This is a genomic window from Pseudoalteromonas atlantica, from assembly GCF_043641955.1.
Lineage (GTDB): Bacteria > Pseudomonadota > Gammaproteobacteria > Enterobacterales > Alteromonadaceae > Pseudoalteromonas > Pseudoalteromonas atlantica_A.
Genome location: NZ_JBHZRV010000001.1, coordinates 749,728 through 865,070, shown reverse-complemented (window position 1 = coordinate 865,070; position 115,343 = coordinate 749,728). Strand labels below are relative to the sequence as shown.

The following is a 115,343-nucleotide window of genomic DNA, read 5'->3' as shown; positions in this document are numbered from 1 at the left end:
TGCAATATCCCTTGATAGACATATTGTTTAAATGTTGCGAGGTAACTAGTGCTTGTAAAATCGAATGCTTGTGTTGCTTCATCAGCACTCATGACACGTGTTTGCGAGTTCACAGTGGTGATGGCTTTGTGATTAGCGTCAATATCGAAAAATGCACTGTATGTAAGTATTATCGCGTCTTTTTCAGCACAGTTTATGTTTATGGGTAGCACAACATACGGTTGGTTAAAGTGATTATCAAGCTTTAAGTCGTTGTTACTTTGCACCATGCACGCTTGTTCGTCCATAGATGTTACTTTGATTGATGCATACATGAATTCATTTAAGGCTGCACGCTTGGCGGTTATTTCATACCAAGCAATATTGCCATCTTGATTGAGATCGAACGCAATTTTATGTTCTAAATCAATCAGTGGGATTTGCCAAGTGCCTGTAAACTCATTTGGTTTTGAGGGTGACTCTACTTTATTCAAATTAATGTAGCTGGTACTAAGTTGATGGCCAAAAGTGGTACAACTTATTAATAGGCATACACTGTAAAATAGGCTTCGAATACAATATTTCATAATGATGCTCCTTGTGCACGTTCCAACAGTTGTTGATCCGCTTGTAGTTTTGCCTGTTGCCAATTAATTTTTGCCCAATAAAGTGCTTTATCTGCCTGCTTATCAAGGTCCAAATAATAACGAGCAAGATCGCTGGCATGGAACACATCTTGGCGAAGCTCTCTTAATTGTACGCGTTGTGACATGAGGGTTTGCCACTGAGTTTGTGGGTTTTTTGTGTTGTTACGCTCAGCAATCGCTAAGCGAAGTAATAATGCATCTTCTAAATTTTCATCATCGTTAGTTAGCGAAGGTAAAGAGTTCAGTATTTTTTGATAAGAGCCTAAGGCTAAATGAATATCAGCCCACAATACAACCAAGCTAACAGGGGCTGTATTTAATGCAATAGAGCGAATATGATCTAATGCTGCTTTTGGTTTATTGAGCCTAAGGGCCATCTCACCAAGCACATGACGGGTCGTTTCATTTTGCTTATTAATAACAATACTATTTTTTAAACTTTGATAACTTTGCGTTAATTGACCATCTTGGCTTAATGCATCTAAGGCACACGTGTTAACTACATCCATAGGTGCTAAGCCTACAAGTTTTAAGCATTGTTGTTTTGCTGCTGTGAATTTGCCTTGTACCATCAACATATTTGCTTGTAGTAAATGGCTATTAACGTGTTGGGGGTCTTTTTGTAATACTGCTTGAGTAATAATCAATGCGTGTTCAAATTGATGTTCACGTTGTAAAACACGTGCGTACATGTAACCAATATCGGGTGTTTTAGATTGTTTGTAGCGCTGTTCTAGTTGTGATTTTAACAGCCCTTGGCGTAATTCTGTTTGACCTACTTGCTGCGTTTTAATGAGCAATGCCATTAACTCATTATCATTCAACATCGCAGTACTGACAGAGCGCGCCTTACCTATTATGGTGTTATCGGCAGGTATAATTGGTTCAGCGTACAAACAAGGTGAAAGTAATAGCGCAAAGTAAGTAAAGGCACGAATCAGCATAGTGTCTCCTAAAAAGGCCTTCCATGGCCTGCAAGTTGGTATTAAAAAGCTTAGTTATCCGTTAGCAAGTCGTCATAATTGACTTTTGCATCGGCATTAGTAAAGGTACGTCCGTTAACACTTAGCGGCTTGTCCGTAGGCGCTTGATTAAACGCTGCACGACTAAACTGAGCAAAGTCAACTTCCAGTACTTCAATTGTAATATCAACCATGGCTGTTACTTGTTCATTGACACCATCGCTCACAGCAAAAGTAAAACTGTCTGTGCCAGTTGCTTCTGCATTCGGTGTATAAACATAACTACCATCGCTATTAACTACAACCATGCCTAACATAGGTTCGGTAACTAAACTAAATGTAAGGGTATCACCTTCAGGATCAGTGCCCTGGAGCATGTCTTCAATGGTTACTTCGGTTTGTGTAGTAACCATATCTGCAGATGCTGTAGGCGCTTTGTTAACCACTGGCGGTTGCTCTATGTCTTTTTTGTCATCATCGGTGTTACAGCCTGTAAGCATCACTACAGCGAGTAGTGCTGCAACGTGTGATAATTTTAACTGTTGCATGAGTTTCTCCTTATTTAGACCCAGCAAGTGGTGTTGCTAGGTATGGGAAAGTTGAGTCCATCATAGTTGCGTCAAGTGGTGCACCATCCGTAAATGGTACGTTACCAACACTCGCATCATCACTGCTACACAGTCCTAAATCAGTGTCGGTGCCATTTACTGGCACTGGGTAGCATAGACGACCCATAACAACACGCAGGGCAATATCAACTACATCATCACCTGGGCGACGACCATTTGGGAAACCAGCTAAATCATCACCAGCAACACCAAAAGCAGATTGCTCAGCTTGCGCTTTTGCTGCAATAGCCGTATTTAGACGTAGCATTTCAGCACCGGTTACCGTTGCAAGTTGGTTAACACCAGGGAAGCCAGTTAAAAATGCTGTAACTAGGTCATTTCGAGGGAAGTTAGTTGGAGCAAGCGTTTCTATATTTGCGCCGAGTGTTGTGTTTACTGCATCTTTAAAAAGAATATTAAGTAACTCAGGTAATGAAGGGTGCGTTACATAGTCTATAAACTGTGCATCATCTTTTGGTTGCGATGTTGAGAATGTGTCTTTATCTTTTAAACCAATCACCAGCTCATTGACTAATGGATTACCTAATCGAGATACTTGCGTTAACGCACCGCCGTTGGCTGCATTGTTAGCAAATTTAGCATTTGGATTTAAAATGCGTGCTTGCGGTAAGCTTGCAGTAGTCCATGAGCCAATAGTGCCATTTCCTTCGCCGGTTACGCATGCCTTAGGAACTTCAACAGCAATGGCGGTTACATTCTTATCCTTAAGATCATCATTATCCATACTTTGCGTTATGCCGCCTGGAAAGCCTTCACCATCTCCTGCACCAGGTGCACTATCACCTTCTACTGGAACGTAGTTAACCAAATCAAATGTTTTACCAAGGTTTACAACAAATGGGTCTTTACGCTGTCCAACAAATACTTTTGCCATGGCATCACAGCCAGGAACAGCTACATTATAAACAAATTGGTCGGCATACGTTTTGTAGCCATCCATCGAGCTAAATGTTTTATTACCAATGTAATCAAGCGGCTTACCAAACTCGTTTGTATTGGTGCTGCTGTTAGTGAGCATCGTCTTTGTGCCAGTGCGCATAGGGCCTGATATCATGCTCATGGTGTACGATTCGCTAAAATTAACCGCTGAGTTATCACCAGAAGCGACACCACCCACATTTTTTAAAGGCACAGCAACGGTACGTTGGTTATCAGCAGGACCAACTGTTAGCGCTACACCTTCATTGTTATTTGGCAACATACTTTTAAAGTTAAAGGCAAAGGTAATGTCTTCAACAGCATCGCCATCGTTATCAATGTGAATACTGTAAGTGGCATCTGGATCCATGGCGAAATAATTTGGACCGCCATAACCATCTTGCAATGGAATATAGTTGGCAATAAATGTCACATAGTCATCTCGGCCTTGCTCATAACTATTAAAAGCATAAAAGTCGGTTGAGTCTAATGTTGGAAAGCGGCTAATGTTTGGCGCTTCGCGATGACTAGACGCCTCGCTTGGGACGCTCACTAAGGTACTGCATACTACAACTGCTAAAATGGACGGAGTTAATACTTTCATGATTTCTTCCTTTAGTTTTAGATTATATTCATAGCTAATAACGGGGGAGAGGTTTGATTGGATGCAGGAAATTTAAAATTAATTTAAATAAATGTGAATCTTTATTGTATATTATTGATTATAATGAAATTTAATTTATTAGTGTTTTTGCAATATTGTTGTGAAGTACAGTGCAATAACATAAAAAAGCCAGCAAACGCTGGCTTTGTTTTTTTGTATTATTTTACTGATTAGTGGAGGCGCAATTTAATTACAAAAAGCGCACTTTTTTACAGTAATATTAGCTCTGTTGTATACAAGACTTCAGTCGGCAGACCCGTCGGAGAACCACCAATTGGCTCCAAACTAATTGCCAATAGTGCTATATCTTGGGCACTAAAGCGGCTGTCTTTGAGTAATGACTTAACACCACCTTTTGGTAAAAGGCCCAACGATATAGGCGTGTCCTGACCTTTGAGGATCATCCATAATTGGTAATCTTTGTCATTTCTTGCAACTAACTTGTCACTGGCTTTAATAGATAGGTTTTGCTCATTAATATCAATAAACCACAGTGGTTGCTCTGCTGCATCTTTAAACAAAGCAATCTGTTGTGTAGGTTGCACTGGCGTTTGCGGCTGCCAAATAATTACTGCAAGTACAATACTGGCAGCAGTGGCAATGAGCGACCATGCCTTCCAAATATGTGCTTTAGGCTTGATTACATTAGAGTCAGTGGACGATGATTTAGCTGGCTCAGAGGCATCGATACGCTGAGATATAACTTGCCAAACCTCATCACTTGGTGGCTCAGATTGTATGGAGCTTGCTAAGTTATTTAAATGTTGTTCCCATATCCATGTTGCTTCTCTAACGCGTGTTGAGGTGAGCATTAAACGCTGAAAACGTTTACGGGCTGAACCCGTTAGAGTGCCTAAAACATACTCTGCTGCAAGCATATCAATCAGTTTTTGATTATCATAATTCATAGTGTTAAGCACCTTTGCAGCTGTTGTAAGCCCCGTCTGATCCAGCTTTTGACTGTACCAAGTGGAGTCTCCACATGATCCACCAGTTCACTGTGAGTTAACCCTTTATAATAGGCTAAATGGATCGCTTGTTTTTGCTGCTCATCCAATTGTTCCATACAATCAACGAGCTTAGTTTTATCTTCATAATCAACCGTTATTGCGGTATCTGCAACCGGTTCAAAGTGTTCGCTGTCATTGTCTAGGCTTTGCTCCTTACGCACCTTATGGTAACGCAGTGAGTCTAAACTTCGATATCTTACAATACTGATCATCCAGCTAATAACTGTCCCTTTGCTGGCTTGGTATTCAGATGCGTTATGCCAAATTTTGACAAACGCATCCTGCAACGCTTCTTCTGCATGAGCACGATTAGTCAACATTTTTAAGCTGATAGCAAATAGTTTTGGGCTGGTTGCATTATAGAGCTTTGCAAAAGCCTGTTTATTTCCCTGAGCGGTTTGGCTCAGCAACGGCAATAGTTCATCGATTTCCATAAAGTTCCTGTTGTTATTATTAGTAAACGTTTGAGGTTGATAATTGGATGCAAAATAGATTGCAGGGTTAAGTGCAGAGTATAATGCTCTAAATCTAGCAGCCATTTACGGCTTGGCAAGCTTATTCGATCAGTTTTTAAGCATGCAAAACGTATTAAATTAATACAATTAAAGCAAAAATAAGCTTAAACGTTATAAAAATGTGTTTTTCAATAATAAAAGCACCGTTTTAGTTATGGTTAAACAGTGGGTGAATGTAATACACTGTGGGAAAAGCACACAACACAAGAGAGATTAAAATGGCAGCATTTGGTACGGTATTTATGCCACAAATGATCCAAGCGAGATTTACAGATAATGCTTGGAGTGAAAGCGAAATTGTTCCTTCCGATAAAATAGAACTGCACGCTGGGGCACACGTTCTTCACTACTCAAGCACATGTTTTGAGGGTTTAAAAGCCTTCCGCCACGAAGATGGCTCAATATATATTTTTAGAATGGATGCTAATATTGCACGTATGCAGCAAAGCTCGAAGTTATTAAGCTTGCCAAGCTTTGAAGGGCCAAAGCTTACGAAAATGATTACCGATATTGTTAAAGAATACGCTGACGAAACGCCTTTACCGCCGGGATCAACGTACATTCGTCCAACGCATATCGGTACTGAAGCTGCAATTGGTAAAGCAGCAGTGCCCTCTGCAAGTTCACTTATGTATGTTTTATTGTCGCCTGTTGGTGATTACTTTGCTGGTGGCTCAACGGCATTACGCGTTTTATTAGAAGAAGATGGCATGCGTTGCGCGCCACACATGGGAATGGTTAAAAGTGGTGGTAATTATGCCAGTGCATTGGCGCCAATTTCAGCAGCCCGTGAAAAATATCAAGCAGATCAAATTTTATTTTGCCCAGGTGGTGATGTTCAAGAAACAGGTGCAGCTAACTTTATCTTAATTGATGGTAACGAGATCATCACTAAAGCATTAGACAGCACTTTTTTACATGGTGTGACACGCCACAGTATTTTGACTATTGCCAAAGATTTAGGCATGACAGTGTCAGAACGTAACTTTACAGTCACTGAATTATTAGAGCGTGCAGCTAAACCGGGTACTGAGGCTGCGCTTTCTGGTACAGCCGCTGTTCTTACTGCGGTGGGTACTTTTATCCATAACGATAAAGAGTATAAGGTAGGTACTGGCGAGCCGGGCCCTACGACAACCCGTTTACGCCAAGCATTGAATGATATTCAATGGGGTAAAGCACCTGATACGCATGGTTGGTTAACCAAAGTAGACGTTTAATTCCTGCGTAATTCAATATGCCCAAGTAACAGCAACACATAATTTTGGTGTGCTGAAACTTGGGCTTTTTCATTTCAATATCCTACGCTTACACTGTAAGTAACTCACACCTGTGTGTAAAATCAACGCAAAGCCTTCAATGAGAAAACTTTAGTTATTGAAATTTAAAAACTTTTATTTTATTTATCTCGGCGTAATAATTGCAAACTACCTTACAAAGTGGTTTGTTTATTAAATACTAACCACATAAAATTAATAACAAAGGAGAGTCTATGTGGGCTGCAATTAGTTATATCGTGTTAGCATTGGTATTTATTGTGATGGGCTGGCAAGTTGATGCTGTTTATTTTTCCATTATGTTTTATTGGACCGCACTCTCATTGCTGCTTGTAGGTGGCGCGTACGTGTTTAACGTAGCTAAAATTTTTCGTAAGCGCGAAAACGGTGTTATTCCTTTTTATATCCGTTGGGCTTTCGTGCCTTTTTTATTGGGTGCACAAGTGTATAACGCGTGGAGTCGTAAACGGGATAAAGTGCCGCCATTACAACAAATTAATGACCATTTATTTTTAGCGTGTCGATTATTCCCCTCGGACATAGACACCATGAAAGAAAATAACATTACAGCTATCTTGGATGTTACCTGCGAATTTGATGGACTCGAATGGTCTTCAACTCAGGAGAATATAAAATACCTGAATATTCCTGTACTTGACCACCGCGTGCCTACGCGTTCGCAGCTTAATCAAGCTCTAAACTGGATTGACCATCATATTAAAGCCGATCGTCGTGTGGTAGTGCATTGTGCATTAGGTCGTGGGCGGTCTGTGTTTGTTATGGCCGCTTATTTATTGAGTCAAAATAAGGATGCGGATGTTCATCAAGTATTAGCCCAAATTAAAGAGACTCGTGAAACAGCTAATCTCAATAAACACCAGTTACGTCATTTAGTTAAACGTCATCGCAGTGGAGAGTTGCTCATTAAGAACAAGGCAGTGTTAATTGCCAATCCTGTATCTGGTACCAAGCTGTGGCAACAAAAAAAAGACATGATTATTAATCGCTTGTCTGCCTATTATGATTTGACAGTGTTAACAACATCAAAAGATGAAAATGGTATTGTATTAGCAAAACAAGCTATGAATGACAGCCCGAATTTGATAATTGCTTGTGGCGGCGATGGAACAGTTGCAGAGGTTGCTAGTGTACTTGTCAATACCGATTGTAAACTCGGCATAATTCCTTTGGGTACAGCCAATGCACTCGCACATGTTTTGATGGGGATAAAATCTAAATTAATCCCCGTTGAAACGGCATGCGACCTTATTATTGATGGACAAACTCAACATATGGATACAGCTTACTGTAATGGTGAGCTTATGCTGCTATTGGCAGGTATTGGCTTTGAGCAAACGATGATAGAAAAAGCAGACCGTGAAAGTAAAAACGCGGTTGGTCAAGTTGCATACTTGCAAGGTTTTTGGCAAGCGTTAGGCCAGCAAAAAGCGCAAAAGCTGAGTGTGCAGCTAGACGATAACGAGCCTCAAGAGTTGTGTACAAACAGCTTGATAGTGGCTAACGCGGCTCCATTTACAACTTTACTTGCACAAGGTAGTGGGCAGCCTGATCACAATGACGGCTTATTAGATGTCAATTGGTTAACGCCTAATGTAGATAATTCGACTAATGTATTTAGTATTGCAGAGCTTGTATTAAGCAGTGTAACGCAGGCTCATCTAGCGATAAACTCGCATCACACTAATGCTCGTCGGGTAGTGATCAGTGCTGCTGATGAGATTAAGTATGTGATAGATGGCGAAGTGAAAACAGCAAGCGAATTAGTGATCAAGATTGAACCTAACTCACTCGCTGTAGTATGTGCAGAGCAGGCTGTTTAATTACTTTTTAATACTTGGCCAGACAAAGCCGCTTGCTTGCGGCTTTGTTTCTAAGCAGTTATCCAGATAAAGCTGTTCCACCTTAGTGCGTGCCCAAGGGGTTTTGCGTAAAAATTTAAGGCTCGATTTAACGCTAGGATCAGACTTAAAGCAGCGAATGTCCACTTGTTCGCCCATGGCTTTCCAACCAATTGTTTGTTCAAGTTTTACGAGGATCTGTTCAAGAGTTATACCGTGTAATGGATTGTTAGCTTGCTGATTCATAATTCACTATAGCGTTAAAAAATTCGGAGCTATTGTAGCCTATGTGGCCGTTGATACCAACGCGATATCTTTGCACACTACTAAATAAGCTAATTAACCCGAATTGTTTTAGGTGTTTTTGGGTAAATAATCTCATTCTTATCATCAAGCATTAACCAACTTAATGCACTGTTATTGTGATGTGGTTTTTTTGCAGCACAGATGACTTTTAAATTAGCCATCACAATAACAGCGCCTTCACTATAGCGCTTATCATCAAACCAACACACTGATTGCTGGGTTATTGCATCTTGAGGGGTTACTAACAATGTTGTTTTTGAATTGTTCCCAAAGCTATTTACTGAGTAAATAAAACAAACAAAACATAGACCTATAGTACTTAAAATTCTCATGTTCAGCCTTTGCATTAAAAAATAACTCCACTAAGCTTATACCCAAACCTCCTCAAAATGCGAGTTTAATTGGAATTAAAAGTGATTTAGGCAAGGCATTGATTGTAAGTAATAGTGGTTCTATTGTTAAAATCAGTATCGCAGTATAAATATATTTAAATCAATCTATTGGGCGTTTTATAGGGGCTAACTCTCATCGTTTTTACTCCTTAAAAGTAATGGCTATTATTGCAAAGTAATGCTTTGTGATTAAGCACCTGTGAAATGCTTAACTCTGTATCTAAAGGTGGCTTGGGCATATAGCCAAGTTACAAAAATATACCTGCAGCAATTTTTCAATAAGTTGCTAATAAGTGTTTTAGAGTGACTTGGGTATAAAATGTGTTAGGGTAAATAATCAATAAAATAATAATTTCGAAAACAAGGTGAACACATGCAATTTAACCAAAAGATGATGGATGAATTTGAACTGCTTGCTAAATTTCCTGTTAGCAGCAAAATGCAAGGTATTAAGATTCATAGCGATGCAAACGACAGTGTTATTAGCGCCGCGCAGCGTTTATTTGAAAAAGGGATTATAGATAGCCCAGACGGCGGATATTTAACCGATCTGGGTTTAGATTTAATTGAGCATGTTACTGTGATACACAGCGCGCTGAGTAGTTAGCCAGCATCAAGCTGATTTTGCGGTGCTGCATCACTAAATGCAGCTAACGTATTACAATGCGCGTATATGGCTGCTATTTTTGGATATGCAGTCATATCGACATTAAAGCGCAACGCATTAAATACTTGTGGCACTAAACACACATCAGCTAGACTCGGTTTATCTCCAACACAAAAATCATGCTTCTCATCCAGTAATAACTCTAGCTTTTCAAAGCCTACTTCAACCCAATGACGGTACCATTTATTTTTGGCTTCATCATCAACCGCAAGCTCGGTGCTTAAATACTTAAGTACGCGCAAGTTATCGATAGGGTGAATATCACACGCTACGGCATAACTTAAATTACGGATTTGTGCTTTTTCCCATGTATTGCCGTAAATCAACGGGTGTTGAGGGTACGTTTCATCAAGGTATTCTAAAATGGCTAACGATTGTCCTAGCACTCCTTCCTCAGTTTCAAGTGCGGGTAATAAACCTTGTGGGTTTTTACTTAGATATTGCTCACCTTGCTGCTCTGACTTTAATAAGTTTACAGGTACCAGCTCATGGTCAATGGCTTTTAAATTAAGTGCAATGCGCACGCGGTAGGCCGCTGATGAGCGAAAATAAGTATACAATTTCATGATTTGACCCTATTAAGCTTTAAAATGTTTTTTAATTGTACGCCAGCAATCAGTATAGTTTGGTTGACGCTCTTTGCCCTCAAGTGCATATTTTGTAGGCGAAATAATGTAGCGAGACTCAAACATGAAGGCGAGTGTGTTCTCGTAGCGTTGAGGTTCAAGCTCAGCATTTGACGCTTTTTCAAATACATCGGCTTCAGGACCATGCGGTGACATGCAGTTATGCAAGCTCATTCCACCAGGCACGAAACCATGTTCTTTTGCATCGTACACCCCTTCAATGAGACCCATAAACTCACTCATAATATTACGGTGATAATAAGGCGGGCGGAAGGTATTTTCAGCGACCATCCAACGTGGCGGGAAGATAGCAAAATCAATATTTGCGACACCTTCAGTGCCTGATGGCGACGTAAGTACAGTAAAAATTGACGGATCTGGGTGATCAAAGCTCACGGTATTCATTACATTGAAGCGCGCTAAATCGTATTTATACGGTGCACTATTGCCTGTCCACGCGACAACATCTAGCGGGGAGTGCCCAATATCACAGCTGAACATATTTCCGTTAAACTTAGTGATTAATTCAAACTCGCCTTCTTTATCTTCAAATGCGGCCACAGGGTATTGGAAATCACGGTCATTCGCATAGCCATTGGCGCCCACAGGGCCGCGCTCAGCTAATACGTATGCATGGCCGTAGTTTTCACAAATATACCCTCGGGCCGTATCAGATAACAGCATTACTTGAAATTTGATACCTCGTGGTATTACCGCAATCTCTCCTGCTTTAACTGTTAGGTTGCCGCATTCGGTTTTAAGTAGTAGTTCGCCTTGCTGTGGAACAAACAGCATTTCACCATCAGCGTTATAAAAATAGCGATCGGTCATTGATTTATTTGCTACATACACGTGAATCCCAATTCCTGCTTGGCCGTTGGCATTGCCATTGGCTGCCATTGTAATTAAGCCATCTATAAAGTCAGTGGGTGTTGATGGTATATCGATTGGGTTCCAACGTAGCATTGTTGGTGGAGTAGGTACTTCAGTGATTGGCGCTGTGCGAATTAAGCCATTGTCAATGCTACGATAATCACCTTGCACAACAGAAGGGCGAATGCGATACATCCAAGTACGGCGATTGTCAGCGCGCGGGGCAGTGAACGCTGTCGTGCTAAATTGCTCGGCATACAAATCATATTTTACTTTTTGAGGGCTAAATTGACCAATAGGTAATGCACCGGGTAGGGCTTCGGTTTCAAACTCATTACCAAACCCTGTCATGTATTTTAATTCGCTTGTCATCACTCGACTCCTTTGTGTTTTACTGTAAGATACTCTCATGTGAGAATAAATTCAAACCTTCCGTTTTTATAGCGCTGTACATATTTATGGACAGGAAAAACACGACTGTAAAGCCCATTATGGGGAGATAATAAGACAATGGCACTCGATTTAGCGACCTTTTTACCTTATCGATTAGCAAACCTAGCCAGTAAAATGAGTGAGGAGTTTGCGGATGTATATCAACAACAAAGCGATTTAACTATTCCACAATGGCGTATTTTGTTTAATTTAGCGCAATTTGGCCAAAGCCATGCAAAAGCATTATGTGAGCAAGCCGCAATGGACAAATCCACCGTATCACGGGCGATTAAAGCATTAATAGATAAGCGTTATATAGTGAGTTTGGTTAACCCACAAGATAAGCGAGCTAGTTTACTCGCACTGAGTGATGAGGGACTAAGTTTATATAAGCAGTTGGCACCAGCTGCATTAGCATGGGAGCAGGATTTATTAGCGTCACTGACACAAGATGAGTATACGGTTTTGTTAAGTTGTTTAGACAAATTACAAACAAAATTAGAGGCATAAAACAAAAAGCCCATCATAAGATGGGCTTTAGAATAACTTGGTACAAGTTAACTTGGAAAATTAGAAAGTGTATTTAACACCAACACGCATTTCCCACAGTGATGGTCTTGATTCAACGCTTGTACCTGATGGGTCTTTAAACTCATTAAATACATACTGGCCATTCACGATGTCAGCTGAAACAGCACTTTGTAGTGCACTACCCGTTTTAAGTACGCCCCAGTCATCGTTTATCATGTTACCAATGTTCTTGATAACAAAGTATGCAGCGCCTTTTTGGCCCTCGCCGAAGCCCATAAACTCTTGCTCAACTTTGAAATCTAGTGTTACCCACCAGTCGCCATCGATGCTGTTACGGTTGTTAATTTTACCGCGTGTTAGGCCTTCACTCTCAACCCATTCATTAAATGCCGCTTGGTCAAAGTCATCGCCATATACAACTTGGCTGTCGTCAAGCGTTGGTACGTAAAGTAATTGACGACTGTTATCGTTATAACCTAGGCCACCTGAGCGCGAATCAAACGCGTACGAGTACGGGTTTGTTTGCTGTGCTTGACCAAATAAGTTGAACTTGGTTTCGTAACCATCAAAAATTTCATGGTTGTACGATACGCTCATAGTGAAACGATGAGGGATTTCGTAGTTAGACGTTGCAAGGCCTGGGTTTTCTGAATCAGATACTGCAATACCATGGTAGTTAGAAAACGCAACAGAGCTGGTCATTGGATGAACATCTTTGGCAATGGTATAAGCATATGAAAGTGCTAAATCAATACCGTTGTCGAAAGACTTGTTCATCGCTAATGATAAAATCTGTGAGTATGCATCGTCACCTTTTACATTAGTAAGAAGGAAGTCTGAACCACCGTTGTAAATCGGGCGGCCATCTGGTGCAACGCCTGTTTGCTCGTAAGCTAGGTTTTTAACGATTGCTGAGTCTTGCTTATCAGTGTAAAGATAATCAACGTTAAACACGTAATCGTTTTCAGTGATATATGTAGCACCAAGCGAGAACTTCCACTCTGATGGGATTTCAAAATCAGGATCTGTTACGTTAACATCAGCATCCGCACCACCTTGACCTACAGCGTCGTAAAGGTCTTGTGGAATATCGTAACCAGGTTGGCCATTGCCATTAAATGCCACCGCGTCAGGACCTAGGATTTGCATACCACGTTGATTAATTTGTATATTACGAACGCCATCGTTTGAGTAGCTGTTTGAAATCCACACATTTGGATTACCGCCAGAGTACAAGCCAATACCACCACGGAATTCTAATTCATCGCTGTAAACCCAGTTAACACCTAAGCGAGGTTGTAATAAATCAACACCGTCTAAGTTTTGGCTGTTTGAAAAGCCGTAACGGTCTTCAAAATTTTGGTTATATGTTGGTACATCATCACTGGTGTAAAAATCATAACGAAGACCTGCAACAATTGAAATATCGTAATCAATTAGCTCAAACTTATCTTGGAAATATAAGGTGTTTAAGGCGTATTTGAATTCACCCGCTGCGTCATCCGGGTTATGGCTTGCTGCGTTACCGTAATACACACGAGCAATACCATCTTCAAAGTCCTGTATTGAACTAAAGCGGTACTCACCTTCGTTATGTTGTACGAATAAGTTGAATACATCTAGTTCTTCACGCTCATAACCAAATGAAAGTTCGTGATCTTCTAGGTAGTAAGTACCCGCAAGTTTTAGCGATAAGTTATCGTATTTAAGTTTGTTGGCTTGGCGAGAATCATCTGGACCAAGGTATACGTCAACATCACCTGTATCGATTCTAAACTCACCAAAACCTGATGCAGCATCAAGAGAGTTTTGACGGTTATCAAGTTTTGAATAACCTACGCGTACTTCAGTTGAAAAGTCATCTGTCCAATCTGAGTAGAACGAGGTTACGTATGATTGAAGCTCTGCGCCACGTTCATAAAAGTGATTTGATAAAGATAAACGGCTTGAACCGCTATCAGATTGCGCCAGTGAATAACCATCGTTGTAGTTATAAACAAAGCTTGCACGGTGATCGTTGTTGATGTTCCAATCAAGTTTTACTAAGATTTTCTCATCTTCGACTGGCATACTTGGTACCATAGTACCCGGGTCGTAATCATAAGAGTCGATTGAGATTTGTCTAATGCGGTCTACCGTTGCTTGGTCAATACGGCCATTTGCAAACGGGGCATAGTCAAAAATTTGTGCGCCTTCCAGTTTTTCATATGAAGTGAATAAGAATAGCTTATCTTCAATTAGTGGAAGACCGACATTAAAGCCATAACGTTTCTCTGAGTAGTCACCTAAGTCTTGTTTTTCGCCTTCGATTGAATCGCCAGACATAGCATCATTGGTGTAGTCATAGAAAAAACCACCTTTGATTTCGTTTGTGCCAGACTTAGTTACAGCGTTGATGTTACACGATGTGAAACCACCATATTGCACATCAAATGGAGCAAGCTCTACAGCTACTTGTGCAATTGAATCGAAAGAGAAAGGCATTCTTTCAGTTGGGTAACCGCTTGAGTTCAAACCGAAGTTATCGTTCATACGCATACCGTCAACAGTTAAGCTATTGAAGCGTGGGTTACCACCACCACAGTTAATAGCGCCTGCGTTTGTCTCGTCAATATAGATACGTGGGTCGGCACGAATAATGTCTTTTAAGTCGCGGTTAATAGCCGGTTTGTTTTCCAAATCATCTAATGAGAAATGAGAAGCAGGGCCAGTGCTGCCTGATTGTGAGCTGATAGGTGCGCCACTTACAACAATTTGTTCCATTTGTTGTGAACGTAGGGCCACAGAAATAGGGTAAGTTTGACCTAGTGTTAGATAGACGTCGTCTAGTTGCGTGTCTTCGTAAGTATCAGAATCTACGATTATTTTGTATGGGCCACCAACACGTAAACCCTTTGTAGAAAAGTTACCTTGTTCGTTTACCGTTGTTGTTTTTGTTGAACCAGAAGGTATATGAATAATAGTAATTTGCGTGCCTGAGGCAGGGTTACCATTAGGGCCTGTGATTTGACCTTTTACAGATGATGCAGTTTCATTTGCAAAAGCAGCACCACTTGCGCCAACACATGCTGCAATAGCAAGTGATAGAGCAGTTTTGCGTAGTTGAATTTTCATTATTAATTTCCCGTGTAAGGTATTATATTTTAGTAATTTTAAGTTGTAACATGCTTGGTTTGCTAAGCATTAAATTGTACCCATTCATTTTATTACAAATAGATTACATTGCACACAAATTTGTAATAAAAATAATGATAGGCGCTGAAATGAGTGCCTTAATCATGAAATACACTGTAATTTAAGTGTTTTTTATGACAGTAGTATGAAATCGATTATTTTAGATATAAAAAAACCCGCCAATAAAGCGGGTTTTTGATTATTCACTTACACAGTGGTATTAGAACTTGTAGCTAATGCCAATTTTAGCTTGCCATGCAGATGATGACGTTGTGATTTGGCTGTAGTTACGAACATCGGCCCCGTTATAACGGCTATCGATGATGTAGCGGCCTTGGTCATCTAGACCACCGAAGTCATACACTGCTTGGTCAGAGTAACCTAGGCGTTTTTCAACACCCCAATCGCTGTTAAGTAAGTTAGCGAAGTTATCAACCATGAAGTAAACTTCACCGCTGTGACCTTTAGCAAAACCAGGTATTTGTTGCTTGATGCTTACGTCCATCGTGGTAACCCATGGCTGTGTGCCTGAATTACGGTCAAGTATTTTGCCACGTTCAGAAATACCTGCGCGATTAAGTAGCGTTTCAAGTTCAGACCAGCTCATGCCTGACTCTTCCCAGTTTACATTAGCGTCATCAGCCCCTGTTGGGATATATGCTAAGTAAGCAGAACTTGAGTTAAAGTCACGTGAGTCACCTAAGTCACCATCTTGGTACATGCCCATAGTGTAACTAAATGGACGACCTGAACGACGCTCAAAGTACATATTAAACTTAGTTTCATAGCCTGCGAAGAACTCAGTGTTGTAGCTCACGTTGATCTTAAAGCTGTGCTCAACTTCATATGAACCGCGTTGCGCTAAATCTTCGTTACGGTTTTGTGTAATGTTGTACTGGTAGTTACTTTGTGCACGCGATGAAGAACCTGATGCTGCTTCAGTAATATCTTGGTGCGCATAGCTAGTTGAAATATAAAGCCCGTTATCCCACTCTTTAGCAAGTGCTGTTGAGAAGATAACTGAGCGACCGTCTTCAGATGAATTCGTCATCGCGATGTCAAAGTTATCTTGTAAATCGCCAGAGTAAATACTCTCTTGAATTAAACGTTCTCCATCAGCAGCAGTACCTACAGGGCGAATGGCTGTGTTGTGCCAAACTGCTTCATTTTCTTTAACATGGTAAGCAATTTCAGCCTGCCATTTGAAGCCATTGCCTAGTAACTCTGAATCAAAATCGTATTCAAAGCCTACTTGTGAACGAATGCTTGAAGGCAGTTCAAAGTTTGGATCAACATAGTTGGTGCTACCTGCACCTTGAACTAAGGTGTTTTTAATTTCATCTGGTACAACGGTAATGTCTGCAGGGTTATTTGCATAATACTCGTTGATTGCGCTTTGCGGTGCAGCTACAAAGGTAATACCGTCATTTTGGTATGAGTTGTTATACCAAACGTTTGGAATACCACCTTGGAAACGACCAACGCCACCGTTGATAGTAAGGGCTTCGGTTGCATAATATTTAAAGCCAACACGCGGTAAAATAATATCTAGACCGTCTAGGTTTTCTTGGTTAGTAAAACCATAAGTGCTTGCAAAGTTTTCATTAAGCGTTGGTTTGTCATCTGATGCTAGGCGCTCATAACGAATACCGGCTGACATTTCTAAATCGTCGCCAATGTAGAATGTGTCTTCAATGTATAACGCTAATTGACTGCGTGTTGCATCGTATGCTGTATCAGCAGCGTTGTTTGTGTACGCATTGCTATAAGAGAAATCATACTTATCTCTGAAGTTACCTACTTCACGATTTGCAAATCCGTCAAACGTATCAAATTCCCACGAGCCTAATGAGTTCGCAGCAAACAAGTTGTACAGATTAAGTGACTCGTAACGAGCACCAAAGCTAAGCTCATGTTCATCTAACAGATAAGTTGCATCAAGTGTTAAAGTAAGAGTTTCAGTTGCAGAAGAGTTTGCATGACGGAATTCGTCAGTACCAAACTGGAATGCAGGGCCACGGAAACGTTCTTCAACTTTTACACTACCAATGTTTGAGTTAGTAATGCTGTCAGAGCTTACATCTTTATAAGCAATACCGATTTCAGTTGAGAAATCTTCATTCCAATCAGAGTAAAGTTTTGATGAGAAGTTATTAAACTTAGTTGCATAGGTGTAACGTGATGATGCTAAATCGACTGTGCTGCCACCCGTACCAAAATTACGCTCATCTTGGTCATCTTGCCACTGGTAAGTAAAGTCTAAACGGTGATCATCGCTTACATTCCAGCTTAACTTAACTAATAGTGATTCATTAGTATCTTCTGGGTCGCTACCTAGAGAATCTTGCATACCATAAACTGAATCTAAGATTGAGATAAATTGGTTATAGCTTTCTTCAGATACATCGTACTCGTTGGTCGCGCCTGAACCTTCAAAACCGTAATCTAGGTCAAGCTCACTCTTCCAGCTGTTATAGTTTACAAAGTAAAAAAGCTTGTCTTCAATTAAAGGGCCGCCAACATTAAAGCCAAAACGCTCTTCTGTTTGACTAGGAGCTACTTTATTTACTTCGTATGTGCGGTGACCGTCTTCATCTAAAACAGAGCTGCCATCGGCAGTTATTTGTGAAATGCTGTCTACATCACCGGCGATATCAGGTGTTGATGTTTCGTAAAAACCAGAAAACTTAAACTCGTTGGTACCTGACTTTGTTACAGCATTGATTGTGCCGCCACCAAAGTTACCTTTAGATGCCGAAAACGGTGAAACATCAACTGAGATTTGCTCTATCGCATCAAGCGCTACAGGTGGTTGTGCAGTAGGGTAACCACCATAGTTAAGACCGAAGTCATCGTTTTGACCGATGCCGTCAACGGTTAAGCTATTTGAACGTGGGTTGCTACCAGCGAATGTTAGTTCGCCATTACCGTTGATGCTTGCAAGTGGATTTAAGCGCGCAACATCTTTGATATCGCGATTAAAACTTGGCATGTTATCTATGGTGTCTTCACCAAATACGCTGCTTGAACCACCTGACTGTTGTACGATTTTATAGCCAGATACTTCGATCTTTTCCATGCTTAACGGTGCTAACTGTGATGATAAACGATATGTATCACCTAGCTCTAAATAAATGTTATCCAACGTTGTGTCGTTAAATGTGTCTGAATCTACAACAACAGTGTAAGGACCACCTACGCGCAAACCATTTGCGATAAACGTACCACTTTCGTTAGTCGTTAATTCACTCACAGTACCTGTTGGTTGGTGGATAACTTTAATTTTAACATTGGCAGCGGCAGCGCCAGAAGGCGTAGTAATTTTACCGCGCATTGCTGATGATGTATCTGCTGCCATAGCACTCGTTGAAACACCTAAAGCGAGTATTACCGCTCCAGTTAATTTCGAAAGACGAAGCTTGTTCATTTTGTTGATTCCCGTGTAATAGGTTATTTAAGGTTTTTACTAATTGATGTTAGATGGCATCTTAAGTGCCTTGTCTAACGGTTTTGCTGAGCTATCGAACAAAGTATTCAATAACCCTGCGAGTCTGATACCGGCTTGAAGTAAGCGCGTTTTAACAATCGGAACATTGTTGTAAATGTAGCCATAACTAACTTTATCGTTTTCTAATTTGTATAAGTTAGTGGCTAAGTTATGTGATTCGGTTAACCATTGCTCAGGTGAGCTTGCAAGGTACTCAGCTTTTATTTCAGCATTATGAATGTCGATAAATTGTGCAAACTCAGTGAACGATAAGTTTTCGCTTTCAACTAATTTGGTATCCCAAAGTGAATGCAGGTTGGTGTTTTCACCAAAGAAGGTTACTTTAATGCGGTTACCGCCTCTATCTTCGGCACGGCCAGCGTGAAATGGTTGGTGTGCATCACCCACTAAGTGAACAAGAAACCGCAGGCTAAAACGTTTAGCGTCCACAGTACTTTTTTCGTTCTTAAGCGTCTCAATAGCAAAGTACATTCCTTCAAGAATATTTTTTACATTATCTTTATTTAATTTATGAGAATGGTCGTGAGAAAACTGTGAAGAATTAGTAGGGGAGTTAATATAGTGCCAGCGAGAGGATTTCTTTTGCCAAAACTCGCTTGGGTTCGAACGCATTTCATCAGCCCAAGTAGATATTTGTGCAAGGCTTTCACCTTCTAATAGTTTGCTAAGTGATGAGCGGGTGGTATCGGTTATGTGGTTATCGGCAACCTGGCCAACAATCCTGTGGCCATTTTGACCCCAAGCGAGCGCATTTTGGGATGTAAAAAGAATGCTAATAGCTAAAAAACAACTGAGACCACTAATCCGATTGCTTAACATTTGTATTTTCCTAAAAATAAATTAACTGCGTACTGAACTATTCTTAGAGGTCAATTGTCCTGATTTTTAGTGGAATAGGAAGGACTCAACAAGATTCATAATTTCTTGTTCATAATCATTTAATATCAATAGCTTGTTGGTTTTGAGTAAAATTACCTATTGTAATGAGTAATTAAAATTGTTCAAATAGCGATATATTTAGTTTTGGATTGTTGAAGATTTGAAAATTAAGCAGCAGATATTATCCCACTCTACATTTGTTACAGTTTTACTACTGTTTTTTGTGGTGCTTTGGTTTGTCACTCAATCGTTTGTCGCTACTGAACCGAAAACGCTTAAGCCTTTAATAGAAACGTCGAGCCGGTGTTTTACATCTGCTTCGCAAAACAAAGAGCAATTAATTATTTATGCCACGTCACAAAAAGTAGCTAAATCAATTATTAATAGTTTGTGTGAAGATGCTGTTGTGACAAAACAATACGGTGAAGTGCGAGGTTTTTGGGGGTATCGTACTGCTGACAGTATTGAGTTTGTGGGTAAAGGAATTGCTGATCTTATATTAGCGAAAAACAATATTATGTCTGCCTTTAAGGCTGAATCTACTTATAACTACCAACCAATAGTGGGTTTTCCAAGCTATACCGCATTTTTTATTTCAGCAAAAGAAAAGCCTAAAATCGAAAAACAGTATTTTTTAGATAAACGAATCGGCTTATTAGATTATCCAACCAGTCGCTCAGGCCATATTTTACCAAAACAAACCTTTAAAGAGTTAGGAATCAACTTAGAAAACTTAGACGTAACCTACGCAAGTTCCCACAGTGAACTTAGGGAGTTACTCGCAAACGGTGAGGTAGATATTATAGCTTCATTTTGGAAAAATACGGATCAACAAAGCTTTTCAAAAAATTACATTACGCCTATCAGCAGTAATATTATTGGTACGCGCTGGTATTTAAAAATGCAACACGAAAATACTGATTTGTTATGTGCTATCCAAACAAATTTATTGGCATTATCACAATCACAAACATCTTCTTATTTTAATCATGTTGAGCCTTACTGGCAATGCAGTGATTCGGATGCTGTTTTTCTAGGAGAAGGGGATGATTAACAAATTTTGCCAAGCGGTAATAGTACTTGTTTTTATAAGCTCTATAGTGATTTTTAAAGCTGCGGGTTATTTACAGCAGCAACACAATATTGAAAATGTTATTACCCAAGCTGAAAAGCGTATAGCGCTTGATTTACCTCGGTTAGATTTGTCGAATGTTTTTTTAAAACACTCGGGCAATAGTGCTGCGATTAAAGGTTATCTCACGCGTTTGAATAAGGCACTAGACAATGAAGTTGTGACTGTGGAGGGGATTGGCGATACGAAGATAGAAGCAGCAGATTTAAGCAATAGGCCGTTAATTGTTCGCCATCTTACAACCAGTGATGACAGTGTTGCAGTCACGTTTCGCATTAATCATACATTGTGGCAGTTGTCTGACTTAATAAGCGCATTAATTTTGGCTTTTTTTGCTATGGCTTTTGGTTACTGGGCTGGGAGTATTAAACGTTCTAAAGTTGGTGCTATTAAGGCACGTAAGCAAGCAGATGAAACGGATGCACCTGAGCCGTTTAAACTAGTTATAGATCTTAATACCAAAACATTAGGCAGTACGCATGATGCAGCATTGAATGTATCATTAGCGAATAAACCGTTATGTTTTTATTTAGCGCTGATTGAGTTTTGTAGCGAGCAGCCAGATACTATCTTAAATCAAAATAAGAATGTACCTGATGAATTAATTGATATAGCAAACAAATATTTTTACCGACTCATAGAGCTCGGGCATACGATTCGTAAACGGCCCAACTTTTCTAATAGCCTAGAAAAAACACTCAGTGAAATTCGTGCTGCATTGGATGAGGTGTTAGTTGAATACCCCGAATTAAAAGAGATATATTACCCACCGAAAGCGCATGGCGAAGGGTCACGCTCGCGTCTACATAGCTATGGTTTGAACCAAATTAGCAGCGAATGTATAGAAGTGATTGGTAAATAACTGAGCTAAATAATTAAACCATGCGGTTTAGTTTATAACGTTAATGAACCTTTAAGTGAATATAAGGTGGGAATTGCTGAACGCAATAGAACAGCAATTTATTAAATTAACTGTAGCAGCACTGAGGTTAATTAAACCTCAATGCTGCTAATTGTTTACTAACGTTATTTAACCTGAACTCTAGATAATAAATCTATCTCCAGCGGCTACTTTTAACGCTAACTGCGTTGAATTTACTTGCAATAGGCTAGCTATTGACGCGTAAATTCGCCTTGTTATTGTTAAAAGTCTCCGGCTGGAGACTAATAAATATATTTGTGATTTAATATCAATACATTAGTACATCTCTTAACCAGAGTTCAGGTTATTTAGGTGCAAACGCTGCAGCATTGACTGGGCTGTTTTCTGTAAAGAAGCGCTTTAATGCTTGGGCGTCGGTTTCGTCAGTGCTAACAAACCCCTTACGGTGGGTCAGTGTTGGGTATCCATCGCCGCCAGAGGCGTTATAACTGTTAATACTCATACGATAAGTTGTGTTCAAATCCAATGGCTGGCCATTAATAAGTACATTAACTAGTTTGCCGTTTTCGCGTTTGAAACTCAATTTATGATACTGCATGTACGCGCCAGCATCGGGTGGGAAGCTTGTTACAACCTCTAAGTAATCCCATAAATCTTGGCCTTGCCAATCCATGTAGGTGATGCGATTTTTAAAAGGATGAACTTTCAAGATGTCTTTGTAACTGACTTCACCAGCAGCAATGCTATCGCGAATACCACCGCCACTAATAATACCAAAATCAGCGGCTACAGTGCTCATTTGGGCTGCAATTATTACGCGTGCTAAATTAGTTTGCTGATAACGAACCTTATTACGGTCACCTTCTAATTTTGCATCAACAAAGCCGATTTTTCCTTCAATTTGTTTAGCCCCTTTGGCTTGGTAGTCAGCTAAAAATGATTTTAGCTCAGGGTTAGGTGTGATGTACTTCGCAGCCAAAACGGGTTTTGTTGTGCCATCTGCTTGTGGTTGTTCTATGTATAAATTTACAGGAAGTAATTTGTAATCAATTAATGTTAGTTGGCCGTCTTGCAGTTTAAATTCAGCTTTACCTACGTATTTTCCCCATTCGTGCGCTTGCATGATCCAAGTACCATTTTGCTGATCTGGTTTACACGATTTACCCGGGCCAAAACTATCATCGTTGATATTTTTACCTGCCATACAGATCGGCTCTTGAGAGTGGCCGCCGATAATCATATCCAGTGTGTTTTTAGGGAGTGAACGAGCAAGTGTTACATCGCCTGGAGCATTAATACCAAATGCAGCATCTACAAAGTGTCCCATATGTGTAACAGCAATGGTAATGTCTGGTTGGTATTGCTTCTTTATCCTGGTAGCTAGTTTATTGGTTACGTCTATTGGCTCTTTGAACTCTAAACCGCCAATATATTGCGGGTTACCAATTTTAGCTGTATCGGTAGTGGTTAAGCCAATGACCGCAATTTTGAGCCCTTGTTTATTAAATATCTTATAAGGCTGAAATGCATTTTCACCGGTTTTTTTATCAAAAATATTAGCTGATAATAAGGGAAAGTTTGCCCATTGCTGTTGTTTTTTTAATACACTTAAAGGGTTATCAAATTCATGGTTGCCCAGCGCCATTGCATCATAGCCTATCAACGACATACCTTTAAAATCTGGCTCAGCAAATTGTAAATCAGACTCAGGAATACCAGTATTAATATCGCCACCAGAGAGTAGCAAAACAGCATGGCCTTGTTGTTGGGCATCACTGCGTAATTGATCAATTAACGTTTTACGTGCAGCCATACCATATTCGCCTTTTTCATTGTGCCAAAAGCGACCGTGATTATCATTGGTATGTAACACGGTTAAATAGCGTGCTTCATTTGAAGAGGGTGATTCGTGTGGTGTGATGTGATTACTACAAGCAGTAACACTTAATAGTAAGAGTAAACTAATAATTACGCGCATAATGTGACCCGTGTTGTCAGATGCTGTTCATTAAACGCGTAGTTTAAACTAAATTTATGACTAAATAACGTGTACAGCACTACTTTTTTAGTTTTCAGCCTCTAATTGTCCCGTAGCTGCTAATTGTCTGCGGTTTAGTTCTTGCTCAGCGAGTGCTGACTTCTCATGATTGTTACCCACCATCCAATTTAAAAAACTGGCTGGGAGTTTTGTATATGATTGACCTTGATGTAAGCCAAAGTCGCAAATCTGCTCATTGCTTTGTGACATGACGGTTTATCCTGTTGTGTGTGTTTTTATTGTCGTGGTCATCCTAACAAATAAAAAACCAAGAATTGAGATCATTTAGTTGTAAGCAGCGTCTATCTATAACATCAACGAATAAAGAATAAGGTGTAAATAAGTGTAACGCAGTTGTAACTGTTTTGATGTGATTTGTATTATTCGTGGTTTGTTGCTCGTAATTGGCGAAGTGTTTGTATAGTATTTTCATTAAATTTACATAAGAACAACACTCTAACTGGAAAAAACAATGAAAAAAATGATATTAGCAGGGCTTTTGGCGGTAACAACATTTGCCAGCAGCGCGACTGTTGTCGAAATGCAAACCTCGCAAGGAACCATCACTATAAATTTATTTGATCAACACACACCGAAAACAGTTGGAAACTTTCTGAGTTATGTAAACAACGAATCCTATAACAATACAGTGATCCATCGTTCAGTTAATAACTTTGTGATTCAAGGTGGTGGATTCACTTATGACAATGAGTTTAAAGCAATTGAAACATCGGATGCAGTTGCTAACGAGCCTGTTTTATCAAATGTAAAAGGCACTATCGCTATGGCAAAATTGGGCAGTGACGCAAACAGTGCCACCAGCCAATGGTTTTTTAATTTAAAAGACAATAGCGAAAATTTAGATAATCAAAATGGTGGTTTTACTGTATTTGGCCAAATTACGGCTGATAGCTATGATGTAATTGATGCAATTCGTGAACTAACACATTGCGGTGAAATACCTGTTGTTGGCATCACTACTGAGCAGTGTGCAGATCCAGATACTGTTCTTACTTCTGCTAATTTAGTTTCGATTAACAGTGTTGTTGTTTTGGACGATGATCCAAACTCGTCGATAAATCTATCACCAAAAGAAAGTACAAACAATAATGGCGATGGTTTGATTGTTACCCCTGATGAAAGTAGCTCTGGTGGAGCTATTGGTTGGTTTGTACTGCCATTAGCGTTATTAGGTTTTAAACGCCGTCGCACTGTTTAGGAGTTTTAAAAATAGTGCTATCAATTGTTTGATGGCACTATTAAATTTGTTACTTAAACGCTAAATACACGCAAAACAATGAGTATCCACAGTACTAAAATTAGTAAGCAGCCAATTAAAAAGCTGTAATAACGTGGTTTTACCTTGTTAGCTCCGATATGAATCAGCGTATGCACAATTCTTGATATCACAAAGCCCCATGCAACTGCCGTAAATAAAGTGCCTACTGCGCTCATTTGCATTGCTGTTAAACAAGCAACAAAGAAAAACACGGGCATTTCAAACTGATTAATAAAGTTTCTATCAGCGACCCTTACTTTATCACCTGCGTGTTCAAGCTTCATGGTGGCAAAGTCAGACATTGAGATTGTTTTGTTTTTTGCAGCAGCGAACCGACGACGCCCCATGATTACCATGACTGTAAAAGTCAACAAGACCTGTGCAAACATCGCCAATAACAAATACTTATCCATTTTGAGTCCTTTTTATTATTTAATTATAAAACTTGCCCAGACTAACAGTTTGTTTTTGCAATTTACAATGTGTTACAAAGTAAATAGGAAAATGATTGCAAGCATTTTGATATTTACCGATCATTCAAACAATAAATAAAGTGATGGATTAGCTCTTAATATGAAAAAAATTATCACCCTAAGTGCAATAGCGCTTGCTGTTTTATCAGGTTGCGGTACAACGACAACAACACCCGTTCAACAAAATACTGCATTATTATCAGATACCTTAGTAATAAGCCCAAATGACAATCGCGAATATAAAACGCTCAAGTTAGCGAATAACATTGAAGTGATTTTAGTCTCAGACCCAAGTGCAGAAAAGTCAGCAGCGGCGCTGAGTGTAGGGGTTGGTTTATTACATGACCCTATGAGTCAGCAGGGCATGGCTCACTATTTAGAACATATGCTTTTTTTAGGCACAGAGCGCTACCCAGACACTAAAGGCTATTCTGATTTCATGACTAAAAATGGTGGCGCGCACAATGCGTACACCTGGCTTGATATCACTAATTACATGTTTAAAGTAAACAATGATGCTTACGATGAAGCCCTCGACCGTTTTGCCGACTTTTTTAAATCGCCTAAACTTTATCCTGAATACACAGATAAAGAAAAAAATGCCGTAAATGCCGAGTGGTCAATGCGCCGCGAAATGGACTTCTTTGGTCAATTTAAACTTGCGCGTAAAATGATGGGCGATCACCCAGCTAACCGATTTTTAATTGGTAACCTTGAAACGCTCGGTGATAAAGAAGGCAGTTCACTTCATAAAGAGACTGTTGATTTTTATAATGAGTATTATTCTTCAAACATCATGAAACTGGCGATGATCTCAAACTTACCGTTGAGTGAAATGGAAGCAAAAGCGCAAACGTATTTTGCTGATATTGAAGATAAGAAAATCGACAAGCCAACAGTCACTCAAAAGCTTGATTTTGATAACGTTGGCGGAAAACGTGTTCATTACGCACCAAATGAAGACGTAAAACAGCTTCAGCTTGATTTTACTATTACTGATAACAGTGATGAGTTTGCGGTTAAACCAAACCGCTTTGTGGCCTATCTACTTAGTAATGAAATGCAGGGTAGCCCAGCGCAAATACTGCGTGATAAAGGCTGGGTATCGCAATTATCAGCAAGTAGTTCACCTACCCACTACGGCAACTATGGTGCACTTACGGTTGATATACAGCTGACTGATGAGGGCATGAAAAACCGCGAAAAAATCGTTGCGACTATTATGCAATACATTGACCTCATCAAAAAAGAAGGGGTTGATAGCAAATACTTTAATGAGATTCGTACATCGCTTAATAACCAATTTCAGTTCTTAGAAAAAGGTGACGAATTTGGCTATGTCAGTAACCTAGCTGGCAGTATGCAACAATATCCAATTAATCACGCTATTAATGCACCGTATCATTACGCCAAGTTTGATGCTGATGCAATCAATAATGTGCTTGAGCAATTAAATGCACAAACACTGCGCGTTTGGTATACCTCTAAACAAGAAGAAACCGATTCAAAATTACATTTTTACGATGGTAAATATCGTATCGAAGATATTAGTGATGAAGAAATTGGCAGCTGGAACAAGCCAAGTGATTTTTCACTTGCACTGCCAACGGTAAACCGTTTATTGCCAGAAAGTTTTGTGATTAAAACCGCTGAGTTCGGTGAGCAAAAGAACCCAGAATTAGTCTATGACAAACAAGGCGTAAAAGTCTGGCGCCAAGCTAGCCAAAACTTTGCTGAGCAGCCTAAAGGTTTAGTAGAAGTGTATGTAAATACACCTGATGCACTTAGTGATATTAAGGCTAAAGTACTGTATTCCGTATGGGCTGATTTATATAATTTACAACAAAGTAAATTAAGCACTGAAGCTGCGGTTGCAGGTATGAGTGTAGGTTTAGAAGCAAGTAATGGCTTGATCTTGTCATTAAGTGGTTTTACAGATAAGCAAGATGTATTGTTAGCACAAGCGCTTGAATCAATTGACGTTCAAACGACGCAGCAAGGCTTAGCGCAAGCGCTAGATCGTTTCCAGCGTGGCTTACTTAACAAACAAAAGCAATTTCCTTTTTATCAAGCGTTTGATGAATATTCAAAGCTGATCAGAACAGGTAGTTTTGATACGGACGAATTAATCAACACTGCTCAATCAATTACCCTTGCAGATTTTGAGCAATTAAAACAGCATACATTTAGCAATAATGAACTGCGTGTATTTACCTTTGGTAATTACAATCAGCAAGATGTTGAAGCCATTGCGAAAGAGCTAACGGATGTTTTACCTAAAAATCACCAATCTACAGCTTTTGCGCGTAGTAAAGCGTGGTTACCACAAGTAGGTGAAACCATCGTATTGCAAAAAGACATTGATGTTGCGGATGTTGCAATTATCGATATGACCGTTCACCCAATTGCAGGGTATAAGCAAAAAGCGCAAGCACAAGTATTGCGTGATCACTTTAGAACCATCGCGTTTGATAAAATGCGTACCGAAGAGCAACTTGCCTATGCAGTAGGCGCACTGGCCCGCCCAATTGAAGATTACTCTGCAATTGGTCTGTTTATCCAAACACCAGTGAAAGGCCCGAAAGAAATGCAAGCGCGCTTTGATGAGTTTAAAAAGCAATACGCTGTTGAGCTTGATAATATGAGTGAAGAAACATTCGCTCAGCTTAAAAACGCCACGCTTGTATCACTTAAAGAGCAACCTAAAAACTTAAGTGATGAAATGGGTCCACTAATTGGCGATTGGTACCGTGAGAACTTTGATTTTGACTCAAGAGCAAAGTTAATAGCAGAAGTGGAAAAAGTAACTCTTGCGGATATTAAAGACTACTACAAGCAAACCATGTTAAACCCACAAGCTGCGCGAATGAATGTGCAACTTCGTGGTAGCAAATTTGCCGATAAACCATTTGCTGATTTACCAAAGCAAACAAAAGTCACAGACTTACAAGCGCACTTTGATGGTATTAAATTGCAAAAGTAGCAAAGTGGTTTAAGTGTTAATTTTACTATAGGCCCAAGCAATTGCTTGGGCTTTTTTATGGGCCACTACTTTTAAAATAATTTACAAAATGTTTGCACAGTGCAACTATATTAAAAAAGGAACAAATTGAATTCATGGGATTTTGATGAAAAAAATAGCGTACTTATTGCTTCTACTGAGTGCTTTTAAAAGCATTTCAAACACATTCAGCGATGAATTGGTTGATGCCGCAAATGATAGAACACAACACAATGTACGTTACGATGGCGCTTATCATCGCCTTGCTTACCCAAATGGTGATGTACCTGCTAATATTGGTGTGTGGACCGATGTGGTAATACGTAGCTACCGAGTATTAGGGATTGATTTACAACAATTAGTGCATGAAGACATGCGCGATAACTTCTCTTCTTATCCGTCAAAAAGAATATGGGGCTTAACTAAACCCGATAGTAATATCGATCATCGCAGAGTGCCCAACTTACAAACCTTTTTTAAACGTCACGGCACTGTGCTGCCGATTACGAACAATGCTGAAACCTATAAAGCGGGTGATATTGTCACTTGGATGTTACCCGGTAATCTGCCGCATATCGGTATTGTGGTAAATACACTTGCTGCAGATAACAAGACGCCGTTGATAGTGCTTAATATCGGAGCAGGACCACAGCGGGAAGACGTATTGTTTCGTTATAAGATCACCGGTCATTATCGGTATGAGCCAGTTGAATTATAAAAGGACTTTTCAATGCTAAATAAAATGGATGCGAGTGTTATACAAAAGTTTACGACTTACCCTGACAATATTGCGCTGTTATTGCATGATATTCGAAATTTAATTTTTGAGGTTGCTACGCAAGAAGGTATTACCGAGATTGAAGAAACCCTGAAATGGGGCGAGCCCAGTTATATCGCAAAAAGTGGCTCTACAATCAGGTTCGATTATAAAGAAAAAGCGCCGCAGCAATTTTGTATTTACTTTAATTGTAAAACAAAACTAATCGATACATTTAAAGAGTTATACGGCGATACCTTTGTCTATCAAGGTAATCGTGCTTTGGTATTTAAGCTAAACCAAACATTGCCGAGCAAGGAACTTGCGCATTGTTTGTCGCTGGCATTGCGCTATAAAAAAATAAAGCACCTGCCAATGCTAGGTGCTTAAATTTATAGATGGTTTCAATAGTGAATGTAGGCGCAAGTGCATCTTGCGCTTACAGTTTTTACTTCGCTCTTGCAGCGCGTGCCGCGTGGAGCTTTTTATAACTGTCGATTAAACGCTGATGACGCTCTAAGCCTTCAAGTTGCATATTGGTCGGTGTTAAACCGTAGAACAACACATCACCATTGATTGAACCAACAACGGCATCCATTACTTCTTGCCCAAACATGCGGGTAAAGCTGTGAATATAGTCTTCAATTTCTAAATCATCACTCAATGCTACTTCGAGTGTGGCGTGCATCGCTTGGTAAAATAAGCCGCGTTCAACTGTGTTGTCGTTAAACTGTAAGAAGGTTTCAACTAGTTCCATCGTCGCTTCTAAATCACCCAGTGCTAAGTAAATAAGTAATTTAAGCTCAAGAATTGTTAGCTGGCCCCATACTGTGTTTTCATCAAACTCAACACCAATTAGAGTGATAATATCTGTGTAGTTATCCAGCTGGCTTTCTTCAAGTCGCTCTACTAAATCAGCGAGCTGGTCTTCATCTAAACTGTGCAGATTTAAAATGTCTTCACGGTATTTAAGAGCTTTGTTGGTGTTATCCCAAATTAAGTCTTCTACAGGGTAAACTTCTGAGTAATCAGGCACTAAAATACGGCACGCAGTACCTAAGTCTGAAAACTCCGCGATGTAGGCTTCTTTACCTAAGTCTTTTAATATACCGAATAAGCTTGCTGTTTCTTCTTCATTAGTGCCAGAGAAATCCCATTCAACAAAGTTATAATCATGCTTAGCACTGAAAAAGCGCCATGAAATTTTACCGGTTGAGTCAATAAAATGTTCAACAAAGTTTTCAGGCTCAGACACGGCCATACTGTTAAATGTTGGTTTTGGTACGTCATTCAAGCCTTCAAAACTGCGACCTTGTAACAGCTCCGTTAAGCTGCGCTCAAGTGCCACTTCAAAACTAGGATGGGCACCAAATGAGGCAAATACACCGCCAGTTTTTGGGTTCATTAAAGTAACGCACATGACAGGGAATTGACCGCCAAGAGAGGCGTCTTTTACTACAACCGGAAAGCCTTGTTCTTCTAGACCTTTAATACCGGCAACAATACCCGGATATTTAGCAAGCACTGCTTCTGGTACGTCAGGTAATACTAATTCTTGCTCGATTATTTGGCGTTTAACAGCACGCTCAAAAATCTCTGATAAGCATTGTACTTTTGCTTCGGCAAAGTTATTACCGGCGCTCATGCCGTTACTTAAAAATAAGTTTTCAATTAAGTTTGACGGGAAATACACGGTTTCGCCGTCAGACTGGCGAACGTATGGAATAGAGCAAATACCACGCTCAACATTACCTGAGTTTGTGTCGATTAGGTGTGAGCCACACAGCTCATCTTCAGGGTTATAAATGCTCAGCGTGTGGTCGTCTAAAACGCCTTCAGGCAGGGAGTCATCATCAGTAAGCTGGAACCATTTTTCGTTCGGGTAGTGCACAAATTCGCTATTGGCAATTTCTTCACCAAGAAATTGATCATTATAGAAAAAGTTACAGTTTAAGCGCTCAATAAATTCACCAAGAGCAGAGCATAATGCGCTTTCTTTAGTGGCACCTTTACCATTGGTAAAACACATTGGCGAGGCTGCATCACGAATATGCAGCGACCACACATTTGGTACAATATTACGCCACGATGAAATTTCAATTTTCATACCTAAGTCGGCTAAAATTGCGGTCATATCTGCAATGGTTTGTTCAAGCGGTAAATCTTTGCCGAGAATAAAGGTATTTTCGCTACCTTCAGGCTTTGCCATTAACATGGCCTCTGCGTCGTTATCGAGGCTTTCTACCGCATCAATTTTAAATTCAGGCTTAGTTTGAATAACACGCTTAACTGTACAGCGGTCTACAGAGCGCAAAATACCGGTACGGTCTTTTTCAGAAATGCTTTCAGGCAGCTCAACTTGAATTTGGAATATTTGGTTGTAGCGATCTTCCGGATCAACAATGTTGTTTTGCGCAACACGAATACCGTCGGTAGAGATATCACGGGCATTGCAATACACTTTTATAAAATACGCAGCACATAAGGCTGAAGATGCTAGAAAGTAGTCAAAAGGGCTCGGCGCAGAGCCATCGCCTTTGTAACGGATTGGTTGATCCGCAATGACTGAGAAATCGTCAAACTTAGCTTCTAATCTAAGGTTATCGAGAAAATTAACTTTAATTTCCATTGAGTTGGTCCACCTTCGTGCGCACGTTGTTTAGTTGGCTTCAAGTTTTAAGCCATACTAACTCAGTGTATTTTCATTAATGTGCAATTATCCGCTTTTTCAGGGCCCACATACAAGCAATAGTCTTGGGTTAATTAAAAAAGATTAGTGTGGTCATTATAAAGCGATGAGTTGAATCACTAAAAAATAGAGGCATGTTTTAGCTATGAATAGATCGTGAAGAGGCTAAATGCTTTAACTTGGCATGCAATTATCCGCAAAGCCAAGTTAAAGCGGAGTTTCTAATGGTTTGCTATGTCGTCAAGTAGATTCATAACACGCTCACTAGCTGCTTCCATAAGGTTAATATGCTTAATTGCATTTGCTTTTTCGCCGCTATGTATAAGCACGAGTGCTTCAACGCCGTTGCGATGTACTTCTTTATGCGGCTCTTCTAGTTGTTTAAATGCACTAAGCTGCTTAAAGTTTTGTGCTTCTTCTGAGTTATACCATTGGCCCAAACGGCACATTGTATGGTTGCTAAAATCGTCGATAGACTTATTTGAAGTGCCGTTGGCAACCGCATATACTTCGCCTTTCCAAACGATATGGTCGAGTTTTACGGTTTGAATAAATGAACGTATTGCAGCATTTGTAATGGTGTTTTTCATACTTGAGCAATGATCAATGATGGTGCCGTAATCATTGTTTAATGCTTCAAAGTTACTTGAAAGCTGCGAGTTGTTGTCTTGAATTGTTGAAACTGAGTTAACGGTTTCACTTGTTTTACTAATAATACCTTTAACAAGCTCTGAGACTTCTTGAGCTGATTTATTGGTGTTAGTGGCTAATGTTCTTACTTCATCGGCAACAACACTAAACCCTCTGCCAGCCTCGCCCGCTCTTGCTGCTTCTATGGCGGCATTTAATGCCAATAGATTTGTTTGGTCAGAAATTTTAGAAATGGTGATTACAAAGTTATTAATGCTGTCAGCCATGGTAGATAACCCAGAGATACTCTGTGTCATACTGCCCATTTTGCTGGTCATTTGATCCATTTCTTGGATGATTTGTTGAAGCGACTTACTTGAAGTCTCTAGTAGCTCGCTGATTTGATAGCTCACCTTACTTTCTTCATCAATGGTTGTGTATGACGCTAAAACTGTTTGTCTTATGCTCTCAATTTGGTTGATACACTCAATTGTACTGTGCAGTAGGCTTGCATTAAATTGTTGTTCTTCATCTGATGACTGCTGATTTAACTGAGCGTGCAATTGTTCATTTTCGATGCTGATTGCTTGATTGTCGGCTTTTAATAACTCAATTTCTTTTAAAAGCGCCTCACATTGGTTTTGTGATGCTAAATAGGTTTTACTTGAGACGAACATGAACATTTCCTGTAATTGAGGATCCAAAGATGACCCGAACAATAAAATTAGCTTAGATTTAGACGAAGTACAATCATATTAATACATTAGGTTAACTTTATCTTAAATTTAATTCGTTAAATTTTCTTATTTTGTGAATGGCAATAAGTAACTAATCTGTTCATCAACATACATAGTTAGGTTATTGCAGCGAATTATTGCACTTTTTATCGAGTTTATTTTTGACTTGCATCAACATGCTCTTAGGTGGCTTGCCAAACGCGCTTTTAAATAATCGGCTGAAATGACTCGGGCTTGCAAAGCCAAGTTCGTAACAAATCTGACTAACCGACTTACCCTGTTGTAATTGTGAGTGTGCGAGTTTAAGCCTTAATTGCTGCTGCCATTGGGCAGGACTTTGGCCAAAAGCAAGTTTAAATTGTTGATAAAACTTACTGCGACTCATGCAGGCTATTTTGCATAGTTCATCTATATCAAGTGGATGACTGAGGTTCTGTTTAATATGCCTTAAAACGTGTGTAAAGCCACAATCGATGATTGGTTTTTGGCTATTTGCCAATAATAAATCACGGCTTTGTTGTTGTAACAGGCGAGTAATTAATTCATTAATGCTCAATTCAATCAAGTATTGGCGGTCTTGCTCATTCTCGCTAAATAAACCCACCATGCGTTCTAATAAGCTCTGCGTGTTTTGATTGTGTTCAGTGTGAACAAGTTGCGGGGTGTATTGAAAGAAATCATCTTTGCTTATTTGTTGCTGTATATTTAATGCATCTGCTACTTGGCTTATTTTCTCTTTGCTGATTTCAATGGCTAAGCACGTTGTTGGTTGTGCTATTGACGCTTCAGGAAAGTCAATTAATACACCTTGCTCAGGTGCAAGCACAAATGATTGTTGAGGCAAAAATGCGTGGTGATAGTCACTGTCGTTTACATGCATTATTTTTTTTCCAGTGATCATGCCGCAGAATAATAATTCACTGGAGTGTAATGCTACTTTTTGTGCATTTTTATATGTGTCATAAATACTTAGATGCGCACTGTCAGATGCAAAGGTGAGTTTATTTTCAATGAGCACATCAACCGCTTTGCGTTGTTTTGTTAGCTTTTCAGTCATTAAGTAGGCTGTCATCATAATCCCTTTCTAAGTTTGGACACACAGGCACGTTTTCTGGACAGGCAATCAAGTTTGTATGCTTTATATACGCTAATGTCAATAAATGGCAGATAAACAATCAATAATTACCTCGCCATATTGAGCCTTATAAGGCAACTCTTGAACAACAGATCAAAGGACACACAATGATTTACGCAAATCCTGGCGCAGAAGGCGCACTCATTAATTTTAAATCCCAATACGGTAATTTTATTGGCGGGCAATGGGTTGAGCCGGTAAATGGCCAATACTTTGATAATATAAGTCCCGTAAACGGCAAGGTATTTTGTAAAATACCGCGCTCAGATGCAGCAGATATTGAGCTTGCGCTCGATAAAGCGCATGAAGCCAAAGCAGCATGGGGTGTAACTTCGGTTACTGAGCGCAGTAACATCTTACTCAAAATAGCTGATCGAATTGAGCAAAATTTAGAGTTATTGGCTGTTGCTGAAACATGGGATAACGGCAAAGCGATTCGTGAGACGTTAGCGGCAGATATTCCGCTAGCGGCTGATCATTTTCGCTATTTTGCAGGCTGTTTACGTGCTCAAGAGGGCTCAATAGGTGAAATAGACGAAACCACTGTTGCGTATCATTTTCATGAGCCACTGGGCGTAGTAGGGCAAATAATACCATGGAACTTTCCTATCTTAATGGCAGCATGGAAATTAGCCCCAGCGCTTGCTGCGGGGAACTGTGTTGTGCTTAAACCGGCAGAGCAAACCCCAGCATCCATTTTAGTGTTGATGGAAATTGTTGGTGATTTATTACCCGCTGGTGTATTAAATGTTGTTAACGGCTTTGGTAAAGAAGCTGGTGAAGCACTCGCAACTAACACCCGTATTGCAAAAATTGCCTTTACTGGCTCGACGCCAGTTGGCTCGCATATTTTAAAGTGCGCCGCAGATAACATAATTCCATCGACAGTTGAGCTGGGGGGCAAATCGCCCAATATTTTCTTTAATGATGTAATGGACAAAGATGATTCATTTTTAAGTAAAGCTATTGAAGGAGCTGTGCTTGCTTACTTTAATCAAGGCGAGGTGTGTACTTGCCCATCACGTTTGTTTATTCAAGAAGATATTTACGAGCAGTTTATTGAGCGTATTTTAGCGCGCACACTGCAGATAAAACGTGGCAACCCACTTGATAGTGAAACCATGGTAGGGGCGCAAGCGTCTCAAGCTCAGTTTGATAAAATACTGAGTTACATTGAAATTGGTAAAAAAGAAGGAGCTGAAGTTCTCACAGGCGGCAATATTGAACAGTTAAGTGAAGAGCTAAACGGCGGCTATTATATTCAGCCTACTTTACTTAAAGGCACGAACGATATGCGGGTATTCCAAGAAGAAATTTTTGGCCCGGTTATTTCTATGTCGACCTTTAAAGATGAAGCACAAGCACTTGAGCTTGCTAACAGCTCAGAGTTTGGTTTAGGTGCAGGCGTATGGAGCCGTAACATGAACCGTGCTTATCACTTTGGCCGTAAAATAGAGGCGGGCCGTGTGTGGACGAACTGTTACCATATGTATCCAGCGCATGCCGCATTTGGTGGCTATAAAAAATCAGGTATTGGCCGCGAAACCCACAAACTTGCTCTCGAACATTACCAGCAAACTAAAAACTTATTGGTAAGTTATAGCGAAGATCCACTCGGCTTTTTTTAAATCCTATAAACCCATAATAGATTAAGTAATGACAGGCGCTGTATTTTTACAGCGCTTTTTTTATTCAAAGCATTGGTTTTTCTATTTTGACCGTGAAATGATATCCCTTAATCACCTCGTTAAATTCAGTTAAACCTAACAACTAAACTTACGATTATCTCGCATCTAAATTTTATGTCGCAGTGAAGTAACTAATTGAACTAAAATAGGAACTCAGTTATGGTTTGTATCATAATAAAAATGAAATCATAGCGAGTTAATCGATAAGTTCGTTATATATCATTTTGAAAGGTGTTTTTATGAAAAGGTTGTATTTGGTAATCGCGAATGTGTTGTTATTAGCATTTGCAACAAGTCCTGACTAAAAGGAAATAAAACAACCTTAAAATCCGTCATTTTGCTTTAAACCTTTATTCATAGGTGGCTTTGATTTTTAAAAACGCGTTATTGAGTCTATTCAAGGAAATTAAATGCAAAAAGGACTGACTGAGGTGTTTGATGTTAACTCAGTAATAAAAACACTTGTTTTGTGTTTGCTGACAATTGGCGCATACCTAATCTACAAACTGTACGTTTTTTCTAACCAGATAAATAAACACACAGAGTATAAAATCCCCACGTTGTTTATTGTCACAGCGAGTATGCTATTTGTTGTTTCATTGCTTAGTTTAATCTACGGTTTTTTAAACTTTCATGACACTACCATTTTAAGAAGTTCAATTGGTTTGCATGTGGTATCAAGTATTTTTGATGTAACTTGGATAATCATGGTGCGAAACCGTATTAATTTAATGACTAGGGCTAAAAAGGGTGACACACTTTGGCTAAATCCGTTAAGTACCTCGCTATTTCATGTGATTTATATGCAGTATAAAATTAATCAGATAATGGTGAAAAACACATAGGGAAGTGTATAAAATCCAATCAAGTATTTTTGAGAAAAAGTCAAAGCACCATATTGAACAAAAGTTTAAAGTAAAAGAGTCATTTTCGAAAACATGGCTTTGTGTAACTGAGGATTGGTTTTGTTCTTAATTTACATAAAACGGGAAACCTATAAGTCAGACCAATAAATAGAAGGATTTAGATGAAAAACGTAATTAATTTGTGCTTGGTTGGTTTGTTGACGCTTATTTCGTCCAATAGCTTTTCGCAAAATGATGATTTTGTTAAGCCAAACTTCCCACGAACCGCAACACAGTGGCAAGCGCTAACAGAGCATGATATTGAATATGCTTATGCACAAACTGCGGCAAATCATCCGGGCATGTATGACAGCGATAATCCAAACTTCCCCACGTTACTTGAAGACGCCAAACAACACGCTTTAACACTTGCTCAGCAAGTGACAACGCCTCAAGGGTACGAGGCTGCAATTGCCCGCTTTAATACTGTATTGCAAGATGGACATGCCGGGGCGGTCGCTGTTTTACCTGACGAGTTTAAACTTCCAAGACGTTGGCCCGAGTTTTCTGCTGTATGGCGTGGTGACAGCTTAGGGGTATATTACAGCGAACACCCTAAAGTGAACAAAGGTGACAAAATAATACGTTGTAATAATACGGGTATTAAAACTCTGATGCGCGAAACACTCTTTAATTTTCATGGTGAGGTTGATCAGCCCGGGCATTGGTGGAACCAAGGATGGCGCTTATTGATTGATGATGGAAATCCATTTTTGCCTAAAATAAAAAACTGTGATTTTGTTAACGCTAATGGCGCTACTTATAGCGTGATACTGAAGTGGTCTGTTCGTCCAAAGAGCGTGAGTAAGCAATTAAAGTATGCCTACAATGGCGATGAATTGCCTATTGGTTTAGGCTGGCCGAGTGAAAATATAGCGTGGGTTGCAATGCCAACTTTTAGCCCTGATGAGTTGCAAATAGCTGATTACCAAACATTGCTTGATGATCTTGCAAAGCAACGAGGTAAGTTACTCAATGCCAAAACGGTAGTGCTCGATCTTCGTCATAATCAAGGCGGCTCTTCTTTTTGGAGTTTAAAAGTTGCTGAGCAATTATGGGGAGAACACATTGTTAACCAAAAACGAGCGCAATATGGGCGCAATACGCAAGTATGGTGGCGGGCGTCTGAAGAAAATACTAATTATGTTGAATCATTAAAAGTACTACTAAAAGAGCAGCCTCAAATGTATGACATGGTTGATAAAGTATCTGCTGGTATGAAGGAATCGTTAGAAAAAGATGCGATATTTTATGTCGAGGAAAAGCCAGCGTTAGCACAAGAAGAAGTGGTGGCACAGAGTGATTTTAATAATAACGTTGTCGTGATTGTGCCAGGGCAGTGTGCCAGTGCTTGTCTTGATGCAATTGATACATTCAAATTATTTCCAAATACGAAGTTATTAGGTGCGCCCAGTAGTTCAGATTCAACGTATATGGAAGTAAGACTTGTCGATACTCCATCGGGGCTGACTAAGGTGATTATTCCTAATAAAGTCTATGTGAATAGACCCCGCGGAAAAGGTGCTTATTACAAGCCAGATATCCCTTTTAATGAACTTGAGTGGACAACGAGAGCGCTACTAACACGTATAAAAACACTTTAGTTTCCTCTCACTCAGCATATTCGTAATATGATAAGTGGGTAAGCTCTCGGTGTTTTGTATTTTATTTAAATGCAAAGTATTGCCTTAAGCCGACTATCAATATGGTGTCGGCTTCATTGTCATGCGGTTTATATCTGGTATATGTTTTATCTCACCAGAGCACAGTAAGCTCAAGTTACTGTTGGTTTGTTTGAGGTCCTGGCTGTGGTGAATACGCTGTTATTGGTAACTACAATGAGTTAAGTTTTTCTAATAAAGTGTCATTTAAACAAGGTCATACACATCTATTTATTAGGTAAATAAGTCTTAATTTAATCTGCCAAAATTGATTTTTAGGTTTTGTTTAAATCTGACAGTCGCATATTTGCCATGAGCTGCCTTTCCGATTTAACTCATTTCTGCCCCATTGTCAGTTAACGTAAATACTCTAAAATCGGCTTTAAGCTCACAGCGGTAAGCGGACTTGTATCGTTTGTAAATAATATAAGCAAAGGGTTCCTGAAGAACGTTCATGTCCTTGTGAGTCCACCGTAACGACTTCCGGTTGAGTTACCTCGTTTAGGAGTCCTGAGAACTTGTTATATGTAAATCCATCTGACAAAACACCATGTATCACCAAAATGCTTGAATCCGAATATTCTACGCCAAATCTTCTGGCATATATTTGACCTCCATCTGTTACTGAAAACACATGTTCTCGATAACTAAAAGGTTGTTCAATCCCTAAATCTTGTAGTTCCTTTGCACTCATTGTCATATTAGTGGACGGTTCAAATATTGGAGAGTCCGAATTTACCAATTGAGTGCTTTACCTTTTACGTATGATATCAATTATTCGATTGTGAACGATTTGAGAAAGAAGCAAAGTGTCATCGCCTGTGGTATTCACAAACTGAACAACAACGGTGTCAATGTCAGCATAGTAACGAGCGCGACTCCAGTGGCCTAATACCCAGCCATCGTGCTGATACTCATAAAGCCCTTTATAAATCTCGGCTTCTTCAGGAGTAAATAAGGAACCGTCATTGAGTGCCCTGATAAATTTCCCTACCGCTTCTGCTGTTGCGACCATACCTTGGTCTAGATATTTGAAATCATCTGGATATCCAATGTAATAACCACTCATCAACCTGTCTTGGTTAACTTCATTGACCGACATAAAAGTATCCTCAATACCCAAGGGGAGAAACATTTCTTGCTTAATAAATTGCCCGTAATCGTAACCGAGTACTTTTGTCATGATTCTTTGTAGCAACAGGTAATTGGTATTCGAATAGCTGTAATCTGTGTCTGGCTCAAAATCAGCCTGTTTATTAAGAATCAACTCTAAACCATCAATATTAGGGTCGGCCCAATTAAACCCTTCGGCATCGGTAAAATTAGGGATGCCACTTCGATGTTGGACCATCATACGAAGCGTAATTTTGTCGGCATTTTGGATCTTTCCATTAAATTCCGGTAAGTAATCAACGAGTGTTCCATCTAACGATAGCGTTTTATTCGCGACAAGTTTGACGAGAGCGGACGCATCATAAAGCTTACCAATACTGGCTATTTTAAATAAGGCTTGAGGGGAAGCGGGGGTTTTAGTATCCCGCTCGTGAAAGCCTTCAGCATATAATTCACCCGCTTTGCCGTTTCTATCGACATATACGATTATGCCATCGAGTCGTTCCTCTACGGCATTCGCCAGTTCCTGCTCTATGGTATTCGGAAGTGGCTTTAGATAGTAAAGTCCGAATTCCCATGGCGCAAACACATAGATACTAGTAAAAGTGACAATAGCAGCGGCAATGCGAATTGCCGCTAATTTGCTTTTTTCCATTTGCTTAAGTTCCAAATTGTGATTCTATAGCTGAGTATAAAATACTTAACAGTGTAAGTTTTAATACCAATGCCACCGCGCAGCTAAATTACATTCAACCCAAACACATCTTTCACGCTATGAAGAACAGTGTTGGTTCTGTTTCTTGAGATCTCACTTCCTGCTCGTAATATTTCTATTAGTTGTGCTTTGTCATTAAGGTAAAGCTCCCTAATCTCACGAATTGGCTTCAACAAATCTTGCAGGCACTCTTCAAGTATTTTCTTTGTTGTGCCGTCACCAAGGCCACCCCGTTGGTAATATTCTTTTAGTTGATAGACATATTCTTTGTCTGGGTGAAAAGCATCGAGATAAGTGAAAACAATGTTTCCTTCAACTTGACCTGGATCTTCAACTCTTATGTGATTTGAGTCGGTGTACATACTGTGAACAGCGCTTCTTATCTCTTTCTCAGTCGCGCCCAAATTAATGGTATTACCCATTGTCTTACTCATTTTGCTTTTGCCGTCAGTACTTGGCAATCGTGACGTATTACTTAACAACGGTCTACACTCATTGAGCACTGGATGCCCTGCTAATGAATTAATTTTTCTAACAATTTCATTCGTTTGCTCAAGCATTGGAAGCTGGTCATCACCAACAGGTACTAATGTCGCATTAAACGCGGTGATATCAGCCGCTTGAGAAATTGGATATGTTAAGAAACCTGCGGGGACTGAGCGATTAAAACCTTTGCTTTTTATCTCACTCTTTACTGTAGGATTTCGTTCAAGTCTTGAGATGGTTACTAAGTTACTGTAATACATTGTTAGTTCAGCAAGGGCAGGTAGCTGAGATTGCAAGCAAATAGTAGTTTCCAGAGGATCTATACCAACAGCCAAGTAGTCAGCCACCACATTTAATATATTGGACGAGACCTTTGATGGATTGTGTGCATTGTCAGTCAGTCCTTGAATATCTGCGATAAGAATTGTTTGGTCGTGTATTTCTTGTAGAAATACACGTTTCTCCAACGAGCCAACATAATGACCGAGATGAAGAGGGCCTGTCGCTCTGTCGCCCGTGAGGATGGTTTCTCTTTGAGTGTTTATTAGATGGTTCATGATATATCTCCAGATTAATAAAATGTGCTACTGGAGATACAAAGAACATACAGACTCAGCTACCTTCCAGCAGCAAAAGAATGTACAAATCCTGTGCCGCTCAGAGTGAGCGCCACCAGTAAAAAGAAATTGTATTAAGACGTATTTTTTTCATGTTCGCAACCGTATCAAAGTAGACGGTGAGACTCAATTCTTTCAACATTTTAACTGCTTTTTATACAGTAGCGATAAAGGGCCAAAAGCAGGGAAAATATTAATAGATTGAATCGACACCAATAATCGACGTCCACTCCATATCTAACCAAGAGGTATCTAGGAAATTAGTGTCGATTCATGAATCTCATTTTAATTACCCAGTAAATCGTTGTAACTACAACCAGAATAACTGGTATCAATAAGAATTCTATTCGTTGTATAAAATCAGTTAAGTGCTTGGCTTGGCCAAGAAAGAAAGCTGCTGTCGACATTAACAAGGGGAAAAACATGCGCCATAAGTGTCTAACTAGTCTGCCATTTCCACTTAATCCACCACGTATTAGATAACGATAATCACCGATGCAGCATAAAGCCATGACACTGCCGAAAACGATATAAGCTTCAATGCCAAAGCCACCTAGCTCTTTGCTCTCTATCTGGGTGATTAAATAAGAATACCAACCAAATCCAATCGTAATCAGAATGACAAAAATAAACAGCAGCTTATCCATTGCATTGGTTTGCTTAGGTGGTTGCCAAATCGTGTTTATTGAAGACAATACTAAGTAGCAAAGTACTAAACCATTGAGCATCGAAATCGGTATTTCTCTTAAAATCGCTATATATGTTCCAGTAAGCCCAAGTGCTAATATTGCTACGACATAAACTCGACCTAAGTACTTATGTATCACTTGTCCTTTCTTTGCAACAATCACTGAGTACCCAGCTAACAGGGCGATTGCACCCGCACATATATGAAACACTAAAAAAAACGATAAAAACATGGGGAGATTCCTCTAGTATTAACTGGCTTTTTCAAGCTGTTCATTAACTAAATGTGAGTCACATTTAAACCCTGCCACTAAAAGATAAATCGGCACAATAAGTTGAGTTAGGGCGATAGGCGCTTGAATCAACGTTGGAATGGATAATTCAAAAAAGGTATGGCCAACTGCAATCAATTGAAGTGTTACGGAGAAAACCGCGAAACTGGCAAGGTAAGTTGGCAGCAGTTTTTCTCTTAAAACCAAGCCATAGAAAAACAACAAGCTTAAACTTGATATAAATATTGAAAAAAAGTGCGCCTCATTTCTTCCTGTAGCCAGTAGCTTTTTCAGTGACTCGAATGTCTCATTACTTGAACCCCCATCTAAATAACCACCTGTTAAAAATACTACGTATTCAGACAGTTTTGCATATTCAACTGTAGAAAGCGCTATTCCTACTGCTGCCAAGGCAATAAGGGTAATAAACATGTCGCTTTGTCTACTCACTCTGTCTTTTGGCAGTAGCAAACCAAATACTAAATTAAGTGAAGAAATAATAAGCGCCACAAGAGTTGCACTTCCTAGTATATAGATGAGTTCTTGAGTACCCACTGAGCCGTCATATCTTAAAATTGGTTTTAAAAAATAGAAATTTAAAATTATTCCCAAGATCATTTGAACAAGCATCAAACATGCTAATAATCTCGCGATGGATTTGGTACTGTTGTTAAGTAGTGACATAAAATGCTCCTTTGTTGGTAATTAGGAGCGATCATACCCACTTCCACTAATGGCTTGGGTAACATAGTGTAACAATTGCAATGAAAGATTTGTGTTTGACACAAATCATGGAAGAATATGTCTTAAACAATACACAAGTAGCTACTATGACAAAGATATTAATAATTGATGATGATGAAGAGTTAACGGAAAGTTTAGCTGCTTTCTTCAACAATCATCAATGTGAGCTCGTCGTAGCCAATGATCCGCTTTTTGCAATGGATCTAATAGAAAAAGAAGCTCCATTATTACTGCTTTTGGATGTGATGATGCCCAATGTTGATGGTTTTACCTTATGTGATCAGATCCGAAAAAAATACACTTTACCTATCATTATGTTAACTGCTAGAGGTAAGTTAGAAGATAAAGTACATGGCTTCGAAATTGGTGTTGATGATTACTTACCCAAGCCTTTTGAACCATTAGAGCTGTTAGCCAGAGTACAAGCCTTACTTCGACGAACAAGAAGTAAAAAGGAAGAAACCGAAAAACAGGAGCACATTCAGTTTGCTAGCCTTGATATTTTTCCCGCACAACAGTTAGTGAAAGTGAACGGTGAAGTGCTCAGCTTGTCCGGCATGGAATTTCACTTGCTTTGTACGCTGGCGAGCAATCCAGGCAAGGTTTATAACCGCGAACAAATTACCGGCGCATTAAAAGGCGTAGAGGTTGACTTATATGGCCGCGCTGTCGATATATTGCTAAGTCGGCTAAGACAAAAACTGAATGATTCTGCCGCAGATCCCATGTTCATAAAAACCATCAGAGGCATTGGTTATACATTTATAGGGAAGCCGCTGTGAAACTCCCAAACTTGAACTTATACACGCGCTTCTTTTTGCTGTTTGCCATCACGACACTACTACTAATTGTTCTGGTTGTACTGGGGAGTTTTTCCATGTCTGAACAAAAGGCACAGCAAATTGTTTTAGACAGACATGAAGCGCTGCATGAAATGATGGCTAAATTAGTTGCAGGGGCAATTGATATAGAACACCTTAAGACAGAAGCTAAAAAGAATCGTGTTACGATACAAATTACCAGAGATGAAAAAGTTTGGTTAACCGGTGACCCGCTACCAACACCTAAAAAGCTAATGAATAATGCAACACCTCTTGGCAAGCTGTTTTTTACAAAAGTAGGCACGAAGTATTTCGTGTTTACCACATCAAATAACACAACCATCGCGGTCACCTCGCAAATAGCTAACCTTATCGTTTACCCCAATTGGCTGGTGTTTTGGCCTTGGCTTGGTGTGCTATTAGTATTGTTTGTTAACTATAAGTTGTTGAATAAGCAATTAAGTCCAATCCAAAGCGCCATAGACAGCGCCACTCAAATTAGCCAAGGCAACCTTAAACACCGCATTCAAACTCACCCGGCCAATGACTTGGGAAAACTCACCAATGGATTAAATACTATGGCTGAAAATTTAGAAGAACTTTTTGCTTCTAAGAATGAATTATTACTGTCCGTTAGCCATGAATTAAGATCTCCTATGGCAAGAATGAAGGTGTTGTTAGCACTTTTAAATAATGACCAAACTGTGTCGAAACTCAATCACGAAATAAACAAAATGGATGCCATTGTAGAGCAACTATTAGAGAGTGAACGGCTGCGAGATTCACACAAACTATTAAATTTAGAGCCATATTACTTTCCCAATGTGATAGCAGACATCATTAATAGTTTTGATGGCATAGACAACTTAACACTAGAAGGCTCAATTCCAGAGATAGTCATTGATATTGATTTAGGCCGCTTTAAGTTTTTAGTGCGAAATTTAATTGAAAATGCGCTAACCCATTACATCGACTCAAGTCATGTACTTATTACCTGTAGAAAGAATTCAAATCAACTAATAATCTCGGTAAGAGATTTTGGCTCAGGAATGGATGAACAGTTTTTGTCTAAGGTGTTTGAGCCCTTTTCTCAAGCAGAAAACGTAAACAACCGCAGCAATAAAGGTGTTGGTTTAGGGTTATTCTTATGCAAGCGTATCGCATTAGCTCATGGTGGCGACATATCAGTAAAAAGTGAGCTTGGCAAAGGTAGTACGTTTATTTTTAAGTTACCAATCGCTGTTTAATGAACAACTCTTGTCTCAGAAGAAATGATTAAATTTTTGAAAAAAATAATCGCTTTATCTAAAGGGCATATATTTACGCTAAAACTGAACTCTCAAATTTACTGGGAGTTCAGATTAAAAAAGACGTTTTAACTTATCTGTAGTAGCACAGACGCAATCTGATCCTAATTCGTCTATGTCCAAGAATGAGTTTGTTTGACTGTCCGCCTTTGCACATAGCTGTCTGTCAGATGAAGTCTAAACCTATTCACTTATACTGTAAGGTCAAATATGAGCTAGTACATATTAGGTATTTGAAAAAATAGCACAAGGTATTGTTTTAAATATATTATTTTAATTAGTTGTTGAGTCTTTTTGGCAAGGTTATTACAAAACAGGCACCACTTTCTTGTTTTTGATAATACATTGAGCCTTTTAAAGTTTGAGTGATCATATTAAAAATAATGTGGAGTCCTAGCCCCGCGTGTCCCTCAGCCCTGAACGTTGTGTAAAAGGGTTCAAAAATACTTTTGATTTCATTCTCTGGTATACCACACCCGTTATCTTGATATATCACATTAATTTGCTGTGCATCTGCAGCTTCTATTATTATTTGAACATTAATAGCACTTGTATGGTCATCCCTAAAACCATGAATAACTGTATTACTTAACAATGTTTCTAATATTTGAAACCAATACGTAGAATAACTGGTAACAATACTCTCACCTTCTAGCGAAAGAGTGTAATTTACACGTTTAAAGCACGGATTTTTCAGTATTGAAACCATTACCTTATCAATACAATCTTTCAATACAAAAGCTTGAGGTGGGTCTGCGCGTTTTTGAGCCGCAACTTGCTTAAATTCATTAATCAAATTAGCGCTTCTTGAGGTGTTTTTTTCGATTAACTCACTACTTTGTGTGATTAATTCTAAAAAGCTATCAAGTCCCACTTTTGACACTTTGTTTTCAATAACCATATGCTTAAAACTTGCTAATTCCTCTTTTAGAAAAGAAACAGCCGTAATGATAGTGCCTAATGGTGTATTAACTTCATGGGCAACCCCTGCAACTAATTTGCTTAATGAAGCCATTTTCTCTACTTCAATTAAGTTATCTTGGGTACTTTTTAGTTCAGCCAATGTAGACTCAAGGGTTTGATTTGTTAGAGTAAGTGATTCTGTGCGTGTCGCTACTATGTTTTCGAGGTTTTTATTAAGCTCGATTAGGTCTTGCTCTTTCGCTTTTATCTGCATTAGGGCAATGCGTTTATCTTCGAGTTTTTTGCGTTGATTATAACGATAATAGAAAAAACCAACTAAAACAAAAATTAGCAGCGAAAAGACAATAGCAATATTTCGTTGATTGATTTGTTTTTCTGCTTGCAAAGCAATAATCTCATTTTTTTGCACTAACTCACTTATTTCACGTTGCTGCTGTTCAACATCATATTCAATTTTCAAGGTGGAAATATAGCGTTGTCGCTGCGAATTAAAAAATATGTCTTTTTGTTGTTGAAAGACTCGCTCATTTTCCCATGCTTTTTCGAAGTTTTTCATATTTTGATAAATGATGGAAAGAGTTTGGTAAGAGCCAAATATAACAATACTTTTATCAACCTTTTGTGCAAGCGATAAACTTTTATTTGCCATATCAAGGGCCTGTTCAAGTTTATTCTGCAATACGAATAAACGTGCTAAAGCCAAGTAAGTTTCTGACGCACGGCTTTCACGCTTAGAATTGATAAAATAAGTTAATGCCTGATTAAGGTAGTTATACGAAACATCGTATTGCGCCATATCTCTATGAAGACGGCCTAAATATAAATAAGCGTAATACATCAGCTTTTCATTATTAATCTGCTGTGCGAGCTTATTAGCAAGTGTGAGATGTTTTAAAGATTCTTGTGACTTGCCCGCTAGCCGATATACCTCTCCTAGGTTGTTATGTGAATAAACCTGACCGCGTAGGTAGCCAATTGATTTTTTAATTTCCAAAGATTTAGAGTGCATATCTATTGCGTTGTCATAATCTTTTAAATCTTTGTAAATAATAGCGGTGTTATTGTATTGAATGGCAATAAGTCTTGGATTACCTGTTTGCAAAATAATAGTTAATGCTTTTAGTTGATATTCAAGCGCTTTATCGTAGGCAGCTAAACGACGATATACTGATGCGCTAATTCTTAATACACTGACCATAGCCGGTTTATCATTTAAACGTCTGTAATATTGGTACGATAGTAAGGCTGCATTAAGCGCTTGATTATGATCAAATGAATCAATGTAAGTTTGCGCTCTCAATGCATAAAACTGACCAATGTAAGATAACTCATTCTCTTGATGCGCAATAGCTAAGCCTTCAGCGATGAGCTGAAGCGATTTATCAAAATTTCTTAGCTCGTTAGCCTGGATACTGTAATGCGCATAAATAAGCATAAGGTTGTTGTTATTTTTACTCTTTATGGCGCGCCTGAGTGCTTGTTCAAATAAGACTTCGGCTTGTGAAAACTCACTTTTATAAAATTTAGCACGTGCATAATGGGTGAGTAATTGAGTTTCATAAGAGGAGTCTTCTGCCACAATTTCCAACGCAGATTCAATATAGCTTTCAGCTTTATCTGGGTAATACTGACTTGCATCTTTGATGTATTCTAACGTCAACACAACTTTTTTTTCGCCCTGACTCTCGGCAATTTTTTTCTCAAGTTCCGATTGTTCGGCAGCGTACGACTTTGGGTGGATAATACAGATGAAGGTGACAAAAAAAATCACACCGAAATATACAGTTTTACGCACTAGTTCAAACAAAACTGACATTGTTACCAACTACAAATCGAACAATTAAAAGGCTACAGTAAGTGTAGCTAAGCCTAATAAAATCAGCCACTCTAAATTTTGAGTACACCAACTTCATAGCTTAATGTTTCATTGTTTAGCAAAGTAGATTGTATTAATTTTTGTTTTAAAACAACAAATTCATTTTTTGTATTTACTTAAATGGCATCAGTAATAACGTTAATACTGATGCATTTTTTTTGCTTGCTGGGTATTGGTTTAAGCCGACTTTCAATGTGGCGTCGTCCTTGCTGGCATGCGGTTTATAGCTGGCAAATAGTTTATCCCACCAAATTACACTAAAGCCAAAGTTACTGTTGGTTTCATCAGGCCGCTGGCTATGATGGATACGGTGTAGTTGCTGAGTGATTACTACAAACCGTAATACCTGCTCTAGCTTTTTCGGTAATCGTATATTGGCATGGTTAAACAAGGCAAAGCCGTTCAGTGCAATTTCAAATATGAGTACTGCAATCGCAGGTGCGCCAAGCGCTGTAACGGCAATTAGTTTAATTAAAATACTGAGCACAATTTCAAATGGGTGAAAGCGTAGCCCTGTACTTGCATCTATATGGCTGTCAGCATGGTGAACTTTGTGTAAACGCCATAGCATTGGTACTTGGTGGAATAGCCTGTGTTGCCAATATATAAGTATATCGAGTATTAAGACACTCAGCAGAATAGTTAACCAAAGTGGTAGTTGAATTAAGTTAAAAAAACCAAAACCTTGCTCGGTATTGTAAATTGCTAATGCCGTTAAGCCGATGGGCACAGTTAAACGGGCGATCACAGATGATATAAACACTAAGCCAAAGTTTGCAAACCAACGGTGCTTAGCCTCAATCGTGGATTGACGGGCAGGCTTTAACCCCTCAAGCAACATCATGATTGCTAAAATACTGATAAAAAAACCGAGACGCCAATAAAGCTCATTATTCATCTGTGTTTGACTCTTGTTTTTTGAGTGTTACATAACCGCCATAAATACGAGTAACAATTGTAATAGCGCAGGCAAAGGCAAAAACGTAGGCCATAAGGGCAAAGTGCTGAGGCCAAATACAAAAGGCAATAAATAGCGCAATGGTTTCTGTGCCTTCAGTCAGGCCATTTAAATAATAAAAGCTTTTATATTTAAACTGCGGCTTGTCTAGCTTAAATTTTTCGGCGGCAATAGCAAAAGCTAAAAAACTTGAGCCGGTACCAATAAATGTCGCTAATAAAATAGCGCCCGCAATGGAATTTTGCGCAGGGTTGGCAAGTATAAACCCAAGCGGTATTGCAGCATAAAATAAAAAGTCTAAGGTGATATCTAAAAAGCCTCCCGCGCTTGAACTTTGCTTACTGTAGCGTGCCAAGGCGCCATCAAGGCCATCAAATATGCGGTTAATTATTATTGGCCCAAGTGCTAAGTACCATAGCTCAAAAGCAAGCAAAGGCACGGCTAATAACCCGACTAAAAATCCGGTTACAGTAAGTGTATCGGCGGTGATACCGCGTTTATCGAGTAGAGCAACCACAGGTGTTAACAGTGGCTTAATTACTGGAGTCATGTATTTATCAAGCATGGGTGTTTTCCGGGCGACTTAAGTTAACTACTTTACCATTTGCAGCATCTGCATCACTTTGATCGTGTGTAACCATGATAGCGGGGAGTTTGTGTTCACGTATTTGGTTAAAAACTAACTCACGGGTTTCTTGACGCAATTGGCTATCGAGCTTGCTAAAAGGCTCGTCTAGTAAAACTGCCTTAGGCTCACTTAATAATACCCTGAGTAATGCTACTCTTGCTTGTTGACCACCAGATAGACTTTCAGGAGCTCTGCTATGTAAGCCTGTTAAGCCAACTTGCTCAAGAGCTGTAACTATTTTATCCATGCGTTGTGCTTTATTCCCTTGTGGCATGGCGAACGCAATATTGCCAGCTACAGATAAGTGCGGAAATAAAAGCGCGTCTTGATAAAGTAAGCCTAAATGACGCTGGTGGCTTGCAGTCGCTGTGATTTCTTGTTGGTTTAAATACAGCTTACCCTGCGCAGTAAATGCACTAGGTAGCATACCCGAAAGCCAATTTAACAATGTTGATTTACCGCTGCCAGATGGGCCCATAATACTGAGAATTTCACCGCCTTGCACAGTCTCATTAAGTGTAATAAGTTGCTTACTCTGTTGCCAGATAGTGAGTTTTTCAATGACTAAACTATGCATGATTGGCCTTAAATTTAAACTTAACGAGGTACTTAGGTATTGTCCAAGCCAAAATGAACGCAAGGGCTGGTAATAGCATTTGCACTAATGCATATACAGAGCTCACACGCCGACTGGCTCCACTGGCAAGGGCTACTGCTTGTGTTGTTATTGTGTCAATACGCCCGCCGCCGTTAAGAAGAGTGGGTAAATATTGACTAAAGCTAACAGCTAACCCGAGTGCAAATGCGACGCAAATTGGTCCCATTAGCATAGGCAGCTTGATACGCCAAAATATTTTTGCAGGTGTTGCGCCAAGGCTACTGGCTAATTGTGCATAGCGCGGGTCTAAACGCCGGTAGCCACTTGCTAAAGATAAATATACATACGGTATAACAAATATTAAATGGCTAAACATTACATTGAATAAAGCATGATGACTGTTTACTTGTTCTTGCAGCCAAACTAGGCCAAATAAGAACGCAATACTTGGGATAAGAAGTGGTAAATAAATCAGTATGCTAGTAAAACGCGACAACGGATTAGCCTGTTGTTGCTCAGCTTCAAGAGTGAATAAGGTAAATAAAGTAGCAATTAGCGTCGCTGCAAAACCAATTAATACAGTATTGAGTAACGGTGTTTGTATATTCACCAGCGCACTTTGCCAATGCATTACTACGAATTGTTCCGGTAAGGTATCAGGAAAACGCCAATACCCAGCAAATGACCAAAGTACAAGCCCTGCAAGTGATAGCATAGCACTGGCAATTAACAGGCATGTCAGGATATGCGTTATCCAAGTAATAATAGGGTCAATATAGCTGCGCTTGCCATTAATAAAGCTGTGTTGTGTTAAGCGTTTAATTAATGTTTCGAATAACCACCAGCTAACTAGTAAAGCCAAGGTTAACAGTAGTTGGATCACAGCTCCTGCGGATGCTTTAATCCGCAATGTTAAATCAACATCATTAAACCAGTGCATAATTGCGACAGCAAGTGTAGGCGGCGCATTTGGGCCTAATATGAGTGGGATTTCTACATTTGCACTAGCATAGGCTAGAACAGCTAATACAGGAAGTCTTAAATAAGGGTATAGATTGGGCAGCACGACTTTAAAAAAAGCAGTCAATGGGCTGTAGCCTAAACTAAGAGCTACCTTATGGTGTGCACGTAATGTAGTGCCTAAATTTGCTTGTGAAAGCGCGGCTAATGCCATGAGTAATAAGAAGGGTAACTCTTTTAATGTCAGTCCTATAATCATACTTATTCCCCATGAGTCATGAGGGAGTAACCAATCTGCAGGGCTTTGCCAACTAGTTAACCAAGGTGAAAATAGCCGTGAGATCATACCTGACGGCGTAATTAAAAAGGAAATAGCAATGGCCGCGGCTGCATGAGGGATAACTAATATAGGCCCTAACAATTGTTGAATACGACTCAGCCAAGGGCTGTTAAAGTAGCTTGCTATTATCAACACGGTCATAGTCAATGCTAAAAACGTACTGATGAATGCACTTCGAATGCTTAAGAACACCATTTCACTAAAACCCGCAGTTTCGAATAAACGGGTAAAACCACGCAGTGACAGGTGTACTTCATTAAGGGCGGGGATATAACCAAACGCAGGAAGTAAAACAGCGATTAGGCCACCAATAACAGGAACTACAAGAAGTGCCATGAGAAGCTTAGGGCTAAATCGTACAACATTGATAAATATACTGTTCGCGCTAATCATTTACCTGCCTTTAGCGCACGCTTTTTGGCGCCGTAGCGCGCAAGCCACTGTTGATTAATATATGACACCCAGCTTGGGTGAGGCTCAGCAAGCGCTGGGCTTAACCCTTCTGAAACTAAACTACTCGGGTGTGAGTTTTGCTGTACAAAAAGCTCAGCACTTTTTTCATCTAATAGAGATATATCAATTACGGTACGATCCCCCCATACCGAGGGCTGCTGTTTCTTTGCTTGTGCTGTTACGCTGAGCATAAAGTTTGCAACCAGTTTAGCACTGTCGCGGTGGCTTGCATTAAATGGGATGGCTACAAAGTGAATATTACTTAGGCTGCCGTCATGCATGGCGTAACTGCGAATGCTAGTAGGTAAGTCAAAGCGTTCAACGGCACTAGGCACCTCAGGCGCTGAAAATGTAAGTGCTAAACTCAGCTCAGTATCTCCCACTAAACGCCTAAGCGCGGTGCTGCTTGAAACAAAGTATTGCCCCTTTCGCCAAAGATTGGGGTGCAGGGCATCTAAGTATTGCCATAGCGCTGGCAATAACAAGGCCGCACTTTGCTCAGTCGCGGGTTGATAAAGTAAGTGTTGCAACGATTCTGGTGTAAGGCTTATAAGCGCGTATTTTAAAAAGCTTACACCAATAAAGTCGGGGGGCTTTGGGTAAGTAAAGCGACCTTGATGTTGAGCACTCCATGTTAATAATTCGGCCAAACTATAAGGAGGGGCTGACATCGCTCTACTATCATAGTAAAAGGTTAAAGCAGCTTGCCCCCAGGGGGATTCCATACCTTGAGTTGGTACACCAAAATCAAGTGTAACAGCAGGATTTTTATCCGGGTTTGTTAGGGCAAAGTTGGGAAGTGATTGTGCCCAATGAGGTGCTAATAAACCATGTTTTGCCATGGCTGCAAAGTTAGCGCCGTTGATCCAAATTAGGTCAACTTTTCCTTCATCGTGATTACCAGCTGACTTTTCAGCTAACACACGGCTTACAGCTTCGCTGGTGTCGGTAAGTTTTATATGATGTAGCTCAATATTGTACCGCTGCTTAACCTGCTCACCAAGCCATTGTATATAAGTATTTATTTGTGGGTCGCCACCCCAAGCATGAAAATAAACAGGCTTGTTACTGCCATTGTTAACTGTGGTTTGCCAAGTAGTGTTATGCTCTTTTGCAACACTGAAAAGGGGAACTGTCAGCAATAAAATCAGGCCGCAAAGTATATTACCGATAACAATGTGTGGTTGTTTATGGCGTATCATTCAATGCCCAGTTGTAATCTAAAAACTTAATTTTCACAGTGTTATTTTTAATTTTGCGTTGTTCGGTTGGTGTTAAGTTTAGCGCATTTGAGTACAGCAGGGTAAATGCATTTAAGCTAGTTGCACCACCAAAACCTTGCTCAAAATCATCACGATACCATTTAAAAATTGATGACAAATAGAGTGTATCACCGGATATATAATTGCGTGTTTTATCAGCTAAAAAGAGCGTTGTTTGTTGCTCCAACTGCATATCTAACTGCTCAGCACGATAAGCTTGCGCTCGTAGGGCAGGGCAACCAATGCTGGCACAGTTAACAGCAAAATGAATACGAGGCTCGTTATAATTTCCTTCACCACGAATTAATGTGTGTTCTATGTTATCTAAACTACGAGTTTTGCCTAATAAAGGGATAAACTCTTTACGCCAAGGCGAACTAAAAAAACTACCTAGCTCTTTAATCGATTCGATATCTGGGTATTGGGTTAAAATAAATGCCACAGTCCATGCATTGTAAGCGTTGATCAAAAACGCTAACTGCTTTGATTTTGACCAGGTGTTGAATTCACTTTGATTAACCTGCGAGAGAGCATCTAAGTAGCCCTTTAATATCGCTTGGTCAGCTTTAAAACCGTTGTAGTTAACTCCAGTACTGGTGCCTCCACTAATGCTTTTTACATGTTTGCTTAACAATTGGTCCCAAGGCTGATGAATTGAACTCGATTGTTGCTCAGCCTTTACAGTGGTGCTGGCTAAAAAAGCCAACAACACTGTAATCTTAAAAACAAAATAAAAGGCTAATTTCATTTTAGCCTCTGCGCCAAGTGTGGTATTTCTCAAGCCAATTAAGCACAGTTTGGGGCGCATGCGCACGTTTCCATTCACCCGCTGCGTATTTATTGCCCTCAGCCCACGTAGGGTAGCTATGAATAGTACCCAGTATTTTATTGAGGCCCAGCCCGTGTTTCATCGCTAATATAAATTCAGCAATCAAATCACCCGCGTGCTCAGATACAACGGTCACCCCTAATATCTTGTCTTTGCCTTTAGGCGTAATCACTTTAATAAAGCCTTGAGTCGCACTCTCGGTGATTGCACGGTCTAGCTCTTTAAATTCAAAGCGAGTCACTTCGTAGTCTAGCCCCTGTTCAATCGCTTCTTGTTCATTGATACCAACGCGAGCGACTTCAGGGTCAATAAAGGTGGTCCATGGGATCACACGATAATCCACTTTGAATTTCTTTAAATTGCCAAACAAACCGTTTACGGCTGCGTACCAGCCTTGATGCGCTGCAACATGGGTAAATTGGTACGGGCCAACGATGTCGCCTGCAGCAAAAATATTTGGGTAGAGGGTTTCTAAATAGTCGTTTGTTACAATGGTGCGCTCGGTCTCAATACCTAACTCTTCAAGTCCGTAACCAGTTAAACGTGCGCTACGACCGACTGCACAAAGTAATTCATCGTACTCTAGTTCAGTTTCTTGCTCGTTGTGCTTAACAATAAGGTACTTTTTACCATCACGTGCTTCACAGCGAAGTGCCTGATGGCTCGTTAATATGTTAACACCACTGGCTTTAAGGGCATGGGTGGCGAATTCAGAAATCTCAACATCTTCCTTTTGCATGATGCGATCACTCATTTCAACTTGTGTTACCGCAGAGCCTAAGCGTGAAAAACTTTGCGCAAGTTCAGAGCCTATTGGCCCTCCACCAAGTACAACTAGCTTTTTAGGTGCCTGTTCGTAATCAGCAAACTTTGTCCACAATGTATCGCTGGTGACAAAGCCAGTTTCTTCAATGCCAGGCAAAGGAGGCACAAAGGGTCGTGCGCCTGTGGCTATAACAATTGTTTTAGCTGTTAGGGTTTGCGTTCCACCATCGTTTAGTTGTATTTCAACTGTCCACGGGTCAACAATTTTAGCGTAGCCTTTAAGTACTTCAACCCCTAAGTTTGTATAGCGTTCCACGCTGTCGTGCGGGGCAATATCAGCAATAACTTGGTGCACACGGGCCATTACTTTTTTAAATGAAAATTCAGGACTGATACTTTCTAAACCGTATTTATCAGCATGTTTAAATTGTTCAGCAACTTTGGCGCTTTTTATAATTGCTTTACTTGGCACACAGCCGTAATTTAGGCAATCACCACCCATTTCACCGGCTTCAATTAACGTGACTTTTGCTTTCACGGCAGCTGCTATGTAGCTGGTTACCAAACCGCCAGCGCCTCCACCAATAACAATCATATTGCGGTCAAACTGCTTGGGTTTAGTATAGTTTTTATATACTTTACGTTTTTTCAGTACATTGATAATTGCTTTTGCAATGAGCGGAAATACACCCAACAATGCAAAAGAAACAATAAGGTCTAAAGATAAAATGCCCGATAAGCTATCAATTTGTGCTAATTGCGTACCGGCATTAACAAATACAAACGTGCCGGCTAACATGCCTATTTGACTGACCCAATAGAATGTCCATGACTTAATAGCTGTTAGGCCCATCAGCAAGTTTATTAAAAAGAATGGGAAAACAGGCACTAACCTTAAGGTAAATAAGTAAAAGCTGCCTTCTTTTTCAACCCCCGCATCAATGGCAGACAAGCGCTCTGGAAAACGCTTTTTGACCACGTCGCGTAATAAATACCGCGAGACTAAAAATGCTAACGTTGCCCCAATGGTTGATGCAAAAGAGGCAACTAATAGTCCTTCAGCAAGGCCAAATAACGCCCCTGCAGCAAGCGTCAAAATAGCTGCGCCGGGTAATGAAAGGGCAGTGACAACAACGTAGAGTAAAAAGAACCCCCCGATCACCAATAAAGGCGATTGTTCACGCCATTGGCTAAACTCTTCTATTGAGCCTTTTAAGCCATTAAGGGTAAGCAATTGGTGTAAATCAAAGTGGAAAAACAACCCTACACCCAGCAAGGCAACAATCAATAATAGTAATTTTTTTAACATGTCCACTCGCTATTAAAAATTATAGGTAAAAGTCAATTTTCCATGAATTGGCAGCTCAGGATAAACCAGTGTTGCGCCAAAGTAACCGCCTTCAAATACAGGTCGCCAGTTCTCTTGGTTTGTTACATTGGTAATATCTAAACGCAAAGCCATTTGCTCATTGAATGCATAGCGACTGTTTAAATTGAGTGTGTATTGGTCGCGTATATAAACAGTTGCTAAATAGTCTAAAGGATAGCTTTTGGTATAAATACCACCCAGCCCAATATCCCACTGTGGAGTAATTGAAATACCGCCATTTATACTTACAGACTGTTCAGGTATCCCTTGTACGCGCTGAGAAGAAGGCGCGAATGCAGTAAAATTAGGTGCGCCACCCCCTGTGCCGTTTATAAGATCTGGTCGTGAGTTGTCAAATATATCAGAAACCTGTTTTGCACCTTGGCTGCTAGCTGAGTTGTCGTAACGGGCATCAATATAACTATAACCAACACTAAACCAATAATGGGTTGCATCATAAAAAGCCTGACTTTCGAAACCTTGAGTGCGAATGCCTGTATTACTACCATCTCGGTTACGCAAGCTGCGGCGTTGATTAAATAGCGCGCCGTCGACATACCATGCACTGTCTGCTGGTGCGTATTTTAAGCCCACTTCAGCTAGCGTGTTATCGGTTGCAAAGTTTTGTGCACTAATTTTGTTGTCACCCCCTAATACATTCCCCCCAGCCATACTGTTCGAGGTTGCTTGGTTGTAACTTCCTGCCATGTAACTTGTGATTGCAGGCGTTAGTTTGTAGTTAATACTTGCTTGGCCTGAGTGAAGGGTTTCATAAATGTTATCACTGGCAGCTATTTGCCCCAGAGGTGCAATAGGGTCGCTTGCTTTAACGTCATAATAGTCAATACGGTAACCTACGCTGGTACGAACCTTACTTGTCCATTGGCTATCGTGTTGAATCGCAATACCTGTTTGCAAGCTGGTGGAGTTAGTGGTGTCTGAAAGTGAAAAATCACCACTGCCGTCGTTATTTATATCGTATTGTCCACCGGGTGATACAAACACGCCGGGACGTAACTCAACTAGGCGTGATTGTTGCTCTGCTGTAAGCGGTATACGGCGGCTTTCAATGGGACCGGTTAAGTCAATAGGGGAGTCTGCTTCGGTGGTAAATTGGCTGAAGCCTTTAACCTTGTTATACCGCACATCAAAGGCGAATAAAGTGTTTTGACTGTCTGACCATTGATAACTTAATTCAGTGCGGTTTTGCGCGGTGTTGGCGCCATCAATAATTTCTACAAAGCTATTTTGCGCAATTTCTTCGCGTCCTAAATGCTGAAAATAAGTAATGTTTTTGAGGGTTAATTGATTACTGAGCTCACGTTTATACACGCTATGAAATAAATACGTTGTAGCATCATTTATATTGTCGGGGTCTGTCAAAACTTGATTACGTGGTAAAACCACTTGGCCAGTGGGAGAGACAATAGCACCTGCACCAGGCACTGTGCTGCCATTAGGTTGTGTGCCTTGGCCGGTAATATAAAGTCCGTCATCAATTAATGCCTGCGTGGGGCGGTTTATACCTGCGTTATCGGTAAACTCAACATGATAGAGCTCAAAGTTTAGATCCCAGCTGGTTTTATCATCAGGTAAAAATCGTACTGCGGCAAAAAGGCTATCACTTTGATAACCCGCATAATCATAAAAACTACCATTATCAATATGTTCAGCACTCACTCTAAAACCACTTTCGCCTTGTACAATTGGCGCTGAATAATCGAGTTGCGCGCTGTAGTGATCCCATCTTCCTGCTGATAGGCTCGCTTTACCTTGTGAGGTTTCGGTGCTGGCTGTTTTTGAATGTAAATTAACGAATCCACCATTGCGTTGGCTACTGCCAAATAAGACTGGCGGCGCGCCTTTTACCACGTCAATTTGCTCAATTGCATTAAACGATACGGGAATGCCAAAGCCATTGTTACCCGCTTGGCGACGAACGCCATCTTGATAAAGTTCACCCAATTGACCGCGAAGCGTGGGTAAGCTAGGAGCACCAAAACCACTGGCGGCGTAGCTGTTTGGTGTAACGGCTAAAATATCTTGTAAAGTGGTGATGTTGAGTTGCTCAATCATGTCGCTAGAAATAGGGGTAATTGCGCGGGCGATATCAGCAAGGGCGAGATCATCGCCAAATGGTCCGCTTATTTTCGCATCTTTAGGCGATAACTGATGGGCCTTTAGTTTTTCTGCGGATACTTGGATTACTTCAATTTCGTTGTTTGCTTTTACGACTGATGTAAAGCTGGCGCAAATACTGAGTGCTAAAAATGCGTATTTCAAAATCATCTCACTGCAATTAAATAGTTTATATACGATGTATGAGACCCTAAAGGGGTAAAAATACTTTCAAAAGAATGTATTTTATTACTTTTTGTAATAAAAACCCGCTTATTCGGTCTTGTTGTCTTTAATGCAATGAATCCAAAAGGATAAACAATGACACATTCAATCACCCCGGATACACAAAAACGTTTGCACTGGGCGCTTTTTTCGCTGCGTTTAGGTGTCTTCATCGTTATGCTAATGTGGACGCTAGATAAGTTTGTTAACCCAGGGCACAGCGCACGCGTTTTCGAGCACTTTTATGGTATTAGCGGGTCTACTGACACCATAGCTTATATTTTGGGGAGTTTACAGTTGGTACTGGTTCTGGCATTTATGGCGGGTATCAAAAAGCGTATTACTTATGGTTTAATCTTTTTAATGCATGGCGCTTCAACACTCTCATCTTATGCACAATATATTGATGGATTTAATAATTTACTGTTTTTTGCAGCATGGCCAATGTGGGCGGCATGTTTTGCGCTTTACTTATTGCGCGACCAAGACGTGAAGTTTACAGCAGCTAGGCGTGCATCTTAAACTAGACTTAAGTTAAATTAAGCGGTTGAGACAATGACTACTTTGAAAAGCGATGTATTGTTTTAGGTTTTTTATCATAATGATAAAGTATCAAGCAGAGTATTTAAGTAAAGCAGGTAGCAGTCATTAAATTTTTTAGTGTAAGGAGCTATTGTAATGAATCAATTAACTCAGGGTAACATCACATGCCCTTACTGTTGTGAACGTTTAGATATATTGATTGATCCCAGTGATTTGGATCAGCAGTACATTGAAGATTGCCAAGTGTGTTGTAAGCCTATTAACTTTTTAGTGCAAATGGATATGGATGAGACACTGTTCGTGACTGTTTCAAGTGATGATGAGGGGTTTTAATTACTACAAAGCAATTGGTTAATTTTAAATATGCACATAAAAAAAGCCGTTTTACAACGGCTTTTAGTTTAACAATAGGGGAATGCTGTGCTATTTAAAGTATTTAGTTACCCATTGAATATCTAAAGCCAATTGCATATCGCGGCCCGTATTGAGCTGCGCTCAAGAACTGACTTTCAAAACGACTAAATGAGCGTTCAGTTTCATTCGTTAAGTTAACACCTTCAAAGAACACTGTGGTGCTTTCGTTAACTTCATAGTTAACACTAACATCCCATTGTAGATATTCTTCAGCGTACTGCGGTGGTGCAGTTGCACCTGAGTCAGGTAAGCCTTGAGCTATAAGGTATTGGTCGCGCCATGCACCGGTAATTTTTACAGATAAGCCATCTTTTTCATAAAAACCTTGCAGGTTTGCAGAGTCACTCAATCCTGCTAACACGGCTTGAGAGGCAAGTATGTAGTTATCATACTCTACATCACCATCAACCATGGTCGCATTAAAGCCGGCACCGAAGCCAGATTCACCAAATAAATGCTGAATAGAGACTTCGACACCATTAACTTTACGTGCGCCCACATTTTCAGGCGACTCAATGGTCCACTCAATTAAAGGGTCGGTTGCTGGGTCTGGTAAAATACGGTTGTTTTCACCAATACCTACGCCATTTGCAACAATTTCATTGTAAATTGCTCCGTCGGTTGCTTGTTCACCACGGCCTTCAATAGCTGCCACAGCATTGTTCCAGCGCTCGCCTAAGTAGACGTCATGCAGGCCTTCGTAAGTTGCATTAACTTGCGTGTTATCAATCCAGTCATCAACGTCTTTCCAAAATAGACCAACCGCTGCATAACTGCCTTCGTTGTAGTAATACTCCAAGCTTAAATCAAAATTAGTTGATTTAAATGGTTTTAAGTTTGGATTACCACGACTACCACTGCGTGAGTTTAACTTAGGAGAGGGAGTAAGGCTTAGGTTACCTAGCATAGCACCTAATGTAGGTCTTGATATTGTTTGACCCCACGATACGCGAGAGACTAAATCGTCAGATAAATCGACTTTAATATCGATCATCGGAAGCAGTAAGTCGTACTCGCCTTTAAAGTCAACTTCAACTAACTCACCGCCACTGGCAAACTGTGTTAACCACTCAGAGCCACCTGCCCAGTACACTTGTTCAGCCACGCGGCTTTTAGCTGGGCTAACAATATCAGTTTCTTCGTAGCGCACGCCGAGATTTACGAATACATCGTAATCACTAACGTTAAATACCCAGTTTGTTGAAAGGTATAAGCTGATGGTTTCTTCTTCAACTTTATTAGTTGGGAAGCCATCAAAGCTACCAATTTGATATACGTCACTGCCAAGCACGTCTTCTGTAAGGTATGCACTTTGACGTGCAAATGCTTCATCAAAATCATATGTATAAGCATAACCTGGTGCTACGCCGTCAGGACCAAACGAAAACTCATCAAGGAAGTTTGCTAAGTCAACACGTTCAAACATTGCATCAGGGAATATTTCAGCAAAGGTACCATTGTTAAAGCCTGGTGCATTTGCGTTATTTGCACCACCCCAGCCACTTAATGATTGCTTAGTGTAAGCTGCACCAAACTTGACTGTTTCAAGGCCAATATCGGTATAGGTAAATAATTTACCATCGAGCTGCACTTGAGATACTTCAGACTCACCCGGCGTGCGTGTGAAAATACTAAAGTTAGAGCCAATTTGGTTTGGGCTGATTTCTTGTGTGCCATTGTTCCAATTAACATTAAAACCGGGCACATCACCTTCACGGAAGGAGTACTCTTTTGAGGCAATATCAGCTGACCCTAATATAATACGACCATTAGCATTCAACCCCGTGTCTTTACCGTTATCAATGGTTGTTTTTGACGTATGAGCATCGAGCGTAAAGCTAAGGTTTTCGGTGGCGAGCCACTCAACGTTTAAGCCAGTTGCTTTTGCATCAACTTCAGTCGTTTCACGAAATGCGGTAAATGATGCATCATCACCGGCTGAGTTGTAATAGATAGCTGTGCCATTTTCATCTAGCTCATATGCGTTAGCATTACCGCCGAATGAGCCATTCCAAATACCCCAAGATAATGAGTTATTTCCCGTCACAGCATTTGAAATTGTGTGATCAAGGGTAAAGGTTAAATCATCAGTAGGGGCAAACTGAAACGTTGCTTGTGCATTAAGGCGCTCGCGTTGAATATCATCTTTGGCAAAACTAATTTCTTGCGGAAAAAATGCAGCAGCAACACGCTCTCCATTAGCATCTGTATACTGTTGTGCTGGGTTACCATCGGCATCGGTTGGGCGATTATCAGTAATGTTTTCAGCATCCAAAGAGAGATTCGGGTTTACTAACCATGACCGCACATTGGCTGATTGTCTTTGAAAATCACGACGGTGATAAGAAAAGTTTGCCGATACACCAAAACGTTCATCATCAAATGTATTGCTATAAATACCAGCAATCTCAGGGGTTACTTCATCACCTTCTTGTACAGACGAGTCATGAATCCCTTTTGCCATGAATGAAAACCGTTCACCCGGCTTTTGTAATGGCTTTGCAGTAACAATATTGACGGTTGCACCGAGTCCACCTGTTGGCATTTCTGCACGGGCTGTTTTCATTACTTCTAAAGAGCTAACACCTTCAGATGATAGGTTTTCAAAGTTAAATGAGCGTGTAAAACCTGTGCCAGCCATTTGGCGGCCATTAAGTGTTACGAGGTTAAATGATGGACCAAAGCCACGCACTGTGATTTGGCTGCCTTCACCGTTAGAGCGACTTACAGATACACCGGTAATACGTTGTAGTGATTCTGCTAGGTTGGTATCTGGAAATTTACCCATTTCTTCAGCTGAAATGGCATCAACAACACCGGATGCATCTCGTTTAACATCCATTGAACGAATCAATGAGCCTCGAATACCTTTTACTTCAATTACTTCTAGCTCTGGTTCGGCAGTTTCTTCTTGCGCTGCGTAAGCTAAATTAAATGTGCTTGCAGCGATGATAAGTGACACAGAAGCCGCTAGTTGGCTTTTTTTAAACTTAATTGTGTTCATAATTGCTCTGCTTTTACTAAATTTGTTAGGGTAGGCAGACAAACAACTCTGTTGATTATCTGCCACTTAATAAGGTGTATTACGGGTTCGCGATAACTACATTATCAACACGATACACAGCACCTTCACCTGAGCCCCACGCTGGGAAAATCATAAGTACATTGATATCACTGATATCTAAGCCTGCATCAAACAACGACTGCAATGTAAATGTATATGTTTGCCATTGACCAATCGTTGGTACTTCGCCTTCAGCACTTTCTAAAAGAGGCAGCTCTACTGCTGTCGCAGCGCCCGTTGATTCAACTTTGAACAACCATTGTGCATCTGTTGCATTAGGTGGGGTTAACATTTTCATTTCAAATTGAACAACGCCGGTCGCTAAAATAGCCGATGCATCAAAAGACACACCTTCGTCGGCTAAAAAGCCCATTACAGTCGGTTCAGCACCAATTTCAAATTGTGCAACTGTGCCGTGTGCGTCATCGTCTGCTTGCTCAGTCGGGGTAGAGCCACCACAACAATCCCAAATACTCCACATATCGGCTGCTTTATCTTTAAATACAGTCAGTTCGTTGCCCGCAGGAGCGGCTGCACTTGGATCGTATATTTTTGCGTTATCAACACGGTATACCGCGCCTTCGCCTGTGCCCCATGCTGGGAAGATCATCACTACATCCAGAGCGCTTACATCTAAACCTGCGCCAGCTAGGTCTGAAAGTGTATACGTATATGTTTTCCACTCACCGACAACGGGTGCATCACCTGCGTCTGTTAGTGGAAGCTCTACAGCAGAGTCGCCCTCGTTAGATTCAATCTTCATTACCCAAGTTGATTCTGGGCTATTTGGAGCCGTCATCACTTTTACATCAAACTGTAGTACACCACTTTCTAAAATACTGCTTGCGTCGAATGCTTTGCCGCTGCCACCTGCTGATGTGCGGGTGTTAAAGCCCATTACAGTTGGTTCAGCACCAATACTGAACTCGGCTGTTAAGCCATGTTCGTCGTCATCCATGGCTTCAACAGGGGTTGAACCACCACAACAATCCCACATAGGCCAATCAAGATTTTGTCCATCAGTAAATAAAACGACCTCTGGCGATGCCCCTAAGTCACCTTCAATAGCAATATTAGCAATGAGGTACTCAGCACCTTCGCCTGTCTGCCATGCTGGGAAAATCATCAGTACGTCTATCGCGCTCAGATCAAGTCCTTTCTCTTGTAAAAACGAAAGAGGGAATGTGTAGGTTTGCCATTGACCAACGACAGGGTCTAAGCCTTCTAAACTCTCGTTTAGTGCAACATCACCGGTATTTGGACCACCGTCACCGGCTTCGGCTTTTAATAACCATGTTGTATCAGCATTAGGCGGAGTAACGACTTTCATTTCAAAGCTTACACGGCCATTTACATCTACTAATGGAGATGCATCAAATGGTGCAGATGTACCTGCAAAGTCATCAGGAAAGTGACCGCCGCGTGTAGAAAAGCCCAATACTGTGCCGTTGTTATCATTGATATTAAATTGAATAACGTCGCCTTTATCAGCATCTGTGATAGTAGCTGGCACTGTGCCACCACAGCAATCCCATGCGATCCAGCTTGAGTTTAAGCCGCCGTCAAAAATATTTAAGTTTTTAGCTACACCATCGCTTGGTGGTGTTGGCACAGGGGCTGCACCTTCAACAAGCGCATCATCTAAGCTATCGTAACCTGGGCGAACCGTTTCACAGCCTTTGCCTGTGGCAGGATCTGATTTACATTCATAAACACGTACATAGTCAACTTCAAAGCTTTGACCTTCTGCAAATGCAGTCTCGTCTATGCCTAAGTTGTTAACGTTTTCTGGCCAATCTCCACCCACTGCGTGGTTAAGAATTAGGAAAAAGTCTTTATCGAAGGGAGCCGTATCCCAGTGAGTTGTGAGTTCTCCATCACCTTGCTCAAAGTATTCTGCAAACCAACCTTTGTGTTTTAGGCCAACTGCTTCATCTTTTGAATTGTAACGCACTTCAGAACGACGTTGTGTTGCGTATAAGTAGCCATCAACATACCAGCGTATTTCGCCTTCCTGCCATTCAATTGCATAAGTGTGAAAATCGTCTGCGGGGTTCATGCCTTCAGGGAATGTATAAGCTTTACCTGAACTTGAATTATTTGGCCACTCGCGACCATAATGAAGTGTGCCATGAATATTTGACTCAACAGTGCCGTCTTCAGCAACTGTTTTTAGGTTAACAGCTTCTAAAATATCTATTTCACCAGAGCGTGGCCAACCACCATATTCAGAATCTGTTGGCATCATCCAAAATGCAGGCCAGCTACCTTGGCCTGAAGGCAATTTTGCTCTCATTTCAAAGCGACCATAGGTAAAATCAGCTTTGTACTGTGTTGTTAAGCGGGCTGAAGTATATGGCTTTTCTGCGCCTTCTTCTGCAGGCAGGGCAACAATATTTAGGATGCCATCGCTTATGAATGCGTTTTCGCTGCTGTCGGTGTAGCATTGTTTTTCATTATTACCACCTCCTGCGCAATTTAGCTCGAAGTTCCACTTTGATGTATCAATGGCTTGGTCGTCAAAGTCATCGCTCCAAACCATCACCCAATCAGAGACGGGCACGCTTGGTTCGACAGCTTTTAAATCAGATTTTGTTTCAGCACCGCCACCGCACCCGACCAACATTGTAAATGAAGTGGCTGCAAAGAAACGGCTAAGATTGGATGTTGTCATGTTCATTATTTGAACCCCAGTCGACTTAATAAATGGAAGCGCTTTTTTAGCATAGTTCATTTTTACAAATGTGCATGTAAGCGCTTACATGTGTGTGATAAAATTCGCGCTCTCTATGTAAGCGCTTACAAAGCGTATGATAATGCGTGCATTAGGTCAACATATTTAATGTCTTTAATTAACTTTTATTTAACTACTGTTTGATTAAGGATGAACGGCAGAATCACTGGCTTCTTTTATATTATTGATTTTACTGGGGTAATTTGCTTTGCATGATAGAGGTATTAAACTTTAAATATTCTGTTAAAAAGCGCAAAAATGCAATAATTACCCTAGTAGCAAACGCTACTTTTTAACCGACAGCTTAACTAGTGACAGATGTTGCTACTTTAGTACAATTTTGAAGGTGTGGTTGAAATAACAGTGTGCTGAAAATAAAACGAATAATGGGAGACTCGTTGCTAGTCTGAGTAAGTATCAGAACATTGAAATTTGTGAGTGAAAATTCTTTTAACCAGGAAGGAAAGTAACAACCGAAACAGCTCGGCTGTTACTTATATACCCAAACCACCTCAAGATGCGAGTTTCAGTTGGAGTTAAAAGCGATTTAGGCAAGGCATTGATTGCAAGTAATAGTGGTTCTATTGTTAAAATCAATAACGCAGTATAAATCGCTTTTAAACCAACCCATTGGGCGTTTCACAGGCACTTACTCTCATCGTTGTTACTTCTTAAAAGGGACTGCCATTGTTGCAAAGTAACGCCTTGATATTAAGCCCCTGTGAAACGCTGAATTCTGCATTTTGAGGTGGCTTGGGTATACATTAATGCATTGCGTTGTTGTATTTGTCAGCTAATAGCTGTTTTTGATTTTCTGTAAGTGCTTTACCTGCTAGTTGAAATACCTCTTGTTCTTCTTCTTCAAGATGGTGATGCACTATATGGTGTAGTTTTTTTGCTTTTGCAAGCCATGCAGGTGAGCTCATATCTGTATGTTCAAGCGCCTCAATAAGCTCATCAATATCATGGTGCTCTGCAACACTATGGCGTGCTTTCTCTTGAGTTAAGTCGTCGCACATCAGCGGATTATAAAAAAAGCGTTCTTCGAACTTAGCATGCTCTTCGAGTTCATGTTTTAGTTCATTCATAAGTGACTGACGGTTTTGAGAGTCGCCACTGGTTTTGATCAGGGCATCTACTAGTGAGCGTTGTTTATCATGGTCGTGACGTAATGCTTCAAAAATATTCATAATGTATCCTTGCTTACTTTAGTATGGACTGAGTATGCAAGGAAGGAACCAGTTTGTAATATGTTGTTTTATAAGAATTATATTTTTATGTATTGTGCTTTGTAGATTGTTTTTTGTAATAATTACAGACTAATATGAAAAAGGCTAACACAGTGGTTAGCCTTAAAGTCGTTACTTCAGCTTATTACTTGTTTGCGTCTTTTACTGTTTTTAGTTTAGCAGCATGGTCAATTTCAAAAGCTGGCATGTCTTTGTTGCCATCCATTAAATAATTGTCCATCCAACGCATTAGGCGTAAGCTGTAATCGTATTGTGCCGCAACTTTACGGTTACCGTGACCTTCACCAGGGTAGTAAATTAAGCGAACATCTTTACCTTGTACCTTCATGTAGCGATACATTTCCATTGATTGAGCAGGGTGAACACGTGGATCGTCCTTACCGTGCATGATCAATAATGGTGTTTCAGATTGGCCGGCCCAGTAAATAGGACTGCGCTCTAAGTACCACTGCCATTTATCCCACGGGTATGAACGCGCATGCACTAAGTTCATTTCGTTTGAAATATCGGTCGTACCAAACTTAGAAAGTTGGTTAGTTACGCCAACAAACATCACACTTGCTGCGAAGTGTTTTGTTAATTTTGTAGCCGCCCACGCTGATGCATAGCCACCGTAAGAACCACCGGTAATACCAACACGTTTAGTATCAACTAAACCCATATCAACGAGGTGGTTTTTAAAATCAACCAAGTCATCAAACTCTTTGCCTGCATAGTCATTTTGGCCAAGTTTTGAGTAGTCAACACCTTTACCAGTAGAGCCACGGTAGTTCGGGTAAAATACGGCATAACCACGTGCAGCACCCATTTGGCCTGGTCGAGAGTAGTTTGTTATCCAACCGTCTTTATCGTGACTTTCTGGACCACCATGTACAGACATAATTAGTGGGTAACGCGTGCCTTCTTTGTAATCAAGCGGGTAAACAAGTACGCCGTCAATTTCAACACCATCACGGGCTTTTAAAGAAACTGTTTCTTGTTTTGCAAAACGTTTGTCGTTTAACCATTGGTTGGAATTAGTTAAGCGCTCAGCTTTTTTACTGCGTACAATAAATACTTCATTTGGGTGCTTAGCTGTATTACCACGTAGTGCGATGGTTTTATCTGAGTCTGAAATGCTCAGGCTTGAGGCGATAAATTCACCTTCTTTAATTAGTTTTTTATATTTTTTAGAGCCTGCTTTGATGCTTGCTACATAACTTTGTGTGCCAACATTAGCGATGAAATTAAGCGTATTGCGTTTGTTTGACCATTCTATGTCAGCAATATGGCCCATAAAGTTTGGTAACCATTCAGTAATTTTTGCTGTTTTAGTATCAGCTATAAATAAACGACCTGTCGCTGGATCATGTTTATCTTCTGCACCGATGATTGCAATGTATTTACCATCATGAGAAAGCTCTGCATCGCCTAACTTACCTTCAGTTTTAAACGATAACGTTACTTGGTTACTGGCAACATCGTATAAATGCCACATTGATTTTGTATATTTGTCGTCAATCAGTGCTGTAGGCTGAGTTTTAACAAGTAGCTTTTCGCCATTGGCTGCCCAATTCACGTCACTTACGTAGTTTTCAACGTTTAATGCTGTTGGGGTAAGCGCTTTATCTGATTTTTCTAAATCAACAATAAATAGCTGTTTGTTCTTAAGCCCAAGCTCATATACTTCAGCCTTAAAACCCAGCTTTTTAAGTTCTTTTTCTGACTTGTCAGCAGCAGGCATAGCTAAAATAGCTAGGTGCTTATTGTTAGGGCTAAGCTGATAGCTTGAAATAGACGTGTCTTTTAGTGAAAGTACTTTTTGTGCTTCACCGCCATCAACAGGTATTTGGTACAAGGCAGTGTACTTTTCATCTTCTAATTTAGCTAAAAAGTAAATTCTTTTACTGTCATTTGACCACTGAATACTTCCAATATTAACCGAACCTGTGATGAAAGGGCGTTCAACACCTTCGTCATCTACCACATACAGTTCGCTGTAGTTACGGCCATTTTCATCTACGTAAAGGGTACGCGGTACTGAACGAGTAAAAGCAACACTATCACCATCAGGGCTAACGCTGGTTTGAATAACAGACTGAATTTTTGGGATATCTTCAATCGTAATAGGTGTAGCTGCAAAAGCTAATGAACTTGTCAGTCCAACGGCTAATGCTAAACTGGTTTTTAGCATGGGTATTTCCTTCGCTTGTAATAATTATTTGCACAGTATAACAAGGTGTACCTTAATTACTAAAATATGCGATTAACGTCCAAACCCTGACGATTAATGGCTGTAGCGAACACCAAAATAAAACCGTCGGCCATTCTGATAAATCCCTGTTGGTGCATAGCGGTTACGCTCGTAAATATGTGTAATTTCGTCGGTGAGATTGATAGCTTCAAATACTAAATCTAGATGGTTATTTACTTTAAAAGTTAAGTTGCCATCAAGTTGACCAAAGTCATCCATTATTGCTTCACCGACACCTGTGGCAAAGTGTGTTCGATAATTATAAGCTAAGCGTGCACTGAGCCATTCATTGTCATAGTAACTTGTTAAATTAACCGTATGCTTTGAGGTTCCTGGCACATAATTTTTGCGACCTGTTGAGCTATCGGTACGGTTACCATCGACGAATGTGTAATTAGCAATCAGGCCTAGGCCATAAAATAGTTCTTGTTGATAACCTAATTCAACACCGCGTATGATGCCACCATTACCATTTATTGGGCGATCTATAGTCATATTTATGCCTTCATGTTGTTCAATGGTGCGCTTAAATTCAACAAATGATTCAACGTCTTTGTTAAATAGGGCCATTGAAAGTAGGGCAGCATCATCAAAATACCATTCGAGGCTAAAATCGAATTGGCTGGCACGGTAGGGATCTAAATCAGGATTACCACCTTGGCCTTGCGCCTGAGTGACATTGTAGTTTGTTGATGGCATTAAGTGGTTATATTGTGGGCGCGACATAACGCGAGCAGCACTGATCCGTGTAATAAGGTTTTCAGTTAAATCAATACTTACATTAACGCTGGGAAGTATATCAACATAGCTTTTTTTATGCTGTTGCCATATAAAATTTTGTTGCTGTGAAATCGCTGAGCCAACCCTTTTATATGCGCTGGCATTTTGCTGTGTATTTACGAGCCTCAACCCTAGGTTTGCGCGGTAATCTTGCCCTTCTAGCATTAATTTAACATAACCTGCTAAAGTGTGTTCCTGAATATCAAATCGACTTGCTTTTTCTTCTTGTTGGGTAAAGTTTATATTCTTAAAGTCACTCGATAGTTTACTGATGTCCGCATAGCTATATTCTTTTAGGGTTTGTGCATTACCAATGTCAGCTAAAAAGCCTGTCGGCAACTTACTTGGGTAATCGGCTAAAGTCCAATCAAGTTGTTGTGCTAAGCCATCAAAGGCGCCATTAAAAGAGCGGTAACGAATAAAGTCACGTTGATGATCACGGTATTTCGCGCCCAGTTTAAAAGCACTAATGATTGAATGATCGACCACTCGTTCAAAATCTCCCTGTAGGTACAACTCTTGATCATTTGAGTCTTGGCTATCATTGCGGGCTTCAGTCAGTTGCCAAGCCTGTGCATCAAGTGGTGATACATTGTAGTTTGCGATTATATTTTTGTTCTGGCGTGTATCAACAGTAAACGCTGTATTAGTTGAAAACTGAGATGTGTAATCTTGTTTAGAGCCGCCTCCGCCTTTGGTGAAACCAACTTGATACTGGTTTTGCCATAAATTAGCTTGTTGTGTTACTAATAAGTGCAGGTTGCTGGTATCAATTTGTGATTCACGCCAAATAGCCTCCATGGCTGTGCTAAAAGGAAGGTTTTGAGCATTATTTGCGGGCACTTTTGAATATTGAGCATAGGCAAGAGTGCCATCAATGATCACAGGGTCATTTATATGACCGCCTCGTGCAAATACAGAGCTTGGTTGCCACAAAAAATTTTGATTACTGTTATCTGCGTTAAGTATTGAATACAAGGTGTTGAGTTGAATGTTCCAATCAAGATTTGGTTGGTATTCGATGCTTGCAGTTGCGCTTGTTAAAATACGTTGTTGTTGAAATATAGCAGAGCCTCCGCCGCCGGCAGTCCAAACATTTTTTATATCTGCATTTTCACTCGTTGTCGGCGTTAGCTGGTTTTGCGTATTTTTATTATAGTTTTGTTCGTGCCAGCCCCACGATTCTAGACCGTCACGTCTTAAAGAGCGATGGTTACGAGTAAATGTGAGGTGTATGCCTAGGTCTTTCTCAGGGTTTTTCCAGCTGTAAAAAGTATTAATTAAAGGATCAAATTCACCAGACAAGTCGTTATATTGCATTTGTGCATTAACTACAAACTGATTGCGCTGTATATGTAAAGGGCGCTGGGTTTTTATATTAACGGTCCCACCTAACGACCCTTCATTATGATCTGCTTGCGGGGTTTTATACACTTCTAAAGACGACACTAACTCAGCTGGCAGTAGAGTATAATTAAACCCTCTGTTTGGCTGAGTAGAGATCCACCAATCAGCAGAGGCTATGGACTGGCCATTTAAGAATGTACGATTTTGCTCGGGTGTTGTGCCTCTAACACCCACTCGCTCACCTTCACCTTGTGCTCTTGAAAGTGAAATACCCGTCACCCTTTGGAGTGCTTCAGCCACATTTTTATCAGGAAATTTCCCGATGTCTTGTGCGCTAATAGTATCTATAATAGATTGACTGTCGCGTTTATCCAAAAGAGACTTGACAGCGCTGTCATGATAACCCCTAATTTGAATGGTTTCTAAATGACTAGGATTTGGTTGTGGGTCAGTTTTAGCGACGCCAAGTGAAGCGAAGAAGACACTAAGAACGACAGTTACGTTAACAAAACTTATGATTTTTATTGTCATATTCAACCCAACTAAAACAACATGAGAAAATACTAATTATGAGAAGTAGTTATAAAGTAAGTACATCACAGGTTGCTATGCTATTGTGTACCGTATTTGCCTATAATACGCTTTATCCGCTTATTTAACCATAGATTAACCTGTGTAAAAACCAAACAATGTCAAAAGCAGAACCAAAAAAGTTATTACTCAATGATGTGCTTATTGATTTTGCAGCCTTAAAAATTAAGGTGGCAGGAAAGTGGTGCTCAATTGAGGCTAAACAGTTACAGCTGCTTCAATTACTTATTTCTCATAAAGGGCAGGCTGTAACGCGCGACACCATAATGGATGTTGTTTGGCCTGATGTCGTTGTGAGTGATAATTCAGTCAGTCAATTAGTAACTCAATTACGAAAAAGTTTATCTGATGACAAAAATACCGCCTACTTTATCCGCACAATACCACGGGTTGGCTATCAGCTTATTGCACAGGTGAGTGATGCGCCAACTATTCTAGAAAAGGTTGTGCCAGCGAGTCCTCGTACTTCTGCATTGTTTATTTTTGCAGGGTTAATCTTGGGTGCATTGTTTACTTTATTAAGCCAATATTTATTAGCCCCAGAACAAGTACAGTTAGATTATCAATATCAATCACGATTAACATCTGCTCCTGGAGCTGAGGTGTTTTTGCGCTATTCACCCAATGGGCGGTATTTAGCATTTAGCCAATCAAACGATCAGCAAAGTCAATTTGACTTGGCTGTATATGATAATCAAAGTAAAACGGTTCATAGCATCAAAAACTCAGGTTACTCTGAAGAAGCACCTGTTTGGTCACCTGATGGAAAGTGGTTAGCTTATTTTAGATATGACCCAATTAGCTGTGATATTCGTGTTATGTCTGTTGCCAATGCCATTGAAACTTGGCGTTTAAGCCCCGAGTTTAGGCTTACAAGGTGCCAGCAGCGCCATGGGCCAACTAAGTTACACTGGGTTGATGAGCGCACCATATACACAACACATTGGCAAGATGAGCAACCACGTTTAATAAAGTACACATTATCACTTACCCCGAGCCCTAAATTAGTATCACAACAAGTGGTCGGGGATTTTAAGCCATTAGCATTTGATATTAATACTGACAATAAGCTGCTTATATTAGAGAAGAACGCTGGCTGGTATAGCCTTAGTGAAGTGGATTTAAATGCAAAGCTTAAACGAAGCGTGATAAAGCAAAGCCGCCATTCGCATGCGCCATTACTATTAGACAGTGAGCGCGGTTATTATTGGCTTGGTGATGATGCTTTAAGGCGCTATGGATACGATGGTAATAAGCAAACTGTTCATGAACCTTTAGGGTTTATTGCCGATATTGCTATAAACCCGCAAAGCGGAGATATTGCACATGCTGAAGGGCAAGCTCGCATAAACTTATATCAAATTGAATTAGATTTACATACAGAGCAATTACTAAAGAGTGCTCAGCAGTTATCATCTTCATCACGTATGGATATGTTGCCTGCGGTATCGCTAGATGGCCAACAAAGTGCATTTATTTCATTGCAAAAGCGGGGTATAACCGAGTTTACACACAGTGAAGTATGGCTGAAACATAAACAACGCAAAAGTGCTAACCTGATTGCAACTTTGCCCAGCGATATAACACCTAAGTATTTATTATTTTCACCAAATGGTGATAATCTTTTATTAGCGGATCAGCTTCATAATATTTATTTGATCAATACTTTTTCTCGGCGTTTAGTGCCTATTATTTCTGGTTTTGAACAACTTAATGGCGTTCATTGGGCACAAGATAGTCATAGTATTTATTACCAAGCGAAGAACCAGCAAGGCCAATGGCAAGATTGGCGTTATGATATTCAATTAACAAGTAATACCTTAGTAAAAGACAACGTGCCATTGGAAACGCTTGATGAGGATCATTTACTTTGGCAGCTTAATGCCTCATACATTGAATATGAGAAACATGTTGCGAGCTTTTTAGCCGCAGAGCTTGAACTGCAACTGCCATTGTCGCAACTATTGCCTTCGTTAGCGCTTTTTAAGCCAGCTGTGTTTAATGGGGGAGTTTATTATGTGCTTAGGCAAGGTCATCAACTACGTTTATATTGTTATTTGACAAAACAAAAACGAAATGTGTTCATCAAAGAGCTTGGTGTATATGGCTATGATTTAGATATTAATTTAAACATAAGTAGTTCCGCCGATGGAACGCATGTGGTGTTTAGTCAAGTAGATGGTATTGAAACCGATATTTTGTTACACAAAGCAACTAAGGCTGCGAGGAAATAAAAGCGTCAATATTGCCAGTAAACCAATTCCTACTTTTTGCTTCATCTAATGCTTGCAAAGCGATTCTTTTAGCGGCTTTTGGATCTTTCTTCGCTGTTATTTGGGCTTGTATTAATAGTAGAGGTGGATGTGTAGGATCATCAGCTAACGCTGAATTTAATGCTTTTTTTACAGCACTTACATCTGCATCTTCAAATGAATAAAGCAGTTTTGTCAGTTCTCTCTTTGCACTAAATAGCCCTTGCTCTGCAGCCGCTGTTAACCACTTTAGTGCTTTATTCGGCGCATAATCGAGGTACTTTTTATCTAATAGCTCTCGGCCTAAACGATATTGAGCTTGAGCTAAGCCATTTTGCGCGGCAAGTAACACCCAATTGAGGCCTTTTTCTCTTTCTACTTTTCCGTACTCACCACGCAATAAATTAGCGCCAATTCTGTACTGCGAGTTGGCATAGCCATTTGTTGCCGATTTTAATAATAGCTCGTCACTGGCATTATTATGTTGCCAATGATATTTCAATAATCGCGTTGCATTATATTCATCAGAGCTTAGCCAATTGGCAATATAATATTGAACAATGGCATTACCTTGCTCTGCTGCATCAATTAAATCCGTAATTTTTTCATTGTATTGTCGTTGCTGACTTTTAAAGCTTTGTGCGTATTGTTTACCTTTAAAAGTCGTGAAGTGGTAAATTAATGACCTATTATAGTACGGTAAGTTTTCCTTACTAGCTTGATAATGCCAACGTTTGACTGCGTTAATAATTGCTTTATCGAAGGTTTTTTCAGGGTTAGAATCAATAATAGTGATGTCAGTAACTGCGCCACTTTCGTCTATGTCAAACTCAAGCCAAACCCAACCCTCGGTGCCATTTTTATAAGCATGCTCTGGGTATTTAGGTTCAACCATGTAATCACGCACGATTGAGGAGTTTAAAGTATCTGTACTATTAAGCTCAGGTTTAAGCTGTTCGTTGTACCACGCAAAGCTTAGCTGTTTTAGCAGAGCATTATAGGCATCATTAAGTGGCTGTTGATTTTGTGTTTGGTTCGCAATTAGCATGGCTGTATCACGGGCATCAACTAAACCAAAATCGGCTGCTAGGCTAAACCACGCATAGGCTTGCGCTGTATTTTTTTCAACACCTTGACCATGTAAATACATTACTGCAATATTATAAATAGCATCAGGGTTGCCAAGTTGCGCGAGCTGTAAAAATTCTTGTTTTGCTTTTAAAAAGTGGCCTTGGTGGTAATCAAGTGTTGCACTAAGAAGATCTGCTTTAGCGTTAAACCCAAACAGCAACCCGCACACAAAAATACACACTTTTAAAAATAAAAAGCATGGTGTAGGTTTGGTTGAGTAGTTAAATAATTGTGCTGACACTTAATAAACTTGCGCTATTGCTAACATATACTTAGTGGTGTTTTTACTTACTGATTGTACTTGTTTTGTTTATTATTACTAGCGCGATTATGCGATGTGTTTAATAAAAAAAGCAGGCAACCAAAAAGGTTGCCTGCTTTAAACCCCTGGGCATAGGGGCGGCCATCCTTGGCGAGAGTCGATGACCTGTGTTAGCTAGGAATATCGACTAATTCGTTATTAAAAATTGAAACGAATACCAGCAGAGAAGCGACGTCCATCAGCATAGACACCCGTTAAGGCTTGCTTAACGCCTTTTTCTTGGTAGCTAAATGTATGTTCGTCAGTTAAGTTTGTTGCTTCAAATACGGCCGTGATGTTTTCTGTTACGTTGTAGTTAAATGTTGCATCAACTTGACCATATGCATCTTGATAACCTGGCCATGCTCGGCCAGTGTCATAGCCTGTGCGATAGTTATATGAAATACGACCACCGAATGTTTCTGACTCGTAATAAGTACTGATATTGTATGTGTGGTCTGAAATACCCGGAATCAACACATCATTGCCTTGCGTGTCTTTAGATTCGCCATCTACAAACGTGTAGTTAGCAGCAACGCCAAAGCCTTGTGTGATTTCGGTTTGAAAGCCAAGCTCTAAACCTTTCAATGTACCAGAAGGGCCGTTAACAGGGCGGCTAATTTCAATTTCAATACCATTAAACACTTCAGTTTGCGTGGTGTTGCCTAATGTAGATTGTAAATCTTTATAAAATAATGCAGCCGAGAAGATACCTGCATCTGCGAAATACCACTCATAGCCAACATCAAATTGAGTGGCACGGTATGGGTCAATATTTGAGTTACCGCCAGTTCCAACACGCGTTTCAGTATTGTATGTCGTGGCGTTCGTCATCGCGGCATAGTCTGGGCGTGTCATAACGCGTGCAGCACCAATGCGAAGCAACATATCATCATTAAGATCAATCGCTAAGTTTAAGCTTGGAAGAATATCAAAATAGCTTGTTTCTTCCTCTTGCCATACTTTTGCATCAGCAGGACCTATATACGCACCTGTGGTTTGCTTGGTTTCAACTAAACGAACACCAATATTACCGCGCATACCTTCAACATCTATATCTGCTTTTACATAACCTGCAAAAATGTTTTCTTCAATCGCAAAGTTGCTGTCAAATAATAAGTTATATTGCCAATCTAGTGCGTCACCGTCTTTACGTACTTTAGCTAAATCAGTCATTGCGTAATCGCTTAAAGTGCCACTAGTTCCGATACCGGATAAAAAGTCACTGGGTGAAGCGTTTGAATAATCTGCTAAACTCCAATTTAAATCAGTGCGTGTTTGAGACTGCAAGCGAACATTTTCACGTTTGTGGTCGCGGTATTTAGCGCCAAACTTAATTCTACTGAAGACGGACACGTCAATTGCACGTTCAAAATCAGTTTGTGCATAGTATTCTTTATCAAGTGCATCATTCGAGTCGTAGCGAAGAAAACCTAGATCCCATTGTGTGCCATCTGCTGGACTTTTAGCATAGCTTGTTTCGATACTTTCAACATTGGCTGCATTAAAGCTGTGCTCGGCATTACCTTCCCATCCTACACTTCGGTCTGTTTGTGTACCGCCTGAGCCTTCTGTGACACCTAAATGGTATGATGATTTCCAGATTTCGCCTTCATGGATAAGCTTTAAATCATATGAATTAGTTTTTAATTCTGAGTTACGAACTTTCGTTTCATCAAGAATGTTATTACCGTCAGCAGAGAGGCCAAATGTACCAGCTTGCGCGAATTGACCTACTTTATCATGTTGAACAACGTCTAAAGATGTGTACTGTGAATTACCATAGCCTGGTAGCCATAAGAAGTTTTGATTCGCATTGTTGGCCTTCATTGTCGAATTAAGTGCATTGAAAGTCACGTCAATATCATCTGTAGGGCGATATTGTAATGTTAAGTTAAAACCTGTTCTGATTCGTTCCTGAGTGAACAGCGCAGAGCCACCACCACCAGGTGTGTAAACATCATCAATTTGTGTGCCGTCTTCTAAGGTGATGTCACGGTGGGTCCAACTCCAAGCCTCAATACCATCACGGCGAAGGTTACGTACCTGTTTAAAAACAGAAACAAGTGCACCTATTGTTTCTTCATCATTTTTCCAGCTGTATAAACCTGCTAGCTGTGGATCAGTCTCGCCAGACAATTCACTGTGCTGCATTAAAATTGAACCAGCCACTTTATTGGCTTCTAAATCTAGTGGCTTACGCGTTCTTACAATCACAGTTCCGCCGATTGAACCCTCATCAATATCAGCCTCAGGTGATTTGTATACTTCAAGACCAGATACAATTTCAGATGGCAGCATTGTGAAGTTAAAGCCACGGCTGGCAGACGAATCTACCCACCAATCAGCAGAACCAACAGCTTGGCCATTTAATAAGGTACGGTTTTGGTTTTCAGACGTTCCACGAATACTGATCCTTTCACCCTCGCCATATGCGCGACTCATCGAAACACCAGTGATACGTTGCAATGACTCAGCAACGTTTTGATCGGGGAATTTACCAATGTCTTCAGCGGTTACTGCATCCACTATTGTGTTTGCATAACGTTTAGTATTAAGTGATTTTACGACGCTACCACGAATACCGCGTACTTGAATAACTTCAACTTCGTCTGTATTTGTTGCTTGTGCACTGTGCGCTACCATCGGTAAGCTTAATGCTGATGTGATAAGTGAAGCACTTATAGCCAGATGAAGTTTATTCATTTTTATATTTATCATTTTTCGATTCCCCTTGAATCAACACTTCGTTTTTAATGTTTAACGGTATGGTTCAAAGGCCTGCTTACATTGCTTTATAACACAGCCTTTATTAACCGATTTACTCCCCCAGAGCAGCAAGTGAGTTAAATATATGGTGATAACATTTACTAACTTGGGTTTGTTTTTCTATTAAACGCTTTTTGATCTATCGAGTCTTGAAACTAAATGAATAGTTGTGAAAGTAACAAAAATGATAATGAATATAGCTGAAATTTATTTTTAGTTGTTATAAAACAAGCAATTAATATTTAATTTGGTTTTGAGTTATTTTAATAAATTAAGTTTACTTAAAGGGTTTTAAGTTTTATTTGCAAGTGATTCACAATTAGTGATCTGTATTTTAGCTATATTGAAAAGGGTTTATCATTTAAACGCTGTTAACTGAGCAAGGTATTACCTGTTAAATAATTTAGGGCGCTCGAAGCGATTGTCGGTCACAGCTATATTTATGTGTGGCTTTTATTTAAGTGATGATGAATCGATGTGATCGGTTTATTAGATAGCTGCTAGGGTATATTCATTTATCGAGAAGTGTACTTTGCTTTAACCGTTCAGCTGTGATTACTTAACCTGAACTCTGGTTAAGAGATGTAATAATATATTGGTATTAAATAACAAATTTCCCCCTTAGTCTCCAGCCGGAGACTTTTAGCGATAACAAGGCGAATTTACGCGTCAATAGCTGGCCTATTGCAAGTAAATTCAACGCAGTTAGCGTTAAAAGTAGCCGCTGGAGATAGATTTATTATCCAGAGTTCAGGTTACTTAAGTGCTACACCTATAAGCATAGTAAAGTGGAACAGATGCTTAGCTTGCGCTAAGCATCTTTTTATAGGCTTTTCTTTGGCGGGAGTGCGACGTTCGCAAAGATTAACCCCGCTACCAGCGACATAAAGATTAAAAAAGTTTGTTGCCCAATATGATCAGCATAGACGAAGTCCTGCCCTTCAATTAAAGAGTTTAGGCCGATATAAGTTTTACTACCAGGCACTAATACAATCAAACCTTGCATAGCGACGATAGAGGCAGGTGCATTAGCGACCCGGTTGAATAAATTACTAAACACACCCACTGAGAAGGCGCCTATAAATGTACCTAAAGTATAATCTAAGTCTAAATAAATGGCTGGGCCTACACTGGTTCCGTAGGCTATAAAACCAGAGGCAATTGACCACGCTGCATGCTTTAATTTTGTTCTAAAAATTACGATTAAGCTACTACATAAAAGCAGTATTGCTAGCCATGCAGTCCACTTTGGTAGTGGTTCTGGTGGCACAAAGTCTGTTTGGCCAAACAGTGCAAAGCCAATCGCCAGACCAATAAATGCCCCAAAATAGAGTTTAAACAGTAACATAAACGAGTCCATAACCCGTGCAGTACCAGAGACTAGATGCCTTGCAGCAAGCTCAGCTAAACCAAGTGCTAATGCAAGCCCTGGTATAAAAACAATGATGGCGGAGAGTACGATAAGGCGAATATTGATTTGTGCATCAATGTAGACGCTTATTGCACAAGCCAATATTGCTGAAACAATAGCTACTAGGGGTTCAAGCATGTGCCCAACTCGTTTAGAGCGCGCTGACCAAAGCACAAATAAATAAACGATTAGGGTCAATAAGCCTGACCATAAAACATCATTCCAGCTGGTTCCCATCAACATGGCAAACGCACCGCCAGAGGTTGCAAATGCAATACCTGTTAAAATTCTGTTGTAAGGGGCCGGGGCATCAAAAATGATGTCGAGTTGTTCATCGACTTCTTGCAGTGTTAATTCTTTATTAAGCAACTTATTGACGAGATCATCGGTGTCAGCCAAAGAGCCAAGATCGTGATCCCCCGGCTCGACACGTGCAACATGAGTGTATTCATCTTCGTGTCCATCAGTCCATATTACAAATGTAACAGAAGTTGGTGACATGACGAATGACGACTTGAGGCCTAAGTATGTGGCAATTTCCATTAAGTGAGCTTCAAGTCGGTACGCAGGGGTGCCGTACTTATGGAGCATTTTGCCTAGCTTTACTATAAATTTTCGTTTTTCAGTAAACGTTGCGGTTTTCAAGTGAGTATTGAACCAAAATTTAAATTATTCAGTTAAAAAATATAGACAATACATCAAAACTTGCCTAACTCGTTTTGCCGCGATTTTAAACACATATAAACCTCTGTCTAGTTTTTTTTATTTGTTTTTTGCTTCAATCCACTGGGCCATATACTGGGTGCTTCGCATTGTATGATGTTTAAGCATTTGTCCAGTAAAGTTAGCTTCTCTGTGTGCTGGTAAATTAACTTCAATGGAGGCCACTTTATTAATAAAGTTAGTCGTTAATTGTGATTTATCATAGCGAATATTTAGTAGCGTATGTGCATTTTTTTGTGCATTTAAAAACGCACATTCATCCTGATAAAGCGTAACTGCAGCGTTTGCAAATTGTTGTGTATCGTTCTCTATAATACCGGGCCAAGGAAGTTCGCCATGCATTCCTTCACTGCCAATTGAAGTGGTAACACTAGGGGTTTGCATTATCATGGCTTCAAGTAATTTACCTTTAATTCCCGCGCCAAAACGCAAAGGTGATAAACATACTTTGGCGTCTTCTATTACTTGATAGGCGTCTACGGCCCATCCTTTTATTAGAAAGCCCGTTTTAGGGTTATGAAGTGCTGTTGCCTTGGGTGGTGGATAAGAGCCATAAATATGTAGTTCAGCAGTGGGAAGCTGTTTACGAATTAAAGGCCAAATTTTTTGTAAATAAAGTACTGCGTCCCAATTAGGTGCATGACGAAAATTCCCTATCGTCATAAAGTGTTGCCGCTGTGCAAAAGATTTTGTTTGAGTAGGCAATGATTCTAAGTCCACCATGAAAGGTAAATGGTGCAACAAGTTGCTGTCAACATTAAACACATCGGCCAGTAATTGCATTTCAAAAGTTGAAATAATTAAGCTAAGGTCACAACGCAAAATAGCGGCTATTTCACGTTTTGCGATATCTGAGTGTAAATCACTTTTACTAAATGCTCTTTTACTTTTATGGGCTTCATGGCGTGCATTTCTCAAACACTGCAAGTCTTCAGTGTCGAGTATTTTTATGGCATTAGGGCAATGTTTGTCAATGCGCCAACCAAACTGTTCTTCCATCATAAAACGGTCAAACATAACAATGTCAGGATTATATTTTGTTACATAATCATCAAAGCTACTGCAGTTAAGTGCAATAGTTTGTGATGAGACCCCATATTGTTCTAGATTTTCCATATGCTCAGTTTTTTGAGCTGGGCTTGCAAATTCAACCTGCCAATTCTGTGCTCTAAACGCGTGCAGCAACGACATCATATGCGTGCCCGCTGCGGATGAATTTGGCTCTGGCCATACATAGCCAATCACTAACACTTTTTTCATTTGCTTGAATCTCTAATTTGTAAATTTACATCGACCAATGTTCGTAACGGTGCGGTGTTACTGCTAAGCAGCTCTTGTAAAATTTGGCAACTTCGCCTACCAATCTCATCGGCGCTTATACAGACGGTACTTAATGAAGGGGACATTAATTTAGAATCGGTTAGATCATCAAATCCAACTACTTTTATATCTTCACCCACCGTAAGCCCAAGCTGTTGTATAGCTTCAATAACCCCGTAAGCAATAACGTCGCTAAAGCAAATAATGGCTTTTATGTTTGGTTGAGCGCAATACAGTGTGTTAAATGAATCACGACCGCCTTGGCGGTTTGTAGCTGCCTGAATTACGGGCTTATCTTCATTGATGTTGAACTGTAAAAGTGCGGACTTAAACCCACTGAGACGCTCCAGGTGGTCAGAGATATCATCTGTCCCGCCTAAAAAGGCAATGTCAGTGATGCCTTGTTCAAGAATATGAGCTGTAGCAATGTGCGCACCTTTTTTGTTATCAGGTAAAATAGTGGGGGCATTACTAAATGGCACTTCACGCATAATATTGATAACAGGTGAGCCGCTGGCAATAAGGTTATCTACCCAGCTTTGTTCTGTCCCGGGTGCTGGGCACATTATAAAAGCGGCGACATTGTATTCTTTTAGTGTTTTAACAATGTGTTGTTGGCGTTGCCAATTTTCAGCTGTATTAACGACCATCGGCAGCATTCCCATGTCGTGAATATAACTTTCTAGACTCACAGCTAATTGTGCAGAATAGGGGTTGGTTAAATCGTTGATCACCAGTGCAACTAAATTTGAACGTTTACCTCTTAAAGCTGCGGCATCACGGTTGTAGACATAGCCCAATTTATCAATTGCTTGTAAAACTTGTTCTTTGCGTTTGGCACTGACTTTAGTGCTTTGTGTGAGTACTAAAGACACCGTAGATTTTGAGACTTGAGCTTCTCGCGCTACGTCAAAAATAGTGACTTTATCGGTGTTGTTATTCATTAATTGTTTTTAAAGAGGTAACTTAATCACTTAGTTTAACTTAAATTGAGCGATAAAGTCAGTAAAGCTTATATTTAGCTAGGGAGGGTTATGTTTATAATAGAGGAATAACTTAAAAACTTTATGCGCTTTGTAAATCATGCTTATATATGCATTGGCACTTTAAAAATAACAAAGGACACACTATGAGAGCAATGTTGCTTTTTTTAGCCCTGATAATAAGTTTCGGGGAAATTAAAAACGCCCATGCGAACGAAGGTTACCAAACCCCCTCAAGTGATCTCGCTGCTGTGGTTGATGCGAAATTAGCACCGAGTAGCTATTTATCATCAGATGGTCAGTGGCTTGCACTATTTGATCGTAAACGAATTGAATCACTTGATGACCTTGCTAAAGAAGAGTTTAAACTCGCTGGAATTAAATTAAATCCAGCTAACTTTTCTCGCTCACGAGCGCGTACAAAATTTAATGCATTGACCTTAAAACATATTAAAACAGGTAGCGTGATTGAAGTTAACAACATTCCTTCAGGTATTATGCGCTCTCCTCAGTGGTCATCAGACAGCCAGTACTTAGCATTTGTTTTAGAGCAAACAGACCAAGCTAACTTATGGCTATACAATACACAAACCAAGCAAGCTCGCCAGCTATCTGACGTAGCATTAAATTCAGTTTTAACGAGTCGTCCATATACTTGGTTGCCAGACAGTACAGCAATTGTAGCTAACACTGCGGTAAATATTGGTAAGCAAAGATTAACCACGGACACACAGAGTGTGGTCCCTGTGATTCAGCAAAGCACAGGCGAAAAGGCACCTGCGCGTACATATCAAAATTTATTAACCAGCCCTTTTGATGAACAACAGTTTAAGTTTTATGGGCAAGGTCAATTAACCTATATCCCGCTCAGTGGTATTGCACGTGCTATTGGTAAGCCTGCCTTGTTTAAGTCATTTTCTGTATCTCCTGATTCAACAAATCTATTGGTTGCGAGTATTGATGAACCATTCTCGTATCAAGTTCCTTACAGCCGTTTTGCAACAACGTGGCAAATATGGGGAATGCGTGGCTATGCGTTGGTTGAGTTAGCAAAACAGCCATTGGCGGATAATATTCCTCAAGGCTACGACAGCGTACGTGTTGGTCGTCGTGATTTTGAATGGCGGGCTGATCAAGGAGCTGAAGTGATTTGGGCTGAGGCACAAGATGGCGGAGACATGAAGACCGATGTGCCACATCACGATTATATTTACTCATTACGAGCGCCTTTTAAACGTGAACCTAAACTATTTGCAAAGGTAGAGCGACGTTTTGCAGGAATTGAATGGGCAAATGATAATGTGGCTATGCTCAGTGATTGGCGCTTTAGCGACCGTCAAGTTCGTACATTTGTAATACAACCTCGTAATGCTGACAGAAATCGAACGCTGTTTTCACAGCGCAGCTACAATGATGCTTATAAAGATCCCGGCCGTGCTATATATGAGCGAAATGATCAAGGTAGTAGTGTGATCAAAGTGGTGGGTGGTCGTTATATTTACTTACGTGGTAATGGTGCTTCTGAACAAGGTAATGTGCCTTTTTTAGATCAATACGACATTAAAACAAATACAACAAAGCGATTATGGCAGTCTAAAGCACCTTATTATGAGCGAGTACGTGCCATGCTTGATGATGAAGGGGATCGGCTAATAACTATTCGTGAATCTAAAACAGAGCAGCCAAACTTCTTTATTCGCGATTTAAGTGACGATACGCTTACTCAGCTAACAACATTTGAGCACCCTTATCCAGCATTTAAAGGGGTTACTAAAGAGCTTATTCGTTATAAGCGCGATGATGGTGTTGAGCTCTCTGGCACGCTGTACTTACCGCCAGGCTATGATAAAACGCAAGGCACGTTACCTGTTTTGATGTGGGCATACCCTCTAGAATATAAAGATAAAGCTGTAGCATCACAAGTGCGTGAATCGCCTTATGCATTTACCTATATAGGTTATTGGGGACCAATGCCTTATCTAGCCAAAGGAATTGCCGTATTTGATGACCCGAAAATGCCAATCGTAGGGGTAGATGGCAAAGAGCCTAATGACTTATTTAGAAAGCAACTGGTCTCTAGCGCTCAAGCTGCGGTAGATGTACTCGTAGAAAAAGGCATTGCCGATAAAGATAATATTGCCATTGCAGGTCATTCTTATGGCGCGTTTATGGTGGCAAACTTATTAGCACACAGTGACTTATTTAAAACGGGTATAGCGCGCAGTGGTGCGTATAATCGTACACTTACACCATTTGGTTTCCAAGGTGAAGAACGTGACTTTTGGCAAGCTCAAGATGTATACGCAGCGATGTCACCATTTTTCCACGCCGAGAAAATTAACGAACCAATGTTAATGATCCATGGGCAAGAAGACCCTAATTCAGGCACCTTCCCTATGCAAAGTGAGCGTATGTATGCTGCTCTTAAAGGCTTAGGCAAAGAAACGCGTTTAGTGATGTTGCCTTACGAAGCCCATGGCTATAAAGCGCGCAAGAGCTTATTGCATGTTTTATGGGAGCAAGAGCAGTGGCTAGAAAAATACTTGTTAACGGATGAAGCACCTGCTGAAGTTTCTCAAGCGCAATAGTGTATTTATGAAAATAAGCGCGGCAGATGAAGTAAATTCATAGAGCCGCGCTTGTTTTATGTTGTTTTTGAGTAATGCAACACGTTCACCAACATTCAACAAAGCATATTATTGCAATATAAAGTCATCAATAGGCTGCTTTGTCAGCTTACCAATTTGCATAAAGGTGAAGATAATCGCGCCAACTAGTAACACCATTGTAGGCGCTACAATGACCGGGTAACTTAACCATGTCATACGACCCAATTCTTCTGCATAGGCGGTAGTGCCAGGCATACTAACCACAATGGCTTTGGCTAAAAAGTAATTAAGTGTGGCAGATAAAAAGAATGCACTGGCAACAATAAACCCAGCTAAACGCATTTTTGCATCAAATACCGCAGTGTTATTTTGTTGCTCAAGCGATTGAGTGAGTTTTTCTATATCTAACAGTTCAGGGTTAATCAATAACTTGCGGATGAGTGGATACGGCGTGTATTGGCTTACTAACACTATAATGCCGATAATTGCAGGTACCATTGCTTCTTTAATAGCGATGTACTTAGGGTCAAGTTCAAATAAGCTAATTCCCCCAGTTAATAGCACACTAATAATCCCTAAAATAGAGAAAAAGTTAACTTTTCCTGATTGCTTAAGCTCCCACAAGCCGAAAAATAACGGAAATGCTAGTGCAACAACAACCGCCCAAACAGGGCCAAGTGTATCCGGTGTACTAAAACGGCTTAGAATCACCGCTGGTAAAACAATATTAAAAATAAGGTTACTGAAAAAATTACTTTTCTTTTTTTGAGTTGTCATAGGTATATTTTTCTTACTTCAATTGGATTTAGTATATACATATCTGCCAGTAAGATACATATCTCTAATTTTTACATTCCCTAGTTTAGGAAATAAGCACTACAAGTTTGTAAAGAGTATCTAAAGATCAGTTAAGCACAATAAAAACATAAGATTAATTGACCTTTAATAGAGGGTGTCTTATTGTTAAAAACGACTTATTTTGTTTTGTAAACAAGGAAAGAAACGGTTGAAATTCCTACGAAGATTTCACGATATTGTATCTGATCAAACTCAAAGTTTTGATGAAAAAATTTATAGTTTATTGAGGTTTGGGCTCGAAGTGTTCGAGCTTGATATTGCAATTGTGAGTAAAATAGCCGAAGAGTCTTACCTCGTTAAGTATGTAATCACACCCGATGACTCATTACCGGTTGGCACTAGCTTTGAATTATCTGGAACTTACTGTCTTCACACCTTGGCGGCTGACGGTGCACTGGCGTTTCATCAAGCATCCTCTAGCAGAATTGCAAACCATCCTTGTTATATAAATTTTCAGTTAGAATCGTATATTGGCGCCCCTATAAAGGTGGGAGCAGACACCTACGGCACAGTTAATTTTTCCGCATCTAAAGCATCTAAACCTTTTACAGAGCAAGCTTATGACTACGTTGAACTATTTGCACAGTGGCTTGGGGCTGAGTTTGCAAGACGAATGGCAGCGAAGCAGTTAATAAAAAATAACAACACACTGCTAAAGCTTGAAAATGTGGCAAACATTGGTACGTGGGAGGTGGATTTATTAGATAAAAAAGTAACCTGCAGTGACCAAGTCAGACGGATATATCAAGTTCCTATGTCATTTCAACCAGATCTAAAATCAACGACTGAGTTCTTTAAAGCAGGTAAAAGCCAAGAAGAAATAAATAGAGCAGTTGAAAAGGCCATGACATTGGGTGAAAAATGGCACTTAGAGCTTGAGTTGTTGACCGCTAAGGGAAAAAATATTTGGGTATCATCGTTTGGCGAGGCTGAATTTGTTGATGGCAAATGTGTTAGATTATTCGGCACACTTCAAGAGGTTACAGAGTCAGTTGAGTTGAGGCTTGCATTAAAAAACAAACAGGCTCTCGCGCAAAGAATGCTTGAAGACAGAAGCATGTTATTGGCAAAGATAAGTCACGAGTTACGTACACCGCTCAATGGGATCACAGGTATGTTGACGACTTTGTTAGGTGAAAAAGATGAAACCCGACGAGTTGAAAAATTAAAAGTAGCTCTAAGGAGCGCCGACATATTACTGAGTATTATCAATGAAGTAATGGATTTTTCAAAAATAAATCACGGTGAATTAAAACTCGAACCTAATCACTTTTTGTTAAAAACTATTTTTGTTGATTTGATCTCCTTATACATTCCATTATTTAAAACGGCAAAAGTGGAATTTAAAACCAATATTACTGTTGATGATGATTGTTGGGCTTATTGCGATAACACGCGATTGAGTCAAATTGTCTCTAACTTATTAAGTAATGCGCTTAAGTTTACCGAAACTGGCTGTGTCGAGTTTTCAGTGAGTGCAGTGAAATCGAATACCGACTTATTACTTGATATCAAGGTGAGTGACACTGGAAGAGGTATGACTGAAGAGTTTCTAGAGTCTCTTTTCTCTCCGTTCACGCAAGAGGTGGATAGACAAAAAAGCGTAGGGGGAAGTGGCCTAGGTTTAGCAATAGTCAAAGAGCTTGTTGATTATATGAATGGCGCTATTAATGTTGATAGCACGTATCTTCAAGGCACTACATTTTCCTTGCAAATACCTTTAAAGGTAGGTGAAAAGCAAGTCGAAGCGATAAAATTGAGTGGTGGCGAAATTGATACCAGTGGTCTATCTGTACTGGTGGTTGATGATAATCAAATAAATAGACTCGTATTAGATGCATCATTAGAAAAACTTAATATAAAAGCTGATGTTGCCGTTGATGGTCAAGACGCGATATTCAAGTGTAAACAGCATAAATATGACCTCATATTTATGGATTGCGTAATGCCTGTGTTAGATGGCCTTGAAGCAACCAAAATTTTGAGAGAGCAAAATATCAGTACTTTTGAAGACACGCTCATTGTAGCGTTAACAGCAAATACGTCCGCAACAGATAAAGTGGCATGTAAGGAAGCGGGAATGGATATGTTTATATCAAAACCGTTTAAGTTACATGCAATAGAAGAAGCGGTAAAAAGAGTGGTAGAAAAGCGAACATTAAACAAAACTTAAACGTAACAAGTGTGCTTTATGAGGCAAACATTGTGCGTATTATTTATGCACAGGTGTGTTCAACTATTAACGTACTTGTGCCTTTGCTTTTCAAAGTTTCTCAATGAGAAAAATGTGTTTAGAAGCTATTTACTATTAAAGGGCTGAATCTAAATGTTTCTGCAAATATAGGGTTGCTGTTTACCCAAAAAATAGCACTCATTTTGAGAAGCTTATTCAAGACGAAGAGTAAGCAATGTATTAAGCAAAAGTAACTAAGTAACCTGAACTCTGGATAGTAAAGATATTTGTGTCTTAATATCAATACATTAATACAGCTCTTAACCAAAGTTCAGGTTCAGTAAAAACTAGCTGCTCTTTGAACCTGACATAGAGCTACCAACAGAAGCAACAATTACTAGCAAAATAGCGAGCCACTGCCACATACTCAGCATTTCTGCGAGAATGATAAAACCAGCTAAAGCTGCAATCGCTGGCTCTAAACTCATCATAATGCTAAAGCCTTGTGCTGGCATATTGCGAAGTGCAACCATTTCTAGGGTATAGGGCAGGGCACTTGACATAATTGCAACTAAAAAGCCAAGCGGAATAACTTCCCAACTCAGTAAAGCGACACCTTGATGAAACGCGCCATAAGGCACCAATACAATGGCTGCAACACTCATCCCCAACGCAACAGTCATTCCGCCAGAACCCTGATTTCCGGTTTTTTTGCCAAACAAAATATAAAAGGCCCAGCAGGCACCCGCGCCCAAAGCTAATATTACGCCTAAAGGATCTAAGCGTTCTTCACCTTTCATATCGGGCAGAAGTAAAACTATGCCTGCTATTGCACATGCAACCCAAAATAAATCGCGTTTTTTTCGTGAAGATAACAATGCCACGGCAAGGGGACCTGTAAACTCAAGGGCAACAGCAATACCCAAAGGAATGCGCTCAATGGCATAGTAAAACAAAATATTCATGCCTCCTAGGCTCAAACCATAGACAACGACAGGTAAGCGCTGACCTAAAGGAGGAAACGATTTCCACGGTTGAAAGACAAGGCATAAAATAGCAGCGGAAAAACCTAAACGTAAAGCGGTTGTGCCCTCAGGACCAATTAGAGGAAACAGTTGTTTTGCAACTGACGCGCCAGATTGTATGGTGATCATTGCCAGTAATACGCAGGTTACAGCAATTAAGAATGAGGGCATGATTCGAGACATATTTAATACAAAAAAAAGTAAAGATGACAATGGGCAGAGTGTACAGATTAAAATTAGAATTTAATATATTTGCGATAAGCGCCAAAAAACAAATATACCCAAGCCACCTCAAGATGCAGAATTCAGCGTTTCACAGGGGCTTAATATCAAGGCGTTACTTTGCAAGAATGGCCATCCCTTTTAAGAAGTAACAACGCTGAGAGTAAGTTCCTGTGAAACGCCCAACGGGTTGGTTTAAAAGCGATTTATACTGCGTTATTAATTTTAACAATAGAACCACTATTATTTGCAATCAATGCCTTGCCTAAATCGCTTTTAATTCCAACTGAAACTCGCATCTTGAGGTGGTTTGGGTATAAACGGCTAAGTTAAAACTTAACCGCTCGTTTTTGTATAGACCTGTAAGAGTTATAAAAGCAATTGTGCTTTATTACTAGGTAAGCTTGAACTTACTGATTTGAGTATTTAAATTAACCGCAACTTGCGCCAACTCGCTTGAGGAAGAAGATATTTGCGCTGTTTGAGATTGTGATTGTACGCTAGCATCTTGGATCCCAGTTAATCGCTCGGCAATATCTTCTGTAACTTGTGCTTGTTGTTCAGATGCAGAAGCTATAGTCCGGTTTGCGTCAGAAATTAAACGCACTTGGTTGCTAATTTCTTGCAACATATCACCCACTTTCTCAGAGTTACTAACCGCATCTTTTACCCTTTCATCACTACTGCGGATTCGTTCAGTCACTGCGTTGCTGGCAGATTGCAGGCTGTTAATCTTGTCTTGAATTTCAACGGTAGATGCCTGAGTTCTGCTTGCTAGCGTGCGCACTTCATCGGCAACAACTGCAAAACCTCGTCCTTGCTCGCCTGCCCGCGCGGCCTCAATGGCAGCATTTAATGCTAGTAGATTGGTCTGCTCAGCAATATTACTAATTACGTTTAATATCACAGCTACCTCGTTAACAGAGGATTCTAAGTCATTTAAATCACTAATTGATTCAGTCAAAATAGCCGCAACCGATTCAACGGATTGAATGCTTTGCCCGACTACATTAATGCCTAACTGAGTTTTACTATCCGCGTCACTAGCATTTTGCGCTGCTTCAGAGCAGTTTTTAGATACTTCTTTAACAGCTGTAGAGTTTTCATAAACTGAACTTGAGATAATTTCAATTGCCTGACTTTGCTCATCGTTAAGCGTTTTTGCCTGATGGGCTATAGTATCTAGTTCATTAGCAGCAACTTGAGCTTGTTGAGATTGTGCATGTATTTCAGATAGTAATGCGGCCAGTTTATCTATCATTATATTAAAACTGGCTGACAGTTCGGCAATCTCATCCTTACCAGAATGAATGATTTTACGCGATAAGTCTCCATTAGCGATACGTTGTGCCTCGCGGACTAATTGTGCAGTGGTTTTTATTACGCGTTTTTCCAGTTGTAAATAACAGGCAATTAAAATTGTGATGATGATTAACACCATCACGATACTGATAAAGCTTAAGTTGGCTACCCGGTTATTATTGGTTTCGACTTCTTCTAAACTACTTTTTTCTGTGGCGGCTAAAAATGCTTGAACAGGCACTTGTATTTTAGACACTTCTTCCATGTAAGCTTGATCTGTTAGCAGTTTTATTGCTTGTATCCATTGTGTTTGCTCTGTTGAGCTTAATGATGCAGGCGACTGACCAGCAAAACTGCTGACCATTTGAAAAGCGCGTTCCTCAGTGTTGACTAAATTCATTGAGAGTGAATTGGATTTGTCTAACAATGCCAGTTCGTTAGTACCAACACGGTATTCTTTTAAGCGTTCAAGATACGATTTTTTACGACCATCTAGCCAAGCTTCATTACCTTGAATTTGATTTACTAATTCAATGTATTGATTTTTATAGCTGGGCTCTAAAGTTACAACATATTGGCGAGCAAGCTCAGTTAAGCGTATTGAATTGGAAGATGAAAGTTTGGCAAAGTGACTGAGATGATAGCGAGTTTGCGCAGATTGTTGACTGTCGGACAATCCAGATTTAAGCAGTAAAATAATTACAAATAACCCAGCTGCAATTGTAACTGCTGTAGCAAAAACAATTCTTAGCATTAGTCTTATCGTCAAAATCGCCTCCAATTTTTTAACGCATACTCAATAACTATAGAATAGAATTCGAAATAACCTAGAATATTTATGATTCTAATAGCATATTAGGGCATATTGACGATTTTAGGGACGATTTAGTTAATTTTAAGGGCTTAGTATCACTATTAAATTTTAGCGAAATATAAGTAATTTAATCTTCGGATACCGCGCAGAGCAATATTAAAAAGCAACCCCAACGTTAGTTGAGGCGATATAAACTAGATTTTATCGCTTGGGTAAACCACCCCTAATTGCTTACGTGCTTGGTCAAGCACTGTCATTACATCGAGTGATAATTGGTGGGTGTTGATATTTGACTCGCACTGCTCTCTTGTGGCGGTTGCTATAAAATGGGCAACTTCGTGACGCATAAAATGCTCATCAAAGGGCAGTGATAACTCTTCAGTTGTACCGTCATTGGCAATAAATTGTAGTCGCTTTAACAGTGATACGGCTTCAATTCTAATGCGGCCTTTTTCGCCTTGAATTTCAGTAAAGTTATCACCTTGCGATATTTTTGAGTAGCTGATCACAGCTTGCTTATCACTGTAATTGAGCAATACATCTCCGGCGCCATCAACACCCGTATCCAACAGTACTCCACTGGCTTGCACAGCATTTGGTGCGCCCCACAATGCAATTAATAGATATAAAGGGTAAATGCCTAAATCTACCAACGCACCATTGGCAAACTCGGGTAAAAAGGTATTAGGGCGTTCGCCATTTTTATACTTGTCGTAACGAGAAGAGTACTGGCTGTATTGGCCGATGTACTTGCGCGGCGTGCCAATCTTTTCAAGTGCTTGTTTTAGTATTTCAAAATTTGGCAGGTGAGTGGTCATCATAGCTTCCATGTATAAGCGTTGATGCTGCTTCGCAGTCGTGAGTATTTGAGCTAACTCAGTGCTGTTTGCGGCTGAAGGCTTTTCACCAAGCACATGTTTTTTTGCTTCTAAGCAAGAAATTGCATAGTTCATGTGTAAGCTATTGGGCGCAGCAATATAAACGGCTTCTACATGTTTGTCATCACACACTTGCTTAATGTCAGTAAATACTTTTGCATGTAATTGATTATGCTTCGCCAAAAAAGCTTCACCGGTTGACACCTCGCGTGAGTATACGCCATAAAGGGTAAATTCGCTGACTGTGAGCGCCGCTTTCAGTAAAGTGTCACTAATAAAGTTTGTACCAACGATAACAAAGTTCATGCATTATCCCTTCTATAAAATTGTGTGAGCCACTGTTGCCAGTCTGCTTCTAGCTTTAACATTTGTTGATGTTTTTTAGCTTTAAAGTGCTTTTGCTTATCTTCTTCAAAGCAAAACGGGCCTGCTCGGCATAATTCACAATGATTTTCGGTTAAATAGCTCGGATAACTAAGCATATTACATAGCTCGCTATTTTGCTTCGGGCTAAATGCATAGGTTATTCCGCTGGTATCTTTAACGTGTTTGTCTCTATCTACGTTACGGATTTTATAGCCAGGAAATTGTGTTATATCAAAGCGCATTTGACCAAGGTAATGTGCATCGAGATTGTCGACTAAGCTACCTTCAATGTTCCAATGCAAGTACGGTTTTACATCTTTAGAGGTAATATAGCAAAGTTGCGGTCCGGCTTTATCAAGAGCGAACTGGCAAGCATTTTTTATATATTGATGTAGCAGAGCTCGGTTAAGTGTATTGGCGCTCGTTGATTGAGTTTGTGCTTTATATACATTTTCGCTTTTGAAAGCAGGAATGAGGGGAAATTGAAATATCACAAGATCAAACTGTTGCTCGCCTAGACGTTGCCAATCTGCTTGGCAGGTTACGTCAAATTTAGTCAATAAACTAACCTTGGCTCTTTCTAATAATTCAAATGCGTTATCACTGTATTTATCACACAGAGTTTCTTTGCTGTCGTAGGTTGATGCAACGAGTGTGCTGGGTTTAATTGCATTAAACAGAGCATGTGAAAAAGACAGATCGCCATCACCCACGGTGAGGATCCGCCATTTTGGGTTTAAATACATTTAGTTATTCATTAGAGCCATTCATCGACTAATTATATCAAATATATACCCAAACGACCTCAAGATGCGAGTTACAGTTGGAATTAAAAGCGATTTAGGCAAGGCATTGGTTGCAAATAATGGTTGTTCCCTTGTTAAAATCAATAACGCAGTATAAATCGCTTATAAACCAACCCGATGGGCGTTGCACAGGCACTTACTCTCATCGTTGTTACTTTTTAAAAGGAATTGCCATTGTTGCAAAGTAATGCCTTGATATTAAGCCCCTGTGAAACGCTGAATTCTGCATCTTGAGGTTACTTGGGTGTATCATCAGGATTCTTTGCTGCGGCTAGCTTTATATGATTTATCAACATACATGTTTTGGTCTGCATTATGTAAAATGGTATCAGGGTCTTGCTCTGCGCAAATTGGAGCAATGCCGATGCTTACACTTACCTGAAATTCTCTCATATCTGCCGTTAGGTATTCGCGTAGCTCATTTAAATTAGGGCTATCGTCATTACAAAATGCAATGAACTCATCGCCGCCAAGCCTAAAGCAATTGTGCTGTCTAAACTTAGTCGATAATCGTTTGGCGAAGCTGGTTAAAATGAGATCGCCACATTGGTGGCCATATTTGTCATTTGCGAACTTAAAGTTATCTAAGTCAAAATAATAAACACGCTGGTAATGGCTTTTCAGTTGTTCAAACCGAGTAAAGCATGCGCGGCGATTACCTAAGCCAGTCAGTTGGTCTTGGTTTGCTTCTAATTCTAATTGTTGCTGAAGGGCTTGGCTAAGTTGTATTTCGTGGTTTAATTTTTTAATAGTATTGCGTTTTTCTAAAATTAATAGATATAAACCCATGCAAGTTAATAAAAAGCCGATATTTTTTAGGGCTGTGTCGAACAAGAGCACAGGAAAAATTTCGGTATCGACTAAATCATCAAGCAAGTCAAGCACAAGGCCTGTGCAATAAATAACCCAGGCAGAAACTAAAAGTTTATTACCAATGTAAGCATAGACTTGTAATGTGAGAGATACAGACAGCGCAGCCCAAAAAAGCTCCTCTAAAATATCAACATCAAATAAGTCACTATAGAATAGCTGCAAGCTACAAACTAAAACTAACAGCCAAATTATTGCTATCCAATAGGGGTGTTTCATTGCATACCTTCTGACTACTCATTTAATTAATGTATAGCAGAAAAAACCAATGCGGGTTAGTTTTCAGTTGCTTGTTTCTGAGCCACAGCTAATAAAGCAATTCGGGTCTTAAGCCCTTCAATAGCGATCTGTTTCAAAATTAGGTTAAATGTAATCAATACGGCAAATACAATATGCACTGGTCCGTGAGTAAAACCAGCTGTGGGGTCAAAAATCATAACACCAAATAACAGAAAAAGTACCACTAAAAATATTTCTATTAACTGGTTTGAATAAAACGATAAACGTCCTTCACCTTTGCGGTCTTTTTTTATGTGTATAGCACAAAAAAAAGGCAATACTTTAATCTTGAACAAGCCATTTTTTTCAACATAATTTTCACCGAGTTGATCAAGTTGTTGGCGCAATTGGTCTATCATGCAAGCTCCTTAATTTAAGGAGGCAGATACTACAACATTCAACCCTCTAGCACCACAGTGGTGTTTACTCTGGATAGACACTCATGCCAATCATTAGTATGTGGCATACAAAAACGACTGAGGTCAAAATAAAGCGCATTTTTTGATAGTCAGGGTGGTAGGTTGTCCAATTTAGTGTTGATTTTTCAAAAAACAGTACCAGCCAGAAACTCGCGCCTAACCATGCAAGTGTCCATTCAATAGGCAGAAATGTAAGAAAAGGGACGGGAATTACAGGCGCTACGGCTTTAATTGCGTCGCTGTAACTTTGATTGCCAGCGTGCCAAAGGTTACCTGCCATAAAGGCAAGTATCGCAATGCTATAAAAGGTAAAAAACTCTAAGTTAACGCTATTGCTGCCAGCAATTAATGGCCACGCTACACAGCCAAGAAAGGGCAATAAGCCTAAATAACCAAGTTGGATGTGATTGATAAATTTTTCCATTACAGCATACCCTTAAAATACAATTTATAGCGCCGCTATTGTAGCAGCAATATACTTAACAAAGTAAATACGAATTGTAGATTGTAAAAGTTTAATCTGAAAAACAGATTGTTTTAATCTAAACAATCAAATTTATTTAATCACTCAATACCTCTATTGTATATACCAAGCAAACGCAGCAACCTGCGTTGTTTATAACTTTAAATATAAATGAGGAATACTATGAGCACTTCATTAATCAACACAAAAATTCAACCTTTCAATGCAACTGCATACCACAACGGTGACTTTGTAGAGCTATCTGAAAAAGATGTACTTGGTAAGTGGTCAATCTTCTTCTTTTACCCTGCAGACTTCACATTTGTATGCCCGACTGAACTAGGCGACCTTGCTGATCATTATGCACAGCTTCAAGAAATGGGCGTAGAAGTTTACTCAGTATCAACTGATACACACTTTACTCACAAAGCATGGCACGACACGTCAGACACAATAGGTAAAATTACTTACCCAATGATTGGCGACCCAACTGGTCGTATTACACGCAGCTTTGGTGTAATGATTGAAGACGATGGCTTAGCGCTTCGTGGTACTTTTGTGATGAACCCTGAGGGCGAAATCAAAGTAATCGAAACTCACGATTTAGGTATCGGTCGTAGCGCTAAAGAGTTAGTACGTAAAGTGCAAGCTGCACAATACATTGCAACTCACGACGGTGAAGTTTGTCCTGCATCTTGGCAGCCAGGTGAAGACACACTTGCTCCTTCACTAGACCTAGTTGGTAAAATCTAAATATAGATTTTTCTCTTCTATAAGGGCAGGTAACTGCCCTTAAACCAATAAATATTCGTTTATTGGTGCCTCCTATCTCAATATGATAATTAAGCATATGCGTTTATTGGCATGGGAGGCTTGCTGTTCAAATTTTCCTAAAAAGGGTTAAGCCATGTTAGATAACAACATCAAAAATCAATTAAAAAGCCATTTTGAATCGCTTACTCAACCTGTTGAGCTGCTTATAGCCTTGGATGACAGCAAAAAATCAGCAGAAGTTGAAAGCTTAGCAAACGATTTAGCATCATTAAGTGATAAGTTTACGGTAGTTAACAACCCAGATACCAGCGCACGACGCCCGTCTATGGTTGTACATTCACCGGTTAAAGATACCCACATTACGTTTGCAGGCGTACCTATGGGACACGAATTTACAAGTTTAGTGTTGGCGCTTTTACATACTGGCGGACATGCAAGTAAAGCAAAAAGCGAAGACATTGCACAAATACAATCACTTGACCAAGAACTTAATTTTGAAATTTACATTAGCTTGAGCTGCCAAACGTGCCCGCAAGTAGTGCAGGCGCTAAATACAATGGCCGCGACTAATAGCAAAATTAAAGCAACAATGATTGACGGCGCACTATTTCAAGAGGAAGTAGAAGAGCGCAACATTTTAGCAGTACCGGCTGTTTATTTAAATGGCGAACCATTTAGCCAAGGTGCAGTAAGCCTAACCGACATATTAAACAAAGTAGATAGTAAAGGTGCAGCACGCCAAGCTGCGGCACTGAGTGAAAAAGATGAATTTGACGTTTTAGTAATAGGTGGCGGCCCTGCAGGTGCATCAGCTGCTATTTATTCTGCACGTAAAGGGTTAAATACAGGTATTGTTGCAGAGCGATTTGGCGGCCAAGTTGCAGATACACTTGGCATTGAAAACTTTATCTCTGTTAAAGCCACAGAAGGGCCAAAGCTTGTTGCGCAACTTGAAGAGCATGTGAAAGAGTACGATGTCGATGTAATGCATAACCAACGTGCTGCAGGGCTTGAACGCGTTAATAACAAATACGAAATTACGCTTGAAAACGGGGCTACTTTAAAAGCTAAATCGCTTGTTTTAGCAACTGGTGCACGCTGGCGCGAAATGAACGTACCCGGTGAGCAAGCGTACCGCGGCCATGGCGTAGCATACTGCCCGCATTGTGACGGCCCTTTATTTAAAGGTAAGCCTGTAGCTGTAATTGGTGGTGGTAACTCTGGTATTGAAGCCGCAATTGATTTAGCAAACATTGTTGAGCATGTAACGGTACTTGAGTTTGCAGATACACTCCGCGCTGACGAAGTACTTATTCGTAAAGCAAACAGCTTAAATAATATTACTATTATTAAAAACGCCCAAACTACAGAAGTGCTTGGTGATGGTAAAAAGGTGACAGGGCTAGCTTATAAAGACCGTGTCACAGGTGAAAGTAAAAATCTTAATTTAGCGGGTATTTTTGTACAAATAGGCTTAATCCCAAATACGGAATGGCTGAAAGATTCAGAATTGGAACTTAGCAAATTTGGTGAGATTTTAGTAGACGCAAAAGGTGCTACAACACTACCTGGTGTTTATGGTGCCGGTGATGCGACTAATACACCATTTAAGCAAATTATCATTGCTATGGGCAGTGGCGCAACCGCAAGCCTTGGTGCGTTTGACTACTTAATACGACACAGCGAACAAAATAGTCACGCTGCTTAAAAACTCTTGATTTAACAGTCTATGTCTATGTTTTAACAGCCATACACCCATGACTGTTATTCTCCAAAGTCGCCCTCTCCAAAGGCGACTTTTTTTATTTTTAAAATACCTATATGTGGTATATTTTATAAAAAATAATTGGAGAAGTGCATGTACCAAGGAAGCTGTTTGTGTAAGAAAGTCGCAGTGCAAGTTGCAGGCTCAATCGAGAGCATTATTCACTGTCACTGTTCATTATGTCGAAAGTCTAGCGGCACAGCCTTTGCTACTAATGGTTTTATTCAACGTGCTGATTTTAAAGTTACTAAAGGCCAAGATAGTTTAAGTGCTTTTGAGTTTAAACCGGGGCGTATTCGTCATTTTTGTACCGCTTGCGGTAGTCCAGTTTACAGTGAAAACCTCGATGACCCAGCGCGCTTGAGGTTACGTTTAGGTATTTTAGACAGTGATATTAATGAGCGCCCACTCAGTCACAACTTTTGCAGTTCTAAAGCAAATTGGGAAGACTTTGAGGCAAAATTACCGCAGTACGATGGCTTTGAGCCGAGTCGTTAATAACCTCTTACTGATATTTAGCTGCACTAATAAATTCGTCAAAGCTTTCGCACCAGATTATTACGGTATTAAAATTAGCAATATTGATGCCTTGTGGTATCTTGACCATAAAGCTATCAAACGTTTTGATGCTTGCCACTCTTGTGAATGTTCCTTTAAGTGCAAGGAAATCAGCTTCGTTGTCAACAAAGCGATCAGCTAAATAAACTTGGTAGTCTGGGCCAGGGCTAATTTCTCCTTCAAACGATATATGACTATTACTTAACTTTACCTGGCCTTTTGCAAAATGAAGAAAATCAGAACCTGGTAATTCAGCCTTAAACTCTCCTGTATACATCGCTTGTTGCGCATGATTAACAAGTTCTAGTTTACTTGGCGATGTGGGGGCTGTGATAATAGGAAGGGCATACATGCCCGCTGAAAAACCAATCCCAAACACAATGATGTAACTGATTAAACGAATTAGATGAGCCATTATAATTACCTTATTTTAAGTCAAATACTTTTCTAGAAGATAAGTTCAAAGCATCGTATGAACGGTTAATATATCGCTGGTAGAGTGCATCGAATTCACCGCTTTGTTGTAATTTTAATAAACCATTTTGCAGTTTTGTTATGAGCAACTGGTCTTTTTTATGAGCATAGAAGTGATAATAATTATTATATTGCAACATTATTGTAGGTTCGATGATAAGTTGCTTGTATGGTTGTTTTGCTGTTTCAGTTGCTATTGCAGAAACTGAGCGAGGAAAGTAATCAGCCAAGCCTGTGGCTAACAATTTAAGCATTACATCATAATCATGTTCGCCATTCACTGTTAGGCCATTCCTTATTAGAACATCGTAATCAGACCATGTTTGTTTTTGCAAAGCTACAAGTGGTTTTAGCTCCTCCAGTGAATTGATATTTGCAAAACGATGTTGTTGCGATTGATTGATCATTAGCAATCGTTTTCCATGAAGACCTTTGTACAGCGGAAGTGTGGTGCGTATAAGGTTCGAATGTGCGCCTTTAGGCATAGAAAGCCAAGCTAAACTAATGCTGTCTTTGTGGCTTAGCTCTTCAATGATCCGTTTACTGTTCATTGGGATCGTTGAGTAACTAAATTCAACATCGATATTTTCTTTCTCTAGGCTTGCTCGCAGCAATGCATGCATGTAATGATTTTTTGGCGAATTGAAATCACTAGGCGTTGCTAAGCGAATATTAATAACGCTCTTTTGCGCATGTAAACTAAAAGCTTGACATAGCAATACAAAGCCAACAAGTTTTGTGAATGAACGCAAGCGCATAATGTTATGCCTACCTTATATAATTACCGTAATTATAACCACTTCAGCTCAACAGGTATAATTTATTGCATAAAAAATAACGGAAACTAAAAATTGGTATTATACTCATTTTATCAACTAAGAATTCCGAGATGATGATGTTAAATCACTATTCAGTTCGTACTCGTCTAGCTGTGTTGGCTTTGTTACCTTTAATAATTTTTTCCATTGTGTCTATTTTTTCAATAAACACTATGGGGCGGCTAGTTTCAGGGATTGATAGTTTATACGATGATCGTGTTGTACCGCTTAAACAGATAAAAACGGTATCAGATAACTATGCTGTAAATATTGTTGATTTGTTGCATAAATACCGTGCTGGGACCATAGAGCGTAATTCGCTTATATCAGCAATAAACGAGGCTAAAAGTACAGCAGAGCAAGAATGGCAAGCCTACTTACAAACTACACTAACAAGTGATGAATTGCAGCTCGTGTCTAATGTCGAAAACAAGCTTTTACCAGTACAACGCCATTTAAGTGATTTGCTAGAGACTATTAATAACGGCGAATTTTCATCATTATCACAAAAGCAATTCGTGGCAGATCTTTACGCACATTTTGATCCCCTTAGCAGCAGTTACCAAGCTTTAATAGATTTACAGCTTAAAGAGGCAAATAGCTTTAAACAACAAGCAGACGAAAACTATAAAATAATTAGATTCGCAATGATAGCAGCCATTGTAATACTCGTTTTACTTTTACTACTAGTGGCCTATTTTATTTATCGTTCAATACAAAACCCTCTAATGTGTTTGCGTCAAACTATTACTCACATAGCCAATAGCGCCGACTTGACGCTCCGAGCAGAGCTTAAAGGGAGCGATGAGATAGCAGATACCGCACAGAATTTTAATGCTATGCTATCGCGTATTCATACGCTAGTAACCGATATGGCGGGTGCAACTTTAACGCTTTCATCAGCAGCTGAACAAATGAACTCTATAAGTATACAAGTTGCCAGCACAGCAACTGAGCAAGAGCAGCAGTCAGCTATGATTGCAACAGCAATTACCCAAATGAGCAGCGCCATAGAGCAAGTAGCGCATAATGCCAGTGCTACGTCAGAGAAAGCAGCAAATGCGGACACAAAAGCGCAGCAAGGTCAGCAAGCTGTAGCAGATAATATAGAGTCGATTAACACCTTGTCAGCATTGGTCAATCAAAACACAGTACTCATTACGGATTTAAACGCCCAAACGAATGAAATAAACCAAGTAGTAATGATGATACAAGGGGTTGCTGAGCAAACTAATTTACTTGCTCTTAATGCAGCGATAGAAGCAGCACGAGCTGGAGACTCTGGCCGCGGTTTTGCCGTTGTAGCAGATGAAGTGAGGCAGCTAGCTCACAATACTCAAAAAGCGACAGCTAGTATCAATGAAATGATTACTAAATTGCAAAACATGGCGCAGCAAGCCGTTGGTGCAATGGAAAATGCTGAAAGTAGTGCGAAAGAAAGTGTGGATCATGCTCAGTACTCATCTCAAGTATTAACTGAGATTAATCATGAAGTCACTGAAATTTCTGATATGAACACACAGGTATCAACCGCGACGCAAGAACAGCAATTAGTAGCAAATGAATTAAGTAGCAACATCAATGAATTTAGTTCAAGCATTACTTCGGTAAGTGAGAGTTCACAGCAGAATGCACAAGCTTCACAAGAGCTTGCTGAACTTGCATCGAGGTTACAAGAGCAGGTTGGGGCGTTTAAAATCTGATTTACAGATTAGAGTTGCTGGTATACCCAAGCCACCTCAAGATGCGAGTTTCAGTTGGAGTTAAAAGCGATTTAGGCAAGGCATTGATTGCAAGAAATAGTGGTTCTATTGTTAAAATCAATAACGCAGTATAAATCACTTTTAAACCAACCCCTTGGGCGTTTCACAGGAACTTACTTTCATCGTTGTTACTTCTTAAAAGGGACTGCCATTGTTGCAAAGTAACGCCTTGATATTAAGCCCCTGTGAAACGCTGAATTCTGCATCTTGAGGTGGTTTGGGTATATATATCTGCGACACGGATTTCCATCATTGTTTCAGGGGCAGTTAAGGCGCTGAAACCAAACTGCTGATACAAAGTATGGGCATCCGCTGTCGCTAAACAAAAACGACGTAGGTTTTGTAAATCTGGGTGAGCCATAATTTCTGTGAGTAATATTTTGCTTAAACCTCTGCCTCTGTGTGCTTTTAGAATGAATACGTCTGCTAAATAGCCAAATGTTGCAAAATCTGAAATGACTCTGGCAAAACCAACTTGTTCACTTTGCTCATTGTATACGCCAAAACATAAAGAGTTTTGTATGGCTCTACGCATAATCTCAATTGGAATCTCTTTCGCCCAATATGTGCCACTAATGAACTCATGTATAAGCTCAATATTTAAACGTGATTTGTTACTGCTTACTTGATAGTTCATTGCTGTATCATACCTTTACTCATAGCACATTAGGCTAGAAGATAAATAACCAGAACTCTGGTTAAGAGGTGGACAAATAATGTTTACTTGCATTAATGCCCATCAGGTAACCTTCAGCGAGTTTATTTTTATCTTTAGTCATCCTTCCCACTTTAAAGTCACTTGGTGGCGCAATGATATGTATTTTACAATCTGAGGGGGGAGAGTTAATAAAATCAATGCTGTCGTTGTAATCTTGTGCGCGCTTAAGTGATGCAATTGCTAAATTGGGGGATCGTTTATAAAGTGATTTTGTAAACCAAGAGGACTTTTTAACTTTTTTTCGATAACCTAATGGTTGAGAAAGAATCACTGTTATCTCTTTCGCGCCCATTTCGTAAGATTTGCGAACTGGGATTGAGTCAGCCACGCCCCCATCAGTCATTTCAATGCCATTAATAACTGGGTAATCTCTGTATGCAATAGGTATAGCACATGATGCTTTGAGTTGCTGTTCCATATCGGCCGGTGTGGCTTTAAGATAGTGTGCTTCACCTGTCGCAACAGCGGTAGCAACAATATAAAATTCAGAATGTTGTTGGGCAAATTCGGCTAAATCTAAACGTATATCGGCAATAGTTTGCTGCCATAGCCAGTCTAAATCAAATAAGTGACCACCACGCATAAAGCGTAGCAAGTTAATAAATTCAGGTCGACAAGAGTAATCGGTGATCACCTTATGGTTACGCTTATGTTGCTTACATAAATATGCTGCAATATTAGTAGCCCCTGCAGATACGCCAAAACATTGATTAAACGGTTGATACTGAGCGTTTAAAAAGGCATCGAGCACGCCTGTTGCAAAGATCCCTCGCATTGCGCCACCTTCAACAACGAGGGCATGTTTACTACTAATCACTTTGCAGTGCCTCTATGGGGTCAAGTTGCGAGGCTTTAATTGCTGGGTATACACCAAAAATTAAACCGACCATGGCGCAGATACTAAAAGACAGTACGATTGCCGTCATTGACCATGAAACGGCCCATTGTGAATACATTGAAATCACCTCAGACAATAAAATACCAAATACGACCCCGAGCAACCCACCTAAGATAGAGATAGTAAAGCTTTCAGCAATAAATTGAGTACGAATATCTTTTTGGGTGGCGCCTACAGCACGTAATAAACCAATTTCTTTGGTGCGCTCAAGCACTGTTGCCAACATTATATTCATGATACCTATGCCGCCCACCAGAAGAGAAATGCCGGCGACACATGACATAACAATATTAAAGATTTGCTGAGTCTGTTTTTGTTGAGCTAATAACGCAGCAGGGATAACTAATTCAAAATCGTCAATGTCGCTATGACGATTCTTAAATAAATGTTCTACTGCCTGTGCAGCAATAATTGGATCGACCGTTTTATCAATGGCTAATTTTAAGCTACTTACTTCACTATCAAGCAAGCCACTTTCAAAGCGATGTAATGCTGTACTTAGTGGTATAAATACTTGGTTTTGCTCATTGCCAAGTTTTACGCCTTGAAACTCTTTTTTCTTTAAATAAGGCGCTTGTAAAATACCAATGACCTCAAACCATAAGTGATTTATTTTTATTTGCTGACCAAGAGCATCGCCTAGCGGGAATAATTGTTTTGCAGTATTTGCACCAAGTAAAGCTACTTGTGCGAAGTTTTGCGCATCATGTTGATTCAATGTACGCCCTTGAAACAATTCAAAATGAGATAGATTGAAGTAATTAGCGCTAACCCCTACGGCATGGCCATCGCTATTATTATATTGACTAAATATATGGTAGGTTTCGATGTTTTTTTGCGCTGCGAATGCCGTAACAAATGGCAGTGAGTCATGAGCGACTTGGGCGTCACGTAAGCTTAACCCGGCAGAATGTTTACGCTGTTCTTTTAGTTCTTGTTCATCAAACTCTTTGGCATTAACGATCAGATTATATAAACCCATAGAGTCAATCATTTTCATTGCTTCGCGTTCTGCGCCTTCACCAATATTGAGCATAGCGATGACTGCACCGACACCAAAAATCATGCCTAATAATGTTAATAAAGTACGTAATTTATGTTGGGCGAGTTCTAAGGTAGTGTCGATAAATAAACTTAAGTACTTCATTAGATGTCCTTTATATCTATGAGTGAAATCACATCATTGGTGGCTAAACCGTCAGTGATCTCTACGTGACTCAGGTTATGTTTACCTAAAGTGACGGTGGTTTTTACAAATTCACCTGCTTTTTCAGCATAGACATAGTGAGCATTTTGTTCGGTAAAGACACTTTGCTTTGGTACGATTAAACGTTCACTTAGTGGGTTAACCAAAATACGGGCATTGAGTTTTAATCCAGGGCGAAGGGCCTTGGTTTGTTGGTTAATGCTTGCTTTTAGTTCGTAATATTTTTGCGGATCCCCGCGCTTAATCGATTTTGGAAAGGGTGATACTTCAATTAATTCACCACTAAACTGTTGTTCGGGTAATGCGATCAGTCGAAATTGTACTGATTGCCCAACAGCTAGATCAATAGCCTCTCGCTCAGAAACATACAGTATTAATTGCATTTCGCTTACATCAGGTAGCGCCGCTATTTTTTGTCCTGGCCACATGGTTTCTCCGGCACGAGGTTTTTCACCACGCCAGTTGGTATTATGGGTAAGTAGACCATCGTGCGGGGCAACAATTTCTAACTGTGACAAATTGGTATTGAGCATGGCTAGTTTTTGTTTGTATTGGTTTTCTTTCATTTTCAATAGCATTAATTCGCCGGCTGCGCTTTGCTCAAAGCGATTAGTCTGCCAATTATAGTAATTATGTTTGGCATTTAAGAACTCAACGTTTTGTTGCGAGTCTAAAATATCGAGTTTTGAACGAATACGTTCATCTTCAATAGAATAGTCCTCGGCAAACTGTTTTTCTTCATTCACTAATACAATGTCATGCTCTAAAATAGTTTTGTCTTTATTTATTTCTGCAGACTTTTGGGTTAAGTCTTGTGCTGTTAAAGCCGCTCTATTTGTGTTCTTTTGACTTTGTCTACGCATTTGCTCGCCATCAAAACGCGCAATTACATCTCCTTTTTTAACTTGTCGGTATTCAGGCATCAGCCAAGCTAAGGTTTGTGGACCGCGCGATGAAGCCGGTGCATTGATTATGGTTTCATTGGCTGCAGTTAAATGACCTTTTGCTTCTACTTCAGTTTTAAACTCATGGTGGCTTACTGTGTAAGTAAGGGCATTTTGTATGGGCTTTTCTGTTGAGCAGCCGCCTATAAATAAAATAAGAGCGAGTAAACTTAGGATCAGGCGTATGTTCATAGTTTTACCTCATTACCGTGTTGTAAGCCTTTTTTCACGACAGCCAAGTTATCGGTGAAATGGCTGATCTCGATAAATTGTTTCTCATTTTCAGTCGTTTCAACATAAGGACCTTGTTGATCATAATGAATACTTGCTAATGGAACACTTAGCACTTGGTTCAAGGTGGCTGTGGTGATCTCTAAACGCGCGGTCAGTCCAGGGCGAATAACGCGGGTGTCGAGGTTATCAATACTAACAATTGCGTCGACAATTCGACGTTTATCTTGAGGTGATTTTTCTCTAAATACTCTACCTAAACTGGCAATTTTTCCAGAAACTACAATTTCAGTACTGCCGTCAATGGTAATTTTAACTGGTTGGCCTGTTTCGATTTTACCGCTATCAGGTTCATCTATTTGTGCTTTCACTTGCATATTCTCTAACACAGCAAGCTCAATTACAGGCTGCCCAAATTGAACGCTTTCGCCTATTGAGGACTTTTCACCTTGGTAATTAGTTTTATAGATAACCAAGCCATCTATAGGTGCTTTAACCTTCAGCCGTTCAATATCTTGTAAATAGCCATCTACTTCACTTTGTAGTCTGGCAACTTTACTTTGCGCTGTTTTTAGATTTAGTTCTTTGCTTTGTTGTTGATATGCTTGTTTACTTTTAGCCAGTTTTAAGTCGTTACTTGCAATTGTAAAATCAATTTGTGACTTTTTTCGTTCTACTGCAGAACGAGAGTGATCGACGATGTCAGCTTTACGCTTGGCTTTATCGTAGTTCATTTTCATTTCGGCCACTTGCAAGGTGAGTTCTTGCTCTTTTATAAGTTCTTTATTTTGTGCATTTTCAAGCTGTTTTTTAGCCCGCTCGAGATCTCCTTGTTTATCGATTAGTTTGTCTCGAACCTGTTTATCATCAAAAGATACAACTACTTGGCCTTTTTTTACATTACTATTTTCTGGCAGCATAGTTTTGATTTGATACTGCCACATACGCGCAATAGAAGGAGGGGCGATTATAGCGCTGGTAGCAGATTCTAACTCGCCATTTGCTTTAACGCTGAGTAAAATATCACTGCTTTTAACATTAAAAACTTGCTCATTTGATTCATCACAAGCACTTAACAGAAGTATCGTACTTAATAATAAGGTTTTAAAATAAAAAGTATTATTACTCATCATGAGTTGCCCCTATAGTAAGTTTTGCACTCATACCAGGAAGTAACGTTAAGCCTGCATCATCAAAGTTAAACCGTGCTCTAAAATAGGCATCTTTGCCCCATTGTAAACGTTCCTCAGGCTGGGTTGATATTTCAGTCAACTTGGCTTGTAAAGGTTGCTGTAAATAGGCGTCAAATAATAATTGAGCCTGTTGGCCAAGCTTTAGCTTATGGTAATCAATTTCGTGCACCCATGCTTCAATATACAGTTCGCTCATGGCAGGAATTTCGGCAATTTTCCAACCAGGTTGCGCCGTCATGCCGACAAAGGCTTTTTCACCATTCCATGGGTGATTCGCATAAAGCACAGGGCCGGTTCGCTGTGCTTTGATACTCATACTGGCTAATTGTGTTCTGTTATATTTCAGGTTGGTTGTTAATTGTTTAATTTCGAGTCGTTGTTTATTATGAGCCACTTTGTTCGCGGCTTTAACCTGTACTAACTCTTCGAATGACTTTTGCTTATTAATGAGCGCTTTTTCAAGTTCAAGCTGATTTTTTTGATAGTCATATGTACTTAAATTAGCTTGTGGGATACTCGCATCAATGCGTGCCCGCTGGAGTAATAGCTCGGTACGTTTGTAGTTAAACTCAGCTTCAATTTGTTTTTCTTCATTACTGGTCGTGATCCGAACTAACTCTTCCTTTGCTGCTTCAAGACTGACCTCATCTTGCTCAATTTCACTGGCGATAGAGCCACTATCAAATACCACAACCAAGTCGCCTTGCTGAGCTATATCGCCTTCTTCTCTCATCCATTGTACTTGAACACGCCAATTATCAGATTTAGGTGCATAAAACTGTTGCTGTTCACTGGCTTTTAGTTCACCACTTAGCAGCAAGCTTTGAGCTAGCGTAGCACTTGAACTTAAACACAGAAACGCCCCTAAGCTTATGCTGACTACTTTTTTTACTAACATCCGCTGTCCTCTATTACGCTACCATCTTTCATGCGAATGACGCGTTTTGCATAGGCGGCAATATCTTCTTCATGGGTGACCATAACTAAGGTATGTCCTTGTTGATGAAGAGAGCACAAAAGTTCCATGATTTCATGAGACGTTTTACTATCAAGATTACCAGTGGGTTCATCGGCAAATATAACATTAGGCTCGTTTACTAACGCCCTGGCTATGGCAACGCGTTGACGCTGGCCCCCAGACATCTCAAAAGGCTTATGATGGGCTCGAGCCTGAAGACCTACTTTGTTTAACATGGCCATGGCTCTCTCGCTAGCTTGATGCTTGGGTATGTCAGTATAACGAAGAGGAAGAGCAACGTTGTCTTGCGCACTTAAACGGGTTAGCAAATGAAAGGTTTGAAAGATAAAGCCAATTTTCTTGTTACGAATCGCTGAAAGGCTTATATCATCAATTTCTTTTATACTTTCCCCAGAAAGAAGGTAGTTACCAGATGAAGGAGTATCTAAGCAGCCTAATATATTCATTAAAGTGGATTTACCTGAGCCAGACGCGCCCATAATAGCAACAAACTCACCTTCCTTGATGTGTAACGAGACATTATTTAATGCCATTACTTTTGTTTCACCTGCACCGTAAGTGCGGCAAAGGTTTTCAACCCTGATCATATTATTACTTTTTTTATCATAGTTTTGATCTTATAAACTATCGATAAATATGACGATAAACAAGCTAAAATTGAACTGTAAGTGAAATTGTGTAGTTTTTATTTTTCAATAAAATCAATTGTTAATATTTTGTTTGTTGCTTTTATTGGCATAATTAAAGTGCTTAGGTGTGTGTTAACTTCTAAGGTATGTTCACAAGGGTTCATATAGTTTTGGTTAAGCAGCGTGTACATAAAGCCACGCTGCAAGTTTTGTCGAGCTCTAGAGAATAGATGTTAGATTGCTTCAATCCACATAACGCCTACTTCTTTTTTTATTACTTTTACATGGGTTCCTGCAGGCAATGGTTGGTGACTCTTTAATTTCCAATTGATACCAGAGTAAGCATGCGTAGTTAAACCCAAATCATCAACATCATGTTTAATTATAAAATCTAGCTCAGCAAAGTCACTGTTTATATCTTTGCTGTCTACATTATCTTGCATGCGCTTCAATGGTTTCCACAATAAAAGAGCGCACGCTGAGGTGATCAATGTATTACTCCAAAGAGCTGTTGTCAGTGATGCTTCAAGCAAGCCTACATTCATCATTAAACCGGTTGAAAATAATGAGATGCCTAAAAAAAGCAGTATAAATGTCGATAGCCCAAGCACTGCCACTTCGATAATTAGAGCTATCACACCCAAAATCATTAAGGCTTCGGGTAAATTATTAACAATATACTCCATCAGTTACTCCACAGTGTTAACTTTTTTGCTTTTGGTTTAATGAATTAATAATCGACATACCTTGAGCCACTAATGAGCTTGCGTCGGTGCCATTATCAGGTAACAAAACAACGGATGATTCACGCGCAATGGCTTCTTTTGCGGCAATTGCCTTTGTTGCTAAATCTAGCTGTATTGCTTTTTGACCTTCTTCAGTATCTGCAGCTTCACCAACTTTGCGCAGTGCATCAGCTTGGGCTTCTGCAACAGCTATTATTGCTTTAGCTTCACCCTCTGCTCGCAGTATTTGCTCTGCTTTGTCGGCTTCAGCAGCTAATACTTGCGCTTGCTTTTTACCTTCTGCAACATTGATATTTGCTTGGCGGTCGCCTTCGGATTCTAAAATTTGTGCTCGTTTTACACGCTCCGCTTTCATTTGTGCTTCCATCGCTTCCATTACAGATTGTGGCGGTACAATGTCTTTAATTTCGTAGCGTAAAACCTGGATACCCCAAGGCTCTGCAGCTTGGTTAATAGCAGTGACGATATTTGTATTTAACAGATCTCGTTCTTCAAAGGTTTTATCTAATTCCATTTTACCAAGCTCAGAACGCATAGTGGTTTGTGATAATTGAGTAACTGCAAAAACGTAGTCGTCAACACCGTAAGTTGCTTTGTATGGGTCTAGCACACGAAAATAAAGCACGCCATCTACAATAAGTGAAATGTTGTCTTTGGTTATAGCTGATTGAGAAGGGACATCTTGCGCTTGTTCTTTAAGGCTTCTGTCGGCGGCAATGCGATCTACAAATGGTACAATAAAGTTCAAGCCCGCTTCTTTGGTTGACTGGTATTTACCAAAGCGCTCTATTAACCATGCGCGATTTTGTGGAACAAACTTAACGCTACTTTTAAGCAACACTAAAACAAAGATGAGTAAAAATGCTTCAACAGTAAAAACCATGTTGAGAATTTGCGTAATGGGGTCCATAAGTGCTCTCCTTAGAATCAAGCAACGATGCTTGTTTTTAAAATCTGTACATTTGCAACTAATCTGAGATTACCACTAGTGTACTAATTCGACTAGTAAAAGTTGTTTAATCAGCGTGGCATATAAAGTTAATTAATAGGCTGTTGGACAGCCTATAGCTATTTATCAAATATGCTAATGGTGTTACGCCCTGAGTTTTTAGCTATGTACAAAGCGCTGTCTGCTGCGAGGATCATAGAATCTTCAGTGGTTGTTTTTTCTGGAATACAGGTATAACAACCGATACTTAATGTCAGGTTTTTGGATATAGTTGAAAAATGGTGAGCTATTTGCAATTCGCTAATACATTTTTGCAGTAACTGTGCAAATTGACTGCATTGTTCTTGATCTAAACAAGGTAAAATAATTGCAAACTCTTCGCCTCCGTAACGGGCTGCTAAATCTCCTTCGCGCTTACATAGTGTATGCAGTGCTTTTGCTACCTTTTTAAGAACCTGATCACCTTGTTGGTGGCCGTAATTATCATTGTAGGGTTTAAAGTAGTCAATATCACAAATAATTAAGCTCAGAGGTTGATGGGCGCGCGCTGCTCGAAGGATTTCAGTTTTTAAAGTTTGATCGAATCTGCGTCTGTTTGCGATTGAAGTTAAACTATCAATATTAGCTTGTGTTTCAAGCTCTTTATTTACTTTAATTAACTGTTGTTGCATTTGTTCAATATGCAGTTTGTAGGATGCATTTTTCAATGCGCTAGTGAGTATTTCGCCAACTAATTTTATTCTAATTAAATCTGTTTCTGTCCAATCGTGTGCATCGCTAACACAGTCACACCCTATAAATCCAAATAAAGCGTTTTCAGAGTGTAATGCGATGCATAATAAAGACTTGATACCTTCAGCTTGAAATTCTGCTTTTTCGGGAGCAGCTGCATGAGGCAGCTTATTTACATCAGAGACAATAAAAACGCCGTCACTTTTTAGCTTACTAAAAAAATACGGAAGTGCTTCTTGAGGAATATTCTGTAAGCGTTGTTTAAAGGGAATTATGGTATCATTAACCCACTCATGAGTATTACTCATCAGCATCCCATCTTGACTAAATTGAAACAAATAACTTCGATCGGCCTGACAAAATGTACCAATTGTTTGTAATACACCTTCTATTTTATTATCTATACTATCTGATTGTATATCAATAAGCTGGCTTGAAATCTTAGCGATGACTTCATCAAACTTATCGGACTTTGAGGTATCGTTCAATAGGTCGAAGATATAAATGCTTGTACAGTTATCTATTTTTGTGAGCTTAATACAGACTTTGTTTTGTGTAGGACTTATTAAAAAATTATCATCCGCTAGTGCATGTTCAGCAGACAAGAAGGTAGCCAGTGTAGTTGTGTTGCGTGATAAAGTTGATGTAATAGTAATGTGCTTTAATTTTTCAGAAGTAATTTCGATTTGCTCAGGAAGGTTAAACATATTCATTGCCAGTGCGTTAGAGTACACCGATGACGAGGAGTCGCGCATGATGATAGCGTAGGGCAGAGCTTGCAAAGTACGCCATATAACTTTGGGGTCCTGTTGCTTTTTTGCTGACGACACGATGGTAAAACTACCTTATAACTTCCTATTAACATTGTTAGTTTACAATCAATTACTTAAAAATGGTACTTTTTAGTCGAAATTGATTAATTTATTACCCACTGTATTATGCGAGGGACTTTTTTAGTGCGTTTGTGCACGGGAAGTATTATAATTGATATTGTATATCATTACTGTTTGATTCTTTCATAAATGATGCAATTTCCTTCTATTTTATACAGGTAAACCACACCTTCATGACCGATATTACGACGCATAAAGCTTCTCGGCGACGCCTTTTAATTGCACTTGCAATCACTTGCTCTTTTATGATCATCCAAGTCGTTGGTGCTTATTATGCAAACTCTCTTGCTGTGCTTGCAGATGCAGGACATCTATTTGTACATAATAGCTCACTTTTTATTGCTTTATTAGCATCTAGCTTAGCAATTCATTTGGCTAAAACATATAACGACGGTTATCAAAAAGCAGAGTTAACGGGTGGCTTAATCAATGGTTGTCTTTATTTAGCGATTAGCCTGGTTATTTTGTTTGAGGGTGGTGAGCGATTACTTCATCATCATGAGGGAGAAGGTGTTGCCGTCAATAGTTATTTAATGTCTGTAATAGCCGCTATTGGATTTTTATTTCATGGTGCTGCTGCATGGGTATTATATAAAGGGCGTAAAGCAAGTATTAATGTATATGCTGTTTTTCTTCATTCATTCTTTGATCTTATTTCAACTGTGTCGACTTTTATTGCAGGTGTGCTGATTTATCTCACTGGTTGGACAATTATAGATATATTATCAAGTATGCTTATTGCGTTGTTTGTATTTTTCACGGGAGTCAAAGTGATAATCTCTTGTGTTAAAGGGCTATCGCAAAGTAACGCAAAATTACCAGACGTCAATGATATTGAATCATCAATTAGCCAAGTTGAACATGTAGAAAACGTGCATAATGTGACTGTAACTCGTCGCGAGAAAAAGCTGGTTGTAGGCGCTCATGTCGTATTGAAACAACATTGCACGAAAGAAAAACATGATGAAGCCTGCCGTTTGAAAGTTGAACAACTGTTGGCAAAAAGATTTAATATTGCAGAAAGCGTTCTGCAGATTGAAAGTAACGGATGCCTTCACTGATCTATTAATGAATAAATTTTAACTATTAGGGGATAATTTCGGCAGCTTTAACTTGGCAAAAAAGACTTTTTCCCTTATTTTTAGATGTAGATATTATAGGTTAGGATGGTTTCTTGGTCATATTACAGCATCGCTATTTCCCATTATTTTGTTCCATCCTATTGGCGCTGCTCGCCGGTTTTGCAAACTTATTACCTTTTTGGTTCCTAGATAGTTCAGAGTTTTTGTTTGGCCAGCTTTTTGTCCTACTCTCGCTTTTATTCTTTGGCTTACGTTATGCTTTGTTTGCTTGTTGTATAAGTGCTGCTTTCATATTTTATCGCTGGGGACATTGCTGGCCTTCAATTGTTTTCATGGGTGAAGTTTTTTGGCTCTACTATTTCTGTTACTGCCGTGCTAAACCATTGTTTTTAATTGGGATTGTGTATTGGTTATTAATTGGCTTGCCTGTCCTTGGGTTAATAGGTTTTTTTGTTGTAGATCTGCATTCACTAGGGGTATTCACCGCACTCGTTAAATACTTTTTAAATGCGGCAATTATATTAATTGTTATCGATTTAATAAGCTTCTTTTTTATAAGGCAAACTTGGCAACGCAGTGGTTTGTCTTTGTATCAAATTCTTAATTATATTGTCAGTTTGTTGGTGGTACTCGTTGTGCTATTGACCACCATCTTATTGACTAATAACCATTACACGCGTATTGAATACGAAGTAAAGTCACAACTTCTTCATAAATCAAAAGACATTGCGGCCAAAATAGACTTGTATTTAAATGATTTTAGACGTGGTGTGGTATTAACCGCTAAAGCAATTGAACATGGAATGGATGAAGAGGTTGCACTTGAGAATTTAATGGCTCAGTACCCAAATTTGCGTTCATCAATTATTAGTGATGCAAATGCAATTGCCCGTGTATTCAACCCCATTAGCCTCAAAGAAAGTTTAAATGATGACGCCCCATCTATTGCTGATAGAGATTACTTCATTATTGGTAAAGAAAGACCAAACGGTTACATTTCAAATATATTTGAGAGTCGTGGGTTGGGAGATGTCCCTATTGTGGGCGTTTCTGCACCAATTGTAAAAAATGGTGAGTTTCAAGGTATTGTTGAAGGATCACTTGTATTTGGCTCATTACTTCAATTTAGGCCAAGCTTTTTTGATATTGAAAGCGAACTTATTGTTTTGGACGCAAGTTTGCAAGTTGTATTTAGTACATTGGCAGAAAATTATCCAGTATTAACTCCGATCAGTAATTCTGATTTGGCGCAGCTTGAAGGTAATGACCGAGCTATTATGGAGCAGACAATTAATGGTGAACAATATTATGCTCAATTATTTAAATCTCCAGAGCAGCAGTGGTATGTCATCACTTTATTCAATAGAAAGCATGCTAATTTGGTCGCAGCTGGTGCTTGGCTTCAATCTCTATTTTTAGCTTTGGTCATTATTGTACTCATTGGTATATTTATCACGCGCTTGTCTAGGTGGCTGGTAAGGCCAATAGAAGTTTTAAGTACACAGATAGATGAGTTTGATCCTAAAGAGTCGACTGTCACTTTGTCTCATGATAATAGGTCATGGTTAGAAGTGCATAACCTTCAACAGCAATTTGGCGTGCTCGCGATTAAGCTTAGTAATAGTTTTAATGAACTAGAACAAGCTAACATTGAGAATAAAGCGCTTAATTCAAAGCTGAAAGACTTCAATGTAAAACTTGAAGACCAAGTAAATGAAAAAACAGATGAGTTGATCAAAGCAGTGGCTTTTGCGAATAATGCGAGCCAAGCAAAATCACAGTTTTTAGCTAATATGAGTCATGAAATTCGTACCCCCCTCAATGGTATAATTGGCTTGACGGACATTTTACTCACTGATAACAAGCTCGAAAGTGAAAGCTGTGAACAGTTACAAATGATTCAACAAAGTGCGAACAACTTATTACTGATTTTAAATGATATTTTAGACTTTTCTAAAATAGAAGCGGGTGCGCTGAAGCTTGATGAGCAAGGTGTGAACGTGCGTCAATTAGTTAATCAAGCTGGACAGGTGTTCAGTAATACAGGTGTTAAAGAGGGCGTGACTTTTGAGCTGCAAATTGCGCCTGAGGTTCCCAAAATTATTCATGTTGATGGATTACGGTTAAGTCAGGTCCT

The 115,343-nt window shown here is 39.8% G+C and carries 88 protein-coding genes (2 of these 88 only partly in view); 26 read left to right on the top strand and 62 right to left on the bottom strand.

The features are described from left to right. From ACHUE3_RS03505 to ACHUE3_RS03480, 6 genes are all read right to left on the bottom strand, one after another. Positions 1–566, bottom strand: the 5' portion of a protein-coding gene (locus ACHUE3_RS03505) for a HupE/UreJ family protein (RefSeq protein ID WP_394190219.1). The gene continues 547 nt to the left of window position 1, outside the view; 566 of the gene's 1,113 nt are visible here — the first part of the coding sequence; the start codon lies at positions 564–566; its stop codon lies beyond the left edge, outside the window. Continuing rightward, entirely contained in the window at positions 563–1,570 is a 1,008-nt protein-coding gene (locus tag ACHUE3_RS03500; RefSeq protein ID WP_394190217.1) for a tetratricopeptide repeat protein, read from the bottom strand. The genes ACHUE3_RS03505 and ACHUE3_RS03500 overlap by 4 nt, the downstream gene beginning before the upstream one ends. A 50-nt stretch (positions 1,571–1,620) precedes the next feature. Beyond that, on the bottom strand, positions 1,621–2,136 hold the full coding sequence (locus ACHUE3_RS03495) for an Ig-like domain-containing protein (protein WP_394190215.1): 516 nt from the start codon (positions 2,134–2,136) through the stop codon (positions 1,621–1,623). 10 nt (positions 2,137–2,146) lie between these two features. After that, positions 2,147–3,739, bottom strand: a complete 1,593-nt coding sequence (locus tag ACHUE3_RS03490; RefSeq protein ID WP_394190213.1) for a DUF4331 domain-containing protein — start codon at positions 3,737–3,739, stop codon at positions 2,147–2,149. Positions 3,740–4,008: 269 nt separating this feature from the next. Then, complete coding sequence (locus ACHUE3_RS03485; RefSeq protein ID WP_394190211.1) at positions 4,009–4,707, bottom strand: anti-sigma factor; 699 nt, start codon at positions 4,705–4,707, stop codon at positions 4,009–4,011. Beyond that, positions 4,704–5,243: a sigma-70 family RNA polymerase sigma factor gene (locus tag ACHUE3_RS03480; protein WP_394190209.1), complete on the bottom strand. Its 540-nt coding sequence runs from the start codon at positions 5,241–5,243 to the stop codon at positions 4,704–4,706. The genes ACHUE3_RS03485 and ACHUE3_RS03480 overlap by 4 nt, the downstream gene beginning before the upstream one ends. A gap of 266 nt (positions 5,244–5,509) precedes the next feature. On the opposite strand from ACHUE3_RS03480, the gene ACHUE3_RS03475 reads away from it, so the two are divergent. Next, positions 5,510–6,544, top strand: coding sequence for a branched-chain amino acid aminotransferase (locus ACHUE3_RS03475; RefSeq protein ID WP_394190207.1), 1,035 nt, complete (start codon positions 5,510–5,512; stop codon positions 6,542–6,544). Positions 6,545–6,816: 272 nt separating this feature from the next. Then, positions 6,817–8,442, top strand: coding sequence for a diacylglycerol kinase family protein (locus tag ACHUE3_RS03470; protein WP_394190205.1), 1,626 nt, complete (start codon positions 6,817–6,819; stop codon positions 8,440–8,442). Here ACHUE3_RS03470 and ACHUE3_RS03465 read toward each other — a convergent pair whose 3' ends face one another. Further along, positions 8,443–8,706 carry a VF530 family protein gene (locus ACHUE3_RS03465; protein WP_394190203.1) on the bottom strand — a complete coding sequence of 88 codons (264 nt, stop codon included), beginning with the start codon at positions 8,704–8,706 and terminating at the stop codon, positions 8,443–8,445. A gap of 89 nt (positions 8,707–8,795) precedes the next feature. After that, on the bottom strand, positions 8,796–9,098 hold the full coding sequence (locus ACHUE3_RS03460) for a DUF1496 domain-containing protein (protein ID WP_394190201.1): 303 nt from the start codon (positions 9,096–9,098) through the stop codon (positions 8,796–8,798). Positions 9,099–9,531: 433 nt separating this feature from the next. On the opposite strand from ACHUE3_RS03460, the gene ACHUE3_RS03455 reads away from it, so the two are divergent. Next, a complete protein-coding gene (locus ACHUE3_RS03455; protein ID WP_099296654.1) occupies positions 9,532–9,765 on the top strand; it encodes a TIGR02647 family protein in 234 nt (77 codons plus the stop codon). Here the strand turns inward: ACHUE3_RS03455 and maiA are convergent. Both maiA and hmgA read right to left on the bottom strand, forming a co-directional pair. Beyond that, entirely contained in the window at positions 9,762–10,391 is a 630-nt protein-coding gene (gene maiA, locus ACHUE3_RS03450) for a maleylacetoacetate isomerase (RefSeq protein ID WP_394190199.1), read from the bottom strand. The genes ACHUE3_RS03455 and maiA overlap by 4 nt on opposite strands. Before the next feature lie 12 nt (positions 10,392–10,403). Continuing rightward, positions 10,404–11,696: a homogentisate 1,2-dioxygenase gene (gene hmgA / locus ACHUE3_RS03445; RefSeq protein ID WP_394190197.1), complete on the bottom strand. Its 1,293-nt coding sequence runs from the start codon at positions 11,694–11,696 to the stop codon at positions 10,404–10,406. Between the two features lie 138 nt (positions 11,697–11,834). On the opposite strand from hmgA, the gene ACHUE3_RS03440 reads away from it, so the two are divergent. Next, a complete protein-coding gene (locus ACHUE3_RS03440) occupies positions 11,835–12,266 on the top strand; it encodes a MarR family winged helix-turn-helix transcriptional regulator (RefSeq protein WP_394190195.1) in 432 nt (143 codons plus the stop codon). A gap of 60 nt (positions 12,267–12,326) precedes the next feature. Here ACHUE3_RS03440 and ACHUE3_RS03435 read toward each other — a convergent pair whose 3' ends face one another. From ACHUE3_RS03435 to ACHUE3_RS03425, 3 genes are all read right to left on the bottom strand, one after another. Continuing rightward, a complete protein-coding gene (locus tag ACHUE3_RS03435) occupies positions 12,327–15,401 on the bottom strand; it encodes a TonB-dependent receptor (protein ID WP_394190193.1) in 3,075 nt (1,024 codons plus the stop codon). 280 nt (positions 15,402–15,681) lie between these two features. Next, entirely contained in the window at positions 15,682–18,888 is a 3,207-nt protein-coding gene (locus ACHUE3_RS03430) for a TonB-dependent receptor (protein ID WP_394190191.1), read from the bottom strand. Positions 18,889–18,927: 39 nt separating this feature from the next. Then, on the bottom strand, positions 18,928–19,788 hold the full coding sequence (locus tag ACHUE3_RS03425) for a S1/P1 nuclease (protein WP_394190189.1): 861 nt from the start codon (positions 19,786–19,788) through the stop codon (positions 18,928–18,930). A 220-nt stretch (positions 19,789–20,008) separates the two neighbouring features. On the opposite strand from ACHUE3_RS03425, the gene ACHUE3_RS03420 reads away from it, so the two are divergent. Together ACHUE3_RS03420 and ACHUE3_RS03415 are read left to right on the top strand one after the other, a co-directional pair. Beyond that, positions 20,009–20,902: a PhnD/SsuA/transferrin family substrate-binding protein gene (locus ACHUE3_RS03420; RefSeq protein WP_394190187.1), complete on the top strand. Its 894-nt coding sequence runs from the start codon at positions 20,009–20,011 to the stop codon at positions 20,900–20,902. Next, complete coding sequence (locus ACHUE3_RS03415) at positions 20,895–21,842, top strand: hypothetical protein (protein ID WP_394190185.1); 948 nt, start codon at positions 20,895–20,897, stop codon at positions 21,840–21,842. The genes ACHUE3_RS03420 and ACHUE3_RS03415 overlap by 8 nt, the downstream gene beginning before the upstream one ends. 364 nt (positions 21,843–22,206) lie before the next feature. Here the strand turns inward: ACHUE3_RS03415 and ushA are convergent, their stop codons facing one another. Next, positions 22,207–23,841: a bifunctional UDP-sugar hydrolase/5'-nucleotidase UshA gene (ushA, locus tag ACHUE3_RS03410; protein ID WP_394190183.1), complete on the bottom strand. Its 1,635-nt coding sequence runs from the start codon at positions 23,839–23,841 to the stop codon at positions 22,207–22,209. Positions 23,842–23,928: 87 nt separating this feature from the next. Further along, complete coding sequence (locus ACHUE3_RS03405) at positions 23,929–24,111, bottom strand: hypothetical protein (protein WP_394190181.1); 183 nt, start codon at positions 24,109–24,111, stop codon at positions 23,929–23,931. A 262-nt stretch (positions 24,112–24,373) separates the two neighbouring features. On the opposite strand from ACHUE3_RS03405, the gene ACHUE3_RS03400 reads away from it, so the two are divergent. Continuing rightward, positions 24,374–25,120: a peptidylprolyl isomerase gene (locus tag ACHUE3_RS03400; RefSeq protein ID WP_394190179.1), complete on the top strand. Its 747-nt coding sequence runs from the start codon at positions 24,374–24,376 to the stop codon at positions 25,118–25,120. 53 nt (positions 25,121–25,173) lie between these two features. Here the strand turns inward: ACHUE3_RS03400 and ACHUE3_RS03395 are convergent, their stop codons facing one another. Continuing rightward, positions 25,174–25,593: an MAPEG family protein gene (locus tag ACHUE3_RS03395; RefSeq protein ID WP_394190177.1), complete on the bottom strand. Its 420-nt coding sequence runs from the start codon at positions 25,591–25,593 to the stop codon at positions 25,174–25,176. Between the two features lie 160 nt (positions 25,594–25,753). Between ACHUE3_RS03395 and ACHUE3_RS03390 the strand changes: the two genes are divergently transcribed. The 3 genes from ACHUE3_RS03390 (at position 25,754) to ACHUE3_RS03380 (ending at position 29,801) form a co-directional block, all read left to right on the top strand. After that, the gene (locus ACHUE3_RS03390; protein ID WP_394190175.1) at positions 25,754–28,636 is read left to right on the top strand and encodes an insulinase family protein; all 2,883 of its coding nucleotides are present in this window, start codon (positions 25,754–25,756) and stop codon (positions 28,634–28,636) included. A gap of 145 nt (positions 28,637–28,781) precedes the next feature. Then, positions 28,782–29,372 carry a DUF1287 domain-containing protein gene (locus ACHUE3_RS03385; protein ID WP_394190173.1) on the top strand — a complete coding sequence of 197 codons (591 nt, stop codon included), beginning with the start codon at positions 28,782–28,784 and terminating at the stop codon, positions 29,370–29,372. A 24-nt stretch (positions 29,373–29,396) separates the two neighbouring features. Beyond that, complete coding sequence (locus tag ACHUE3_RS03380) at positions 29,397–29,801, top strand: DUF1801 domain-containing protein (protein WP_394190278.1); 405 nt, start codon at positions 29,397–29,399, stop codon at positions 29,799–29,801. Positions 29,802–29,859: 58 nt separating this feature from the next. Here the strand turns inward: ACHUE3_RS03380 and ACHUE3_RS03375 are convergent, their stop codons facing one another. The 3 genes from ACHUE3_RS03375 to ACHUE3_RS03365 all read right to left on the bottom strand — a co-directional run bounded on the left by ACHUE3_RS03375 (position 29,860) and on the right by ACHUE3_RS03365 (position 34,539). Continuing rightward, a complete protein-coding gene (locus ACHUE3_RS03375; RefSeq protein WP_394190171.1) occupies positions 29,860–32,040 on the bottom strand; it encodes an OsmC domain/YcaO domain-containing protein in 2,181 nt (726 codons plus the stop codon). A 281-nt stretch (positions 32,041–32,321) separates the two neighbouring features. Further along, the gene (locus tag ACHUE3_RS03370) at positions 32,322–33,407 is read right to left on the bottom strand and encodes a methyl-accepting chemotaxis protein (RefSeq protein ID WP_394190169.1); all 1,086 of its coding nucleotides are present in this window, start codon (positions 33,405–33,407) and stop codon (positions 32,322–32,324) included. 181 nt (positions 33,408–33,588) lie between these two features. Further along, complete coding sequence (locus tag ACHUE3_RS03365) at positions 33,589–34,539, bottom strand: AraC family transcriptional regulator (protein ID WP_394190276.1); 951 nt, start codon at positions 34,537–34,539, stop codon at positions 33,589–33,591. Between the two features lie 170 nt (positions 34,540–34,709). Here ACHUE3_RS03365 and exaC point away from each other — a divergent pair, with 170 nt between their 5' ends. The 3 genes from exaC (at position 34,710) to ACHUE3_RS03350 (ending at position 38,799) form a co-directional block, all read left to right on the top strand. Continuing rightward, entirely contained in the window at positions 34,710–36,230 is a 1,521-nt protein-coding gene (exaC, locus tag ACHUE3_RS03360) for an acetaldehyde dehydrogenase ExaC (protein WP_394190167.1), read from the top strand. 470 nt (positions 36,231–36,700) lie between these two features. Next, the gene (locus ACHUE3_RS03355) at positions 36,701–37,135 is read left to right on the top strand and encodes a hypothetical protein (RefSeq protein ID WP_394190165.1); all 435 of its coding nucleotides are present in this window, start codon (positions 36,701–36,703) and stop codon (positions 37,133–37,135) included. A 182-nt stretch (positions 37,136–37,317) separates the two neighbouring features. Beyond that, entirely contained in the window at positions 37,318–38,799 is a 1,482-nt protein-coding gene (locus ACHUE3_RS03350) for a S41 family peptidase (protein ID WP_394190163.1), read from the top strand. A gap of 808 nt (positions 38,800–39,607) precedes the next feature. On the opposite strand, the gene ACHUE3_RS03345 is transcribed toward ACHUE3_RS03350, so the two are convergent. The 4 genes from ACHUE3_RS03345 to ACHUE3_RS03330 all read right to left on the bottom strand — a co-directional run bounded on the left by ACHUE3_RS03345 (position 39,608) and on the right by ACHUE3_RS03330 (position 43,430). Next, entirely contained in the window at positions 39,608–40,624 is a 1,017-nt protein-coding gene (locus tag ACHUE3_RS03345) for a serine hydrolase domain-containing protein (RefSeq protein WP_394190161.1), read from the bottom strand. 83 nt (positions 40,625–40,707) lie between these two features. Continuing rightward, positions 40,708–41,727, bottom strand: coding sequence for a tryptophan--tRNA ligase (gene trpS, locus ACHUE3_RS03340; RefSeq protein WP_394190159.1), 1,020 nt, complete (start codon positions 41,725–41,727; stop codon positions 40,708–40,710). Between the two features lie 320 nt (positions 41,728–42,047). Further along, positions 42,048–42,707, bottom strand: a complete 660-nt coding sequence (locus ACHUE3_RS03335; RefSeq protein WP_394190157.1) for a DUF2306 domain-containing protein — start codon at positions 42,705–42,707, stop codon at positions 42,048–42,050. An 18-nt stretch (positions 42,708–42,725) separates the two neighbouring features. Next, entirely contained in the window at positions 42,726–43,430 is a 705-nt protein-coding gene (locus ACHUE3_RS03330) for a hypothetical protein (protein WP_394190155.1), read from the bottom strand. 146 nt (positions 43,431–43,576) lie between these two features. Between ACHUE3_RS03330 and ACHUE3_RS03325 the strand changes: the two genes are divergently transcribed. Next, on the top strand, positions 43,577–44,272 hold the full coding sequence (locus ACHUE3_RS03325) for a response regulator transcription factor (RefSeq protein ID WP_394190153.1): 696 nt from the start codon (positions 43,577–43,579) through the stop codon (positions 44,270–44,272). 95 nt (positions 44,273–44,367) lie between these two features. Next, entirely contained in the window at positions 44,368–45,558 is a 1,191-nt protein-coding gene (locus ACHUE3_RS03320; RefSeq protein ID WP_394190151.1) for a HAMP domain-containing sensor histidine kinase, read from the top strand. Between the two features lie 337 nt (positions 45,559–45,895). Here the strand turns inward: ACHUE3_RS03320 and ACHUE3_RS03315 are convergent, their stop codons facing one another. The 9 genes from ACHUE3_RS03315 to ACHUE3_RS03275 form a co-directional block, all read right to left on the bottom strand. After that, complete coding sequence (locus ACHUE3_RS03315) at positions 45,896–48,358, bottom strand: tetratricopeptide repeat protein (protein ID WP_394190149.1); 2,463 nt, start codon at positions 48,356–48,358, stop codon at positions 45,896–45,898. 172 nt (positions 48,359–48,530) lie between these two features. Then, complete coding sequence (locus ACHUE3_RS03310) at positions 48,531–49,316, bottom strand: sterol desaturase family protein (RefSeq protein ID WP_394190147.1); 786 nt, start codon at positions 49,314–49,316, stop codon at positions 48,531–48,533. Then, positions 49,309–49,941 carry a CDP-alcohol phosphatidyltransferase family protein gene (locus ACHUE3_RS03305; protein WP_394190145.1) on the bottom strand — a complete coding sequence of 211 codons (633 nt, stop codon included), beginning with the start codon at positions 49,939–49,941 and terminating at the stop codon, positions 49,309–49,311. Before ACHUE3_RS03305 ends, ACHUE3_RS03310 begins: the two co-directional genes overlap by 8 nt. After that, positions 49,934–50,584, bottom strand: a complete 651-nt coding sequence (locus ACHUE3_RS03300) for an ATP-binding cassette domain-containing protein (protein WP_394190274.1) — start codon at positions 50,582–50,584, stop codon at positions 49,934–49,936. Before ACHUE3_RS03300 ends, ACHUE3_RS03305 begins: the two co-directional genes overlap by 8 nt. Next, a complete protein-coding gene (locus ACHUE3_RS03295) occupies positions 50,574–52,295 on the bottom strand; it encodes an ABC transporter permease (protein WP_394190143.1) in 1,722 nt (573 codons plus the stop codon). The genes ACHUE3_RS03300 and ACHUE3_RS03295 overlap by 11 nt, the downstream gene beginning before the upstream one ends. After that, positions 52,292–53,557 carry an ABC transporter substrate-binding protein gene (locus tag ACHUE3_RS03290; protein WP_394190141.1) on the bottom strand — a complete coding sequence of 422 codons (1,266 nt, stop codon included), beginning with the start codon at positions 53,555–53,557 and terminating at the stop codon, positions 52,292–52,294. The genes ACHUE3_RS03295 and ACHUE3_RS03290 overlap by 4 nt, the downstream gene beginning before the upstream one ends. Next, complete coding sequence (locus tag ACHUE3_RS03285) at positions 53,544–54,365, bottom strand: DUF547 domain-containing protein (protein WP_394190139.1); 822 nt, start codon at positions 54,363–54,365, stop codon at positions 53,544–53,546. Before ACHUE3_RS03285 ends, ACHUE3_RS03290 begins: the two co-directional genes overlap by 14 nt. Before the next feature lies 1 nt (position 54,366). After that, positions 54,367–56,520 carry an FAD-dependent oxidoreductase gene (locus ACHUE3_RS03280; protein ID WP_394190137.1) on the bottom strand — a complete coding sequence of 718 codons (2,154 nt, stop codon included), beginning with the start codon at positions 56,518–56,520 and terminating at the stop codon, positions 54,367–54,369. 12 nt (positions 56,521–56,532) lie between these two features. Further along, a complete protein-coding gene (locus tag ACHUE3_RS03275; protein ID WP_394190135.1) occupies positions 56,533–58,863 on the bottom strand; it encodes a TonB-dependent receptor in 2,331 nt (776 codons plus the stop codon). Between the two features lie 156 nt (positions 58,864–59,019). Between ACHUE3_RS03275 and ACHUE3_RS03270 the strand changes: the two genes are divergently transcribed. Together ACHUE3_RS03270 and ACHUE3_RS03265 are read left to right on the top strand one after the other, a co-directional pair. Continuing rightward, positions 59,020–59,445, top strand: coding sequence for a hypothetical protein (locus tag ACHUE3_RS03270; RefSeq protein WP_394190133.1), 426 nt, complete (start codon positions 59,020–59,022; stop codon positions 59,443–59,445). Positions 59,446–59,601: 156 nt separating this feature from the next. Then, positions 59,602–59,799, top strand: coding sequence for a CPXCG motif-containing cysteine-rich protein (locus ACHUE3_RS03265; RefSeq protein ID WP_394190131.1), 198 nt, complete (start codon positions 59,602–59,604; stop codon positions 59,797–59,799). A gap of 103 nt (positions 59,800–59,902) precedes the next feature. Here the strand turns inward: ACHUE3_RS03265 and ACHUE3_RS03260 are convergent, their stop codons facing one another. The 5 genes from ACHUE3_RS03260 to ACHUE3_RS03240 all read right to left on the bottom strand — a co-directional run bounded on the left by ACHUE3_RS03260 (position 59,903) and on the right by ACHUE3_RS03240 (position 71,819). Beyond that, entirely contained in the window at positions 59,903–62,884 is a 2,982-nt protein-coding gene (locus tag ACHUE3_RS03260) for a TonB-dependent receptor (RefSeq protein ID WP_394190129.1), read from the bottom strand. A gap of 79 nt (positions 62,885–62,963) precedes the next feature. Next, complete coding sequence (locus ACHUE3_RS03255; protein ID WP_394190127.1) at positions 62,964–65,624, bottom strand: family 16 glycosylhydrolase; 2,661 nt, start codon at positions 65,622–65,624, stop codon at positions 62,964–62,966. Positions 65,625–66,442: 818 nt separating this feature from the next. Next, positions 66,443–66,868, bottom strand: coding sequence for a hemerythrin domain-containing protein (locus tag ACHUE3_RS03250; protein WP_394190125.1), 426 nt, complete (start codon positions 66,866–66,868; stop codon positions 66,443–66,445). Positions 66,869–67,052: 184 nt separating this feature from the next. Then, a complete protein-coding gene (locus ACHUE3_RS03245; protein WP_394190123.1) occupies positions 67,053–69,101 on the bottom strand; it encodes an alpha/beta hydrolase family protein in 2,049 nt (682 codons plus the stop codon). 93 nt (positions 69,102–69,194) lie between these two features. Next, complete coding sequence (locus tag ACHUE3_RS03240; protein ID WP_394190121.1) at positions 69,195–71,819, bottom strand: TonB-dependent receptor; 2,625 nt, start codon at positions 71,817–71,819, stop codon at positions 69,195–69,197. Positions 71,820–71,977: 158 nt separating this feature from the next. Here ACHUE3_RS03240 and ACHUE3_RS03235 point away from each other — a divergent pair, with 158 nt between their 5' ends. Continuing rightward, positions 71,978–74,113, top strand: coding sequence for a winged helix-turn-helix domain-containing protein (locus ACHUE3_RS03235; protein WP_394190119.1), 2,136 nt, complete (start codon positions 71,978–71,980; stop codon positions 74,111–74,113). Here ACHUE3_RS03235 and ACHUE3_RS03230 read toward each other — a convergent pair. The 5 genes from ACHUE3_RS03230 to ACHUE3_RS03210 form a co-directional block, all read right to left on the bottom strand. Further along, entirely contained in the window at positions 74,094–75,503 is a 1,410-nt protein-coding gene (locus ACHUE3_RS03230) for a TonB family protein (RefSeq protein WP_394190118.1), read from the bottom strand. The two genes, ACHUE3_RS03235 and ACHUE3_RS03230, sit on opposite strands and share 20 nt — an antisense overlap. Before the next feature lie 219 nt (positions 75,504–75,722). Then, positions 75,723–78,284, bottom strand: a complete 2,562-nt coding sequence (locus ACHUE3_RS03225) for a TonB-dependent receptor (RefSeq protein WP_394190116.1) — start codon at positions 78,282–78,284, stop codon at positions 75,723–75,725. An 871-nt stretch (positions 78,285–79,155) separates the two neighbouring features. Beyond that, positions 79,156–80,388: a threonine/serine exporter family protein gene (locus ACHUE3_RS03220; protein WP_394190114.1), complete on the bottom strand. Its 1,233-nt coding sequence runs from the start codon at positions 80,386–80,388 to the stop codon at positions 79,156–79,158. Between the two features lie 117 nt (positions 80,389–80,505). Then, positions 80,506–81,726 (bottom strand): glycosyltransferase, encoded by a 1,221-nt coding sequence (locus ACHUE3_RS03215; RefSeq protein WP_394190112.1) that lies wholly within the window; start codon positions 81,724–81,726, stop codon positions 80,506–80,508. Next, complete coding sequence (locus ACHUE3_RS03210; protein WP_394190110.1) at positions 81,723–82,730, bottom strand: LacI family DNA-binding transcriptional regulator; 1,008 nt, start codon at positions 82,728–82,730, stop codon at positions 81,723–81,725. Before ACHUE3_RS03210 ends, ACHUE3_RS03215 begins: the two co-directional genes overlap by 4 nt. A 194-nt stretch (positions 82,731–82,924) precedes the next feature. On the opposite strand from ACHUE3_RS03210, the gene ACHUE3_RS03205 reads away from it, so the two are divergent. Continuing rightward, complete coding sequence (locus tag ACHUE3_RS03205; protein WP_394190272.1) at positions 82,925–85,357, top strand: S9 family peptidase; 2,433 nt, start codon at positions 82,925–82,927, stop codon at positions 85,355–85,357. Between the two features lie 108 nt (positions 85,358–85,465). Here the strand turns inward: ACHUE3_RS03205 and ACHUE3_RS03200 are convergent, their stop codons facing one another. Beyond that, positions 85,466–86,155, bottom strand: a complete 690-nt coding sequence (locus tag ACHUE3_RS03200; protein ID WP_394190108.1) for a VC0807 family protein — start codon at positions 86,153–86,155, stop codon at positions 85,466–85,468. A gap of 229 nt (positions 86,156–86,384) precedes the next feature. Between ACHUE3_RS03200 and ACHUE3_RS03195 the strand changes: the two genes are divergently transcribed. Next, entirely contained in the window at positions 86,385–88,409 is a 2,025-nt protein-coding gene (locus ACHUE3_RS03195; protein WP_394190106.1) for a hybrid sensor histidine kinase/response regulator, read from the top strand. A gap of 347 nt (positions 88,410–88,756) precedes the next feature. On the opposite strand, the gene ACHUE3_RS03190 is transcribed toward ACHUE3_RS03195, so the two are convergent. The 7 genes from ACHUE3_RS03190 to ACHUE3_RS03160 all read right to left on the bottom strand — a co-directional run bounded on the left by ACHUE3_RS03190 (position 88,757) and on the right by ACHUE3_RS03160 (position 95,814). After that, positions 88,757–89,617 (bottom strand): EamA family transporter, encoded by an 861-nt coding sequence (locus tag ACHUE3_RS03190; protein WP_394190104.1) that lies wholly within the window; start codon positions 89,615–89,617, stop codon positions 88,757–88,759. A 433-nt stretch (positions 89,618–90,050) separates the two neighbouring features. Beyond that, positions 90,051–91,727 (bottom strand): methyl-accepting chemotaxis protein, encoded by a 1,677-nt coding sequence (locus ACHUE3_RS03185; protein ID WP_394190102.1) that lies wholly within the window; start codon positions 91,725–91,727, stop codon positions 90,051–90,053. Between the two features lie 239 nt (positions 91,728–91,966). After that, positions 91,967–92,956: a Gfo/Idh/MocA family protein gene (locus ACHUE3_RS03180; RefSeq protein WP_394190100.1), complete on the bottom strand. Its 990-nt coding sequence runs from the start codon at positions 92,954–92,956 to the stop codon at positions 91,967–91,969. Further along, positions 92,953–93,762 carry a class I SAM-dependent methyltransferase gene (locus ACHUE3_RS03175; RefSeq protein ID WP_394190098.1) on the bottom strand — a complete coding sequence of 270 codons (810 nt, stop codon included), beginning with the start codon at positions 93,760–93,762 and terminating at the stop codon, positions 92,953–92,955. Before ACHUE3_RS03175 ends, ACHUE3_RS03180 begins: the two co-directional genes overlap by 4 nt. Before the next feature lie 312 nt (positions 93,763–94,074). Beyond that, complete coding sequence (locus ACHUE3_RS03170) at positions 94,075–94,911, bottom strand: GGDEF domain-containing protein (protein WP_394190096.1); 837 nt, start codon at positions 94,909–94,911, stop codon at positions 94,075–94,077. 56 nt (positions 94,912–94,967) lie between these two features. Then, the gene (locus ACHUE3_RS03165) at positions 94,968–95,330 is read right to left on the bottom strand and encodes a hypothetical protein (RefSeq protein WP_394190094.1); all 363 of its coding nucleotides are present in this window, start codon (positions 95,328–95,330) and stop codon (positions 94,968–94,970) included. A gap of 64 nt (positions 95,331–95,394) precedes the next feature. Further along, positions 95,395–95,814: a DUF3429 domain-containing protein gene (locus tag ACHUE3_RS03160; protein WP_394190092.1), complete on the bottom strand. Its 420-nt coding sequence runs from the start codon at positions 95,812–95,814 to the stop codon at positions 95,395–95,397. A gap of 222 nt (positions 95,815–96,036) precedes the next feature. On the opposite strand from ACHUE3_RS03160, the gene ahpC reads away from it, so the two are divergent. The 3 genes from ahpC to ACHUE3_RS03145 all read left to right on the top strand — a co-directional run bounded on the left by ahpC (position 96,037) and on the right by ACHUE3_RS03145 (position 98,890). After that, positions 96,037–96,606: an alkyl hydroperoxide reductase subunit C gene (ahpC, locus tag ACHUE3_RS03155; protein WP_394190090.1), complete on the top strand. Its 570-nt coding sequence runs from the start codon at positions 96,037–96,039 to the stop codon at positions 96,604–96,606. A gap of 154 nt (positions 96,607–96,760) precedes the next feature. Then, entirely contained in the window at positions 96,761–98,335 is a 1,575-nt protein-coding gene (gene ahpF / locus ACHUE3_RS03150; RefSeq protein WP_394190088.1) for an alkyl hydroperoxide reductase subunit F, read from the top strand. 150 nt (positions 98,336–98,485) lie between these two features. Next, positions 98,486–98,890 (top strand): GFA family protein, encoded by a 405-nt coding sequence (locus ACHUE3_RS03145; protein WP_394190086.1) that lies wholly within the window; start codon positions 98,486–98,488, stop codon positions 98,888–98,890. Positions 98,891–98,897: 7 nt separating this feature from the next. Here the strand turns inward: ACHUE3_RS03145 and ACHUE3_RS03140 are convergent, their stop codons facing one another. Together ACHUE3_RS03140 and ACHUE3_RS03135 are read right to left on the bottom strand one after the other, a co-directional pair. Continuing rightward, on the bottom strand, positions 98,898–99,365 hold the full coding sequence (locus tag ACHUE3_RS03140; protein WP_394190084.1) for a DM13 domain-containing protein: 468 nt from the start codon (positions 99,363–99,365) through the stop codon (positions 98,898–98,900). A gap of 10 nt (positions 99,366–99,375) precedes the next feature. After that, positions 99,376–100,182, bottom strand: coding sequence for a substrate-binding periplasmic protein (locus tag ACHUE3_RS03135; RefSeq protein ID WP_394190082.1), 807 nt, complete (start codon positions 100,180–100,182; stop codon positions 99,376–99,378). 131 nt (positions 100,183–100,313) lie between these two features. On the opposite strand from ACHUE3_RS03135, the gene ACHUE3_RS03130 reads away from it, so the two are divergent. Further along, positions 100,314–101,945, top strand: a complete 1,632-nt coding sequence (locus ACHUE3_RS03130) for a methyl-accepting chemotaxis protein (protein ID WP_394190080.1) — start codon at positions 100,314–100,316, stop codon at positions 101,943–101,945. 235 nt (positions 101,946–102,180) lie between these two features. Here the strand turns inward: ACHUE3_RS03130 and ACHUE3_RS03125 are convergent, their stop codons facing one another. The 10 genes from ACHUE3_RS03125 to ACHUE3_RS03080 all read right to left on the bottom strand — a co-directional run bounded on the left by ACHUE3_RS03125 (position 102,181) and on the right by ACHUE3_RS03080 (position 112,061). After that, on the bottom strand, positions 102,181–102,642 hold the full coding sequence (locus tag ACHUE3_RS03125) for a GNAT family N-acetyltransferase (protein ID WP_394190078.1): 462 nt from the start codon (positions 102,640–102,642) through the stop codon (positions 102,181–102,183). A 61-nt stretch (positions 102,643–102,703) separates the two neighbouring features. Then, a complete protein-coding gene (locus tag ACHUE3_RS03120) occupies positions 102,704–103,540 on the bottom strand; it encodes a patatin-like phospholipase family protein (protein WP_394190076.1) in 837 nt (278 codons plus the stop codon). Continuing rightward, a complete protein-coding gene (locus ACHUE3_RS03115) occupies positions 103,533–104,768 on the bottom strand; it encodes an ABC transporter permease (RefSeq protein ID WP_394190074.1) in 1,236 nt (411 codons plus the stop codon). Before ACHUE3_RS03115 ends, ACHUE3_RS03120 begins: the two co-directional genes overlap by 8 nt. Continuing rightward, the gene (locus ACHUE3_RS03110; protein WP_394190072.1) at positions 104,768–105,964 is read right to left on the bottom strand and encodes an efflux RND transporter periplasmic adaptor subunit; all 1,197 of its coding nucleotides are present in this window, start codon (positions 105,962–105,964) and stop codon (positions 104,768–104,770) included. Before ACHUE3_RS03110 ends, ACHUE3_RS03115 begins: the two co-directional genes overlap by 1 nt. Continuing rightward, positions 105,961–107,136: an efflux RND transporter periplasmic adaptor subunit gene (locus ACHUE3_RS03105; protein ID WP_394190070.1), complete on the bottom strand. Its 1,176-nt coding sequence runs from the start codon at positions 107,134–107,136 to the stop codon at positions 105,961–105,963. Before ACHUE3_RS03105 ends, ACHUE3_RS03110 begins: the two co-directional genes overlap by 4 nt. Next, on the bottom strand, positions 107,126–108,094 hold the full coding sequence (locus tag ACHUE3_RS03100) for an HlyD family secretion protein (protein ID WP_394190068.1): 969 nt from the start codon (positions 108,092–108,094) through the stop codon (positions 107,126–107,128). Before ACHUE3_RS03100 ends, ACHUE3_RS03105 begins: the two co-directional genes overlap by 11 nt. Beyond that, a complete protein-coding gene (locus ACHUE3_RS03095; RefSeq protein ID WP_394190066.1) occupies positions 108,088–108,762 on the bottom strand; it encodes an ABC transporter ATP-binding protein in 675 nt (224 codons plus the stop codon). Before ACHUE3_RS03095 ends, ACHUE3_RS03100 begins: the two co-directional genes overlap by 7 nt. 275 nt (positions 108,763–109,037) lie before the next feature. Next, the gene (locus ACHUE3_RS03090; RefSeq protein WP_394190064.1) at positions 109,038–109,490 is read right to left on the bottom strand and encodes an NfeD family protein; all 453 of its coding nucleotides are present in this window, start codon (positions 109,488–109,490) and stop codon (positions 109,038–109,040) included. 16 nt (positions 109,491–109,506) lie between these two features. Continuing rightward, positions 109,507–110,460 (bottom strand): SPFH domain-containing protein, encoded by a 954-nt coding sequence (locus ACHUE3_RS03085; RefSeq protein WP_394190062.1) that lies wholly within the window; start codon positions 110,458–110,460, stop codon positions 109,507–109,509. 158 nt (positions 110,461–110,618) lie between these two features. Beyond that, positions 110,619–112,061 carry a sensor domain-containing diguanylate cyclase gene (locus ACHUE3_RS03080; protein WP_394190060.1) on the bottom strand — a complete coding sequence of 481 codons (1,443 nt, stop codon included), beginning with the start codon at positions 112,059–112,061 and terminating at the stop codon, positions 110,619–110,621. A 236-nt stretch (positions 112,062–112,297) separates the two neighbouring features. Between ACHUE3_RS03080 and ACHUE3_RS03075 the strand changes: the two genes are divergently transcribed. Beyond that, positions 112,298–113,185, top strand: coding sequence for a cation diffusion facilitator family transporter (locus tag ACHUE3_RS03075; RefSeq protein ID WP_394190058.1), 888 nt, complete (start codon positions 112,298–112,300; stop codon positions 113,183–113,185). 113 nt (positions 113,186–113,298) lie between these two features. Further along, positions 113,299–115,343 carry the 5' portion of a response regulator gene (locus tag ACHUE3_RS03070; RefSeq protein ID WP_394190056.1) on the top strand. It continues 727 nt past the right edge of the window, so 2,045 of the gene's 2,772 nt are visible here — the first part of the coding sequence; its start codon is at positions 113,299–113,301; its stop codon lies off the right edge, out of view.

What these genes read in the sequence shown, in the direction of transcription:
- ACHUE3_RS03500 (WP_394190217.1), bottom strand. Translation starts at nt 1,570, where the DNA reads ATGCTGATTCGTGCCTTTACTTACTTTGCGCTATTACTTTCACCTTGT.
- ACHUE3_RS03495 (WP_394190215.1), bottom strand. Translation starts at nt 2,136, where the DNA reads ATGCAACAGTTAAAATTATCACACGTTGCAGCACTACTCGCTGTAGTG.
- ACHUE3_RS03490 (WP_394190213.1), bottom strand. Translation starts at nt 3,739, where the DNA reads ATGAAAGTATTAACTCCGTCCATTTTAGCAGTTGTAGTATGCAGTACC.
- ACHUE3_RS03485 (WP_394190211.1), bottom strand. Translation starts at nt 4,707, where the DNA reads ATGAATTATGATAATCAAAAACTGATTGATATGCTTGCAGCAGAGTAT.
- ACHUE3_RS03480 (WP_394190209.1), bottom strand. Translation starts at nt 5,243, where the DNA reads ATGGAAATCGATGAACTATTGCCGTTGCTGAGCCAAACCGCTCAGGGA.
- ACHUE3_RS03470 (WP_394190205.1), top strand. Translation starts at nt 6,817, where the DNA reads ATGTGGGCTGCAATTAGTTATATCGTGTTAGCATTGGTATTTATTGTG.
- ACHUE3_RS03465 (WP_394190203.1), bottom strand. Translation starts at nt 8,706, where the DNA reads ATGAATCAGCAAGCTAACAATCCATTACACGGTATAACTCTTGAACAG.
- ACHUE3_RS03460 (WP_394190201.1), bottom strand. Translation starts at nt 9,098, where the DNA reads ATGAGAATTTTAAGTACTATAGGTCTATGTTTTGTTTGTTTTATTTAC.
- ACHUE3_RS03455 (WP_099296654.1), top strand. Translation starts at nt 9,532, where the DNA reads ATGCAATTTAACCAAAAGATGATGGATGAATTTGAACTGCTTGCTAAA.
- maiA (WP_394190199.1), bottom strand. Translation starts at nt 10,391, where the DNA reads ATGAAATTGTATACTTATTTTCGCTCATCAGCGGCCTACCGCGTGCGC.
- hmgA (WP_394190197.1), bottom strand. Translation starts at nt 11,696, where the DNA reads ATGACAAGCGAATTAAAATACATGACAGGGTTTGGTAATGAGTTTGAA.
- ACHUE3_RS03440 (WP_394190195.1), top strand. Translation starts at nt 11,835, where the DNA reads ATGGCACTCGATTTAGCGACCTTTTTACCTTATCGATTAGCAAACCTA.
- ACHUE3_RS03435 (WP_394190193.1), bottom strand. Translation starts at nt 15,401, where the DNA reads ATGAAAATTCAACTACGCAAAACTGCTCTATCACTTGCTATTGCAGCA.
- ACHUE3_RS03430 (WP_394190191.1), bottom strand. Translation starts at nt 18,888, where the DNA reads ATGAACAAGCTTCGTCTTTCGAAATTAACTGGAGCGGTAATACTCGCT.
- ACHUE3_RS03425 (WP_394190189.1), bottom strand. Translation starts at nt 19,788, where the DNA reads ATGTTAAGCAATCGGATTAGTGGTCTCAGTTGTTTTTTAGCTATTAGC.
- ACHUE3_RS03415 (WP_394190185.1), top strand. Translation starts at nt 20,895, where the DNA reads ATGATTAACAAATTTTGCCAAGCGGTAATAGTACTTGTTTTTATAAGC.
- ushA (WP_394190183.1), bottom strand. Translation starts at nt 23,841, where the DNA reads ATGCGCGTAATTATTAGTTTACTCTTACTATTAAGTGTTACTGCTTGT.
- ACHUE3_RS03405 (WP_394190181.1), bottom strand. Translation starts at nt 24,111, where the DNA reads ATGTCACAAAGCAATGAGCAGATTTGCGACTTTGGCTTACATCAAGGT.
- ACHUE3_RS03400 (WP_394190179.1), top strand. Translation starts at nt 24,374, where the DNA reads ATGAAAAAAATGATATTAGCAGGGCTTTTGGCGGTAACAACATTTGCC.
- ACHUE3_RS03395 (WP_394190177.1), bottom strand. Translation starts at nt 25,593, where the DNA reads ATGGATAAGTATTTGTTATTGGCGATGTTTGCACAGGTCTTGTTGACT.
- ACHUE3_RS03390 (WP_394190175.1), top strand. Translation starts at nt 25,754, where the DNA reads ATGAAAAAAATTATCACCCTAAGTGCAATAGCGCTTGCTGTTTTATCA.
- ACHUE3_RS03385 (WP_394190173.1), top strand. Translation starts at nt 28,782, where the DNA reads ATGAAAAAAATAGCGTACTTATTGCTTCTACTGAGTGCTTTTAAAAGC.
- ACHUE3_RS03380 (WP_394190278.1), top strand. Translation starts at nt 29,397, where the DNA reads ATGGATGCGAGTGTTATACAAAAGTTTACGACTTACCCTGACAATATT.
- ACHUE3_RS03375 (WP_394190171.1), bottom strand. Translation starts at nt 32,040, where the DNA reads ATGGAAATTAAAGTTAATTTTCTCGATAACCTTAGATTAGAAGCTAAG.
- ACHUE3_RS03370 (WP_394190169.1), bottom strand. Translation starts at nt 33,407, where the DNA reads ATGTTCGTCTCAAGTAAAACCTATTTAGCATCACAAAACCAATGTGAG.
- ACHUE3_RS03365 (WP_394190276.1), bottom strand. Translation starts at nt 34,539, where the DNA reads ATGACAGCCTACTTAATGACTGAAAAGCTAACAAAACAACGCAAAGCG.
- exaC (WP_394190167.1), top strand. Translation starts at nt 34,710, where the DNA reads ATGATTTACGCAAATCCTGGCGCAGAAGGCGCACTCATTAATTTTAAA.
- ACHUE3_RS03355 (WP_394190165.1), top strand. Translation starts at nt 36,701, where the DNA reads ATGCAAAAAGGACTGACTGAGGTGTTTGATGTTAACTCAGTAATAAAA.
- ACHUE3_RS03350 (WP_394190163.1), top strand. Translation starts at nt 37,318, where the DNA reads ATGAAAAACGTAATTAATTTGTGCTTGGTTGGTTTGTTGACGCTTATT.
- ACHUE3_RS03345 (WP_394190161.1), bottom strand. Translation starts at nt 40,624, where the DNA reads ATGGAAAAAAGCAAATTAGCGGCAATTCGCATTGCCGCTGCTATTGTC.
- trpS (WP_394190159.1), bottom strand. Translation starts at nt 41,727, where the DNA reads ATGAACCATCTAATAAACACTCAAAGAGAAACCATCCTCACGGGCGAC.
- ACHUE3_RS03335 (WP_394190157.1), bottom strand. Translation starts at nt 42,707, where the DNA reads ATGTTTTTATCGTTTTTTTTAGTGTTTCATATATGTGCGGGTGCAATC.
- ACHUE3_RS03330 (WP_394190155.1), bottom strand. Translation starts at nt 43,430, where the DNA reads ATGTCACTACTTAACAACAGTACCAAATCCATCGCGAGATTATTAGCA.
- ACHUE3_RS03325 (WP_394190153.1), top strand. Translation starts at nt 43,577, where the DNA reads ATGACAAAGATATTAATAATTGATGATGATGAAGAGTTAACGGAAAGT.
- ACHUE3_RS03320 (WP_394190151.1), top strand. Translation starts at nt 44,368, where the DNA reads ATGTCTGAACAAAAGGCACAGCAAATTGTTTTAGACAGACATGAAGCG.
- ACHUE3_RS03315 (WP_394190149.1), bottom strand. Translation starts at nt 48,358, where the DNA reads ATGTCAGTTTTGTTTGAACTAGTGCGTAAAACTGTATATTTCGGTGTG.
- ACHUE3_RS03310 (WP_394190147.1), bottom strand. Translation starts at nt 49,316, where the DNA reads ATGAATAATGAGCTTTATTGGCGTCTCGGTTTTTTTATCAGTATTTTA.
- ACHUE3_RS03305 (WP_394190145.1), bottom strand. Translation starts at nt 49,941, where the DNA reads ATGCTTGATAAATACATGACTCCAGTAATTAAGCCACTGTTAACACCT.
- ACHUE3_RS03295 (WP_394190143.1), bottom strand. Translation starts at nt 52,295, where the DNA reads ATGATTAGCGCGAACAGTATATTTATCAATGTTGTACGATTTAGCCCT.
- ACHUE3_RS03290 (WP_394190141.1), bottom strand. Translation starts at nt 53,557, where the DNA reads ATGATACGCCATAAACAACCACACATTGTTATCGGTAATATACTTTGC.
- ACHUE3_RS03285 (WP_394190139.1), bottom strand. Translation starts at nt 54,365, where the DNA reads ATGAAATTAGCCTTTTATTTTGTTTTTAAGATTACAGTGTTGTTGGCT.
- ACHUE3_RS03280 (WP_394190137.1), bottom strand. Translation starts at nt 56,520, where the DNA reads ATGTTAAAAAAATTACTATTATTGATTGTTGCCTTGCTGGGTGTAGGG.
- ACHUE3_RS03270 (WP_394190133.1), top strand. Translation starts at nt 59,020, where the DNA reads ATGACACATTCAATCACCCCGGATACACAAAAACGTTTGCACTGGGCG.
- ACHUE3_RS03265 (WP_394190131.1), top strand. Translation starts at nt 59,602, where the DNA reads ATGAATCAATTAACTCAGGGTAACATCACATGCCCTTACTGTTGTGAA.
- ACHUE3_RS03260 (WP_394190129.1), bottom strand. Translation starts at nt 62,884, where the DNA reads ATGAACACAATTAAGTTTAAAAAAAGCCAACTAGCGGCTTCTGTGTCA.
- ACHUE3_RS03255 (WP_394190127.1), bottom strand. Translation starts at nt 65,624, where the DNA reads ATGAACATGACAACATCCAATCTTAGCCGTTTCTTTGCAGCCACTTCA.
- ACHUE3_RS03250 (WP_394190125.1), bottom strand. Translation starts at nt 66,868, where the DNA reads ATGAATATTTTTGAAGCATTACGTCACGACCATGATAAACAACGCTCA.
- ACHUE3_RS03245 (WP_394190123.1), bottom strand. Translation starts at nt 69,101, where the DNA reads ATGCTAAAAACCAGTTTAGCATTAGCCGTTGGACTGACAAGTTCATTA.
- ACHUE3_RS03240 (WP_394190121.1), bottom strand. Translation starts at nt 71,819, where the DNA reads ATGACAATAAAAATCATAAGTTTTGTTAACGTAACTGTCGTTCTTAGT.
- ACHUE3_RS03235 (WP_394190119.1), top strand. Translation starts at nt 71,978, where the DNA reads ATGTCAAAAGCAGAACCAAAAAAGTTATTACTCAATGATGTGCTTATT.
- ACHUE3_RS03225 (WP_394190116.1), bottom strand. Translation starts at nt 78,284, where the DNA reads ATGATAAATATAAAAATGAATAAACTTCATCTGGCTATAAGTGCTTCA.
- ACHUE3_RS03215 (WP_394190112.1), bottom strand. Translation starts at nt 81,726, where the DNA reads ATGAAAAAAGTGTTAGTGATTGGCTATGTATGGCCAGAGCCAAATTCA.
- ACHUE3_RS03210 (WP_394190110.1), bottom strand. Translation starts at nt 82,730, where the DNA reads ATGAATAACAACACCGATAAAGTCACTATTTTTGACGTAGCGCGAGAA.
- ACHUE3_RS03205 (WP_394190272.1), top strand. Translation starts at nt 82,925, where the DNA reads ATGTTGCTTTTTTTAGCCCTGATAATAAGTTTCGGGGAAATTAAAAAC.
- ACHUE3_RS03200 (WP_394190108.1), bottom strand. Translation starts at nt 86,155, where the DNA reads ATGACAACTCAAAAAAAGAAAAGTAATTTTTTCAGTAACCTTATTTTT.
- ACHUE3_RS03190 (WP_394190104.1), bottom strand. Translation starts at nt 89,617, where the DNA reads ATGTCTCGAATCATGCCCTCATTCTTAATTGCTGTAACCTGCGTATTA.
- ACHUE3_RS03180 (WP_394190100.1), bottom strand. Translation starts at nt 92,956, where the DNA reads ATGAACTTTGTTATCGTTGGTACAAACTTTATTAGTGACACTTTACTG.
- ACHUE3_RS03175 (WP_394190098.1), bottom strand. Translation starts at nt 93,762, where the DNA reads ATGTATTTAAACCCAAAATGGCGGATCCTCACCGTGGGTGATGGCGAT.
- ACHUE3_RS03170 (WP_394190096.1), bottom strand. Translation starts at nt 94,911, where the DNA reads ATGAAACACCCCTATTGGATAGCAATAATTTGGCTGTTAGTTTTAGTT.
- ACHUE3_RS03165 (WP_394190094.1), bottom strand. Translation starts at nt 95,330, where the DNA reads ATGATAGACCAATTGCGCCAACAACTTGATCAACTCGGTGAAAATTAT.
- ACHUE3_RS03160 (WP_394190092.1), bottom strand. Translation starts at nt 95,814, where the DNA reads ATGGAAAAATTTATCAATCACATCCAACTTGGTTATTTAGGCTTATTG.
- ahpC (WP_394190090.1), top strand. Translation starts at nt 96,037, where the DNA reads ATGAGCACTTCATTAATCAACACAAAAATTCAACCTTTCAATGCAACT.
- ahpF (WP_394190088.1), top strand. Translation starts at nt 96,761, where the DNA reads ATGTTAGATAACAACATCAAAAATCAATTAAAAAGCCATTTTGAATCG.
- ACHUE3_RS03145 (WP_394190086.1), top strand. Translation starts at nt 98,486, where the DNA reads ATGTACCAAGGAAGCTGTTTGTGTAAGAAAGTCGCAGTGCAAGTTGCA.
- ACHUE3_RS03140 (WP_394190084.1), bottom strand. Translation starts at nt 99,365, where the DNA reads ATGGCTCATCTAATTCGTTTAATCAGTTACATCATTGTGTTTGGGATT.
- ACHUE3_RS03135 (WP_394190082.1), bottom strand. Translation starts at nt 100,182, where the DNA reads ATGCGCTTGCGTTCATTCACAAAACTTGTTGGCTTTGTATTGCTATGT.
- ACHUE3_RS03130 (WP_394190080.1), top strand. Translation starts at nt 100,314, where the DNA reads ATGATGATGTTAAATCACTATTCAGTTCGTACTCGTCTAGCTGTGTTG.
- ACHUE3_RS03125 (WP_394190078.1), bottom strand. Translation starts at nt 102,642, where the DNA reads ATGAACTATCAAGTAAGCAGTAACAAATCACGTTTAAATATTGAGCTT.
- ACHUE3_RS03115 (WP_394190074.1), bottom strand. Translation starts at nt 104,768, where the DNA reads ATGAAGTACTTAAGTTTATTTATCGACACTACCTTAGAACTCGCCCAA.
- ACHUE3_RS03110 (WP_394190072.1), bottom strand. Translation starts at nt 105,964, where the DNA reads ATGAACATACGCCTGATCCTAAGTTTACTCGCTCTTATTTTATTTATA.
- ACHUE3_RS03105 (WP_394190070.1), bottom strand. Translation starts at nt 107,136, where the DNA reads ATGATGAGTAATAATACTTTTTATTTTAAAACCTTATTATTAAGTACG.
- ACHUE3_RS03100 (WP_394190068.1), bottom strand. Translation starts at nt 108,094, where the DNA reads ATGTTAGTAAAAAAAGTAGTCAGCATAAGCTTAGGGGCGTTTCTGTGT.
- ACHUE3_RS03095 (WP_394190066.1), bottom strand. Translation starts at nt 108,762, where the DNA reads ATGATCAGGGTTGAAAACCTTTGCCGCACTTACGGTGCAGGTGAAACA.
- ACHUE3_RS03090 (WP_394190064.1), bottom strand. Translation starts at nt 109,490, where the DNA reads ATGGAGTATATTGTTAATAATTTACCCGAAGCCTTAATGATTTTGGGT.
- ACHUE3_RS03085 (WP_394190062.1), bottom strand. Translation starts at nt 110,460, where the DNA reads ATGGACCCCATTACGCAAATTCTCAACATGGTTTTTACTGTTGAAGCA.
- ACHUE3_RS03075 (WP_394190058.1), top strand. Translation starts at nt 112,298, where the DNA reads ATGACCGATATTACGACGCATAAAGCTTCTCGGCGACGCCTTTTAATT.